This is a genomic window from Amphritea atlantica (genome assembly GCF_018860855.1).
GTDB classification, from domain to species: Bacteria; Pseudomonadota; Gammaproteobacteria; order Pseudomonadales; family Balneatricaceae; genus Amphritea; species Amphritea atlantica_A.
Map to the genome: position 1 here is coordinate 115,344 of NZ_JAHKQE010000022.1, position 115,343 is coordinate 230,686.

The 115,343-nt window shown below is 47.9% G+C and carries 103 protein-coding genes (2 of these 103 cut by a window edge); 61 read left to right on the forward strand and 42 right to left on the reverse strand.

Annotated elements, in window-relative coordinates; translation table 11 throughout:
* A protein-coding gene (locus tag KO512_RS09720) for a PilZ domain-containing protein (protein WP_215952150.1) crosses the window boundary here: on the reverse strand, positions 1 to 344 show its 5' portion. Its footprint begins 19 nt before the window's first position; only the first 344 of its 363 coding nucleotides appear in the window; the start codon lies at positions 342 to 344; the stop codon falls past the left edge of the window.
* A gap of 129 nt (positions 345 to 473) precedes the next feature.
* Positions 474 to 2,135 carry an energy-dependent translational throttle protein EttA gene (ettA, locus tag KO512_RS09725; RefSeq protein ID WP_215952151.1) on the reverse strand — a complete coding sequence of 554 codons (1,662 nt, stop codon included), beginning with the start codon at positions 2,133 to 2,135 and terminating at the stop codon, positions 474 to 476.
* 270 nt (positions 2,136 to 2,405) lie between these two features.
* On the opposite strand from ettA, the gene KO512_RS09730 reads away from it, so the two are divergent.
* The 14 genes from KO512_RS09730 (at position 2,406) to ribA (ending at position 13,706) form a co-directional block, all read left to right on the forward strand.
* Complete coding sequence (locus tag KO512_RS09730; protein ID WP_215952152.1) at positions 2,406 to 2,825, forward strand: Hsp20/alpha crystallin family protein; 420 nt, start codon at positions 2,406 to 2,408, stop codon at positions 2,823 to 2,825.
* Between the two features lie 221 nt (positions 2,826 to 3,046).
* On the forward strand, positions 3,047 to 4,303 hold the full coding sequence (gene glyA, locus KO512_RS09735; RefSeq protein ID WP_215952153.1) for a serine hydroxymethyltransferase: 1,257 nt from the start codon (positions 3,047 to 3,049) through the stop codon (positions 4,301 to 4,303).
* Between the two features lie 165 nt (positions 4,304 to 4,468).
* Positions 4,469 to 4,948, forward strand: coding sequence for a transcriptional regulator NrdR (nrdR, locus tag KO512_RS09740; protein WP_215952154.1), 480 nt, complete (start codon positions 4,469 to 4,471; stop codon positions 4,946 to 4,948).
* A 5-nt stretch (positions 4,949 to 4,953) separates the two neighbouring features.
* Positions 4,954 to 6,075 carry a bifunctional diaminohydroxyphosphoribosylaminopyrimidine deaminase/5-amino-6-(5-phosphoribosylamino)uracil reductase RibD gene (gene ribD, locus KO512_RS09745; protein WP_215952155.1) on the forward strand — a complete coding sequence of 374 codons (1,122 nt, stop codon included), beginning with the start codon at positions 4,954 to 4,956 and terminating at the stop codon, positions 6,073 to 6,075.
* A 2-nt stretch (positions 6,076 to 6,077) separates the two neighbouring features.
* Positions 6,078 to 6,746 carry a riboflavin synthase gene (locus tag KO512_RS09750; protein WP_215952156.1) on the forward strand — a complete coding sequence of 223 codons (669 nt, stop codon included), beginning with the start codon at positions 6,078 to 6,080 and terminating at the stop codon, positions 6,744 to 6,746.
* Between the two features lie 24 nt (positions 6,747 to 6,770).
* Positions 6,771 to 7,889 (forward strand): bifunctional 3,4-dihydroxy-2-butanone-4-phosphate synthase/GTP cyclohydrolase II, encoded by a 1,119-nt coding sequence (gene ribBA, locus KO512_RS09755; RefSeq protein ID WP_215952157.1) that lies wholly within the window; start codon positions 6,771 to 6,773, stop codon positions 7,887 to 7,889.
* A gap of 5 nt (positions 7,890 to 7,894) precedes the next feature.
* On the forward strand, positions 7,895 to 8,368 hold the full coding sequence (gene ribH / locus KO512_RS09760) for a 6,7-dimethyl-8-ribityllumazine synthase (RefSeq protein ID WP_215952158.1): 474 nt from the start codon (positions 7,895 to 7,897) through the stop codon (positions 8,366 to 8,368).
* Position 8,369: 1 nt separating this feature from the next.
* Positions 8,370 to 8,849, forward strand: a complete 480-nt coding sequence (gene nusB / locus KO512_RS09765) for a transcription antitermination factor NusB (protein WP_215952159.1) — start codon at positions 8,370 to 8,372, stop codon at positions 8,847 to 8,849.
* Positions 8,850 to 8,856: 7 nt separating this feature from the next.
* Positions 8,857 to 9,834, forward strand: coding sequence for a thiamine-phosphate kinase (gene thiL, locus KO512_RS09770; RefSeq protein ID WP_252734949.1), 978 nt, complete (start codon positions 8,857 to 8,859; stop codon positions 9,832 to 9,834).
* A gap of 3 nt (positions 9,835 to 9,837) precedes the next feature.
* Positions 9,838 to 10,311 carry a phosphatidylglycerophosphatase A family protein gene (locus KO512_RS09775; RefSeq protein WP_215952160.1) on the forward strand — a complete coding sequence of 158 codons (474 nt, stop codon included), beginning with the start codon at positions 9,838 to 9,840 and terminating at the stop codon, positions 10,309 to 10,311.
* Between the two features lie 310 nt (positions 10,312 to 10,621).
* A complete protein-coding gene (locus KO512_RS09780; RefSeq protein WP_215952161.1) occupies positions 10,622 to 10,954 on the forward strand; it encodes a PepSY domain-containing protein in 333 nt (110 codons plus the stop codon).
* Between the two features lie 3 nt (positions 10,955 to 10,957).
* Positions 10,958 to 11,620: a response regulator transcription factor gene (locus KO512_RS09785; RefSeq protein WP_215952162.1), complete on the forward strand. Its 663-nt coding sequence runs from the start codon at positions 10,958 to 10,960 to the stop codon at positions 11,618 to 11,620.
* Complete coding sequence (locus tag KO512_RS09790; protein ID WP_252734950.1) at positions 11,617 to 12,963, forward strand: ATP-binding protein; 1,347 nt, start codon at positions 11,617 to 11,619, stop codon at positions 12,961 to 12,963. Before KO512_RS09785 ends, KO512_RS09790 begins: the two co-directional genes overlap by 4 nt.
* Positions 12,964 to 13,073: 110 nt before the next feature.
* On the forward strand, positions 13,074 to 13,706 hold the full coding sequence (gene ribA, locus KO512_RS09795) for a GTP cyclohydrolase II (protein WP_215952163.1): 633 nt from the start codon (positions 13,074 to 13,076) through the stop codon (positions 13,704 to 13,706).
* A gap of 79 nt (positions 13,707 to 13,785) precedes the next feature.
* On the opposite strand, the gene dxs is transcribed toward ribA, so the two are convergent.
* The 3 genes from dxs to KO512_RS09810 are packed head-to-tail and all read right to left on the reverse strand — an operon-like array spanning position 13,786 to position 16,716.
* Positions 13,786 to 15,585: a 1-deoxy-D-xylulose-5-phosphate synthase gene (gene dxs, locus KO512_RS09800; RefSeq protein ID WP_215952257.1), complete on the reverse strand. Its 1,800-nt coding sequence runs from the start codon at positions 15,583 to 15,585 to the stop codon at positions 13,786 to 13,788.
* Between the two features lie 5 nt (positions 15,586 to 15,590).
* Positions 15,591 to 16,472, reverse strand: coding sequence for a polyprenyl synthetase family protein (locus tag KO512_RS09805; RefSeq protein ID WP_215952164.1), 882 nt, complete (start codon positions 16,470 to 16,472; stop codon positions 15,591 to 15,593).
* Positions 16,473 to 16,476: 4 nt separating this feature from the next.
* Positions 16,477 to 16,716, reverse strand: coding sequence for an exodeoxyribonuclease VII small subunit (locus KO512_RS09810; protein ID WP_215952165.1), 240 nt, complete (start codon positions 16,714 to 16,716; stop codon positions 16,477 to 16,479).
* Between the two features lie 225 nt (positions 16,717 to 16,941).
* Between KO512_RS09810 and pomA the strand changes: the two genes are divergently transcribed.
* Together pomA and KO512_RS09820 are read left to right on the forward strand one after the other, a co-directional pair.
* Positions 16,942 to 17,706, forward strand: coding sequence for a flagellar motor protein PomA (gene pomA / locus KO512_RS09815; protein ID WP_215952166.1), 765 nt, complete (start codon positions 16,942 to 16,944; stop codon positions 17,704 to 17,706).
* Between the two features lie 14 nt (positions 17,707 to 17,720).
* Positions 17,721 to 18,674 carry a flagellar motor protein MotB gene (locus KO512_RS09820; RefSeq protein ID WP_215952167.1) on the forward strand — a complete coding sequence of 318 codons (954 nt, stop codon included), beginning with the start codon at positions 17,721 to 17,723 and terminating at the stop codon, positions 18,672 to 18,674.
* A 117-nt stretch (positions 18,675 to 18,791) separates the two neighbouring features.
* Here KO512_RS09820 and KO512_RS09825 read toward each other — a convergent pair whose 3' ends face one another.
* Together KO512_RS09825 and KO512_RS09830 are read right to left on the reverse strand one after the other, a co-directional pair.
* Positions 18,792 to 19,097, reverse strand: a complete 306-nt coding sequence (locus KO512_RS09825; protein WP_215952168.1) for a c-type cytochrome — start codon at positions 19,095 to 19,097, stop codon at positions 18,792 to 18,794.
* Positions 19,098 to 19,267: 170 nt separating this feature from the next.
* Positions 19,268 to 19,471 (reverse strand): hypothetical protein, encoded by a 204-nt coding sequence (locus KO512_RS09830; protein WP_215952169.1) that lies wholly within the window; start codon positions 19,469 to 19,471, stop codon positions 19,268 to 19,270.
* Between the two features lie 295 nt (positions 19,472 to 19,766).
* Between KO512_RS09830 and KO512_RS09835 the strand changes: the two genes are divergently transcribed.
* The 7 genes from KO512_RS09835 to KO512_RS09865 all read left to right on the forward strand — a co-directional run bounded on the left by KO512_RS09835 (position 19,767) and on the right by KO512_RS09865 (position 28,460).
* Positions 19,767 to 20,234, forward strand: coding sequence for a hypothetical protein (locus KO512_RS09835; protein WP_215952170.1), 468 nt, complete (start codon positions 19,767 to 19,769; stop codon positions 20,232 to 20,234).
* 161 nt (positions 20,235 to 20,395) lie between these two features.
* Complete coding sequence (locus KO512_RS09840) at positions 20,396 to 21,025, forward strand: 2OG-Fe(II) oxygenase (protein ID WP_215952171.1); 630 nt, start codon at positions 20,396 to 20,398, stop codon at positions 21,023 to 21,025.
* Between the two features lie 98 nt (positions 21,026 to 21,123).
* Positions 21,124 to 21,702 (forward strand): hypothetical protein, encoded by a 579-nt coding sequence (locus KO512_RS09845; protein ID WP_215952172.1) that lies wholly within the window; start codon positions 21,124 to 21,126, stop codon positions 21,700 to 21,702.
* A gap of 138 nt (positions 21,703 to 21,840) precedes the next feature.
* Positions 21,841 to 24,099 (forward strand): phosphoenolpyruvate--protein phosphotransferase, encoded by a 2,259-nt coding sequence (gene ptsP, locus KO512_RS09850; RefSeq protein ID WP_215952173.1) that lies wholly within the window; start codon positions 21,841 to 21,843, stop codon positions 24,097 to 24,099.
* A 178-nt stretch (positions 24,100 to 24,277) separates the two neighbouring features.
* Complete coding sequence (locus tag KO512_RS09855) at positions 24,278 to 25,420, forward strand: flavohemoglobin expression-modulating QEGLA motif protein (RefSeq protein WP_215952174.1); 1,143 nt, start codon at positions 24,278 to 24,280, stop codon at positions 25,418 to 25,420.
* Positions 25,421 to 25,500: 80 nt separating this feature from the next.
* Complete coding sequence (locus tag KO512_RS09860; RefSeq protein WP_215952175.1) at positions 25,501 to 26,931, forward strand: class II fumarate hydratase; 1,431 nt, start codon at positions 25,501 to 25,503, stop codon at positions 26,929 to 26,931.
* Positions 26,932 to 27,248: 317 nt separating this feature from the next.
* A complete protein-coding gene (locus KO512_RS09865; protein ID WP_215952176.1) occupies positions 27,249 to 28,460 on the forward strand; it encodes an acetylornithine transaminase in 1,212 nt (403 codons plus the stop codon).
* Between the two features lie 126 nt (positions 28,461 to 28,586).
* Here KO512_RS09865 and KO512_RS09870 read toward each other — a convergent pair whose 3' ends face one another.
* Both KO512_RS09870 and KO512_RS09875 read right to left on the reverse strand, forming a co-directional pair.
* On the reverse strand, positions 28,587 to 30,734 hold the full coding sequence (locus KO512_RS09870; protein WP_215952177.1) for a methyl-accepting chemotaxis protein: 2,148 nt from the start codon (positions 30,732 to 30,734) through the stop codon (positions 28,587 to 28,589).
* 319 nt (positions 30,735 to 31,053) lie between these two features.
* Positions 31,054 to 31,893 (reverse strand): LysR family transcriptional regulator, encoded by an 840-nt coding sequence (locus tag KO512_RS09875; RefSeq protein ID WP_215952178.1) that lies wholly within the window; start codon positions 31,891 to 31,893, stop codon positions 31,054 to 31,056.
* A 188-nt stretch (positions 31,894 to 32,081) separates the two neighbouring features.
* On the opposite strand from KO512_RS09875, the gene KO512_RS09880 reads away from it, so the two are divergent.
* Positions 32,082 to 33,812, forward strand: coding sequence for a SulP family inorganic anion transporter (locus KO512_RS09880; RefSeq protein WP_215952179.1), 1,731 nt, complete (start codon positions 32,082 to 32,084; stop codon positions 33,810 to 33,812).
* Between the two features lie 70 nt (positions 33,813 to 33,882).
* Here the strand turns inward: KO512_RS09880 and arsJ are convergent, their stop codons facing one another.
* Genes arsJ through arsB form a run of 6 tightly spaced genes read right to left on the reverse strand, consistent with a single transcriptional unit; the run spans position 33,883 to position 38,626 of the window.
* Positions 33,883 to 35,115: an organoarsenical effux MFS transporter ArsJ gene (arsJ, locus tag KO512_RS09885; RefSeq protein ID WP_215952180.1), complete on the reverse strand. Its 1,233-nt coding sequence runs from the start codon at positions 35,113 to 35,115 to the stop codon at positions 33,883 to 33,885.
* Positions 35,116 to 35,121: 6 nt separating this feature from the next.
* A complete protein-coding gene (locus KO512_RS09890) occupies positions 35,122 to 36,132 on the reverse strand; it encodes an ArsJ-associated glyceraldehyde-3-phosphate dehydrogenase (protein ID WP_215952181.1) in 1,011 nt (336 codons plus the stop codon).
* A gap of 7 nt (positions 36,133 to 36,139) precedes the next feature.
* Positions 36,140 to 36,316 (reverse strand): hypothetical protein, encoded by a 177-nt coding sequence (locus KO512_RS09895; protein ID WP_215952182.1) that lies wholly within the window; start codon positions 36,314 to 36,316, stop codon positions 36,140 to 36,142.
* A 38-nt stretch (positions 36,317 to 36,354) separates the two neighbouring features.
* Complete coding sequence (locus KO512_RS09900) at positions 36,355 to 36,600, reverse strand: thioredoxin family protein (protein ID WP_215952183.1); 246 nt, start codon at positions 36,598 to 36,600, stop codon at positions 36,355 to 36,357.
* Between the two features lie 8 nt (positions 36,601 to 36,608).
* The gene (locus tag KO512_RS09905) at positions 36,609 to 37,604 is read right to left on the reverse strand and encodes a permease (protein ID WP_215952184.1); all 996 of its coding nucleotides are present in this window, start codon (positions 37,602 to 37,604) and stop codon (positions 36,609 to 36,611) included.
* Entirely contained in the window at positions 37,604 to 38,626 is a 1,023-nt protein-coding gene (gene arsB / locus KO512_RS09910; protein WP_215952185.1) for an ACR3 family arsenite efflux transporter, read from the reverse strand. The genes KO512_RS09905 and arsB overlap by 1 nt, the downstream gene beginning before the upstream one ends.
* Before the next feature lie 692 nt (positions 38,627 to 39,318).
* Here arsB and KO512_RS09915 point away from each other — a divergent pair.
* The 4 genes from KO512_RS09915 (at position 39,319) to KO512_RS09930 (ending at position 44,420) form a co-directional block, all read left to right on the forward strand.
* The gene (locus KO512_RS09915) at positions 39,319 to 40,110 is read left to right on the forward strand and encodes a CLCA_X family protein (RefSeq protein ID WP_215952186.1); all 792 of its coding nucleotides are present in this window, start codon (positions 39,319 to 39,321) and stop codon (positions 40,108 to 40,110) included.
* Positions 40,111 to 40,665: 555 nt separating this feature from the next.
* Positions 40,666 to 41,328 (forward strand): gluconate 2-dehydrogenase subunit 3 family protein, encoded by a 663-nt coding sequence (locus tag KO512_RS09920; RefSeq protein WP_215952187.1) that lies wholly within the window; start codon positions 40,666 to 40,668, stop codon positions 41,326 to 41,328.
* A 3-nt stretch (positions 41,329 to 41,331) separates the two neighbouring features.
* Entirely contained in the window at positions 41,332 to 43,101 is a 1,770-nt protein-coding gene (locus tag KO512_RS09925; protein ID WP_215952188.1) for a GMC family oxidoreductase, read from the forward strand.
* Between the two features lie 5 nt (positions 43,102 to 43,106).
* The gene (locus KO512_RS09930) at positions 43,107 to 44,420 is read left to right on the forward strand and encodes a cytochrome c (protein WP_215952189.1); all 1,314 of its coding nucleotides are present in this window, start codon (positions 43,107 to 43,109) and stop codon (positions 44,418 to 44,420) included.
* 180 nt (positions 44,421 to 44,600) lie between these two features.
* Here KO512_RS09930 and KO512_RS09935 read toward each other — a convergent pair whose 3' ends face one another.
* The 4 genes from KO512_RS09935 to KO512_RS09950 form a co-directional block, all read right to left on the reverse strand.
* Positions 44,601 to 46,823 carry a PepSY domain-containing protein gene (locus tag KO512_RS09935; RefSeq protein WP_215952190.1) on the reverse strand — a complete coding sequence of 741 codons (2,223 nt, stop codon included), beginning with the start codon at positions 46,821 to 46,823 and terminating at the stop codon, positions 44,601 to 44,603.
* A complete protein-coding gene (locus KO512_RS09940; RefSeq protein ID WP_215952191.1) occupies positions 46,790 to 47,317 on the reverse strand; it encodes a DUF2271 domain-containing protein in 528 nt (175 codons plus the stop codon). The genes KO512_RS09935 and KO512_RS09940 overlap by 34 nt, the downstream gene beginning before the upstream one ends.
* Positions 47,318 to 47,330: 13 nt before the next feature.
* Positions 47,331 to 47,720 (reverse strand): PepSY domain-containing protein, encoded by a 390-nt coding sequence (locus KO512_RS09945; RefSeq protein ID WP_215952192.1) that lies wholly within the window; start codon positions 47,718 to 47,720, stop codon positions 47,331 to 47,333.
* 79 nt (positions 47,721 to 47,799) lie between these two features.
* Positions 47,800 to 49,134 carry a ferredoxin reductase family protein gene (locus tag KO512_RS09950; protein ID WP_215952193.1) on the reverse strand — a complete coding sequence of 445 codons (1,335 nt, stop codon included), beginning with the start codon at positions 49,132 to 49,134 and terminating at the stop codon, positions 47,800 to 47,802.
* A 213-nt stretch (positions 49,135 to 49,347) separates the two neighbouring features.
* On the opposite strand from KO512_RS09950, the gene KO512_RS09955 reads away from it, so the two are divergent.
* Both KO512_RS09955 and KO512_RS09960 read left to right on the forward strand, forming a co-directional pair.
* Complete coding sequence (locus KO512_RS09955; RefSeq protein ID WP_215952194.1) at positions 49,348 to 50,007, forward strand: response regulator transcription factor; 660 nt, start codon at positions 49,348 to 49,350, stop codon at positions 50,005 to 50,007.
* A complete protein-coding gene (locus KO512_RS09960) occupies positions 50,004 to 51,353 on the forward strand; it encodes a sensor histidine kinase (protein WP_215952195.1) in 1,350 nt (449 codons plus the stop codon). The genes KO512_RS09955 and KO512_RS09960 overlap by 4 nt, the downstream gene beginning before the upstream one ends.
* Positions 51,354 to 51,475: 122 nt before the next feature.
* Here the strand turns inward: KO512_RS09960 and KO512_RS09965 are convergent, their stop codons facing one another.
* Both KO512_RS09965 and KO512_RS09970 read right to left on the reverse strand, forming a co-directional pair.
* The gene (locus KO512_RS09965; protein ID WP_215952196.1) at positions 51,476 to 52,453 is read right to left on the reverse strand and encodes an HDOD domain-containing protein; all 978 of its coding nucleotides are present in this window, start codon (positions 52,451 to 52,453) and stop codon (positions 51,476 to 51,478) included.
* 404 nt (positions 52,454 to 52,857) lie between these two features.
* A complete protein-coding gene (locus KO512_RS09970; protein WP_215952197.1) occupies positions 52,858 to 54,489 on the reverse strand; it encodes a sensor domain-containing diguanylate cyclase in 1,632 nt (543 codons plus the stop codon).
* Positions 54,490 to 55,750: 1,261 nt separating this feature from the next.
* Here KO512_RS09970 and KO512_RS09975 point away from each other — a divergent pair.
* Entirely contained in the window at positions 55,751 to 55,915 is a 165-nt protein-coding gene (locus tag KO512_RS09975; protein ID WP_215952198.1) for a hypothetical protein, read from the forward strand.
* A 36-nt stretch (positions 55,916 to 55,951) separates the two neighbouring features.
* Here KO512_RS09975 and KO512_RS09980 read toward each other — a convergent pair whose 3' ends face one another.
* The 12 genes from KO512_RS09980 to glyA (KO512_RS10035) all read right to left on the reverse strand — a co-directional run bounded on the left by KO512_RS09980 (position 55,952) and on the right by glyA (KO512_RS10035) (position 70,986).
* A complete protein-coding gene (locus KO512_RS09980; RefSeq protein WP_215952199.1) occupies positions 55,952 to 57,025 on the reverse strand; it encodes a GlxA family transcriptional regulator in 1,074 nt (357 codons plus the stop codon).
* A 125-nt stretch (positions 57,026 to 57,150) separates the two neighbouring features.
* The gene (locus KO512_RS09985) at positions 57,151 to 58,170 is read right to left on the reverse strand and encodes a proline racemase family protein (RefSeq protein WP_215952200.1); all 1,020 of its coding nucleotides are present in this window, start codon (positions 58,168 to 58,170) and stop codon (positions 57,151 to 57,153) included.
* 64 nt (positions 58,171 to 58,234) lie between these two features.
* Positions 58,235 to 58,822 carry a sarcosine oxidase subunit gamma gene (locus KO512_RS09990; protein WP_215952201.1) on the reverse strand — a complete coding sequence of 196 codons (588 nt, stop codon included), beginning with the start codon at positions 58,820 to 58,822 and terminating at the stop codon, positions 58,235 to 58,237.
* On the reverse strand, positions 58,815 to 61,817 hold the full coding sequence (locus tag KO512_RS09995) for a sarcosine oxidase subunit alpha family protein (RefSeq protein WP_215952202.1): 3,003 nt from the start codon (positions 61,815 to 61,817) through the stop codon (positions 58,815 to 58,817). Before KO512_RS09995 ends, KO512_RS09990 begins: the two co-directional genes overlap by 8 nt.
* Entirely contained in the window at positions 61,814 to 62,095 is a 282-nt protein-coding gene (locus KO512_RS10000; RefSeq protein ID WP_215952203.1) for a sarcosine oxidase subunit delta, read from the reverse strand. The genes KO512_RS09995 and KO512_RS10000 overlap by 4 nt, the downstream gene beginning before the upstream one ends.
* 14 nt (positions 62,096 to 62,109) lie before the next feature.
* Positions 62,110 to 63,357, reverse strand: coding sequence for a sarcosine oxidase subunit beta family protein (locus tag KO512_RS10005; RefSeq protein WP_215952204.1), 1,248 nt, complete (start codon positions 63,355 to 63,357; stop codon positions 62,110 to 62,112).
* Positions 63,358 to 63,594: 237 nt separating this feature from the next.
* Entirely contained in the window at positions 63,595 to 64,620 is a 1,026-nt protein-coding gene (gene tdh / locus KO512_RS10010) for an L-threonine 3-dehydrogenase (protein ID WP_215952205.1), read from the reverse strand.
* Positions 64,617 to 65,813, reverse strand: a complete 1,197-nt coding sequence (locus KO512_RS10015; protein ID WP_215952206.1) for a glycine C-acetyltransferase — start codon at positions 65,811 to 65,813, stop codon at positions 64,617 to 64,619. The genes tdh and KO512_RS10015 overlap by 4 nt, the downstream gene beginning before the upstream one ends.
* A gap of 22 nt (positions 65,814 to 65,835) precedes the next feature.
* Positions 65,836 to 67,158, reverse strand: a complete 1,323-nt coding sequence (locus KO512_RS10020; RefSeq protein WP_215952207.1) for an aspartate kinase — start codon at positions 67,156 to 67,158, stop codon at positions 65,836 to 65,838.
* A gap of 232 nt (positions 67,159 to 67,390) precedes the next feature.
* Positions 67,391 to 68,260, reverse strand: a complete 870-nt coding sequence (gene purU / locus KO512_RS10025; protein WP_215952208.1) for a formyltetrahydrofolate deformylase — start codon at positions 68,258 to 68,260, stop codon at positions 67,391 to 67,393.
* Positions 68,261 to 68,321: 61 nt separating this feature from the next.
* Positions 68,322 to 69,707 (reverse strand): L-serine ammonia-lyase, encoded by a 1,386-nt coding sequence (locus tag KO512_RS10030; protein ID WP_215952209.1) that lies wholly within the window; start codon positions 69,705 to 69,707, stop codon positions 68,322 to 68,324.
* A 25-nt stretch (positions 69,708 to 69,732) separates the two neighbouring features.
* Positions 69,733 to 70,986 carry a serine hydroxymethyltransferase gene (gene glyA, locus KO512_RS10035; protein WP_215952210.1) on the reverse strand — a complete coding sequence of 418 codons (1,254 nt, stop codon included), beginning with the start codon at positions 70,984 to 70,986 and terminating at the stop codon, positions 69,733 to 69,735.
* A gap of 371 nt (positions 70,987 to 71,357) precedes the next feature.
* Between glyA (KO512_RS10035) and dctP the strand changes: the two genes are divergently transcribed.
* The 10 genes from dctP to KO512_RS10085 all read left to right on the forward strand — a co-directional run bounded on the left by dctP (position 71,358) and on the right by KO512_RS10085 (position 81,192).
* Positions 71,358 to 72,374 carry a TRAP transporter substrate-binding protein DctP gene (gene dctP, locus KO512_RS10040; protein ID WP_215952211.1) on the forward strand — a complete coding sequence of 339 codons (1,017 nt, stop codon included), beginning with the start codon at positions 71,358 to 71,360 and terminating at the stop codon, positions 72,372 to 72,374.
* A gap of 67 nt (positions 72,375 to 72,441) precedes the next feature.
* Positions 72,442 to 72,930 carry a TRAP transporter small permease gene (locus KO512_RS10045; RefSeq protein WP_215952212.1) on the forward strand — a complete coding sequence of 163 codons (489 nt, stop codon included), beginning with the start codon at positions 72,442 to 72,444 and terminating at the stop codon, positions 72,928 to 72,930.
* 33 nt (positions 72,931 to 72,963) lie between these two features.
* Positions 72,964 to 74,262 carry a TRAP transporter large permease gene (locus KO512_RS10050; RefSeq protein WP_215952213.1) on the forward strand — a complete coding sequence of 433 codons (1,299 nt, stop codon included), beginning with the start codon at positions 72,964 to 72,966 and terminating at the stop codon, positions 74,260 to 74,262.
* 206 nt (positions 74,263 to 74,468) lie between these two features.
* Complete coding sequence (locus tag KO512_RS10055; protein ID WP_215952214.1) at positions 74,469 to 75,356, forward strand: LysR family transcriptional regulator; 888 nt, start codon at positions 74,469 to 74,471, stop codon at positions 75,354 to 75,356.
* 117 nt (positions 75,357 to 75,473) lie between these two features.
* Positions 75,474 to 77,024, forward strand: a complete 1,551-nt coding sequence (locus tag KO512_RS10060) for a sulfatase family protein (RefSeq protein WP_215952215.1) — start codon at positions 75,474 to 75,476, stop codon at positions 77,022 to 77,024.
* Between the two features lie 132 nt (positions 77,025 to 77,156).
* The gene (locus tag KO512_RS10065; RefSeq protein ID WP_215952216.1) at positions 77,157 to 77,993 is read left to right on the forward strand and encodes a transporter substrate-binding domain-containing protein; all 837 of its coding nucleotides are present in this window, start codon (positions 77,157 to 77,159) and stop codon (positions 77,991 to 77,993) included.
* Between the two features lie 17 nt (positions 77,994 to 78,010).
* Positions 78,011 to 78,766 carry an amino acid ABC transporter permease gene (locus tag KO512_RS10070; protein ID WP_215952217.1) on the forward strand — a complete coding sequence of 252 codons (756 nt, stop codon included), beginning with the start codon at positions 78,011 to 78,013 and terminating at the stop codon, positions 78,764 to 78,766.
* Entirely contained in the window at positions 78,756 to 79,640 is an 885-nt protein-coding gene (locus tag KO512_RS10075) for an amino acid ABC transporter permease (protein ID WP_215952218.1), read from the forward strand. Before KO512_RS10070 ends, KO512_RS10075 begins: the two co-directional genes overlap by 11 nt.
* A gap of 16 nt (positions 79,641 to 79,656) precedes the next feature.
* On the forward strand, positions 79,657 to 80,406 hold the full coding sequence (locus KO512_RS10080) for an amino acid ABC transporter ATP-binding protein (RefSeq protein ID WP_252734951.1): 750 nt from the start codon (positions 79,657 to 79,659) through the stop codon (positions 80,404 to 80,406).
* A gap of 366 nt (positions 80,407 to 80,772) precedes the next feature.
* The gene (locus KO512_RS10085; protein WP_215952219.1) at positions 80,773 to 81,192 is read left to right on the forward strand and encodes a hypothetical protein; all 420 of its coding nucleotides are present in this window, start codon (positions 80,773 to 80,775) and stop codon (positions 81,190 to 81,192) included.
* 452 nt (positions 81,193 to 81,644) lie between these two features.
* On the opposite strand, the gene KO512_RS10090 is transcribed toward KO512_RS10085, so the two are convergent.
* Positions 81,645 to 82,454 carry a phytanoyl-CoA dioxygenase family protein gene (locus tag KO512_RS10090; protein WP_215952220.1) on the reverse strand — a complete coding sequence of 270 codons (810 nt, stop codon included), beginning with the start codon at positions 82,452 to 82,454 and terminating at the stop codon, positions 81,645 to 81,647.
* Positions 82,455 to 82,996: 542 nt separating this feature from the next.
* Between KO512_RS10090 and KO512_RS10095 the strand changes: the two genes are divergently transcribed.
* From KO512_RS10095 to KO512_RS10110, 4 genes are read left to right on the forward strand one after another with little or no spacing between them, the layout of a single operon-like run.
* Positions 82,997 to 83,836 carry a transporter substrate-binding domain-containing protein gene (locus KO512_RS10095; protein WP_215952221.1) on the forward strand — a complete coding sequence of 280 codons (840 nt, stop codon included), beginning with the start codon at positions 82,997 to 82,999 and terminating at the stop codon, positions 83,834 to 83,836.
* 9 nt (positions 83,837 to 83,845) lie between these two features.
* Positions 83,846 to 84,493: an amino acid ABC transporter permease gene (locus tag KO512_RS10100; RefSeq protein WP_215952222.1), complete on the forward strand. Its 648-nt coding sequence runs from the start codon at positions 83,846 to 83,848 to the stop codon at positions 84,491 to 84,493.
* Positions 84,490 to 85,149, forward strand: coding sequence for an amino acid ABC transporter permease (locus tag KO512_RS10105; RefSeq protein ID WP_215952223.1), 660 nt, complete (start codon positions 84,490 to 84,492; stop codon positions 85,147 to 85,149). The genes KO512_RS10100 and KO512_RS10105 overlap by 4 nt, the downstream gene beginning before the upstream one ends.
* The gene (locus KO512_RS10110; protein WP_289847228.1) at positions 85,146 to 85,976 is read left to right on the forward strand and encodes an amino acid ABC transporter ATP-binding protein; all 831 of its coding nucleotides are present in this window, start codon (positions 85,146 to 85,148) and stop codon (positions 85,974 to 85,976) included. Before KO512_RS10105 ends, KO512_RS10110 begins: the two co-directional genes overlap by 4 nt.
* Here KO512_RS10110 and KO512_RS10115 read toward each other — a convergent pair.
* Complete coding sequence (locus KO512_RS10115) at positions 85,973 to 86,491, reverse strand: MarR family winged helix-turn-helix transcriptional regulator (RefSeq protein ID WP_215952224.1); 519 nt, start codon at positions 86,489 to 86,491, stop codon at positions 85,973 to 85,975. The genes KO512_RS10110 and KO512_RS10115 overlap by 4 nt on opposite strands.
* 378 nt (positions 86,492 to 86,869) lie before the next feature.
* Between KO512_RS10115 and KO512_RS10120 the strand changes: the two genes are divergently transcribed.
* The 7 genes from KO512_RS10120 (at position 86,870) to KO512_RS10150 (ending at position 96,036) form a co-directional block, all read left to right on the forward strand.
* Entirely contained in the window at positions 86,870 to 88,156 is a 1,287-nt protein-coding gene (locus KO512_RS10120) for an amidohydrolase/deacetylase family metallohydrolase (protein ID WP_215952225.1), read from the forward strand.
* Positions 88,153 to 89,727 (forward strand): oxalurate catabolism protein HpxZ, encoded by a 1,575-nt coding sequence (gene hpxZ / locus KO512_RS10125; protein WP_215952226.1) that lies wholly within the window; start codon positions 88,153 to 88,155, stop codon positions 89,725 to 89,727. The genes KO512_RS10120 and hpxZ overlap by 4 nt, the downstream gene beginning before the upstream one ends.
* Positions 89,724 to 90,947, forward strand: a complete 1,224-nt coding sequence (locus KO512_RS10130) for an amidase (RefSeq protein ID WP_215952227.1) — start codon at positions 89,724 to 89,726, stop codon at positions 90,945 to 90,947. Before hpxZ ends, KO512_RS10130 begins: the two co-directional genes overlap by 4 nt.
* Entirely contained in the window at positions 90,947 to 92,554 is a 1,608-nt protein-coding gene (locus KO512_RS10135; RefSeq protein WP_252734952.1) for a gamma-glutamyltransferase family protein, read from the forward strand. The genes KO512_RS10130 and KO512_RS10135 overlap by 1 nt, the downstream gene beginning before the upstream one ends.
* Before the next feature lie 189 nt (positions 92,555 to 92,743).
* Positions 92,744 to 93,784 (forward strand): aromatic ring-hydroxylating oxygenase subunit alpha, encoded by a 1,041-nt coding sequence (locus KO512_RS10140; protein ID WP_215952228.1) that lies wholly within the window; start codon positions 92,744 to 92,746, stop codon positions 93,782 to 93,784.
* Positions 93,771 to 94,727 carry a PDR/VanB family oxidoreductase gene (locus KO512_RS10145; protein ID WP_215952229.1) on the forward strand — a complete coding sequence of 319 codons (957 nt, stop codon included), beginning with the start codon at positions 93,771 to 93,773 and terminating at the stop codon, positions 94,725 to 94,727. Before KO512_RS10140 ends, KO512_RS10145 begins: the two co-directional genes overlap by 14 nt.
* Before the next feature lie 418 nt (positions 94,728 to 95,145).
* Positions 95,146 to 96,036, forward strand: a complete 891-nt coding sequence (locus tag KO512_RS10150) for a sulfite exporter TauE/SafE family protein (protein WP_252734953.1) — start codon at positions 95,146 to 95,148, stop codon at positions 96,034 to 96,036.
* A gap of 544 nt (positions 96,037 to 96,580) precedes the next feature.
* Here KO512_RS10150 and zigA read toward each other — a convergent pair.
* Complete coding sequence (zigA, locus tag KO512_RS10155; RefSeq protein ID WP_215952230.1) at positions 96,581 to 97,786, reverse strand: zinc metallochaperone GTPase ZigA; 1,206 nt, start codon at positions 97,784 to 97,786, stop codon at positions 96,581 to 96,583.
* A gap of 265 nt (positions 97,787 to 98,051) precedes the next feature.
* Between zigA and KO512_RS10160 the strand changes: the two genes are divergently transcribed.
* Together KO512_RS10160 and KO512_RS10165 are read left to right on the forward strand one after the other, a co-directional pair.
* Complete coding sequence (locus KO512_RS10160) at positions 98,052 to 98,273, forward strand: hypothetical protein (RefSeq protein ID WP_215952231.1); 222 nt, start codon at positions 98,052 to 98,054, stop codon at positions 98,271 to 98,273.
* Positions 98,274 to 98,671: 398 nt separating this feature from the next.
* Positions 98,672 to 100,393, forward strand: a complete 1,722-nt coding sequence (locus KO512_RS10165; RefSeq protein WP_215952232.1) for a protein adenylyltransferase SelO — start codon at positions 98,672 to 98,674, stop codon at positions 100,391 to 100,393.
* Positions 100,394 to 100,703: 310 nt separating this feature from the next.
* Here the strand turns inward: KO512_RS10165 and KO512_RS10170 are convergent, their stop codons facing one another.
* The 6 genes from KO512_RS10170 to KO512_RS10195 form a co-directional block, all read right to left on the reverse strand.
* Positions 100,704 to 101,684 (reverse strand): C-terminal binding protein, encoded by a 981-nt coding sequence (locus KO512_RS10170; RefSeq protein ID WP_215952233.1) that lies wholly within the window; start codon positions 101,682 to 101,684, stop codon positions 100,704 to 100,706.
* A gap of 78 nt (positions 101,685 to 101,762) precedes the next feature.
* Complete coding sequence (argE, locus tag KO512_RS10175) at positions 101,763 to 102,932, reverse strand: acetylornithine deacetylase (protein ID WP_215952234.1); 1,170 nt, start codon at positions 102,930 to 102,932, stop codon at positions 101,763 to 101,765.
* A complete protein-coding gene (locus KO512_RS10180; RefSeq protein WP_215952235.1) occupies positions 102,925 to 103,599 on the reverse strand; it encodes a DUF1028 domain-containing protein in 675 nt (224 codons plus the stop codon). The genes argE and KO512_RS10180 overlap by 8 nt, the downstream gene beginning before the upstream one ends.
* Before the next feature lie 12 nt (positions 103,600 to 103,611).
* Positions 103,612 to 104,028, reverse strand: a complete 417-nt coding sequence (locus KO512_RS10185; RefSeq protein ID WP_215952236.1) for a RidA family protein — start codon at positions 104,026 to 104,028, stop codon at positions 103,612 to 103,614.
* Positions 104,029 to 104,041: 13 nt separating this feature from the next.
* Positions 104,042 to 105,301 (reverse strand): flavin-containing monooxygenase, encoded by a 1,260-nt coding sequence (locus tag KO512_RS10190; protein ID WP_215952237.1) that lies wholly within the window; start codon positions 105,299 to 105,301, stop codon positions 104,042 to 104,044.
* 176 nt (positions 105,302 to 105,477) lie between these two features.
* Entirely contained in the window at positions 105,478 to 106,386 is a 909-nt protein-coding gene (locus tag KO512_RS10195) for a LysR family transcriptional regulator (protein ID WP_215952238.1), read from the reverse strand.
* 410 nt (positions 106,387 to 106,796) lie between these two features.
* Here KO512_RS10195 and KO512_RS10200 point away from each other — a divergent pair, with 410 nt between their 5' ends.
* The 7 genes from KO512_RS10200 to KO512_RS10230 form a co-directional block, all read left to right on the forward strand.
* Positions 106,797 to 108,317: an amino acid ABC transporter permease/ATP-binding protein gene (locus KO512_RS10200; RefSeq protein ID WP_215952239.1), complete on the forward strand. Its 1,521-nt coding sequence runs from the start codon at positions 106,797 to 106,799 to the stop codon at positions 108,315 to 108,317.
* A 22-nt stretch (positions 108,318 to 108,339) separates the two neighbouring features.
* Entirely contained in the window at positions 108,340 to 109,212 is an 873-nt protein-coding gene (locus tag KO512_RS10205; RefSeq protein ID WP_215952240.1) for a phytanoyl-CoA dioxygenase family protein, read from the forward strand.
* A gap of 24 nt (positions 109,213 to 109,236) precedes the next feature.
* Positions 109,237 to 110,085 carry a transporter substrate-binding domain-containing protein gene (locus KO512_RS10210; protein WP_252734954.1) on the forward strand — a complete coding sequence of 283 codons (849 nt, stop codon included), beginning with the start codon at positions 109,237 to 109,239 and terminating at the stop codon, positions 110,083 to 110,085.
* A gap of 51 nt (positions 110,086 to 110,136) precedes the next feature.
* Entirely contained in the window at positions 110,137 to 110,868 is a 732-nt protein-coding gene (locus KO512_RS10215; protein ID WP_215952241.1) for a class II aldolase and adducin N-terminal domain-containing protein, read from the forward strand.
* Positions 110,869 to 111,291: 423 nt separating this feature from the next.
* Positions 111,292 to 112,779, forward strand: coding sequence for an aldehyde dehydrogenase (locus KO512_RS10220; RefSeq protein ID WP_215952242.1), 1,488 nt, complete (start codon positions 111,292 to 111,294; stop codon positions 112,777 to 112,779).
* A 39-nt stretch (positions 112,780 to 112,818) separates the two neighbouring features.
* Positions 112,819 to 114,228, forward strand: coding sequence for a purine-cytosine permease family protein (locus KO512_RS10225; protein ID WP_215952243.1), 1,410 nt, complete (start codon positions 112,819 to 112,821; stop codon positions 114,226 to 114,228).
* A 27-nt stretch (positions 114,229 to 114,255) separates the two neighbouring features.
* A protein-coding gene (locus KO512_RS10230; RefSeq protein ID WP_215952244.1) for a choline dehydrogenase crosses the window boundary here: on the forward strand, positions 114,256 to 115,343 show its 5' portion. Its footprint extends 505 nt past the window's final position; 1,088 of the gene's 1,593 nt are visible here — the first part of the coding sequence; its start codon is at positions 114,256 to 114,258; its stop codon lies off the right edge, out of view.

Consider the following 115,343-nt stretch of genomic DNA (forward strand, 5'->3'; position numbering starts at 1 on the left):
TGTTCCAACTCTCTTTCCAGCAGTGTTTCGGTGCCAAGGTTGAGTTCGACGAGTCGGCGTAGATGGGTGAGGCTATCGATATCCATGTTCTGGGCTTCAAAACCCAGATGCGAACCTAAGTGATGACGTAAAATAACCGGCATTTGGATGACAATATCGTTCGATAGCTGAATGATCAGCTTGGCGCTATCGCCTATTTGTAATAGCTCATGGTCAACGACGGATGTTAACGCGCCTTGAAATGAGATATCCATTAGTTGGACAGGCCAGCGATGGTTATCTGCGGTTTGGATCTCACAATGTGCGTCAAAGGTGATGCGTTGGAAACGTCGCCGATCGGTCATAGTTTTCTCCTGCCAGTAGGCTAAGAATATCTGTTCTACAGAGAACATCAATTGGTTTACACCGCTTGAGATATTAAAAAACCGGCACGAGGCCGGTTTTTGACTTTTCTGATAAGACGATTGACGCGTTTACTTAGCGATGCGCTTATACTTGATACGCTCTGGCTGATGATCCTTACCATAACGTTTTTTGTAGTCTTCAGCGTACTCGGTGTAGTTACCTTCAAAGAACTGAACGCTAGAATCGCCCTCGTAGGCCAACATATGGGTACAGACACGGTCGAGGAACCACCGGTCATGGGAGATAACCACGGCACAGCCTGGAAAGGCTAGTAGGGCTTCTTCAAGCGCCCGCAGCGTTTCGACGTCGAGATCGTTGGTCGGCTCATCGAGTAACAGTACGTTACCACCCTCTTTGAGCAGTTTTGCCATATGCAAACGGTTACGTTCACCACCGGATAGGTCTTTAACAAACTTCTGCTGATCGGCACCCTTAAAGTTAAAGCGGCCACAGTAAGCACGGGACGAGGTGGTGTAGTTACCTACAACAATATTGTCCTGACCTTCAGAGATTTCTTCCCAGACGGTTTTATTGCCTGCCAGATCACGGCTTTGATCGACATAAGCCAGTTTTACGGTATCGCCGACTTCAATGGTGCCGGCATCTGGCTGTTCTAATCCGGTAATCATTTTAAATAGGGTTGATTTACCCGCACCGTTACCGCCGATGATACCGACAATGGCACCCTGCGGAATCGTCAGTGATAGGTCTTCAAAGAGCATCTTATCGCCAAATGATTTGGTGACATTATGCAGCTCGATGACTTTTTCGCCCAGACGAGGTCCTGGTGGAATGTAGATCTCGGAGGTTTCATTGCGGGTTTGGAACTCGCGGGAGTTCATCTCTTCAAACTGGCGCAGACGAGCCTTCGATTTAGCCTGACGGCCTTTCTGCCCCTGACGCACCCATTCTAACTCGGCATTAACCGCTTTATGGTGAGCCGCTTCCTGTTTGGATTCCATCTCAAGGCGCTTATCTTTCTGCTCTAGCCAGCTAGAATAGTTGCCTTCGTAAGGAATGCCGCGACCGCGATCGAGTTCCAAAATCCAGCCTGCGGCGTTATCCAAGAAATAACGGTCGTGGGTAATCGCCACCACGGTGCCGGGATATTCCTGAAGAAAACGTTCGATCCAAGCGATCGATTCCGCATCCAAGTGGTTGGTAGGCTCATCCAGTAGCAGCATATCGGGCTTATCTAGCAACAAGCGACAGAGCGCTACGCGGCGACGTTCGCCACCGGAGAGGTTTTTGATTTCTGCATCCCAAGGTGGCAGGCGCATCGCATCAGCGGCGCGCTCGAGCATGATGTCCAGATTATGGCCATCTTTTGCCGCAATGAGATCTTCATAGCGAGCTTGCTGCTTGGCCAGTTCGTCAAAGTCAGCATCGGGTTCGGCATAGGCCGCATAGACGCCTTCGAGCCCATCCAGTGCTTCCTTGACATCGGCAACCGCTTCTTCAACGACTTCGCGGACGGTTTTGCTTTCGTCTAGCTGTGGTTCCTGAGGCAAATAACCGACATTGATGCCCGGCATCGGCCGTGCTTCACCAAGGTATTCTTTATCTAAGCCCGCCATGATTTTTAGCAGGGAGGATTTACCCGACCCGTTCAGGCCCAACACGCCGATCTTGGCGCCAGGAAAGAAGGAGAGGGAGATATCTTTTAGTATTTCGCGTTTGGGGGGCACTACTTTGCCGACCCGGTTCATGCTGTAAACGTACTGAGCCATTACACAACCTGTTAACTGTTATCTCAAAACTGCGCATATCTTAGCCTTACAAAGAGTTTATTGCTATTTGATATAGGTCAAAAGCGGCACTGGCAAACCAATAAAGGTGTTTATAAAATTAGGTTGCATTGGGAAGCAGAGGCTATTTCGATGTTGATAACACGCTGATAACGATTTACTAAGAGGTAACGAATACATCGAGTTTTTGGTCTCTAGCCACTGCATTAACAACGTGTAAATAACTTAAACCATCATTGGGAGGATAGGAAAATGAACAATCTGACACGTTTTAATGGCTTGTTTGATGATACTTTTTTTAATGATTTCTTTCGTCCGGTACTTCATAAAGAAGCAGGAGATAAAGTGCCAGCAATTGATGTGCATGATGGTGACGGACAATATTTAGTGCGGGTTGACCTGCCCGGAATCAAAAAAGAGGATATAAACGTAGCCTTAGAGAATGGTGTGTTATCAGTCAGTGCCGAAACCACAAAAGAAGATAAAGAAGAGAAAGACGGTAAGCTGATTCGACAAGAGCGCCACTATGGTAAGTTTGTGCGGTCGCTGAGTGTGGGGGCCGATGTTGATCCCGCTGGTATCAAAGCTAGTTTTGAAAATGGCGTGTTGAATTTGACACTGCCTAAAGTTGAGCAGCAACAACCTTCCAACACCACCATCGCTATCGAATAGCACTGTTATAACTCTACTCAGTAGGCTCTATATTCCCAGCAGTTGTTTTGCTGCTGGGAATATTGTCTTTATGAGCGAAATTCTCTCCTAACTGACTCACTTTCAAGTGCGTTTTGTATATAAATTCGACTATAATACGCGGCTTTTCCAAGGCCTTGAAAATCGATGTTATAACCGCACGATCATCGGGCCGATGTATATCTCAACTTTGGGGACCGCTAATGTTTAGCAAAGAGATGACTATCGCTGGTTTTGATCCAGATCTGTATGCTGCGATGCAGGCTGAGGCCAAACGTCAGGAAGAGCATATCGAACTGATTGCTTCTGAAAACTATACCAGCCCTCGGGTAATGGAAGCTCAGGGTTCTGAGCTAACTAATAAGTACGCGGAAGGTTATCCAGGCAAACGTTATTACGGCGGTTGCGAACACGTTGATGTCGTTGAACAGCTGGCGATTGATCGCGCCAAAGAGTTGTTTGATGCGACCTATGCTAACGTTCAGCCGCACTCAGGTTCACAGGCAAATGCCGCTGTTTATATGGCGCTGTGTCAGCCAGGTGATACCGTATTGGGTATGAGCTTGGCTCACGGTGGTCACTTGACCCACGGTGCTGCTGTTAGCTTCTCTGGTCGTATCTACAATGCGGTTCAGTATGGTTTGAATGCTGAAACCGGTGAGATCGATTACGCTGAAGTAGAGCGTTTGGCGCTGGAACACAAACCAAAAATGATCGTGGCAGGTTTCTCTGCTTACTCTCGTATCGTTGATTGGCAGCGTTTCCGTGATATCGCCGATAAAGTGGGCGCGTACCTGTTCGTTGATATGGCTCATGTTGCTGGCTTGGTTGCGGCGGGTGTTTATCCAAGTCCGCTACCCTTTGCTGATGTTGTTACAACGACGACGCATAAAACGCTAGGTGGCCCTCGTGGTGGTTTGATTCTGTCGGCTAATTCTGATGAAGAGCTGCAGAAGAAACTGAACTTTGCGGTTTTTCCTGAATCTCAGGGTGGCCCATTGATGCATGTTATCGCTGCTAAAGCGGTGTGCTTCAAAGAAGCGATGCAGGACGACTGGAAAGCGTATCAGGTTCAAGTGGTTAAAAACGCTCAGGCGATGGCGAAAGCGTTTAAAGAACGTGGCATCAAGATTGTTTCTGACGGTACTGATGATCATCTGTTCTTGGTCGATCTGATTGGTAAAGAATATACCGGTAAAGATGCGGATGCCGCGCTTGGTCGGGCAAACATCACCGTGAACAAAAACTCTGTACCAAACGATCCTCGCTCTCCGTTTGTGACTTCGGGTCTGCGTATCGGTACACCAGCCATTACCCGTCGTGGCTTTAAAGAAACTGAAGCTGAGCAGTTGACTCAGTGGATCTGCGATGTGTTGGATAATATTGATAACGAAGATGTTATTAATACCGTTAAGCAGAATGTTCTGGATATCTGTGCCCGCTTTCCGGTTTATAAGTAAACCGTTACAATAGAAGCTGTTGACGATCAGTTTCCCAACTGGGGCGCCTTGTGCGCCCCAGTTGTTTATATAAGCGCTTTTGAATGGAAGTATATAAGTGCTTATATAAGCCTGATAATGCTCTTTTACGGCTGATAGTTCAGCCACGCTCTTTGAGGATGATATATGTACTGTCCGTTCTGCAATGCACATGAAACCAAGGTGGTTGATTCCCGCTTGGTGGCAGAAGGACAGCAGATTCGCCGTCGGCGTGAATGTATCACCTGTCATGAACGTTTCACCACCTATGAAGCCGCCGAGCTTCTGATGCCCCGTCTAATTAAGGCCGATGGCACTCGCCAACCTTACGATGAAGATAAGCTACGTGCCGGTATCCAGCGGGCCGTTGAAAAACGACCTGTCAGTGTTGAAGATATCGAAGCCTGTATTAGCCGTATTAAACAGCGTATGCGGGCGACCGGTGAGCGTGAACTGCCTTCCCGTACCGTGGGTGAAGAGGTGATGCATGAGCTGCGTAAACTGGATCAGGTCGCCTATGTGCGCTTTGCTTCGGTGTATCGTAGTTTTCAGGATATCAATGAGTTTAAAGAAGAGATCGATCGCTTGTCAGAACAGAAAAAAGAGGACGCCGTGAAGGCTAAGTAATCAGGATGACAGACTGGAGCGTTGCAGATCACCAATTTATGTCCCTCGCCATCAAGCTTGCTTGGCAGGGGCTGTATACCACCGAGCCAAATCCGCGGGTCGGCTGCGTGCTGGCTAAAGATGGCAGCCTAATTGCACAAGGGTATCATCGTAAAGCCGGTGAGGGTCATGCCGAAGTTAATGCGCTACGTCAGGCCGCAGAACAGGCCAAAGGTTGCACTGCCTACGTTACTCTGGAACCTTGTAGCCACTTCGGTAAAACCCCTCCCTGTGCCGATGCCTTGATTAAGGCGGGAGTCGCTGAAGTCGTTGTCGGGATGGTTGATCCAAACCCGCAGGTTTCCGGTAATGGATTAGAAAAACTACGGCAGGCGGGCATCGCCGTGCGTTGTGGTTTAATGGAAGATCAGTGTCGCCAGCTTAATCCCGGCTTTATTAACCGTATGGCAAAAGGCAGGCCTTTTGTACGCCTTAAAATGGCGGCGAGCCTCGATGGCCGTACGGCGATGGCCTCCGGTGAAAGTCAGTGGATAACTGGGCCGTTAGCGCGACAGGATGTGCAGCGGTTACGGGCTCGCAGCTCTGCTGTGATCAGTGGCGTGGCCTCTATTATTAGCGATGATGCCTCATTGACGGTGCGCGAAGCCGAATTGGGGCTGGATAATGCGGATGAAATCGCTCAGCGCCAACCATTGCGGGTGATCTTGGATAGTTCGGCACGGATACCGGCGCAAGCGAAGTTACTCAGTTTGCCCGGCCGTACCTTGATTGTTAGCTGTGTCGATGCGCCCGCTTTTATGGCGGCGCATAAGAATGTTGAATGGTTAACGTTGGCGGCCCACAATGGGGCGATTGATCTGCCTCGGTTGTTGCAGGAGCTGGCCCGTCGAGAATGTAATGAAGTCTTAGTCGAAACCGGTGCGACCTTGGCCGGTGCTTTTATGGCGGCTGAGCTGGTGGATGAGTTGGTGTTGTATCAGGCCATGAAACTACTGGGTAGTAATGCCCGACCGATGTTTCTGTTGCCGCTGGATAAAATGAGCCAGCAGAAACAACTTAAGCTGATCGATAGTCGGGTGTTAGGCGATGATGTTCGCTTGACGTTGATTCCTCGGCAGGAGAAATAACGATGTTTACCGGAATTATCGAAGCGGTCGGCGTTGTTGCCGCCGCCGAAAAGGTGCAGGGCGATCTGCGACTGTATATCCGTACCGGTGATCTGGATCTGTCCGATGTTAAACTCGGTGACAGTATTGCGGTGAATGGCGTATGTTTAACTGCGGTAGCGCTGCCTGGTGATGGTTTCTGGGCCGATGTCTCACGGGAAACACTGGTACATACCCGATTTCCAAACTTGGTGCCGGGCGAACGGGTTAATTTAGAAAAAGCGATGCAACCGACTACCCGTTTTGGCGGGCATATCGTCACTGGTCATGTGGATGGGCTTGGCGAGGTGATCTCGGTGGAAACCGATGCGCGTTCGATTCGCTATAAAATCAGTGCGCCGACTGGGATTGCGCGTTATATCGCGGCGAAAGGTTCGATTACCGTGGATGGTGTTAGTCTTACGGCGAATGCGGTGGATGGGCATGTTTTTGATCTAAATATTGTGCCTCATACTGCGCAAGAAACAATAATAGCCAGCTATCAGACTGGCCGAAAAGTACATCTGGAAGTTGATATTATTGCCCGTTACATGGAGCGTCTGATCAATTACACAGATGATAATATAACGGAATCAGCGGGTGGGGTGAGTATGGCTACCCTCGCGAGTGCTGGTTTCCTGAACCGCCGCTAATACGGCAACAGAGGCTTTAGTTTAATGGAATTAAATACCCCCCAGGAACTGATTGATGATATCCGTCAGGGAAAAATGGTTATCCTCATGGATGACGAAGACCGGGAAAATGAAGGCGATATCCTGATTGCGGCCGAGATGGTGCGCACTGAAGATATCAACTTTATGGCCACCCATGCGCGTGGTTTGATCTGTCTGACGCTGACCCGCGAACGTTGCAAGCAATTGAAATTACCGCTGATGGTACAGTCGAATGGCGCGGCTTTTTCGACTAACTTTACCCTGTCTATTGAAGCGGCTGAAGGTGTTACCACCGGTATCTCTGCGGCGGATCGTGCGCACACGGTTCGTACGGCGGTACGTGAGAGTGCTAAGCCGGAAGATATTGTTCAGCCTGGGCATATTTTCCCATTGATGGCTGATCCCGGCGGTGTTTTGAGTCGTGCCGGTCACACCGAAGCGGGTTGCGATCTGGCTCGGTTGGCGGGTTTGACGCCAGCAGCGGCGATTGTTGAGGTCATGAACGATGACGGCTCTATGGCACGTCGTCCTGATCTGGAAAAATTTGCCCAGAAGCATAACCTGAAAATCGGTACCATTGCCGATCTGATCCACTACCGTACCATCAATGAACATACAGTGGTGCGTGACGGTGAAGGCGTCTTGGCGACCGAGTTTGGCGATTTTAATTATGTGACTTTCCGCGATGAAATTCAGGGTTGTACACATATGGCACTAACGTTGGGAACGATCACTCCGGAAGAGCCAACCCCAGTGCGGGTACATCTGCGGACTGAAGTGTTGCGCGACGTTGTCGGTGCAGCGCCTGAAGAAGAGTTGAAATGGACAATGCGTCGGGCACTGAAAAAAGTGGCGAAGGAAGGCAAAGGTGTAGTGCTGTTGTTGGATACCGGCGTTAGGGTTGATCTGGGCGATGCTCTGAATCAGATGCTTAATACCGGTCAGAAAATCCGTCAGCACAATATCAGTGCGTCAGGGTCTTATCTCACGGTTGGAACCGGCTCTCAGATTCTCCGGGATCTGGGTGTAGGAAAAATGCGGGTGCTCAGTTCACCTATGAAATTTAATGCGATCTCAGGTTTCGATCTGGAGATTGTCGATTACATTGCTTGCGAAGAGTAAAGAATATGTCAGTTCAGTATATTGAAGGTGATTTTCTGACCGGGAATGGTCAATACGCGATTGTTGTCGGTCGTTTTAACAGCTTTGTCGTTGAGAGCTTGTTGGAAGGCGCAATCGATACCTTGAAGCGTCACGGTGTTGCGGCTGAGAATATTCGCGTCGTGCGAGTGCCGGGTGCGTTTGAGATCCCTCTGGCGGTACAGAAAGTGGCTGCACAGAAAAAAGAGGATGCCATTATCGCCCTAGGTGCGGTCATTCGTGGCGGTACGCCGCACTTTGAATATGTCTCTGGTGAGAGTTCTAAAGGTGTGGCTCAGGTCGGTTTGGAATATGGTATTCCCGTGGCAAATGGCATTTTGACCGTTAACTCTATAGAGCAAGCGATTGAGCGTTCCGGCACGAAGGCAGGTAACAAGGGTGTAGAAGCTGCACTGTCTGCGCTGGAAATGGTTAGTTTGCTGCGTCAGCTTGAGGTTTAAGATGAGCGACACTGGTACGCCTAAAAAGCAGAAAAAACCATCTCACACTGAAATGCGTCGTGCGGCCCGTAGCTTTGCTTTACAGGCATTGTATCAATGGGAAATGTCCGGCAACTCGGTGACCGATATTGAACTGCAGTTCCGTATGGATAACGATATGTCCGGTACGGATCTGGATCTGTTCAGTGAGTTGTTGCATGGTGTTCCGGCCAATACTGCCGAGCTGGATCGTGCCTACGAGCCGTTCTTGGATCGAGCGCTGGATGATCTTGATCCTATCGAGCGGGCGGTATTGCGGATCGGTAGTTTTGAACTGATTCACCGTATCGTGGTGCCTTATAAGGTCGTGATCAACGAAAGTGTTGATCTGGCGAAAATCTTTGGCGCCGCTGAAAGTCATAAATACGTTAACGGTATTCTTGATAAGTTGGCTGGCCGGGTACGTATGACTGAGATCAACGCTAAGAAACGCAGTCGTTAATTCGTCTATGATCAACGATGAATTCGAACTGATTCGACGCTATTTCTCTGATCTTGGCGTTGATCAGTCGGGCTCGGTGCAGCTGTCCGTCGGCGATGATTGCGCGGTGGTTGTGCCACCCGCTAATCGGAATCTGGTACTTTCAATCGATACGATGGTTGAGGGTGTCCATTTTTTGGCGGGTACGAGTGGTGATAAAGTTGCTTCTCGGTTGTTCGGTGCGGCACTCAGTGATCTGGCGGCGATGGGAGCCACACCGGCTTTCTTCACCCTTGCGCTGACGTTGCCTAAAACCGATGCGATCTGGCTGCAGGCGTTTAGTGTTCGGTTGGCTGAATTGGCGCGTCAGTATGGCGTGCAATTGGTCGGTGGTGATACGACTCGAGGCCCATTGACGCTGAGTATTCAGGTGCACGGTTGGACCTATCCGGATAAAGCGCTGTTACGCAGCGGTGCACGGCCCGGTGATCGAATCTTTGTGACGGGCACCTTGGGGGATTCAAAAGGCGGACTGGAAAGTCTGTTGAAGAATGTCCACGGCCCGCAAGTGCCCTATCTGCAACACCGTTTCTATAATCCTGAACCCCGTATTGATACCGGACTGTTAATCAGTGAGTTCGCGACCGCGGCGATCGATATTTCTGATGGTCTACTCGCGGATTTGAACCACATGCTTGAGGCGAGCAACGTCGGAGCGATGATCAACCCTGGTGAGTTGCCGGTGTCGGCAGAACTGCACCAGTGGGTGGGTGAAGCTCAGTCGCGGGAGTGGGCGCTGAGCGGCGGCGAAGATTTTGAGCTCTGCTTTACGGCACCCGCACGGCTTGAACCTAAGTTGAATTGGGCGCTCCGCGAACATCGAGTCGGAGTGACCTGCATCGGGCAGATTTCAACCAAGCTCGGCATGCTGTTCTCTGAGGGAGGCCGGGTTTGGCCGGTCGAGCCTCAGGGCTATAATCATTTTACCAACAAGCATAGGGTGTAAATCATGAATCAGGCGCCACCTTCCGTTTGGCGAAATCCGATCCACTTCTTGGCCTTTGGTCTGGGGAGTGGTGCATCACCATGGGCGCCGGGAACGGCCGGTACACTGGCGGCAATTCCGCTCTATCTATTGATCCAGCCACTGGCGCTGCCGTGGTATGCCGCGGTTTTGCTGGTGACCTTTGTGGTGGGGATCTATCTATGCGGCAAAACCTCTGCGGACATGGGTGTGCATGACCATGGCGGTATCGTTTGGGATGAGTTTGTCGGCTACTGGATCACTATGTTTGCAGCGCCTCCAGGGTGGCTATGGATTGTGATCGGTTTTGTTCTATTCCGTCTCTTTGATATCCTCAAGCCTTGGCCGATTAGTTGGGCAGATAAGCAAGTCGCGGGTGGTATGGGTATTATGCTCGATGATGTGTTGGCTGGTGTGATGGCATTGGCGGTACTCCAGTTGTTGGCTATGTTTCTCTAAGTTATCTTTCTGCTGATTTCGTCCTGCCTCTGGTGGGCGAAATCCCTTTTCAGCTTGAATTCAGACACCCCTGATAATCTTTATTGCTCAGTATGAATACCTGCCTGTCGTCCGGCTGTGTTGGCATCGGCGGATAATTCACTGCTGATTACTTCGCTAGAAACAGGCTTGGTAACATAGCGTTGGAGTATTAGCGGCGGCCGTGGTTGCCCTGAGTTAAGGCTGTCTTAAACATAAGACAGGTATTGCAGAACAACCTTATTCGCGTATAGATTGACGCTAGGGAGCCGACGTTAGCAGTGGAGCTATTATGAAAGCTATGATCCAAAAAATTGTATTGTTATTCTTGTTGGCATCAACGCCACTGTACAGCGCCGAGTTAGGCATTAAGATGCTTGATGTGGAGGCCTGTCGGGAGCTGGTGGAAGCGGGTGAAATTCTGTCAATGAGTGAGTTGATGCGGTTGGTGAGCACCCTGTCCGAGGGGAAGATTATCGATACCCAATTGTTACAGCAAGGATCTGTCTATATTTATGAGATGGAGATTGCGGCAAAGGATGGCATGGTCTCAATGCTCTATGTTGATGCGCGCAATGGTATGGTGGTCGATCCGGCTATCCTCGAGACTAAGCAGGAAGGGTGAGTTATGCGTATTTTGTTAGTTGAAGATGATGCTGCGTTAGGGCCTGAATTGAAAACGTCACTGGGCAAACATGGTTATGCAGTGGATCTGGCCGTTAACGGTGTTGATGGTGAGGTCATGGGCAAAGAGGATATCTATGATCTGGTTATTCTCGATCTAGGGTTGCCGGATCGCTCTGGGCTTGAGGTATTACGTAATTGGCGCGCCGGTAAGAACAATATTCCAGTGTTGGTGTTAACGGCCCGCAGTGCATGGCAGGAGCGGGTCGATGGTTTTGATGCTGGCGCAGATGACTATCTGCCTAAGCCGTTTCATACCGAAGAATTACTGGCGCGGATGACAGCCTTGTTACGCCGGGCCAATCAGCAGATCACCTCGCAGCTGGAAGCCTCAGGGCTGACCTTAGATGAGAATACCCAGTCAGTCATACGGGATGGCGCTGAAGTGGCGCTGACCGGCACTGAGTACCGCCTACTGCGTTATATGATGCATAACCCCGGCCGAGTGTTATCGAAGCTGCAGTTGGTCGAGCATATGTATGATGATTGTGCCGAGAACGACAGTAATGTGGTTGAGGCCTATATTAAAATGCTGCGTAAGAAGATTGGCCACGAAATGATTTCGACCAAACGGGGTCAGGGGTACGTGTTCGGAGCTGCCGGTTGAAGTCGATTCAGTCTCGTCTCAATATCAACTTTATTGCGGTAACGCTGATTCTGTTTACCCTGTTTTGGGTCGGGCAAAGTTGGTTTTTGCGGCAGATGGCCTACGATTTTGTTGCTAACCGTCTGTCCAGCGACGCCTATACGGTGCTGCGTGCAGTCGAGATGGATGTCGGTGATGGTTGGCGTATTAATGCCGATAACACCTCATCGGTGTATCAACAACCGATGTCAGGGCATTACTTTCAAGTGTCGGTAGGCGGTGAGTGGTTTTTCTCCCGCTCATTGTGGGATGGCCAGATCCCCACCAAAGCAGGGCTCGATATTGGTCAGGAAAATATTAGCCTGATTCAGCAGAATGATAAACCCACTCTGGTATACGCCAAAACCTTTATGAAACAGGGCCGTGAGATACAGGTGGTACTCGCGGAAGATATCAGTCGTATTGAGGAATCACTGTCTCAACTGGGCTGGTTGCTGGCGGGACTCGGTATCGTTGGATTAATTATACTGCTGGCGCTGCAGATCTTTATTATTCGCCGCGGGTTAGCATCGCTGACCGAGGTTAAAGAGGATGTTCTGCGCCTGAAAACCGGTGATATTCGGCAATTGTCATCCTGCAATACTACTGAAATTGAACCGCTGGTCACCGAGATTAATTATCTGGTACAGAATATGGAGCTGCGCCTGCAGCGTTCTCGCAATGCCGTGGGTAATCTGGCCCATGCGGCGAAAACGCCTCTGACCGTCATCGATCGTCATATTGATACGCTATTGGAGCAAGGCGTGGATGAAGGGTTGAGCATTAAAGAACAGTCTCAGCGTCTGCGGGAGATGATTGAGCGTGAACTGACTCGGGCGCGTATTGCTGGGGCCGCTTTACCGGGGCAGCGAATCTATATCGGTGAGGAGCTGGAAAAATTGACCCGTACGCTCAAAGCGATCTATCGAGAAAAGGCGTTGGTGTTTGAGCTCGATATCAGTGCCAAAAGCTACTTTCCCGGCGAGCGGGATGATTTGGTCGAATTGATGGGTAATCTATTGGATAACGCCAGTAAATGGGCGACCAGTCAGATTCGTATCAAAGCCCATATGGATGATCATTGTCTTGAGCTGATTGTTGAAGATGATGGCCCAGGTATCGCTGCAGATAAGCGAGAACAGCTAATGAATCGAGGGGAACGTCTTGATGAGTCGACCAGTGGTCATGGACTGGGTATGAGCATTATCAGCGAGATTGTACGTCAGTATCAGGGCCGGTTTACGCTCGGCTCTTCCGCACAATTGGGTGGGCTTGAGGTGCAGGTAATGTTACCGCGACAGGTGAATCTTCAGCTGCAAGCGTAAAATTAACCCGCTACACCTTTAATAATCTGTGATTGCCCCCATTACAGGGGTATGTCCCACGCCGTATCACTGCTAAAATAGCCGCCTTATTTTTTCGAAGGAATACCTTAGTGTCAGTCAAGTATGTCGCATCGTCTAAGCTGCCGACCCCTTGGGGGGTTTTTACAATGGTTGGGTTTGAAGACCTAGCTTCGGGGAAAGAGCATGTGGCACTGACCTTTGGTGACCTAAGTACCGGTGAGCCGGTATTGGCGCGTATCCACTCCGAGTGTTTGACCGGGGATGCACTGTTTTCATTGCGTTGTGATTGTGGTTTTCAGCTGCAAGAAGCGATGAAGCGGATCACTGAAGAAGGCTGTGGCGTATTGCTCTATCTGCGTCAAGAAGGCCGCGGTATTGGGCTGCTCAACAAGATTAAAGCGTATCACCTACAAGATGGCGGGGCCGATACAGTTGAAGCTAATGAGCGGCTCGGCTTTGCGGCCGATATGCGCGATTACAGTATGTGTGAAAAGATGTTGGCCCACCTAGGTGTAGACAGCGTTAAGCTGATGACCAACAACCCGCGCAAGGTGAAGGCATTAGAAGAGTATGGTCTAAAAGTTGCCAAGCGAGTGCCGTTGCAGGTAGGTAAAAATCGCCATAATGAGCATTACTTAGCGACCAAGATGGGTAAGCTCGGTCATCTGATGAGTGAATATCACTTTCAGGATGACGGTTCTGTCAAAGAATCAAAAGAATAAAAGAAACCGGCTATTGAAGCCGGTTTTTTTATGCGCCAACGGTTTGATTGACGAGTTGAGTCACGAGTCTTATCAGCGACTAAGACCGCGGCAGCGCTAGATATGGCTTGATGGCCGTCACGATACCTTGGCTGTCGAGGCCGCATTCGGCCAGTTGTTCAGCGCGAGTAGCATGTTCGATCCAACGATCGGGGATGCCAAGACTGAGTAACTTGTTGTTGTATTGCTGCGCATGTAGATACTCACCGACCGCCGCTCCGGCACCTCCTGCTACAATATGATCTTCAAGCGTAATCAGCAGTGGATGGGTTAATACCAGTGCATCGATCAGAGCTTGATCAAGGGGCTTAACAAAGCGCATATCCACCAATGAGAGGTTTAATTGCTCAGCGGCTACTTGGGCTTCCTTCAGCAACGGGCCGAAGTTTAAGATCGCGCCCTGTTCGCCTTGACGTAACAGTTGGGCTTTACCTAACGGCACGCTGATCGGCGTCGTCACGGCGAGGCCAGGGCCTTTGCCGCGAGGATAGCGAACCGCTGCAGGGCCAGCATGCTCATAGCCGGTTTGTAATAGATTACACAGCTCTTGTTCATTCGCCGGGGTCATGATGACCATGCCGGGAATGCAGCGCAGGTAGCTAATATCAAAGCAGCCCGCATGGGTTGCGCCATCTTCACCGACTAATCCGGCGCGGTCGATAGCAAATAAAACATCCAGATGTTGGATTGCAACATCGTGAATCAGTTGGTCGTAACCGCGTTGTAAAAAGGTGGAATAGATCGCCACAATGGGCTTCATCTTGCGATAAGCCATGCCAGCGGCCAGTGTTACTGCATGTTGCTCAGCGATGGCGACATCAAAGAAGCGGTCGCTGAAACGCTGCGAAAATTCAATGAGATCCGAGCCTTCACTCATCGCCGGCGTAATCGCTACGGCACGGCTATCCTGTTCAGCTAGATCACAGATCCAGCGGCCAAAGATATTAGCGTAATTGGTTTTCTTCGCTTTTGGGCTAGGTGTGACTGCCCCCGTTTGGGGGAGCGGCTCTATTTTGGTGATGGCATGATAGCCAACCGGATCTTTTTCGGCGGGCGCAAAGCCTTTGCCTTTAATGGTGGTGATGTGCAGAAACTGTGGCCCAGGGGTGTTTAGCGAGCGTTGCAGGGCGGGTAGCAGTTGGTTGAAATCATGGCCATCTACTGGGCCGTTATAATGGAAATTTAACGCTTCAAAAAGGGATGCTGAGGTAGCGGCCATATTATCTTTTAGATTTTTCGCCAGATAAGTTGCCAGTCCGCCTTCATTGCGCGAGATCGACATGTCGTTGTCATTCAGAATCACCAGCAGGTCGGCATGGGTATGGGCAGCATGATTGAGCGCCTCAAAGGCCATCCCCGCGGTCATGGCGCCATCACCGATAACGGCAACGGTTTTATGGGGCAAACCCTGCAGGCGATCCGCTAATGCCATCCCCAGTGCGGCGCTGATGGAGGTGCTTGAGTGTCCAGTGCCAAAGCTATCGTAGGGGCTTTCATTGATGCGAGGAAAAGGTGCTAAGCCACCTTTCTGACGGATAGTTAACAGTGCTTCTCGGCGACCGGTAAGGATTTTATGGGGATAGCTTTGGTGACCGACATCCCAGATGAGGTGGTCGTTGGGTGTATTGAGCAGGTAGTGTAGGGCAATCGTCAGTTCGATGACGCCTAGTCCGGCACCAAAATGCCCTCCCGTCTGGCCAACCGCAAAGAGCAAAAAGGCGCGCAGCTGTTCGGCGACCTCGGGCAGTTGATCCGCCGTGAGGCACCGTAAATCTGCAGGTGAATTAAGGCTGTCGAGCAGCGGGGTGTCCGGTCGGCTCTCCGGTAGGGCATAAAACATAGTGATCAATACTGGCGCTCAACAATGTAGTCGGCGAGCCAGTGAAGCGGCGCAGCGGCATCTTTAAAGCAGTCGATACTGGCGTGGGCCTGTTCGTTGAGGTGAGTTAGTTTCTGCTTGGCACCGGCCATACCCAAGAGAGCGGGGTAGGTGGACTTCTCATGCAGCAGATCCGAGCCCTGGGGTTTACCCAGTGTTTCGGTATTGCTTTCTATATCGAGAATGTCATCTTTCACCTGAAACGCCAGTCCGATCGCGCGGGAATAGCTATTCAGCGCTTGCAGGTCAGTGGGGGTGGCATGGGTGCTGGATAACGCGCCCATTTCGATGCTGGCATTGATTAGCGCGCCGGTTTTGTGGCGATGCATCAGTTCGAGCTGGGCAAGACTGATCTGCTTGCCTTCATTATCGAGATCGATCGACTGACCGCCCACCATGCCTTGATAGCCACTGTCGCGGGCGAGTATTTGCAGCATGCGCAGGCTGATTTCTGCTGGGAGTGTGTTGTTAGTGGCTAATAACTCGAATGCCAGTGCCTGCAAACCGTCTCCGGCAAGAATCGCGGTGGCTTCATCGAAGGCGATATGGCAGGTAGGTTTGCCGCGGCGTAGCTCATCGTCATCCATCGCCGGTAGATCATCGTGCACCAGTGAATAGCTGTGGATACATTCGATGGCGCAGGCGGCTGCGTCGGCCTGTGCTAACGAGCCATCAAGTAGTTGATTGGCCATATAGACCAGCACGGGACGTACCCGCTTACCACCATTAAACAGTGAGTATTGCATCGCCTGACGCACTTTTTCAGCATCACTTGAGTGGTTTAAAACCGTTTTCAGGTGTTGCTCTACCCGATGCTGGTACTGCTGCAACAAAGGCTTAGCATCCATTGGCTTATTCCTCGGGCAGGATAAAGGGCGCTTCTTTTAACTCCCCATTCTGCTGAATCAGCATCTGCACTTTCTGTTCGGCATCGGCGAGAATCGTTTGACAGTCGCGAGTAAGGCGCACGCCCTGTTCAAAGGTTTGCAGCGATTGCTCTAGCGATAGTTCGCCCTGCTCTAGCTGGTTAACCATGGATTCTAATTCTGCCAGCGATGTTTCAAAATCAGGTGTTTTTTTCTTTGCGCACATAGAGCATACCGTCGGGGATTGGAGCCGTTTTAAAGGCGACAAGTTACCGGACAGGCCGGTCAGGGTCAATGAAGCGAATAAATTGTACTCTAAACAGAGTGATATAGGGGAACCCGGTTAAAATTTTGCTATTATCCGGTTAAAGTTTTACCGCTATGCGGGCGATAACGTGAGACTGGTCAGGCCCTCTCGGCTCTGATGTGTATGTACACGAAGGGGATTTGTGTGGATTTAGCAACGCTGATTGGGTTAATTGGGTCATTAGGTATTGTTATTGCCGCGATGGTACTGGGCGGTGATCCGGGTGTGTTTTTCAACATACCGTCACTGCTGATCGTTATTGGTGGCATGCTGCTAGTGGTCTTGATGAAGTTTACTGTAGGGCAATTTCTTGGCGTTGGCAAAATTGCTGCAAAAGCCTTCCTATATAAGTCAATTAGCCCAGAAGATATTATCACTGAAACCGTTGAGCTGGCAGATGCCGCCCGTAAAGGTGGATTGCTCTCCCTTGAAGATAAAGAGGTGAGCAGCGATTTTATGCAGCGCGGCATTCAGTTGTTGGTGGATGGGCATGATCCGGATATTGTTAAAACATTATTGAATAAAGAGATGAAGCTCACTAATGACCGTCACCAGACGGGTATTAGCGTGTTTAGCTCAATGGGTGATGTCGCCCCGTCCATGGGCATGATCGGGACTCTCGTGGGTCTAGTGCAGATGCTGTCAAACATGTCAGATCCTAAATCAATTGGTCCAGCGATGGCGGTAGCGCTGCTGACGACGCTATATGGTGCGATGGTGGCGACGATGGTGGCGCTACCTATTGCTGATAAGTTGGCGATTCGAAAAGATGAAGAGGCGCTTAATCAGGCGCTGATTATCGATGGCTTGTTGGCGATTCAGGCAGGCCAGAACCCACGGGTTATCGAACAGATGTTGCGTAACTATCTGCCAGAATCGAAACGGGCCGCCGCGGCAGAGCAAGGTTAAAGGGGCAGACACGGATGAGTGACGAAGAACTCGAATGCCCCCCCTGTCCGGCCGGTTTACCTGGCTGGATGGCAACCTTTGCCGATCTCATGTCACTACTGATGTGCTTTTTTGTACTTCTATTGTCTTTCTCTGAGATGGATGTTCTTAAATTCAAGCAGCTGGCTGGGTCTATGCGTGAAGCCTTTGGGGTGCAGAACCAAATTAAAGTCGAGGATATTCCTAAGGGAACCAGTATTATCGCGCAGGAGTTCAGTCCCGGGCGACCAGAGCCAACGCCATTGAATGAAGTGCGGCAGATGACCCTTAATAATAATCTGCAAACCCTTGATGTAAGAACTCAAGAGGGAGAGTCGGAGGTTCGAGAGAAACTCGCAGGTGAGACTGCTGATCAGCTAGAGCAGATGTTAGAGCAGATGGAAGCGCAAGCTGAAGCGCAGGCACAAAAAGAAGCCGTTGAGTTTGCCGCTGCATTACGTCAGGAAATAGGTCAAGGCAGCATTGAGATCGCTACAGAAGGTAAAAAGATTGTAATCCGGGTTAAAGAGAAAGGCTCTTTCGAGTCGGGCTCAGCGGAGTTGAAGTTTGCCTATATTCCGGTGATTGCAAAGATCCGAGATGTTCTGCTGAATGTCGGGGGCAAAGTGGCCATTGAAGGACATACCGATAATATTCCCGTCTCGGGTGGTCGGTATGAATCGAACTGGGGCTTATCCACGGCTCGAGCGTTGGCGGTTGGTCATGAGTTGTTTGCCGATCCGCGGATTGACCAATCTCGCTTCACCATTATTGGTTACGCTGACACTAAACCATTGGCGCCCAATAATACTGCGGAAAATCGAAGTATGAATCGTCGGGTAGAGATCATTATTCAGAAAAGTACTGATCCTGAAGAGCTTGAGAAGCTAGAAACGCAGGAACCTGGAGATCAGGGTTTTGGGCCATTAGCGCCGCAAGATGTGTTTTGATGTTTCAACGGGGTAAGGTTTAGCGCAATCTTCTCTAAGCGTACTGCTTGACGTTGAAAAATAAAAAAACCGATGCCATCACTGACATCGGTTTTTTTGATTCGATACTGACGCTGATTATTTGGCGTTATCAAGCATGTATTGGATCGCGCCTTTGAGTTCGCTTTCTGTACAATCCATACAGGTGCCTTTAGGTGGCATAGCATTAAGGCCATTGGTGGCGCTAACGAGCAGAGCGTCGATGCCTTTAGCTGCACGAGGGGCCCACTGCTCAGCATTGCCAAACAATGGTGCGCCAGCTGCACCGGTCATGTGGCAGGCCATACATTTTGTGTTATATAGCGTTGCGCCATCACGATCAGCCATTGCTGCAATCGGAGTCATTAGCATGGCAGTTACTGCCAGAATCATTGTCTTTTTCATTTCACCATCACCTTATTAGTATCCGTTAATCGCTGCCATTTAATCGGCCCGGAATTTAGTCATCGCAGTGTATGCGTATGACTATAATAATGTAAATACCTTAAATGGTCTTAATCGAAGCTGAATCAATAAAACAGAATGCATCGGGAAAGGGTGGTGAAACGCGGTTGTTAGGGACGAAGGCTCATTGCGTAGGAGGCTTGATTATGTTGATTAGAGGCTTTTAATTGCTGGGTTTTACGTTGCCTGATGTAGCTGTCATAGTGAAACATAACTTGTTCGGCAGGCAGGTCAATGATCGCTTTAATTTGATCGGGGCTATGGCCATCCCGTAGTAGTTGGCCAATTTGGTGTTCAGTTGAGTTCATTGTCATTGTTTCGGTCCTTTTGTCTTTATTAGAGAGTTTCGCTGAAAATTGTGACAAAAATGTTTCTGAAATAGATTAATCCTATTAATAAAGGGGTTTTTGTTGTCGTTTGGGGACAGAATAGTATATGTTCTCTTTAATACTCAAAATGAGACGTCTGTTTGCTTTTGCCTCTACAATAGGTAAATAACGAGTACAAAAAATGCTTACGCGCAGGTGTAATGAGGAGGCAGAAATGGGTAAGGCAACGTTGAGCCCAAGCGGTTCAGATCAAATAAAAAATACACTTTTGGGAGGGGCTATGCCGACTAGTCTGCGTGCCAGTTATGATGCTGATGAATTGGCTCAGAAATTGGGGTTTGTTTCTTTTTCAACTGATTTTCTGATTCGTTGTTACCGGGTCTTTGATGGTGACATTAAATCGGCCATTATTTTTAATGTGATCTCTCTTTGGGCGCTACGCCAGCGTGAAGAGGCTGAAGATAGTCAGCAAGTGGCAGGCTTCTCTTGTAATAATCATTCGATCAGTATTGCTACCGGTATTCCCTATGAAACCGTGCGTCGTAAAGTAAAAGCGATGGTTGAAAATGGTTGGCTTGAATTCAGTGATTCTTCCCATGTGGTGTTGAATTCTGATAAATGGCAAGAAGTGTTAAGTGATGTTGTCGATCCGGAACGCTGTGTTGTCGGTTATGTACGTAGTACCGATGTGACGCCGTCATTTTCCCGTAATGAACGTCGAGGTAGTCCTGCTGATCGTCGTAGCTAAGGGTTACGTCTTTTGATACAGGGGTCGCTATGGCGGCCTTTTTTATTGTGTGTGATTAGCTGATCGAGATCTATCATCCGATGGATATTGATTGCCGAAGATGTGACTTTTAGGTCCAATGGTTCGATGATTGAATGGCGAGATAAAGATAGGAGTTTGTGGTGTCAGACCAGGTATTTGAACAGATTGCCGAAGAACTTTATCAGCAAGGGTATTCTGTGCTTAGCCACGCGCTGCCAGACACGCTTTGCAGGGCGTTAGCGCAAGAGGTTAGGGATTTACCGGCTGAGCGCTTTAGTCGGGCGGGTGTCGGTCGTCAGGAGGCTTACGTCAAAGCCGAAACCATTCGTCGTGATGAGATCTGTTGGATCGACAATACTACCGAAGCGGGGCATGCGTGGCTTGAATGGGCCGATAAACTTCAACAAGCGATTAATCGTCGTCTGTTTTTAGGGCTGTTTTCATTTGAAAGTCATTACGCTCACTATCAGGCGGGTGATTTTTATAAAGTGCATCGGGATGCTTTTCGTGGGCAACAAAACCGTGTGCTGACGCTGGTCGCCTATCTTAATCCTGATTGGCAGGCGGAAGATGGCGGTGAGCTGTTGATCTATCCTGACGAAGGGCACGAGCCTCTCTTGAGCGTATTGCCGGAGTTCGGCACTTTAGTGGTGTTTCTCAGTGAGGAGTTTCCTCATGAAGTGCTGCCGGCACAAACAGACCGATATAGTATTGCCGGTTGGTATCGAATCAATAGTGGCAATAGTCGGCGGGTTGACCCTGCTCGTTGATTGTCTGGTGGCCGAATGCTTTCGCCAAAACGAGATTCGCCAGTATGAGTTTTATGGCGAGGGGCGGTTATTGCCTCTGGCGTGATTAGTGCTCGATTTTGTCTGACGTAGTGATGCTGTTGTTTATCTTTCCGCTTTATTTGATAAGCCGAGCGGATGCGGCAGGGGTATCGAAGCGGCGAGAAATGGTATTACGGTCGGTGGTTGTTTTTTTTGCGGTGATCGTGATTGTGTTGCGTTTTAGTCAGTTTTGGCTGGCGCCTTACATGGAGCGGAATCCTAACCGGATGCAATATCCCTCGGCTGAGTTGGCTGAACAACTGAGACAGCAAGGCTTTAATGGCGGAACCATTATTGGCGATAGTAATCTGAGGGCATCAAATATCGGGCTCTATTTTGATGGTGCGCGGATTTTAAGTCCCAAAACCGAGTTCTTTACCGTAGATAACAATCCACCGTCGGTTGATGGGCAGTGTTTGATTGCTTGGAATGCCAATCGTCGGGATCTGTTACCTAACGTGTTGTCTGAATATTTACGTCGCCAAGGGATTGTCGTTACGGCGGCAAAGCAGCATTATATTAGTGCGCCCTATCAATATACGGATAGAGGTGAACATCGAATTGGTTATATTTTGCTTGGCTCCGAAACTATTTGTAATAACGCGGCGACGGATTAGGGTATTTTTAGCCGTTATTTGGGGTATTTAAGCTTACAACACAGCGGTGGTTGTGTTCATGATATTGGGTCTGATGATATCCGTGTGATTTAACTCGGGTTCAGTGTTGGATTCGGTTATAACATCAAGGCGGGGGTTATGAATCAGGATTCCAGTGAGAGCGCATTTGCTAAACTCACTCAAATTATTCAATCAGCAGCGAAAGCGAATACGGTTGAGGCGCAGATTCAACATATCGTTGATGCGATTAGCGAAACGCTGCTGGTTGAGGTGTGCAGTCTCTATCTCAAACAGCGGGATGAGAGCATGCGGCTGGTGGCTAGTCACGGCTTGGTGCGTAAAAATAGGGTTGTGATACCGGCAAAAAAGGGATTAGCGGGTCATGTGGTGCAGATGCAAAGCGCGATCAATATCATCGAGCCTGATCAGCACCCTGAATATTACTTTGTCGCGAAGTCAAAAGAGGAGCGTTATCACAGTTACTGCGGCGTCCCTTTGGTTTATCGAGCGCAGGTCTATGGTGTTTTGGTGGTGCAAAGCCGCCGTGCAGAGGTTTTACCCTCAGATTATGTTGCATTACTTTCCACGCTAGCAACGCATCTGGCGATGCTGTTGGCCACCTATCCGAAGGAAGTGTTTCCCGGCCGCTCAAAAACAAAACTGTATCAGGGTATTACGGGTGCTCAAGGTGTGGCGATTGGCCGTGCCTTTATGCGTAAGTTGCCTCAGCTTGCCGAGATTCAAAAACTTAAATCCACCGATATGGACGCGGAATATAGCCGCTGGAAGAGCGTTAAAGCTGAAGCAGTGAGTCAGTTGAGGGATGAGCGAAATACGGTTAGCGAGACCCTAGGTGAAGGTCTTGCTTCAGTGCTTGATGCGTATCAGATGTTATTGCAAGACATCACATTCGAACAACGGATCAGTGATGAGATTGCGGCCGGTTTTCAGTTGCCTTGGGCGATAAAACAGTCGGTTGGGTTCTTTGCTGATAAGTTTAAAGCGATGGAAGACCCTTATCTGCGCGAGCGACATGAGGATATTCAACAGTTAGGGGTCAAGCTTTATCAGATCTGGCAGAAAAGTGCCGAACCGGAGATGCCCATCGGTAATGAGCCGTTGATTCTGGTAGGTGATCATATCAGTGTGTCGGATATTGTTAATCTGACCACGGAAAAGCTAGCGGGTATTGTTTGTTTTGCTGGTGGCTCGTTGTCTCACATCGCGGTATTTGCGAATGCGTTGGGTATCCCCGCGGTGATGGGCATCGGCGAAGTACCGATGTTAAATGGCGATCAATTGGTGGTCGACGGTGATGCGGGTCAGGTGATCTGCTCGCCTAGTTTGAGCACACTCAGGGAATATCAACGGACACTATCAGAAAGGCGGGTACTCGAAACCCGCTTGCAGGCTGACAGCCAACTGCCAGCAGTAACCAAAGATGGTGTTCGAATTACTCTGCTAGCCAACTCAGGGCTACAGGCAGACGTCTTGCCTGGCCTAAGATACGGCGCGGAAGGTATCGGTCTGTTTCGTACCGAAGTGCCGTTTATGATTCGTTCTAGTTTGCCCTCGGAAGATGATCAAGAGATTATCTATCGTAATCTGATCAGTCACTATAAAGATAAGCCCGTTTATTTTCGCACTCTGGATATTGGTGCGGATAAACCTCTGTCCTATATGCCGGTGGTCAAAGAGGATAACCCTGCACTGGGTTGGCGTGGTATTCGCTATACGTTGGATAACTTGCCGCTGTTGATAACTCAACTTCGGGCTATTTTAACCGCAGCTGCTGGTAACCCCCAAGTTCACCTGATGTTGCCGATGATCGCCTCAACCGAGCAGTTGGATCAGTGTTTGGCGGTACTGCATGAAGTTCATCAGCAGTTGGTGGATGAGGGTGTGCCGGTGTGTCTGCCGAAGATCGGCATTATGGTCGAGGTGCCCAGTTGTATCGCTTTACTGCCTTTCTGGCGTAAGAAGTTAGATTTCATCTCGATCGGCACCAACGATTTGAGCCAGTATCTATTGGCACTGGACCGAAACAGTCCGCTGGTGGGTAAATGGTACGATCCTTTGCATCCTTCGGTACTGCATGAACTGATGCGTATTGCCACCACGTCTAAGCAATTGAGCTTACCCGTCAGTGTGTGCGGAGAGATGGCTTCGGATCCGGTAGCGGTACTCTTGTTGTTAGGCATGGGTATTCAGCAGTTGAGTATGAGTGCGGCAAAAATTCCTTTGATCAAATGGATTATTAGGGAGGTCACTCAAGCGGAGACAGAAGCGTTACTCGAGCTGGTGTTGCAGCAGGATAATGCGACGGCTATTCGGCAGCTTGGGGAGCAGTTTCTAGCATCGAAACAGTTATTGTTTAATGAAGCCGCGCAACGTTAACCGAGCCTAATGGCTAGCGTTGAAGATGCTAGGGTTCGGCTACTCAGTTGAGAATCTTGATTCGCAAAAGTATTTCGTGCAAAGCATGAGAATAAACGTTATCAAGGGGGATTAGCCCGCTGGAAAAGCGGGCTCGCCCCTCAGTTTATTCGGCCGCAGAGCGGCTAGGAAGCTTAGTATGATGAAGCGTGATGAAGTGCTTACGGCCTCGATTCAGACGTTAGATAATGCTCTGTTCGAGCAGGTCAAAGGGATCAATATTCTTGATGCGGTATCTCCGCAGAATTTTCGCCAAGAGAAACAGGCTTTTTTTGCCTCTAATTTTTCCCAAAGTCCAAACTTTAGTTACGCAACGAGGCCGATCGATTCATTTCGCCTGAAGCGAAATCTGTTTAATTTACCGGTTGACGAGTTGGGCGACGACGATCTGTTCACGCTCTATAGCAGTGTTATTGAATCCTATGTGGATAAAATCGATCAATATAAATCGATCGGCACGCCGGACTTTCTTTATGATTCGTTGCGTTATTACGGGGAGCCGAGTGAGAAAGATAGCCGTAATGCCAACTTTATTTTGCATCTGCCTGATACAGAAGAGAGCAGCGATACGCTGCTCGGTGCGGCGGATATTGTGGCTAACCTTGAAGCGTTTGCACAGCGGGAAAACTATCAATATCAGATTAAACTGGACGATAGCTTGATTGCTAATGCATTGGTGTCGGGCACCACGGTTAAGGTGAATAGCTCGGCATTGATCTCGCCCACCGAGGTCAATGCCTTAGCGCATCACGAGCTAGGCGTACATCTGGTGACGACGCTCAATGCGCGCAGTCAGCCCCTGCGGGTGTTGGCGATGGGCTGTCCGGTTAATACCATGACTCAAGAGGGTCTGGCGATACTGAGTGAATATCTGGCCGGTTTCATGACGCTGCCCCGTTTGAAAGTGTTGGCGCTACGGGTATTGGCGGTTGAGTCGATGATTGAAGAGAACGACTTTAAAAAAACCTTCCTGCTGTTGAAGGAGCAACACCATGTTGGCGATGAGCAAGCTTTCACCATCACCGCACGGGTCTATCGAGGCGGGGGCCTAACTAAAGACTACCTCTATCTACAAGGATTGCATCAGATGCTCAACGCCTACGAAACCCGTGAGGATTTTAGTAATCTGCTGAGTGGTAAGGTGTCGATTGCCCAGTTACCACTAATTACTCGGCTTATCGATAAGGGCTATCTGATTAAGCCTAAGTTGATCAGTCCTGCGATCGCCAATCCGGTTGAAAATGATGTTATTCAGCAGTTCATTACCCACGCGATTAAATAGAGAATATCGCTCTTCTAGCCTATAGTTAAAGCGTTAGCTGGCCGTGATAAAGAGCGCGGCCGATCAACTGAGGCGAGATCATGAAAAGCAAGAGTAAAAACAGCAAGGATAGCGATCAACAGGGACAAAGTAGTGATTATTTTGCCCCCGTCGTGGTCGAAGACGGAGCGCTTTGGGGTACGCAAACGCAACGTTCACTGATCAATTTTAATATCGGTAAGCAGTGTTTTGAGGCCGACTTTATAACCGCATTGGTGGCCATAAAGCGTGCTTGCGCGGTGGTGAATCATCGTGACGGACGCCTATCGGTCGGACATTATGACGCCATTATTCAAGCCTGTGATACATTACTGCAAGGCGAATATCGAGATCAATTTCCGCTAAGGGTTTGGCAAACCGGCTCTGGCACTCAGACCAATATGAACGTCAATGAGGTGATCTGCACGCTGGCAAATCGCTTTCAAGAGAGTATCGAAAAACAGATAGGCGAAACAGGCGAGGCGGTTCACCCTAATGATCACGTCAATATGTCACAGTCATCCAATGATGTGTTCCCTAGCGCGATGCATCTGGTGGCGGCGCAGCAGAGCCATACACTGTTATTACCGGCTATCGATCATCTAATTGGCCGTTTGAAAGAGAAGCAGATCGAATTTGCCGCGGTGCATACGGTTGGTCGTACCCATATGATGGATGCGTTGCCATTGACCATCGGCGCGATGTTATCTGCTTATATCACCCAGCTGACAGAGGCACGAGACGCGGTGAATGACAGTCTAACCGCTATTTATAAATTGGCGATAGGCGGCACCGCGGTGGGATCAGGCAGTAATGCCCCCACAGGATTTGGCACGCAGGTGGCTGAGGTTCTAGCGCAACAGTATGGCTGGCCCTTTAGTGCCCATGATAATCTCTATGCCGCGGTATCGGGAGAGGATGCTTCTCTTCGCTTTAGCGGCGCGTTGAAGCAGTTAGCAGCGGCACTGCTTAAACTAGCCAATGATTTTCGTCTGTTAGGCAGTGGCCCGCGCTGTGGCTTTAATGAGTGGCAGCTACCCGCTAATGAGCCGGGCAGTTCGATTATGCCGGGTAAAGTGAATCCAACTCAATGTGAAGCGTTAAGCATGGTGTGCTTACAGGTGTTTGGTAATGACTTGACCGTCTCAATGGCCGCCTCACAGGGGCAGTTACAGCTGAATACCTATCGACCGGTGATTATTCATAACCTGATGGAAAGCCTTCAGCTGCTCACCGATGCCATGCAATCATTTGCTAACAACTGTGTTGCTGGATTAACGTTGAACACCCCGCAGATTGAACAGCATATGGCGGATAACCTTTCAGTTATCACGCTGCTGGCTCCACAGTTAGGTTACGATGTCGCCTCGGCGATTGTGCATCAGGCGCATCAGGATAACAGCTCACTGGCCGTGGCGGCCGAAGTTTTGGGTTATTACACCCAAGTAGAGTTTGACCGGCTGATGCGGGATGTATTGGATAAACAGTTATAGCCCCTGTTTGCGAATGATAGATGACAGTGTGATGGTCATCTAAAGCTTTGCAGAGGTCTAAAAAATTTATTTAGGTGTATTGACCGACAGTGAAATTAGGCTGATACTCAAACCAATATGAAACAGCAAACGAATACTCTTATTTTAACAGCTAACAGCCCGAATGCATTGCGACGCCGTGCATCGATTACCTGTGTCTGTTGGGGTGCTGAAAGCTGATGACGATCACCGTCTAAGCTCACAAAATTCTAAACAAGCCGCAGGTAGCCCCTGCGGTTTTTTTTGTCTTAAATAAATGATTAATAAGGAATGTTAGGATGGATGACTCATCTGCAAACGATTTATTGGCGAAACAGCGTTACCTGATTCCGATTACCCCACGGCCTGAACTTTGTTTTATGCGAGGAGAGGGGCACTATCTATTTGACCAGCATGACAAACGCTATCTGGATTGGATTCAGGGTTGGGCAGTTAACACCCTAGGGCATAGCCCTGACGTGATGCAGCAAGCATTGATCAAGCAGTCAGCACAACTGATCAACCCGAGTCCTGCTTTTTATAATCAGCCGATGCTCACGTTAGCTGAACTATTGTGTGAAAACTCAGCATTAGATGAGGTTTTTTTTACCAATAGTGGTGCAGAAGCCAATGAAGGTGCGATTAAACTCGCCCGTAAGTGGGGTCAGAAGCACAAAAATGGTGCTTATAAGATCATTACTTTCGACCACAGTTTTCATGGTCGGACCTTGGCCACGATGTCGGCTACGGGAAAAGATGCATTCGCCCCTTTGTTTGAACCTAAGGTCAGTGGTTTTACTAAGGTGGCATACAATGATCTAAGTGCCACCGAGGCCGCCGTTGATGATCAGACAGTGGCTATTATGCTGGAGTTAATTCAGGGGGAAGCCGGCGTAATTCCTGCTGATGCAGAATTCGTTGCTGGGCTGGATGCGCTGTGTAAACAGCATAACCTGTTGTTAATTGTGGATGAAGTACAAACCGGTATTGGTCGTACCGGTAGCTTGTTTGCCTATCAACAGTATCAGGCGCATCCACATATCATGACCTTAGGTAAGGGGTTGGGTGGCGGTGTTCCTATTGCGGCGATGGTGATCGATAAAGCGGTGAGCTGCTTTGAGTACGGCGATCAAGGGGGGACTTTTAATGGTAACCCTTTGATGTGTGCCGTCTCTGGTGCGGTATTGCATGAAGTATTGGCGGACGGTTTTTTGGCCCAAGTTAACCGAGTGAGTGAGTATTTCTGTCAACAACTCGGAGTGCTGGCTAAACGGTTTGGGCTAGGTGCGACCCGAGGAAAAGGTTTGTTGTTGGCAATGAATACCGGCGAGATCTCGGCCCCGCAGATTGTGACATTAGCCAGGGATGCAGGATTACTGCTTAATGCACCTCGAGAGGATTCTCTAAGGTTTATGCCCGCGCTGACTTTGACAGAAAAAGAGGTCGATGACGGGATTGTGATTTTGAACGATGTGTTAACCGCACTGACTTCATCCCAGAAAGAGAGTTAAACGATAAGGTGGAATCTGGCTAGGTCGTCCTAGCTCAGTGGTTTTGCCGGTTATTTCTGGCCGCACTTTGGCGGCCAGAAATTTAAAGCATATCGGCGTCGATCACCTTAATCGCAGACGTCGAGGCTAATGCGCGCTTACCTGAAATACGCTGACTAATTGATTGAGCTTATGGGCAGTGTTTTTAACCGAGATAGACCTATCTTGTAGTGTGCCGATAGAGTCGTTCATCTGTTCTGCCGAAACACCTACCCGTCGAGCTGTATCACCATGACGTTGACTGTTCTCATCTAGCTGTTTGATGGCTAAGAACATATGCTCAACTAGCTTATGCAGGCTGGTATTTTCACTGGATGCTTGTTCGGTCTTTTTCAAACTGCGATCTACATCCTGCACCCCTGATTCCATAAAATCGACCGCACTTTGGGTTTCCTGCTGGATGCCCTCAATCATCTGTTGAATCTCGTTGGCTGAGGCGGCGGTTCTATGTGCTAATCCACGTACTTCCTCGGCGACCACTGAGAAGCCGCGGCCATGTTCGCCGGCTCTTGCTGCCTCAATCGCTGCATTTAGGGCCAGTAAGTTGGTTTGATTGGTAATATCAGTGATGACGCCAATGATTTTTCCGACTTCCACCGTTAGGCTATTAAGCGATTGTACTTTCTTCGCGGATGTCTCAACGATGTTGCGAATATCCTCTGTGCCTGAACGAACCGATTCAAATTGTTGCCGTGCATCGGAAACGACGGTGTCCATGGCATCTTTCAGCGATTCAGCGGTGTTAGATGCTTGGCCTATTTCAACCAGTTGCTCTTCGAGCAGTGTCAGTATTTCTTGAATAGAGTCGCTCACCTCTGAGGACACCTGACAGGCTTCTTTATTGGTATCAAGCATCGCTTCATTGGTGAGTTTTACATTACTGCTAGAGGTAATAACCTGGCCTACAATGCCATCTAGGCTATCAATAAAACTATTGATCCAGCGCGCCATATCACCCGTTTCATCGGCGACTAGCTGACGGGATGAAATACGTTGACGAAGATTACCTTCACCTTCAGCGATCGTGCGGATGACCTCTGTCATATCATCCAGTCTTGAGGCTAATCGATTGGTACTTAGCTTAGGGAACATAAAGGTTGTTATGAGCAGTAGTAATACTGAGATAGCATCAATGGTGTACTGTGGCAGCGGCGTGAAATAGTGCAATCCACTGTTAACGCCGAGAATGGCCGCTGCAGTGAGACCATAGCCTTTCATTAAACTGAGATTGATTGAGCGTCGACGATAGACCTCCTCTAAGTCGCCTTCACACATCATCCCCCAACGATCAGGAGACCCTTTGAGTTGAAACGTGACGCCCTTGCCGATCACAGGGATATGGCGATAATCCGAGTAGCCAGGATAGGTGATAAATAGATTTTCGCCTTTGTTTATGGTTTCACGGACACCGGGATGGAGTTGCCCTGTGGCGGGGTCGGTGAAGCGTAGCTCTAACTCGGTATGCCGCCTAACTCTGACGGTGCCCCACTGGGTATGGATGCCGCTTTTTAAATTCTCACCATGGGAAAAGGTATTATCTTCAAAGCGGGAACGTGAAAGGGCGGTACCTTGCTGAATACTGCTATCGACATGGGAGTCGACCATGAAAATATAGTTATCACCGGACTCAGGATAAATATGCCCCGCCTCTCGTTGAATAAGGTCGCCGAGTACATCGTTGGGTACACGACCACAAATAGCGCCCAGAAATACGCCATCTTTTTTGATCGGCTGATAGAACATGAGCGTGACTTCATCATGGAATTTAGAGCTGGAGGGGCCAATATCTAACGTCAGCGGATCTACATATGGGCCGTGTAGGAAGGGTTGCTTGACTCCGGCTGTCCATGCGGCAGTCGGCAGATCGGTATGACCTATATGATCTGTATAAGTAGAAGTGATCACCGAACCATGCATATCAATTACAAAAAATTCGGAAAAATCGGGGGCTGAGACTAGGCGTTCATTGAGCCAAGTTAAGTTAATATCCGCAAAGGTGGGTGCAAGATAATCAGCGATAAATTCCAGCTGATCCCATTGATGTTCTACCCATTGATTGAGAATTTTCACCCGTGTTGAGGCGATGCCTTCAAATGTCTGCTCTACCGAATGGTATTGATGACGATTGAGGAAACACGACTTGTACATCGATAATTTACTGGTTTTACCAAACCAATTAAGCCACTTTTTTTCCTGTTGGCTGAGGTTCATTGAACTACTTTTAAGCTTAGTCATGGATGATAACTTTCCTCAGAACAGAGTATTAACAGGCGATATAGTGTTGAATGCAATTTTTATTCCATTAGGTTGAAAATTAGCAAAAGCCAACCTCACCCTTATCCATTTTAAAAGTATGGCTTTATTGTGGGGCGCTTCGTTTTGCATAAAGCTATAAATGCACAATAAGGGTGCGTATTGGTGTTTTTGTGCTACGTAGGGGTATTTGGCAGCAGACCCTCTGGGTTTTTCTTTTTGGTGATCTGCTCAGCGGTAAATAGCTTGTTCTATCAGTGCCAGCCATCCGATATGAGTAGCGGATGAAGTTGAAGGTGGTTTAAAGCGCCAAGCGGGCTAACAATGACCGGATTAACGTGCGATGTTCACCATGTAAACTGTAGGCGGCATAGGCGGTCATTTCGATGGTGGGGGCGTCATTAACAAGGTGTAACCGTTCCTGTTCGAGTAATGGGTTAGCGATGACTTGGGGAAGATAAGCCGCGCCGCCACAGCTGAGTATTAAGTTAAGAGCCACACGGCCACTATTGGCCCGCACTCTAGCCAGTGGTCTTTGAGGAAATGTGGATTCGTGCAGTCCCGCAAAGGTTGCACCCCATTCAACTCGGATATAACCCTCTGCTATGGCTTTATCTACCGCTGTATCCGCTTTATCTGATACGAGTATCATGGGGACCGTCGCCACTTCCTGAACGACATACCCTTTCAGACTTGGTTGCTCATACATAAAGCCGACATCGATCAATCCCTGCTCTAATTTTTCGACCACGCGTAAGGGGGTGCTTTCTTCTGCCCTCAAGCTAATATTTGGGATAGTGTTGTAGATATCACTCAACCAATCTTGTAAGAAGATATCCCAAAGACTCGATACACCGGCAATTACGAGTCGTTTGTGGTGCCGGTCACTTAACGCGGTGTCCTCATAAGCTCTTTCCCAAGCATTAAGAATAAAGCGAGCATGTCGTTCAAAGCCTTCACCAGCAGGGGTTAGGCTGACTTCATGATGTTTGCGGGTAAACAGTGATAAACCTAATAGTGTTTCTAACTGCTTGATGCGGGCACTGACGGTTGAAGAAGAAACGTATAGGTTTTCAGCTGCGCGGCCAAAGTTGCGGGTTTGAGCGACTTCGATAAAGGTTTGCAGAAGAACTAAATCCACATCAATATCCTGTTTTTTTGGCCGTAATAGCCATTTAATATCGTTTCTCATGATAGCAAGACTCTCGTAGGATGTCTGCCTCAAGCCTTGTGGGCCTCGATGAGAGGCTCTGCAAGCCAAACCAATGACAACAGATACTGAGTATGAGCAAGAGAATCGTAGCGTCAGATCATGCTAGACGAAACCTAATGAAAACATTGCGCTGCTGGATGCCTTTTCTGGTTTGGGGGCGGGAAGTTAATCGTCACTCTTTGGTGGCGGACTTACTGGCGGGTCTTACCGGTGCAATTGTTGTATTACCCCAAGGTGTTGCTTACGCCATGATTGCGGGTTTACCTCCTGAATTTGGCTTATACACAGCGATTATTGTCCCCATTATTACCGGTCTATTTGGCTCATCCCGTCATATGGTGTCTGGCCCTGCGGCGGCGATTTCGATCGTGGTGCTGAGTGTAGTCAGCAATATTGTGCCTCAGGGAATCGAGGCTTATATTCCGGCGGTGCTGACACTCACATTATTAGCAGGGCTGTTTCAATTCGGTTTTGGTTTGGCTCGCATGGGGATGTTGGTTAACTTTATCTCCCATACGGTGGTGATCGGCTTTACCGCCGGTGCCGCGATCCTTATTGCTTCAAGTCAGTTTAAACATGTTCTCGGATTATCAATCCCTGCCGGAAAACCTTTCTATGCAGATTGGGAGTTTATGCTGGGTCACTTACAAGATTTTAATGGCTATTCACTGAGTATTGCGCTGGTGACGATAGGTAGCACTCTACTGATCAAAAAAATGAGCCGGAAAGTTCCGGCGATGTTATTCGGTATGATCATGGGAAGTCTGTTCTGCTGGTTATTAAACGGTGTCAGCCAAGGCGTGCCGATGGTGGGGGAACTATCAGGGCAACTGCCGGCTTTCATTCTGCCTGACTTATCTGTCGGTACACTCAGTGCGATGCTGCCTGGGGCACTGGCAATCGCGATACTCGGGTTGGTCGAAGCGGTGGCGATTGCGCGGGCCATTGCGATTCATTCGGGCCAGCGTATCGATGGGAATCAGGAGTTTATTGGTCAGGGGCTCTCTAATGTGGTTGGGAGTTTTTTCTCTTGTTATATGAGTTCGGGTTCGTTTACCCGTAGTGGGGTGAATTATGATGCCGGTGCAAAAACACCACTAGCGGTGATGTTTGCCGCGTTGATCGTGGTACTGATTTTACTCTTTGCGCCACAGGTGACCGCTTTCTTACCGCTGCCAGCGATGGCTGGTGCGATCATGTTAATCGCTTGGAACCTCATCGATGTCCGTCATATTCGAGAGATTCTCCACAGTAGTAAGCAGGAAGCCTCAATCCTTCTCGTAACCTTTATGTCGACTTTGATTGTCGCCCTAGAATTTTCTATCTATCTGGGGGTGTTGATGTCGCTAATTTTTTATCTAAAACGAACCTCGACGCCGAAGATGATGGAGGTTGCGCCTAAGTCGATCGATCAGGGGACGGATCTGCGCAGCGTCCAGCGTTTCCAGTTACCCGAGTGTCCACAACTTAAAATCATCCGTATTGACGGTTCTCTCTTCTTTGGTGCGGTGGATCATATTCAGAAAAACTTGATCCGTTTTAGTGAGGAGAATCATGGTCGAAACCATATTTTGATTAATTGTACCGGTATCAATTTTATTGATTATGCGGGGGCTGAAATGCTGTTGAAAGAGGCTCGGTATCTACAGGAAAAAGGTTTCACACTAAGTTTCTGCGCGTTAAAAAACACTGTTAAAGACGAGTTGGCCGCGTTAAATTTTTTGGCAAAATTAGGAGAAGAGAATTTTTATGCCACAGTGGATGATGCCTTGAGTACCTTAGTGCCACGTTTAAATCCCGATATCTGTAAGCAATGCCAGCAAAGGGTATTCAAGCAGTGTCCTTGATTGAGCTATAGGGAGCACTGCTGAGGTATTTTGTGTCAGTGCTTGTTAAACATCTAAACGGCTCTGGATATTAATTTTTTGCCGTTAACGGTGTTTGATGTTTAGGTAAGCCCAGCGAGATGAGCGCAGTAATGGCGATAAACAGTGTCGCAACCCATAAGCAGGCGGCGAGACCAAAGTCCTGATAGATCCAGCCGGATAGCACGGTACCTATCAGTCTACCCATGGCGTTTGCCATATAGTAAAAACCGACATCAAGGGATACGCCATCTTCACCGGCATAACTCACAATTAAATAGCTGTGCAATGATGAGTTAACCGCAAACAGCGCGCCAAAGACTAGCAGGCCACCAATGAGTATCAAATGCACATGCCAGTGATAGGTGAGTGATAGCGCGATGAGGGCTGGCGTTATCCCCAGCGCAATAGCCCAAACGACCGCTTGGCGGCCATCAGAAAGTCTACCGGTGCGTTTACCTGTTACATGGGGGGCTAAACTTTGCACAATGCCATAGCCGATGACCCATGTGGCTAAAAAGCCCCCTACTGACCAGTGATCCCAGCCGAAGCTATTAGCCAGAAACACCGGTAAAGCAACTACGAACCAGACATCCCGAGCGCCAAACAGGAACATGCGTGCCGCAGAAAGGTAGTTAACGGCTCTGCTTTTAGAGAATATATCCGTGAATTTAGGCTTGTTTTTCGCCTGACCTAAGCCCTTTTTTAAATTGAGTAGGCTGAGTATCCACACCACGGTTAATCCGATCACCATGGTGAGTACCGCATCGGCAAATCCGAATAGGCTTAGTAACGCGCCGCCTAAGAAAAATCCGACCCCTTTCAATGCATTTTTGGAGCCGGTTAAAATAGCGATCCATTTGTATAGCTGACCGGAGGCATCATCGGGAACCAACAATTTGATCGAACTCTTGGCACTCATCTTATTGAGATCTTTGGCAATACCCGAGAGGGCTTGCGCGGCCATGACCCAAGGAATTGTCAGTAGGGTGGTCGGCACTAGCAACATACACAGGGCAACAATCTGCATGAATAAGCCAATATTCATGGTTTTATTCAGACCGATGCGAGCCCCAAGCCAGCCTCCGATTAAGTTGGTTATTACGCCAAAAATCTCGTAAAAAATGAATAGCATGGCGATTTCCAGTGGGCTATAGCCGAGCCCATGGAAATACAGCACAACCAGCATCCTTAGTGCGCCATCCGTTAAGGTAAATGCCCAGTAATTACCCGTGACAACCATATATTGACGGATTTGAGGGGATAGTTGTGCTAGCCATTGCATTGTTTACTATTCCTTGTCTAACAGACCCACTAGGCGGACGAGCTCGGCTGTACGATTTGCGTATCCCCATTCGTTGTCGTACCAAGCGTAAAGTTTCACCTGCGTACCGTTGACCACCATCGTCGATAGCGCATCAATGACGCTAGAGCGAGGGTCCGTTTTGTAATCAATGGATACAAGGGGGCGCTCTTCATAACCGAGAATATCTTTTAATTCATTCTCCGCAGCCTCTTTTAAAAACTGATTTACTTCAGTTTCGTTGGTGGCTCGGCTCACTTCAAATACACAATCGGTAATGGACGCGTTGGCTAACGGAATACGAATGGCATGGCCATTTAGTTTGCCTTTCAACTCGGGAAAGATTTGCGTGATAGCGGTAGCAGAGCCCGTGGTGGTTGGGATTAGGCTCATTCCGCAGGCACGGGCGCGCCGCAGATCTTTATGGGGCGCGTCAAGAATTGTCTGGGTATTGGTAATGTCATGAATGGTGGTCATGGAGCCATGCACGATCCCTAGTTTTTCATGAATCACTTTTACAACCGGTGCTAGGCAGTTGGTGGTGCAAGATGCAGCGGTGACAATAGGGTACTTCGATTTATCATATAAATGCTGGTTAACGCCCATGACAATATTGAGTACATCATCATCTTTGACAGGAGCAGTAACGACGACACGCTTAACACCTTGGTCAAGGTAAGCCTGTAATAGATCTTTTGATTTCATTTTGCCACTGGCTTCAATGACGACGTCACAACCAGACCAGTCAGTATCGGTTATCGCTTTATTCTGCGTACATGAAATGCGTTTATCCTGAATAAGGATCTCAGAGCCCTCAGCAGAGGCTTCATGGTGCCAGCGGCCATGTACCGAGTCGAAGGTAATCAAATGGGCCAAGGTCGCTGCATCACCAGCGGGATCGTTAATTTGGATAAACTCTATTTCAGGCCAGTCGAATGCTGCCCGAAGTGATAAGCGACCCATACGGCCGAAACCATTGATACCCACTTTAATTGTCATAAAAACCTCAAACCGAATAATGTGTATTAATAAAACCGATATGACTTGGCAGCGTTAAAGTATTAGAACCTAATGCCTGAATATAAGAGGCAACTGATTGCCATTGTTTACCTGCTTTTAGTCGTAATACCGTTGCCATTAAGCCTGTACGGCCAGCGCCTTCACCATAATAAATAACGAGCATTTCCTGTGCCCTTTTTAAGCGTGAGTGCGCCTAGAGCGTCATGACGACTCTTTAGTCAGCCATTCTTTTATCTGTGCTGCGTTAGGCACCGACCCTGAGTGAACTAACTGTTCATCAATCGCCACAGCAGGGGTGCTCATCACGCCAAAACCCATAATAACTTCAGGACTTGTCTCTTTTGTGACACTTACCGGTATAGCCAGCTCATGTGCTAATTGTTCGATCAACTCAGCAGTTTTTTTACACTTACTACAACCGCTACCTAACACTTTTATCTGTTTCATATATCACCTCATAAGAAAGACGAAAAGGCATTGAACAGCCATCCAACCACCGAAAAGGATACTAATAGCATCACAAAAACGATGGCCAGCAACCGCCATTGCATCACTTGTTTAAGCAGAATAAATTCAGGAAAACTGGCCGCAACGGTACTCATACAGAACGCCAGCGTTGTACCGATGGGCAGGCCATTGATGATTAGGCTTTCCATCACCGGAATAACGCCTGTCGCATTAGAATAAAGCGGAATGCCCAATAACACGGCGGCAGGGACAGACCACCACTGCCCATCACCTAGGTATGTTTCAATCCAACCGTCAGGCACAAAGCCATGTAAGGCGGCACCTAAGCCAACACCGATAATGACCCATTTCCAGACGCGACCAAAAATCTCCAGTGTTTCACCTTTGGCGAACTGGTGACGTTGTGAAAAGGGTAAGACTGTAGGCTCTTGTTTAGGCTGGTTGGGCGCTGTTTTATTCTGCCCTGCGGCTAGTGCTTTTGCGGCAAAGGATTGCAGCCAGCGCTCGGCCCTGATGCTATCCAGAAAGAAACCACCAATAATGCCTACGGACATACCGATAACGACATATAGCACGGTGAACTTCCAGCCAAGTAAGCTCATGAGCAATAAAATGGCAACTTCATTGATTAAGGGGGAGGTCAAAAGAAAAGACATGGTGATGCCAACAGGAATGCCGGCGGAGGTGAAGCCTAAAAATACCGGAATGCTGGAACAGGAACAAAAGGGGGTGATCGCACCAAACCCTGAACCCAGCAGGTAACCAATGCCGCGATGCCTTCCGGCCAGATAATCCCTCACTTTTTCAACATTGAGTGACGCTCTTAATAGCGCGATGAAATAGATCATAACCAGTAGCAGTACAAAGATCTTGCTTACATCTTCGATAAAAAAGTGAGCCGCGTCACCGAGTTTTGAATCTGGCGAAAGGCCAAGCACTGCATAGGTTAGCCAGTCGGCTAATTGGGTAAATATTTCAAACATTATGCTTCTCCAAACCAGTGTCGGGTTCGGTTAGCAAACCAAACGAGACTCAACATAACAGGAACTTCAACGAGAACACCAACGACCGTCGCTAAAGCGGCCCCCGAGTGAAGTCCAAATAAAGAAATGGCGACTGCGACGGCGAGCTCAAAAAAGTTCGATGTGCCAATCATGCAGGCAGGGGCTGCAATATTGTGAGGTAGTCGCATTTTTAAAGCGATGAAATAGGTTATAGCAAAAATTCCGTAGGTTTGTATCAGGAGCGGAATCGCAATCAAAAGAATCGCCTCGGGCTGTGCTAAAATGGTTTGCGCTTGAAAACCGAACAATAAAACCACCGTTGCTAAAAGCCCGATCACCGACCAAGGTTTGAGTACGGCCAGTAAGTGGTTTAGCGCGGCGTGATCCTGTTGACGATCGACCTTTTTTCTTGTGATAGCACCGGCGACCAATGGGATAACCACATAGAGTATGACGGAGAGGAGTAATGTATCCCAAGGGACCGAAATGTCGGTCACACCTAATAAAAAAGCCGCTAACGGGGCAAAGGCAAATATCATAATGATATCGTTTACTGAAACTTGCACGAGGGTATAGTTTGGATCGCCCTTGGTCAGCTGGCTCCAGACGAAGACCATCGCGGTACAGGGGGCCACGCCTAATAAAATCATCCCAGCGATGTATTCATTGGCTGTTTGAGGGTCGACCCAGTCGGCAAAGATACCTTTAAAAAATAGCCAGCCAAGCAGTGCCATAGTGAACGGTTTGACCATCCAGTTAATCACTAAGGTAAGAATCAATCCCTTGGGTTTTTTACCGATGTCTTTCAGTGAAGAAAAGTCGATTTGCACCATCATAGGGTAGATCATCAGCCAAATAAGAAGGGCAACGATCAAGTTGACATGGGCAAACTCTAAGGCCGCAATGAGTTGAAATAGCGCAGGGAATAGATTGCCAAAGGCAACACCGCCGATAATGGCGATGGCTACCCAAACACTTAAATAGCGTTCAAACATACCCATAATGACTTTCTTCCTTTTTATCTGTGTATGGCGAAAAATAGCTTATTTTTCATCGTATTCTTAGCAACCCGCTAAGACGTTGTTTTGATGCTTATATTCTCAATACGCGTGACAACATCTCTTGCTGCGCTGTGCGAGGTGACGGGAGATCTTAGGTTGGCTCTCGCTAAGGCTTGCATCAGCTCATAAACACATAGCTCCTGCTCTGACAGAATCGGTAGCAGGCAGCGAAGGTGTGTTTCATCAGTGAGACATTTATAAAACTGTGTAGGCTGCATAGCGGAGCTGCTGTTCATTTTACTCTTGTCTCATGGATCAAAGAGCCGATGGCCAGTCTCAGGTCGAGAGTTTGGTCAATCGTTAGCCTTAATCTCATTAATATGTGTTTTTTCATATATGTGATTGTAACTATATATGGTAATTCGTATATATCAAGCTTGTGAGGCTGCTTTTGTGGAGAGATTACGGTGACGGATGGCCAAGTGTTAAAAATTAACCCAGTAATTCGCTATTCAACGCATAGCGCATAAATTTTAAATATCTCTGTTTTGTCTTTGTATTTTAGCGGGTGCGAATCTTGTCGCTTCACGGTTTAGTCTAGGCTCTGATATGAAACACTGCTTACTCTCTCGTTACGGGAGTACAATCATCTCTCTGATTTAAAAATAGGGTAGAGCGGGTATTGTAGTTGTATGACGTTATCGCGTGAATTTTATCGCCATGGGCCGGATGTACGGCAAGGCAATCCCGTTGGCTTTGTTGAAGTCAGGAAGCGGTTTGATTTCAGATTTATCGGCATTGGTCGTTGGGTGACGCAGGCGGAGCAAAACCGAGCGGCGGGGTTATTTTACGATGCCTTGGTTGATCTGATGACCATCTTGAAATGCCCTGAGCCGCTGATCTCATTGCGCGGAACCTTGTCGTTACAATATGGTATCGGTGGACGCCCCGGTGTTGCAGCTCATTATCAACCGTCGATGCGGTGCTTTTCTTTGGCCAAAAATGCAGGCCCAGGCAGTATTGCACATGAGTGGTTTCACGCACTCGATCATTACCTCGGTGGTACCGCCTTTGATGATGCTCCGGCAGGCATGTTCGCGTCAAAAGCTTGGTTAGCCGATGCGACGCCCGTGGTTCATCCCTTGAATGATGATCTGTACGCCTGTTTCAGGCAGATCATGTTAGCTGAGGATGGTGATTCCCCGAGTCCGTTATTTGAGGCATCAGTGCGGGTCGATAAGGTGATGAACCAAGTCTATTACAGTCAGGCTGAGGAGTTATGCGCGAGGGCGTTTGAAGCCTTTGTTCAAGATGCGGCTATCACCAATAATTTTTTGGTTTCGGGGACTAAAATGACCGCCGAAGCTGAGCAGGGCTTGTATCCGCGAGGTGAGCAACGTGAACGTATCAATCTAGCCTTTCAGCGTTACTTTAATCGCTTAGGGGCCGCTTTAAATAGCGAGATTCGTAGAAGTATGCGTTAAGAAACACGCTTTCCGATGCAGTCTAAGTTGAGGCCGTTCAACGCTTTGTGTTGGTAAGCATGCTTCGGTCTATCTAATCGTTCAAACCGTTAGATAATGAATGGCTAACTTTGTGTGACGTGTTCTTTATTTTAAGATCAATACCGCCTGTACATCTTGATAAGTTCAGTAGGGTGTCAGCATTATTGACTAGCTGTTTATTAGCGTTGGCATCTAATTCTACGAGAGATATTTAAAATCTCACTTTATAAGGAGTAGACTATTGTTACTGACGTAGCATTTTGAGTATGACTTTCAGTATTGGATACTGAAAGTCGTATTGTATCAGTCGCGTCCTGTGACTTGATTTACACACTGTTGTTACCGTCAAATAGTTAGCTTGCTCCTATATAGTTCGTAGCGTTTGTTGTCTTGGATGAAAAAGGAGTTAAGTGGCTACTTCCTACCAATACAACTAACAAACATTTTCCTCGCTCATGGATATGAGTGAGGTTGATGCTGGAGCGAACTTTATATATGTCGATACCAACTTTTAAGTTATCGCGACGTGGGTTCATGGCAGCAGGAATGGCAGGGACGGCGCTCGTAACGCTTGCCCAGCACCCTTTTGGCCACGCAGCGGTTCCCGATCTCGCAGATTATGTTCCTGTGTTCTTCTCTGCAAATGAGTGGACTTTTATCAATGCCGCAACATCTCGGCTTATACCATCTGATGGCGAAGGGCCTGGTGCACTGGAGGCGCGTGTGCCGGTCTTTATTGATCTTCAGCTAGCCGGTGATTTTGGTGCTGCTGCCGATTGGTATATGAATGCGCCACATAATCCTAGTGCTAATCCTCTTATGGGCTTTCAGAGTCCATTACCCCCAGCGGATATTTACCGTCAGGGTATTCTTTACTTTGATGACTGGTGTAAAGAGACTCATGGCTCTGCATTTGAAAGTCTTGATGCGGCGACCCAAGATCTTGCGTTGGTCGCTCTTGAAAAAGGTGATGTGGGTCTGCCTGATAACTTGCGAGATTTCTTCGCTCTGTTACTGCAAAACACCAAAGAAGGTTATTTTAGCGATCCACGTTATGGTGGTAATCATGGCATGGCTGCTTGGGTCTATATCGGCTTTCCTGGTGCCCGAGCGAGCTTTCTCGAATGGAACGACCCGGCAATGGACAATGTTATATATCCATTGGGTCCTGTATCAATTTCCGGCGAGAGGGCTTAAGTAATGGCACGTAGAGATCCTAAAAAAGATGTTGTTATTATTGGGCTTGGATGGACGGGGTCTATCGCCGGCATCGAACTAGCTAAAGAGGGGTTGGATATTCTAGCGCTTGAGCGTGGTGCCGATCGGGATACGGTACCCGATTTCCAGTATCCCAATGTAGCGGATGAGTTGCGTTACGGGGTGCGGTACGGTTTCATGCAAAAACCGGCTAAATCAACAGTCACACTTCGACATGGGCAAAACGATACCGCCTTGCCGATGCGTCATCTTGGGTCCTTTTTGCCCGGAGATGGTGTCGGTGGCGCAGGTATGCATTGGAACGGCAATACGTGGCGCCCTCAGGCCGAAGAGTTAAGGCTGAAGTCCTACGTCACTGAAGAGTTCGGGGCCGATATTATTCCCGAAGATATGACGATTCAGGACTGGGGTGTGAGCTATGAAGAGCTAGAACCCTATTTTGACCGCTTTGAGTATATGCTGGGGATTTCCGGTCAAGCTGGGAACCTCGGTGGCAAGACTGTCCCTGGCGGTAACCCCTTTGAAGCACCCCGATCGCGCGAGTTTCCGATGAAACCGCTGCAGATGCAACTTGGGCCACGGATGTTCCGCGATAAGGCCGAGGAGCTGGGGCTGCATCCTTTCCCTATGCCTGCTGCGATAGCGAGTGAATCCTACGTTAACGAATATGGCATGCAGCTTGGGCCGTGTAATTATTGTGGCTTTTGTGAGCGTTATGGTTGCTTGAACTACTCTAAATCATCACCGCAAACCTGCATACTCGATGCACTGAAACGCTATGATAACTTCAGCTATCGCACGCATTGCGAGGTGCTTAAGGTGGAGTTATCGGCCGATGGTAAAACCGCGACGGGTGTGACCTATTTTGATGAGGCCGCGCAGGAAGAGGTCTTTCAGCCGGCAGATCTTGTCATTATGGCAGCCTATTCACTGCACAATACCCACCTGTGTCTGCTATCTGGAATTGGTAAACCTTACGATCCTGTGAAGGGCGAGGGTGTGGTTGGGCGTAATTATGCTTACCAAATGACTGGCGGCACGAAGGCCTTTTTTGAAGATGTAGAGTTCAACCCCTTTGTCGGCTCAGGATCTTCTGCCTATGTCATCGATGATTACGGCACCAATCAGATAGACTTTGCCGCCGAAGGGTTTATCGGTGGGGGCTACATTCATGCCTCACAGTTAAACGGTCAACCCATTCGAAATCTTCCTCTGCCCGCCGGTGTACCTAGTTGGGGAGCCGGATGGAAAAAAGGAGTGAAGGATTGGTACGGGCACTCATTGGGGGTGAGCCTACATGGTTCTAACATGTCTTATCGAGATTGTTATCTTGATCTTGATCCGACGTATACCGATCGTCACGGTAGGCCGCTATTACGGATGACCTTTGATTGGAAAGACAACGATATCCGTATGTCACAGTTCATGAAAGAAAAGATCGAACGGGTTGTGGAAGAGTTAAACCCAACGTCTTTCAAATCGTCCTACAAAGATATAGGTGCACGCTACGATATCCGTCCTTATCAATCGACGCATAACGTTGGTGGAACGGCGATGGGTACAGACCCTGCGACGTCGGTCATTAATCGCTATCAACAGAGCTGGGATGTTCATAATGTTTTTCTCCTGGGGGCTGGGTCGTTTCCGCAAAACTTGCAGTACAATCCAACCGGTGCGCTAGGTGGACTCACTTACTGGACTCTTGATGCTATTCGCCGTGATTATCTGTCTGCACCGGGGCCATTGGTATGAGTATTATGAGTAAAGTTTTGAGATTAGCTGGGGCTCTCATTGTTTTGGGCGTCATCGTTATTCTAGCCATTATGTTTGTGCCGACTCAGCGGACTCCCGTGCAGGCTCAGATTGCATCAGATGATGTCGTCGTTGCCAGTTCTGGCGAGTATGTGAGCCGGTTAGGTGACTGTATGGCTTGCCATACCGTGGAAGGCGGCAAGCCCTTCGCGGGAGGGTATTCTATCGATAGCCCATTGGGCGCGATCTATTCTTCCAATATCACGCCTGATCCTGAGTATGGTATCGGTAATTGGACATTGGATGATTTCCGGGCGGCACTTTACGATGGAATCGGTAAGGGTGGACATCGCCTCTATCCAGCGATGCCTTCGGCTAACTATCGTAAGTTGAGTGAAGCTGATATCGCTAGCCTTTATGATTACTTGATGAACGAGGTTGAACCTGTTGCTGAAAAAGCACCGGAAACAGAGCTGCCGTTTCCCTTTAATCAGCGTTGGGGTCTTCGGTTGTGGGATTGGGTTGCTTATAAGGATGCGGGTTTCGAGCCACGTTACAACGATCCAGTGCTTGATCGGGGCGCTTACTTGGTCGAAGGACCCGGTCACTGCGGTGCATGCCACAGTCCTCGCACGGCTCTTTTCGTTCAATCTGGATATAACGCCGAGGATAGCAAATTCTTAACGGGTGGCGTTATCGGCGGTTGGTATGCGCAACCACTACGTGGTTCTAACAGTGTTTCGGCATACTGGGACGAAGCGCAGATGGTGTCCTTCCTCAAGACGGGGCGTAATGCACACAGCGGTGTTGCCGGTGAAATGACAGCCGTTGTTTCGCATTCGTTGCAATACTTTACGGATGAAGATTTAACTGCGATTGCTAAATATCTACGGCACATTTCAGTCGATACCGAGTCATCTCCTCGGGTTCTTAATGTGGAAGCAGAAAAGAGCACGGCGGCGATGTTATTGGCGGCATCACCGGATATGGAACTTGGGGCAAGGCTTTATCTCGATAACTGCAACGCCTGTCACTTTAGCGCGGGTCGGGGGGCTGATGGCGTATTCCCAGAGCTCGTCGGGAATTCAATGGTGTTGGCCGATGAACAGGGAGGCTTCCTTGATGTGATCTTGAACGGTGCTGAAATGCCATCGACAGCAACCCGACCTTCGCGTCTTCGGATGCCTGGATTCCGCGAGCGGTTGTCGGATGATGAAGTCGCAGCGTTGGCAAGTTTCGTTCGACAGGCGTGGGGTAATAATGCAGGCCCAGTCACTGCAAAGACTGTTGCCGAGGTGCGTGCGACAACATCTAAGTGATATCAAAGGGTAACGTCGTTTTGTGTCACTTTCTGTAGGGTTAAGCTATAGGGTTAAGCTATAGGAGTGACACAGGATTAAATGATACCGAACACGGCAGAAACACTTTCTATTCGCGAGAATAGAAAGTGCTAGTCAAGCTAGCAAACGGTTTAGTCACGTTAATCGCAGCTGACTCAGTTAATAAACATCTTCACGGTAGCGTCCCTGCGCTTTCAGTGTCGCCACATCGATCTCCAGGGGGGCAATTACCTTGTCCAGTGCCGCCGCTACGCTACTCGCCATGTTACGACCGCCACATATTAAAAACTGCGCCCCCTCCTCGATCAATTGACGTATCACCACCTCATCTTCAGTAATCTTATTCTGCACATATGCGCCTTGGTTGATGCGGGAGAAAACCGGATTTAATTTAGTTAACCGCTGATCTTTTATGTAGCGCTTAAGCTCTGTCTCATAGAGAAAATCAGACTGTGGACTACGACCGCCCCAATAAAGGTGTATTGGGTGATGTGCTTTATTGTTACGGATAAAACCGACTAACGGCCCAATGCCAGTGCCCGCGCCGATCAGTATTATCGGTGCTTTGCCCGATGCTGGGCGAAAGCTCGGATTAAGCTTGATGAAGGCCTCAATGGTGTCACCGACGGATAGGCCATGAAGAAAACCGGAGCATAAACCGTCAGGATGATGACGAACGCAGATCTCGAGCACGCCATTCTTCGACGCGGATGCTAACGAATAAAATCGCGGCACACTGCTACCTGGGGCTAAGATACCCACAAGATCACCCGCATCAAAATGCGGTAAACCGGTGCGTCTCAGTAAACGATTTAACAGACCGTTATTACGCTCTACCGATGACTTGAAGCGTAAGACCGCCGTTGGTGCTTGCACTGCTGCACCGTAATCGACACGTTCGACAAGCGTTAACGTCGTGCTAGCGGGATGAACCGGGACATGCTCGAGTGTTAATTCCCTCTTGATGACGTTACCCACAGCATGGCCCCAGCGGGCAAACTCCTGTGGCGATTGTCGATGGATGGTTTCGAGTGGCAGTAGTTGCGGCCAGCCCTTGGTGATGAGCGCGGCCTCAACCTCTTTGGCAAACTGGCAGAACTCAGGGAACTGTCGATCACCAAAACCTAATACGGCAACAGGAACATCGGGTGTCTTCGACATTTTCGCCAGTCGTGTCAGAAAATGATTCGCCGATGCCGGTGCGTCACCATCCCCATAGGTGGCGGTCAGCATAAACATCCGTTTTGCCTGTGGATAATGGTTGCCAATCTGATTCATGGATGCGGTGTGAACCTGAAATCCTAAGCGATGAAGGGCGTCATGCAGGGTTTTGGCAAAGCCCCAAGTACTGTTACTTTCACTGCCAACCAGAATGATGGTATCGGCAACGCGAGCAGCACTATTATGATTAATGGTTGTGGCGGATTGCTTACGCTTCCACCAGATCTGGATGCCGGTCCATGCCATCAATGGCACAGTGAGCGCACTCAAGCCAAGCAATAGGCCAAGCCACCATAGCCCTTTGCCGGTGTGTAACATGTAGATAAACTCATAGAGCTTTTGTGGATTACCGTAAGCTTGATAAGAGAGCAGCTGACCGGTTGCTTGATCAACAAAGCCGCTCCCTTGATCGGTGGTAATGGAGTAAACGTCCATTGGGTCATTTGGATAGGGATAAACCAGCTCTTTGAACTCGGTAATCGGGATCGCTTTTAATGCCGACAGGGTATCAATGGGTGCAGGCACACCGCCATCGACATGGGTTGGAAAATCGGGCTCAGCCGATGAGTAGTCCGGTATCAACTCAAAAGTCATGGCTGACATATACAGGCCGGTGGAAGCCGATAATATCAGGCCCAGTACCGCCACTCGACCTACCTCTGTATGTAGTCGTTGCTTAACGGGCCCTTGGATCGGTCGAAAAATATGGCGCCAACCGCCGAGTCGATTGATCAACATGAAGGCACCGGAAAAGGTTAACAGCAGCATAAAGAAAGCGGCAACCCCAGCCACCACTCGTCCAGGTGTTCCCAACAGATAAGAACGGTGCAGGTTTTTTATCCACACCATAATGGGTGAGCTGGAATAGGCGCCAATCGTTGCCCCCGTTAGCGGGTTGATTAGATCCGCACCTGTTTGGTCGCCGTCAGTAAAGTAAACAATGATACTGCCTGACGGATGTCGTTGTATTTGCTCGGTGCCAGGGTAGCGAGTGATAAGCTTACCCGCTAGCTCCGCCACGCTGATTGATGATGTGCCCGCTATTTTAGCCTGTGAGCGCTCTAAAATCGGATCAAGCGAAAGCACAGCACCGGAGATGGTGAGCAGCACAACGAACAGTGTTGCTATTAAGCCGGACAGGGAGTGAAACTGACGTAACATGACGGGGTTCCTAGGCAGTCATTTAAAAACGAGTAGGTGAACGTTTTGATATAACCGCGGCCATTATTGGGTTTATCGACCCCTTCACTGGTTAATGGCACGACAACATCATTACGGTTATCTCGCATATCTTCGACAGCGGTATCAACGTGGAGCTGAAATCCTGCATCAATATAGGTGTCGGCTAGATCAAGGGTGACCGTTAATGTCTTACCCTCTGTAACGCTGGCACCAGACAGTCCATCGTATTCACTTTTACGTTGACCACTTCCTCGCGCCCAGCCGCTCAAGTGTTTGTAATATTTTGATTTTTTCCCTGCCACCCATAGGGTCTTTTGATACTGACCTTCGGCATTGGTTAAATAGATGGCTAGATAAGCACCATCACCGCCATAGTTTTTTAGCTGAGTGGTCAAGGTGACATCACGCGCATAAGATTGCGAGGATAGTAAAGTTGCCGCAACCAAACACAGGGTTGTTGCTAAACGTTTCATGGTTTTATCTCCCTTATTCGATTGTGACTTTTGGTTTGTTTGTTGGCGTGTTACTACCGGAGTTTAAGTCGCTAGTTGATGATGGTTGGGCCTGGTTACCTAAGTTCAGGTAGTCGGATGCGTCATCTGAATCATCAAATTTTATTTCAAGTTCGATAACCCTTAGTGAAGCGGGTGAGAATTTAGCTTCAACTCGATGACCTTTACGATCTCGTCCTTTGAGCTCATAACAGCCATCGTCCACTTTGATGCGCTTTACCTCCCAGCCATTGTCTAGCATCATCTGACGAAGACGCTCTTTAGGTTGCCAATCAACGGTTGGATCGGTGCAATCATCGCTGGCTAGCGCGGCACCACTGATCAAGCAGGTGCTTAAAAAGGCAGTAATTAGTGTATTTTTCATGTTGTACCTCCTAATGACTTCATTGTTTATCCTAAACCTCTTTCCTGACATTCAGCTGAAGGCGGTCAGTGTTATAGATTTAGCGCAGTTCAAATGCTTCCTGTCGGAACGACAGAGACCCTTGTAAATTTTCACGTAGCTCTTTTTCTAAGGTATTGGCCCAGCTTGAGGGACCACAAAACCAAACCTCCATCGCTTTTGCCTTAGGGTGTTGTGTGAGGAGTTGTTCAGCCGTGAGTTTGTGGCCCTGACTGCTGTTATGTATCTGCAGCTGGATGCCGCTTAAACCGTTACAGGCTGTCTGTAATCGCTTAACAAAAGGATCTGTAATGCCATCATGGGTGGAATAATGCAGTTCAGCTTCGAGAGAGTCTTCCCGCTGATTTTGCAGTGCTTCAAGCCATGCTAAGAAAGGGGTGACACCAATCCCGCCGGCGATCCAAATTTGTGCCGCATTGTGCTTCCGCTGTTTGAAGTTAAACTCTCCATAAGGTCCTTCAACGGTAATGGGGTGGCCGATTGCTAACCGATAACCCAACTGCCGCGTATAGTCGCCCAGCCCTTTAATGTGAAAGGTGATCTGACCATTACCATGATCCGCACTGGCAATGGTAAAAGGGTGGGCACCCTCGTTAGGCTCAAAGGTCACAAACGCAAACTGGCCTGCACGGTGACCTTTCCATGGGCGCTCCAACTGACACTTCACTTCGGTGATACCCATGGCTGATGTTGCGATCGAGGTGATGGAGCCCTGCACCTGCCGTGATTTCCCTATTAGCCCTTTGATCGATAAGAGGCTAGCGAAACTACCGCCTGCGAGTAATAATCCCATCAGCCAGCCAATGGGCTGTTGCCACCAAACCAAAGGCGCTAGCCAGACCGCGTGGAAAGCGAGTGCTAGATAAATAAACGGCATAGCACGGTGCACAGAGTGCCAGAGGTTGTAAGGAAAGCGTTTCCAGAGTGTCAGTATCAGCATGGCAAATACCAGATAGACACCCCATTCGCCAATCCCTTCTGCCGCCTCCCTCATCATATGGGTAAAACCTGAAAAGTCTTGCTCAGGCAAACGTCCCGCTCGGCCAAAGAGCGCTTTAACTAGATCATCACCCATCTCAATTAACCAGTGAGATAGGGCAAAAACAACCGCTAGAATACCGGCCCATTTATGCAGGCGATAAATTTGATCGAGACCATTAAAGGATGTTTCTAACCAAACTGGACGAGTAGCCAGCATCATAGTCACAGACATAAATGCGATGGATAACAAGCCGCTCAGATAGAGGCCGTTGTCATAAATCTCCCAAGGTAGTGAAGCCTTTACCGTCGTGCTCATCTGGTAGCTCCAGCCCCAGATAATAAGAATGCCGGCGGTGATCAGTGCCAGGGTAATGTTGAGTTTTTTCGGTTTCATCTTAGTCATCCCGTACTGCATTTAGTACGTATGTTATCGCCTATTCCTGACAATCAGCTGAAGGCATTAGCTGGATTAGTCGAGCCTAATCAATCAGTGAGGCGTAAACTGTAAGAGAGCTTATGTGTTGATATTATTAATCACGGCGCTTTCAGTTTATTGTCAGGAATTGTGGTTATGATCAGCCTGACTGCGAAGATCTAAGGATAAGAGATGCGATTATTACTGGTAGAGGATGCCGAGGGTTTAGGGGAAGTCATACGAGATCAGATCAGCGATGAAGGGCACGCGGTCGATTGGGTTAAAAATCTGTCCCATGCGGACGCCAGCCTACAGATCACCCATTATGATCTGATTCTGCTTGATCTCATGCTGCCGGACGGCAACGGAATTGATCTGTTGAAAAAGATACGCAGGTCCGGTGAAGCAACGCCCGTGATTATTTTAACCGCCAGAGATCAACTGTCTGATCGTATCGAAGGATTAAATGCCGGCGCGGATGATTATCTGGTAAAACCCTTTGATCTATCAGAGCTTTCCGCGCGCATCGCTGCTGTTTCTAGACGTTACAGTGGCAACCCAAACCCTATCATTAAGGTTGGCACATTAGACGTCGATCTCAACAAACACTTTATTTCTCGTGAGGGTGTGGCCATCAATTTAACGGCCCGAGAGTGGGCGCTGTTTGAAGCCTTTGTTCAACATCCAGGCAACGTCCTCTCGAAGTCACAGTTGGAAGATCACCTTTATGCTTTTGGCGCCGAGATCGAAAGTAATACCATTGAAGTTTATGTCAGTCGGCTACGGAAAAAACTGGATAAAGGCCAGTTAGAAACAGTGCGCGGACTAGGCTATCGCATGAGGTCCTCATGAGATCAACGCAGATAAAGGCACCAAAAAGTCTCCAAAAAACCTTAGGTATTGGCTTAACCTTGGGTGTGACTTTACTCTGGTTATTGGCGCTATTGAGCACCGTCTATGTTTCACAGAATAAGCTGAATACCCTCTTCGATAGCGCATTGGCCGAAACCGCTCAACGTATCATGCCCCTTGCGGTAGTTGAGATAACCAACCGAGAGGAGCCAGGGCAATTACAACAAATCATGTCATTCGAAGCCCACGATGAACCGCTGGTATACCTTGTACGTGATGCGTCAGGCACGATTTTATTGCAATCCCATAATGCGGATCCGCTGATGTTCAATACAACATTATTAAAAGGTTTTAGTTCATCGGAAAATTACCGATTCTATGGGGCGTGGGCAGTACAAAATACATTACACATCGAGGTTGCCGAGCCTCTAACTCAAAGGCGAAAAGCCATCTTTGCAATGGCCGTTAGCTTACTCTGGCCACTCCTCTTGTTGATCCCGCTCTGCTTTATCGGGACGTGGGCCTTTGTGCGTTACAGTTTGCGTCACGTGCTGGTGTATAGAAAAGCGATTGAATCCCGTGGTAGTGGCGATCTCTCACCGATTGAAACCAAAGACCTGCCAACCGAGCTTCACACGATCGCTACCTCGGTAAATGACTTATTGGAACGCTTACGCCGAGCCTTAGAATCGGAACGATCCTTTACCGCCAATAGTGCCCATGAGTTGCGCACGCCTATTGCAACGGCACTGGCTCAGATTCAGCGCCTGCAACACGGGGTTTCAGATAGTCCACTTAAAGAGAAGATGCAGAAAGTTGAAACGACCATCCGAGGCTTATCCGCTTTGTCAGAAAAACTGATGCAGTTAGCCAAGGCGGAAGGGGGCGGTCTGTTATCAACGCAGCAGAGTGATCTCATAAATCTATTGCAGCTGATTGTTGATGACAGCCAGCGGTCGGCTCCCGCGGCAACTATTAGGTTAACGCTACCGCCCAGCGAATTTAAATCGACTATAGATCCCGATGCCTTTGCTATTTTGGTGCGCAATTTAATCGACAATGCCATCAAACATGGCGACTCAGACCAGCCGATCGAGGTTAGCTTTTCTGCCAACGGGATATTAAATATTGTTAATGGTGCTCGGGTTATTCCTGCCGAAACGCTTGCGCGACTGCAGCACCGGTTCGTTAGATCCGCGACTAAGGCACAAGGTTTAGGGCTTGGCTTAGCCATTGTCGATGCCATCGTTACGGGCGTGGGCGCAACGATGACATTTAACTCCCCAGCGAGGGGACGAGAAGATGGCTTTGAAGTCAGCGTTGATTTTTCGCTGATAGATGATTGAGCTTTTCTTGTGAGCGTTAGAACTTATTTTTAGGGGCATTTAACACGGTTGTCAGCTCATCACGCATGGCTGATTAACTTCTTTTTAGTCCCAGTTAAAAAGGCAGTTACCGTAAGCCCTATTCAAGCCGCTAATGTGGATAAAAGGTGATTGAATTTTTTACGGAACCCCGTATCTGCAAGCAAATTAATAACCATTTGTTGCCCAGAAGCCTCTAAGTGGCTCTTGATAAAAAAGGTACTCGGCTCTCCTTCAGCGTCGATATTGAAGTTGGCCAAGTCTCGAAGGCCTCGATAGGCGACACGGTCACCGATACGAGCAGCTAAATAAAGTAATATGGTATCTTTCAATTCATCTTCTTTTAAATCCAACTGCTCGGGTGCGTTAGCTAGTGGAAGGGTAGAGTTGGCAATGGCTCGTTCAATTTCCTCTGGTAAACCCCAATTTCTAGCTAACATTGAACCAACGATAGACGAGTTTAAACGACAGTTTTGTTGCTGCGCTTTAACTCTGTCTAGCAACGTCATATCTTCTGCATACCATGAGTGTGCGTCCTCATTCCCTAGGATAAACGCTAAGTCGCCGAGATTAAAAAATAGAGCTTTGGTGGCTAGCACTGAAGGGCGAGGATGACCCAAGTGTTGACCCAATAAGGTTGCAAACGCACTTGCCACCGCAGTGGATAACCATACACGTTGCAAAGCCGTTTTTTGTGCCGCAGAGCAGTCTTTGGTTTGATGAGTGTTAGCCGCTTGGGAGATTAAACTCTTAACAAAACTGACACCTAGATAATTAACAGCGTGTTGTGCGCTGGAAATCGGTGAGGTTAAGGCAAAGGCGGCAGAATTGACTGTGCGTAATACATCCGCGGTGAGGCCAGGGTCGGCCGCGAGTGTTTCAATCAATTCTTTAGGTGTGTCGAGGCCGCCGGCTAACTTCGCTTGTACTGGGTGCGGGGCGGGCAATTTTTCGCATAACTGCTGTGCTTGTGCCAGCTGTTGCTCATCAATCTGTGACGAGACCAATAGGTCGAATTCGGCAAGCGAGGCAGGCCGCTCTTTTGGCGGTTCGGGTACAACTTCAACCTGTGATTCGCTCAAAAGCTTTCCGAGAGACTTCGAGGGTTTACCCGACAATTCGCTGGTCTGCCTTCTAGGCTTCGGTCTTTTATCAGCGGTTTTCTTTTTTTTTCTACTAAATAGTCCAAATAATCCGAATAGCACGATGTCGACTCCAATAGTTGGCGTATATCGTTTAACCAAACACAGCTTAAGCGTTTATGTATAGTATTTTGATCATAGCAGAGCTTTATAGCTAGCTCTTGAGTCAATATTTTAATCGATTTTATATCGTTCCGGTTTACTTATCCCCATTTGTCCGCTTTTTAACCGGGTAAGTCGCAGCATCTGTCTGACTCAGTAGGTCTCTTCGGTTGGGTAACCCCAAAAAATGTTACGCAACAATAGAATTATCTCGCGCAGTAGATAAATACGTATATCGCGGTTTAGCTGTCGTAACTCGCCAGCACACATTGATTGCGACCATTGCGTTTAGCCTTATACATTGCTTGGTCGACTGTTTTGAGCCACTCTTCAGTGCGTTGGCCTTTGATATAAAGTGCAACACCGATACTAATCGTTACCGTCACACCATCGCTGCCCGGAATGGTGATTTGAAGTTCAACCCGCTTGCGTAGTTTTTCTGCTATTTGTAAACCGGTTGCGCCATCAACACCTGGTAATAAAAGGCAAAACTCTTCACCACCATAGCGACCCGCTACATCATAGCTGCGACAGCTTTCCATCATCACTTTACCTAGATCCGATAGAACTTGGTCACCGGCCAAGTGCCCCCAAGTATCATTGACCTTTTTGAAGTGATCCACATCTAGCATTAAAAGGGTGATGGATTGTTCCAAGCGGTGGGTACGATTAATTTCCTGCTGAAGCCGCGTCATAAAATAGCGACGACTATAAACACCGGTGAGCATGTCTTGATGCGCAATCTCTTCTAGTTGTTTATTCAATACCTTAATTTCATGTGTCCGCTCATCGACTCGTTGTTCAAGTTGACGTAGTGCTAAGCGAAGACCCAAAAATAGGGCAAACTCAATCAAGAGAAAACCAACAATTGCGTAAATAATATTAACCCAAGTCTTATGATTCAGGTCGTCGACAATCCCTTCAGCCGACTTCCAGATCATAATGCGACCCACAGAGGTCTCAAGTTTGTCGCGTTCTCCGATATAGTCTGTCAGCGCAAATTCAGTCAGAGCAATAGGGCCATTAGGCGTGCTGACCAAAAGGGTGTGTCCATTTTTAGGTTCATACCAGATCTGTCGCGCTTGCGATGCCAATAAAGCTTCCAGCGTCGGTGATGAAGTCGCTTCAATAAAGCAGCTGCAAGGCGTTCTACTGCCAGGTTCACTCGGGCGAGACCAAGTCGCATTCTCTACCCGGGCATTTTTAAGCAAAACCGCAATATCCCCGTCAATCGAGCTGCTCAAAGAATCAATCAACGTTTTGAACGACGTACCCACCTCCAAAGCGCCAATCGGGTGTTGAGAGTGGCTATTCGCAAAAATGGGGACGATGCCACGGAGCCCTGAATATACGCGTCCTAGCTCAAAGCCTTGTCGAGGGCGGCCATCATGATTCACATCTACTACCATGTAGCGGAGGTTATCCATATTGTCGCCAAACTTACTAGGCTTGTGAACACGGAGAAAACTGGTCGAACCCGGGCCAAGGTGAAAATGCAGTTGACGCACCTGATAATCTTGCATCATCTTGTTCCAGCCCGGCGACACACTATCGTATAACATGCTTCGTATGCGCGCGGATTTTGGGCCACCCGGTCCACCGCCCTCTTCTTTAACCGCGGATACACCTTGTGCAAATAAGCGTTGCACCTCTGCTGAACTGGCAACAAAGGTCGCCAGTTGAGACATATTGTTGAGTGTCATGGACAATGCGACGTTGAATGAGGTCTTAAGCTGTTGACCTTCATCATTTAGGCTCTGATGCATGATACGTTTGTCACTGATGTAATTAATAGTGACGAACAGCGCATCCGCTATAAAAAGCAGTAAAGAGAGCAGTAAGAATAGTCGTTTATGGGTTTTATTTACCTGCATACACCTATGCCAGCCTCTGCTGCATACTGCAGTGCTGACGTGACATCTGCTGAAGAATGAAAAATATAATACGCCCTGATGATTTCGGGCCTTTGCGCAGCGGGCACCTAGACGTGAGTTGCCGCGCTGTTCTTACGATTTCAATGATTAATAAATTATCTTTGTTCTGCTTTTGTGTCATTCAGCTCAATCCAAAACTTCAAGGCTATTGTTTTTCTTATCAACAACAAATAACGACTATAGGTTGCTCGTTATAAAATCTTAGCCACGGTTTTAATCAACCTAAACGCGATGACACTCATTTTACTTGGGCTGATAAAGTACTGTATCGATCCATGAATTACCACACCTGTTGCTTTTATTGTCTGAGCAATGATGGGGTTGTGGATGACTGTAAGCGTTTAATTAGCGGCGTCTTACAAAGCCATATTCCAGAGTAGCAGAACCTCTGTTTGCTCAACGCTATTGTTTACGCCGTTGCAATCAGGCGGTAGAAGTTGCCGCTGGACGTTGCCCTCGGTGATCCGCACCACTTTTGACATCGAGCTAAGCGAGTAAAATAACTTAACGAGGTGAGCAATGAAATCCAAGTTCAAACATAAGCAGTACGCCCCAGAGTTCAAGTCAGAAGTTTTAAAGCTGCAGCCAAAACCAGCGTCGCTTTAGTAGCCAAAGATAGCAGCCAAAGAGCTCAGTGTTTATGAGTCGCAGATCTATCATTAGCGGGCAATATCCAAAAAAACTATGAGTCTGCGCACGGGGATGTAAATTGGCAGCGGAAGTCGCCAAGCTTAAATAGCCACTCGCTGAACAGCGGCACTCGAAATTATAAAAAAGGTAGCCACCGACTTCGCGAACAACCAAAAATAGAGCGGTTCTCCTTTATGCTCGCGCACGCTTGCTGGTTCTCGGTTACTCGAATGATCCATGCGTTAGTCATCCGCCGAAAAAACGTTCGAGGAGGTCTTCGTTTATCAATTTGGTGGAAGTGGCGGGTGACGAACCCGTGTAGCTAACTGCTTGTTTTCATTGGGTTGGCCTGAGGCCATAAATCAATAATGGCACACCAAAGTGGCACAAATCAACACAAAGTGCCACTTTTTGGTCTAGGTTTGGTGTCTCGCCTATAACGGCGGAAAGCTGGTGAGCTTGGTTATAGAAATAAGTCATAGGAAATTGATTTGAAGTGCGATGTCGCTGCGTATGAAGGCTTCGAATTAATTCAAGTACTGGCATATCTGGTGTTATGCCGAGTGGACAAATGAGCATCTATGGTGCGATGGAAAAGAAGTTAAAACTGAAAGATGTGGTAATACTTAATCAGCGGTTGATTGTTTATGGTAATTGGTTAGAAACCAATACTTATAATGTCTTCAGCCGCTTTAGTTTAGCTTTAAGGAAAATAGAAATGTCCGGTTGGCGTTGATCATAGATCTGTGGCTAAGCTTTCCTTGATTTACTATCACTTTACTATCGAGCCGGAATCCTTTTGCAGGTGAATCGCCTCTTCTCGGCGATGTCGGTAATGCTTCGGTGATTCATTATATTTACGCTTAAACCAGCGGGTCAGGTGGGCACTGTCAGCGAAGCCACATTCTTGGGAAATTAGGGTGATGGAACGGGCGCTATTGGTGAGTAGCCATTCAGCATGTCGGATACGCATATCCCGATAGAAATCAGAGGGGGTGACATTGAGTGAGTCCATGAAGGCCTTATTCAACTGCCTCATGGTGACATTCAGCTGTTGAGAAATTTCTCTAATTTCTAGCGGTTCAGCGATGGTTTTTTCCATCATAGCGACCGCGCGGCGAACGCGAACATCATTCACTTGCAACACAATATCAGCAAACTGATTACCTATATGAGTTTTACTTTGCTCGTCGTTGCCATAATCCAAAATAACCAGCTTGAGCGCTTTGCGGGCCAGCAAGGGGCCGCAATGTTTTTTCACTAACTCGGCGGCTAAATAAGCGGGTGCAGCGCCGCCAATAGAGGTAAAACGATCGCGATCGACGGTATAAGTTTGGTCTGATAGGGGCAGTGGGGCTGAATATTTTTCGGTAAATTCATTAAAGTGCTGAAAGTGGATGCTGCAGCGATAACCCTCAAGCAAGCCGAGTTCTGCCATGATAAAACTACCGGTGCAGATGCCCACAATTGGTAAGCCATGTTCTGCACCTCGCTGGATAAATTCGCCTAAGGCATCAGGTAATATATAGCTTCCGCGCAGAATACCGCCGACAACAACTATATAGTCGAAGTCGTCATAACTAACCTCTGTGATTAGTTTTTTTGGGGCTATTTCAATTCCTGAGCTGGCGCAAATATTATCATTGTTGTTGGATACGACGGTCCAATGACACAGGTTCATCTGGCTGCGGTCAGCGGTATCACCGGCCAAGCGCAATACATCAACGAAGGCCGAAAAAGAGAGCATGCTGAAAAAAGGGCTTAGTACAAAGGCGACACGCAAGTTAGGCTCCTGAGTGTTAATTAACATATCGATGGGAGGGAGAGTTTCATCTGCGTCAGTCATAACAGCAAGCCTGATTAATATCGTTAATTGACTATAACGTATCGACTAGCGTGCTCAAACTCGTTATGTAACTCTCAGTTAAATAAGGCAGCAATACTGCTTATAACTTTTTTGGTTTTGGAGGGTTAGGCTTCTGGCCCCCAAGTGTCCGGCAGAGTGTACCCCAACGGAAAGGGGTCGGATGGGTCAACGCCATACTCTTCCATCGAGTAGATCCAAGCCCGGCCCTCTATACGCGGGATAATAGCCTGCTTATCACCCACGGTGGTCTCAGCGACGACTTCACAGATAAAGCGCCCATCAATCGTGGATTTTATCTTCACCGGCTCATTCATTGCGATCTGATGACGGGCATACATCACTGCTAAGCGAGCAGAACTACCAGCTCCGCATGGTGAGCGATCAACTCTGCCGGGGTAAATAATATTGGTACTGCGTAGTTCGCCTGCATAGTTGCCGGTAAAAATGGCATATTCAATTTTATTTAGGGATGGGTAAAGAGGGTGCTGAACGCTAATTTGCTCGGCGGCGGCCTGCTTAATGCGAGTGCCTAGTTCTACTAAGGTACGGGCTTCGGATGGGCGTAGTTTTAAGCCTAGGGCATTGGCATCGACGACGGCAAAGTAGCAACCACCATAAGCGATATCAACGGTCAGTTTCCCGAGACCCTCAACCTCGATCTGCTGATCGAGGGCTTCGACAAAACTGGGCACCATGGTCAATGAAACGCTTTTACACTTGCCGTTTTCGCAATGTGCCGTGGCGGTGACTAAGCCTGCTGGGGTATCCAGTACCACTTCGGTGTGTGGCTCCTGCATCGGTATCATGCCGGTTTCGAGCAGGGCGGTGGTGACGCACATACTGTTGGAGCCCGATAAGGCATGGGCACAATCGGGTTGCATCGGAATAAAGCCAACATCGGCTTCCGGTTGGGTGGCGGGCAATAACAGATTCACGGTCATCTGAGAAAAACCGCGAGGTTCAAAGAGTGCAAAGCGACGGATGGAGTCATCGACCGTATTGATATAGTTCATTTTGTCCATCATGCTGCGTCCCGGAATATCCAGGACACCAGCCGTAATCACCCGGCCAATCTCTCCCTCGGCATGTACACCCAGAACCGATATTTTTTTATTCCATTGCATGGTATTACCTCTGCTGAGAGTGTCGGCCAGTAGCCTGACCGACCCTCGTTGCTGCTGTACGATGCTAGTGGTTATATTCCTTTGCGGCGTCGAGCAGCCAGCTCCAGATATACTCGCTATAGCTGCGTTCGACATAGATGTCGAAACTATCGACACTGTGCCGATGCAGGAACACTTTAGTGATGGCTAGGCGGGTTTGTAAGCACTGTCCCGCAGGGAAGGTCGTTTCACTAAAATTAAGACTGCAGCCTTTTTTTAGCAGATCGACACTGGCTTGACCCTGAAGGTGAAAGCAGCATTGCCCATCGGTTACCGACATATAAACCTGACCACTTTGTGCCAGTTTATTCGCCAGTGTAGCTTCATCTTGCTCTTCACAGATCAGATACCAGCGTTGCGGGTTGGCCCAGATAGCGCGAAAGGCTCCTGCTTGTGTGACCTCTCCGCTTTGTCGTGGCAGTGTTAATCCCGTTGCGGCAAAGACGGCGTCGGTGAAGTGGCTATCCTCTGGATTGCCCCACAGAATAAATTTACCCCGGAAGCTTTGATCCGATAGTTTCAACGTCTTCAGATTGCTACTTTGCTGTAGCAAGCGGGTTGGAATAGGCCCAATGCGCTGGGCTTGCATGCTCTTAGAGGCGATATTAAGCATTGAGTAGTCCTCCATCTTCGTCATAAAACAGTGGTTTGGTGACCTGAGCGGTCACGGTTTTACCATCAATATGCAGGGTGACTTTTTCGCCCAACCGTTCGAGGCCATTTTCCAGCAGCGCCATGGCCATTGAGCGACCGAGGGTTGCGCTCATATAGCTTGACGACACATGACCTTGCGAGCGTGTTTGCCCAGCAGATTCAAGACGAATTTGAGCCCCTTCAGGGATAACATAAGCGGGTTCATCGGTCAGCAAACCAACCAGTTGACGTCGGCCAGAACGGGTTAATTCCGGTAGGCTAAGTGCCCGCTTGCCGAGGAAGTCCGCTTTTTTCTTACCGACTGCCCAGCTCATGCCAAGGTCGAAGGGTGTGACCGTGCCGTCAGTTTCTAGACCAACCGCGATATAGCCTTTTTCTGCCCGTAGTCGATGGATCGCTTCCAACCCGAAGGGCTGAATACCTAAATTGGCACCGGCTTTTATCAACGCATTCCACAGGGCCGGCGCATAACTTGAAGGCACATTAATTTCATAACTATGCTCGCCGGTGAAACTGATGCGGAACACTCTCGCCGGTATCTCGGCAACGGTGCCTTCTCTAAATTGCATATGCGCAAAGGCTTCGGTGGAGAGATCAATATCCGTGCCGACCTGTTGCAGTAATTCACGCGCATTTGGTCCGGCAATCGATACGGCGGCCCATTGCGTGGTTACTGGCGTGACATAAACATCCCAATCGCTCCATTCACACTGCAGCCACTCTTCAACCCAGCTATAAACCGTTTCGGCATTACCGGTAGTGGTCGTCATGTGATAGTGGTTTTCACCCAGACAGGCGGTGACCCCATCATCAAAGATAAAACCGTCCTCTTTTAACATCACACCGTAGCGGCAAGCCCCCGGCTTGAGGGTGTTCCAGCCGTTGGCATAGAGCATATTAAGAAGTTTCAGTGAATCAGGTCCCTGAATATCCAGTTTGCCTAGGGATGAGCCATCGAAGATACCGACCCCTTGACGCACGGCACGGCATTCGCGCAGTACGGCTTGTTCGCGGTTTTCGCCCGCGAGTGGGTAATAATCGGGACGCAACCAGAGTCCTGCCGGTTCAAATACCGCCCCCGCTTGTTGGTGCGTTTCATACAGGGATGTCTTGCGTCGAACTTGGAAAAACTCCCCAACCTGACGGCCAGCAACAGCGCCAAACGAAAGCGGAGTGTAAGGCGGACGGAAGCGGGTTGTGCCAACGGCCGGAATGGTGCTGTTCTGTTCTTCGGCCAGAATGGCGAGTGCATTGATGTTGGATGTTCGTCCTTGATCAGGGCCCATACCGGTTGCAGTATAACGTTTCAAGTGCTCAACGGAGCGGTAACCCTCACGGTTAGCCAGTTCCACATCGCTGCTGGAAACATCATTATGTAGATCGACAAAACGTTTGGTCCCTTGTTTGCGCACAGGCACACGCCATAGCGCCTGTGGTATGCAAGAGGACGACTCATCGGCCTCTGGCCAGTTAGCTTGAGTGCTTTGGAAACCTGCCTCGAGCAGTGCCTGATGAGCGGCCTCAGCGCCTTCACGTAAGGCATCTGTCAGGCTGAAGTGGCCATTGCAGGCACCCACTGACTGAAGCTCCTGAGGAATGGAGGCAGGGTCGGGTCGCAGACAAAGCTGTGCTTCATCATATAGCAGCTTACCACCGGCCTGTGAAAACAGGTGTACCGTTGGTGTCCAGCCACCGGATTGGATAACCAGGTCGCACTGAATCTGCTGCTGTTCAGAGGTGAGTGTGTTTTGCGCGCTAAGGCCGGCTACTTCAACCGCGGTGACACGCTTCTTACCTAACACATTGTGCACAACCGAGCCGCTTATTAGCGGGATATTGTGGTTGCTTGCTTGCTGGCGCAGGGCTTTCGGTGGCGCTTGGCGAACATCCACAATAGCGGCAACGGTAACGCCTTTTTGCTGTAATTCAATCGCGCTCTGATAGGCCGTATCATTATTGGTAAACAGAACCGCTTTTTGCCCCGGTTTAACGCCAAAGCGATTGATATAGCTACGGGCGCCAGAGGCTAACATCACACCTGGGCGATCGTTATTACCAAAGACTAACGGTCTTTCGATTGAGCCCGTGGCCAAGATGACCTGTTTGGCTCTGATTTTCCACAGCCGTTCACGGGCAATGCCTCGACGGCGGACGTTTTCCGCTAGGTGATCGGTGACTCGTTCAAGGGCGGTTAAAAAGTTACCATCGTAATAGCCTGTCAGCGTGGTGCGCGGCAATAGGGTGACGTTGGCAAATTGTTGCAGTTCGGTGAGGCTTTGCTCGACCCACTGTAGCGGTGTTTGCCCATCGATTTTAGCGGTGTCTGCTAATAGGCTGCCGCCAAATTTAAAATCTTGCTCGACCAGCAAAATACGGGCGCCACTCGGTGCCGCTTGGCGCGCTGCCATGAGACCGGCAGGGCCGGAACCAACGATGACGAGGTCGAAGTGATCATAGCGATATTCATAGGTATCGGCATCTTCGACTTCAGGAGCCTTACCTAACCCCGCAGAGCCGCGAATAGCATGTTCATAGATGTTCCAGAACTTAGCCGGCCACATAAAGGTTTTATAATAAAAGCCGCTGGGTAATAGGCGTGAAAATGCCCCGACCATTGCGCCAACGTCATGTTCGACACTCGGCCAGCAATGAATGCTGCGGCTGTTGAGGCCTTCATAGATCTCAATTTGGGTCGCACTGACGTTGGTGGTGTGCCGAGCACCATTACCTACTTGAACATAGGCGCTACACTCTTCAACACCGGCGGACATGATGCCTCTTGGGCGATGCAGCTTGAAACTCCGGCCTATCAAGTCGACACCATTAGCCATCAACGCCGAAGCGAGGGTATCACCAGCGACACCGGTATAGGGCTTATCATTAAAACTGAAGTTGATCGTTTGCTGACGGTCGATCAGTCCGCCTTGAGTGAGACGGTTGTTGGCATGGCTCATGACAGACCCTCCGGAGCGTCATCGCCCATTTTATACACGGCCTTAAATTGATGGGTTTGGCTGCAGCGTAACGCGTTAAACCACTGGCCACAGCCAAAGCTGTGCTGCCAACGCTCGGCCTGCAAGCCCAGAGTGTTTTTGCGGTAATACAGATAATCCGCCCAGGCTTTATCATCCACCTGTTCTGGATCTGCTGGGCGGGTAATATGTGCCTGCCCACCGTAATGAAATTCATGTTCTTCGCGAGCCCCGCAGAAGGGGCAATTAATCAATAGCATGGTCTTTCCCTCTGTTAGTGCACGCCGGACGCCGCGCCTTCATCAACCAGTCGGCCGGATGTAAAACGATCCAGCCCAAACGGTTTCACTAGCGGATGGGCTTTATCATTGGCGACGGTATCAGCCATCAAATCGCCGGCACCGGGTGTTGCTTTAAAACCGCCTGTGCCCCAACCACCATCGAGATAGAGGCCTTTAACATCGGTTAGTCCCATCAGAGGACTACGGTCTGGGGTAATATCGACGATACCGGCCCAGTGACGCATCATCTTGACACGACTGAACACGGGATAGAGTTCTAGTATCGCCTGTAGCGTTTCTTCGTTGACTTGCCAGCTACCCCGTTGCGAGTAAGACAGGTATGGGTCGTTAGAGGCACCGATAACCAGTTCACCTTTATCGGATTGACTGATATAGGCATGCACGGTGGAGTCATTAATAATGGTGTTCATGCAGGGCTTCATCGGCTCAGACACCATCGCCTGTAACGGTACGCTGACCATTGGTAACTCCAGTCCCGCCATCTTAGTGAGGTGGCCTGAGTGGCCTGCGGCGCAGAGCAGCACTTTATCGGCTTTGATCGTGCCTTTGGTGGTTTCCACCCCTTTGATCGCATTATTGGTGACAATCAAATCCTGCACTTCGCATTGTTGAATGATATCGACGCCTAGTGCATCGGCACCACGGGCATAACCCCAAGCAACAGCATCATGGCGGGCGGTTCCGCCACGGCGCTGCACGATGGCGCCAGTAATGGGATAGCGGGCAGAGCTTGTTAGGTTGGCGTTAGGCAACCATTTCTTTAATTGCTGCATGTTGAGAATTTCGGATTCGATACCGTTCTCGATCATGGCGTAGTGTCGTTGTAACAGGGTCGACATCTCGTGATGGGAGTGTGCGAGGTTGAGCAAACCGCGCTGGCTGAACATCACGTTATAGTTAAGCTCTTGCGAGAGACCTTCCCATAACTGTAGGGAATGCTCGTACAAGCGGGCACTATCATCGCGTAGATAGTTCGAGCGAATAACCGTGGTGTTACGGCCGGTGTTACCACCACCCAACCAACCTTTTTCAATGACCGCGATACGTTTAACGCCATGCTTCTTAGCCAGATAATAAGCAGCGGCTAATCCATGACCGCCACCCCCGACAATAACGATATCGTATTCACGGGCAGGGGCCGGATTACGCCAAGCGGCCTGCCAGTTTTTATGATGGCTAAGGCTGTGTTGCAGGAGTTTGAAAAACGAGTACTTCTGCATAATGGACTCCTATAGAGCGTTTATATTTGTTGATGCCTTCGAGTGGATGGCCATTACAATTTAAGAATATATGGCTTGTTTAAATTGAACGCTAAGTGCGTTTTATTGAACAGAGAGGTAATTGAAGATAAAAAAATGCAGAAGCGGGGCTTCTGCATCAATTGTGCTGCGAATTTGCCTTAACTTGCCGGTTATTAAGCGAGTTAAGACGAATCGGTTAAAGTTAAGTGAGGGCGCTTAGGTCCATTCAAGAATGACTTTGCCTGAGGCTCCAGACAGCATGGCATCGAAGCCCTGCTGATAGTCATCAATTTTAAAACGGTGGGTGATAATGGGTGAAAGATCGAGACCGCTTTGTAACATAGCGCTCATTTTGTACCAGGTTTCATACATTTCACGGCCGTATATCCCTTTAATGATCAACCCTTTAAAGATCACCTGACTCCAATCGATGGCCATATTGTCACCGGGAATGCCGAGCATGGCGATCTTGCCGCCGTGATTGATGCAGTCGAGCATGCTATGAAACGCCGAGGCAACCCCAGACATCTCCAAGCCTACATCGAAACCTTCGCTCATGTTGAGTTCCTGCATGACGCTTTTGAGGTCTTCGGTGGCGACATTGACCGCCCGGGTAACGCCCACTTTCTTGGCCAGTTCCAGTCGGTAGTCATTAACATCGGTGATTACCACATGTCGGGCACCGACATGACGACAGATCGCCGCTGCCATAATGCCGATAGGGCCAGCACCGGTAATCAACACGTCTTCACCGACCAAATCGAAAGACAGTGCCGTGTGGGCTGCATTGCCTAATGGGTCGAGAATCGAAGCCATTTCATCACTGATCGAATCCGGCAAATTGAACGCGTTACTCGCCGGAATCACCAAGTATTCGGCGAAGGCGCCGGACCGGTTGACGCCGACGCCGAAGGTTTCTCGGCAGAGGTGTTGTTTACCTGCACGACAGTTACGACAATGACCGCAGACTATATGACCTTCACCGGAGACCCGGTCACCCAGTTTAAAGCCGGAAACGCCTTCGCCGATCTCAACCACGGTACCGACATATTCATGACCAACAGTCATGGGCACGGGAATGGTTGACTGAGCCCAACTGTCCCAGTTATAGATATGCATATCGGTACCACAGATGGCGGTCTTATTGATCTTGATAAGAATATCGTTATAGCCCGGCACCGGTTTTGGTTCATCACATAACCAGAGTCCGGTCTCGGGTTTTGATTTCGCCAGTGACTTCATTCGATGACTCCTAGCTCTCGTCCGACCTTGGCAAAGGCTGCGATTGCTTTATCGATATGCTCTTTATCGAGCGCAGCGGATATCTGGGTTCTGATACGGGCTTTACCTTGCGGCACGACAGGGTAGAAAAAGCCGACGGCATAGACCCCCTCTTCTAATAAGCGAGCCGACATGGTTTGCGCCAGTTTGGCATCCCCTAGCATCACTGGAATGATAGGGTGTTCACCGGGTACTAAATCAAACCCAAGCTCACCCATTGCTGCACGGAAATACGCAGCGTTGTGGTGCAGTTTCAGGCGAGATTCGGCCGATTCTTCCAGCATATCCAGCACTTTTACCGAAGTCGCGGCAATCACCGGCGCAAGCGTATTTGAGAACAGGTAGGGACGGGAGCGTTGACGCAAGATCTCAACGACCGATGCCTTGGCGGCCACATAGCCACCCGAGGCGCCTCCGAGGGCTTTGCCCAATGTACCGGTGATGATATCGACACGGCCCATCACATTGCAGTGCTCATGGGTACCACGGCCATTTTCCCCCATAAAGCCGACCGAGTGAGAGTCATCCACCATCACCTGAGCATTATATTGTTCAGCTAAATCGCACACGCCCTGCAAGTTGGCAATGGTACCATCCATGGAGAAGACCCCATCGGTGGCGATCAACTTAAAGCGCACACCCGCCGCATCGGCAGCTTTTAACTGAGCTTCTAGATCGGCCATATCATTGTTGGCATAACGGTAACGTTTGGCTTTACACAAACGCACCCCGTCAATAATGGAGGCGTGGTTGAGGGCATCAGAAATGATCGCATCCTCAGGCCCTAACAGGGTTTCGAATAAGCCGGTATTGGCATCGAAACAGGAGGAGTAAAGGATGGTATCTTCCATCTGTAAAAACTGGCTAATACGGTTTTCCAACTGTTTATGGATGGTTTGAGTACCGCAAATAAAGCGCACGGACGCCATGCCATAGCCATATTGGTCAATCGATTCTTTGGCTGTTTCTCGTAGTTGTGGGTTATCAGCGAGGCCTAAATAGTTATTGGCACACATGTTGACCACCTGTTCACCGGTGGTGATGTTAACCTCCGCTTTTTGATGCGAACTGAGCACCCGTTCGCGTTTAAACAGACCTTGCTGCTCAATGTTTTCAAGTTCGTTTTCAAGGTGATCAAAGAATGATTGTTTCACAGAGGTTGCTCCTCATTAATTATTAGTGGGTAAAAAAAGCGTTGTGCAGGGATTGAACCGCCTGACTAATATGAACATCGTCGATAAGTAACATTAGGTTTATGCTTCGATAGCCAAGACTGAGCATCTCGGTGTCTATCTGTTGTGCTTGTAGGATGGCCAATACATCGACGTTATAGCGGATGAAGTCGTTTGGCTGTGGCGCAACAATCGCGATAATGGTTTTGTTGTTAACCACTTCACAGTCGCTGAACGCTTTTAGCTCTTGCAGTGCTAAACTGAGTTGAGCAGAACTTTCCGTCGAAAATGATAAAGATACTTCTGATGTTGAAATCATATCGACAACAATCTGATATCGACCCAGTATAGTGAAAATTTCCGCGAGAAAGCCTGAATGTTGCAACATCGCTGAAGAGTTGATGGTGACAATAGTTTGATGTTCTTTATAGGCGATGCTGGTGATCTGATCCCGATGATTCGATGTCGTTTGGCGAATCAGTGTGCCGGGATGCTCCGGGGCATTGGTGTTCATCACCAGCAGAGGGATAGCGGCCCGTGTGACCGGCTCCAGTGAGGCAGGGTGCAAAATACGGCTGCCAAAACGAGCTAATTCGGAGGCCTCTCTAAAGCTCATCTGGGGAATATTACGGGCATTGGCAACCAGTCCAGGGTCTGCACTCATGACGCCGTCGGTATCGCTCCATATCTCGCAACTGTCGGCGACTAACGCCTCGGCAAACAGAGTGGCGCTAAGGTCGCTACCATTACGACCCAAGGTCGTTATATTGCCCTGCTGATCTTTGGCGATAAAGCCGGTTACGACTGGAATAACGTTTTCAAAGGTGGGTCGGTGTTTGGCAATCGCCTGTTGATAACCCTCGATAGGACGGGCGGCACCAAAGTTCGAATCGCTGATTAAGCCTAACTCCCAAGCATCGAAAGGCAGTGCGTTGAGTCCCTGCTGTCGTAGATACCAAGCAATCACCCTGACCGACATGCGCTCGCCGAAGCTGGCGACATAATCGAGTGTGCGAGCACTCAGTTCCCGAACCAGCGAGATACCACGCAGTAGGGCGGTTAACTCTTCATAGAGTGCTTTTAAGCAGGCATCAGGGCAGCCTAATGATTGGCAAATTTGCTGTTGTCGAGCCAATGCTTGGGGGATATCGAGATGGCCTTGTGCAGCTTGATGTGCTGATTCGATCAGCTGCGATGTCACTCCTTTATGGGCTGAACTAATGACCACCTGAGGCTGGTCAGCACGGCTTTTGATAATGTTGGCTACTTTCTCTATCTGCTGTCGGTCGGCAACTGAGCTACCACCAAATTTAATGACTATCATCATGTACACCCAGGTTGTTATTTTTCTTCTCAGTACCCCGCGAGAAGACAGGAAGTATGGGAATAACATTAAGCGGTGATGGATTTTTAGAATTGAATAAAAACCGCGTTTTTCAGAATGAAAAAACAGCCGCGAGAGATGTGTTCGCGGCTGAAAGGGGGTTCTCAAGTGTTTTATATCACCTGAGTACCGAGGCAAGGTCAGTGAAACGGATATTATCGAGTTCACTTAATGGTTAAGCATTAGCAAAAATAATCGTTTTTCCTTGGTCAACGAAAATCCTTTTTTCAATATGGTATTGCAGCGCTCGGGCCAGTGTTTGGCATTCGATGTGTCGGCCCTTTTCGGTCAGGCCAGCGGTGCTGTAAGTATGATCAACCGTCTCAACGCGCTGAGTAATAATGGGACCTTCATCTAAGTCGGGGGTGACGTAATGGGCGGTTGCTCCCACTAGTTTTACGCCTTTATCAAAGGCTTGCTCATAGGGTTTAGCCCCTTTAAAGCCGGGTAGCAGCGAATGGTGGATATTGATCGCCCAACCATTTAACTGCTGGCATATCTCCTGAGACAGCACCTGCATATACCGAGCGAGAACGACGAGGTCGGCGTTTTTCTCTTGGATAATCGCCATCATCTGACGTTCTTGATCAGGTTTGGTGTCAGCGGTTATCGGCAGGTGATAATAGGGGATACCATGCCACTCGGCGAGTGATGCCAAGTCGGGATGATTGGAAATAATGGCAGGAATTTCTATTTTAAGCTGCTGGGTTCGGTAGCGATAAAGTAGATCATTGAGGCAGTGATCGTGTTTGGAGACCAATATGATAACCCGAGGTTTCCTATCTATTTCTGATAGTTCCCAAGTGATATCGTGTTGCACGCTTTTAGCTTTGAAAAAACGGTTAAATTCAGCCATATCAAAGTCTTTACCGTCATCAAAACCAAAGGCAGAACGGAAAAAGAATTTATCAGTTTTAACATCGTCGAAGGAGTGAACCTCGTTCATATACGCGCCAAAATGAGATAGGCTGGAGGTGAGTAGGTCAAGCGCGCCGATCTTTCGAGGAGCCGATGCGGTGAGTATATGGGTGGTATCTGTATTCATATTGGCATACCTGTTTCATTTTAGTTGTTATAGGGTGATCTAGGGTATTCAATGCGGCGCGCTAGCATTCGATAACATTGACCGCGAGACCGCCGAGTGAGGTTTCTTTATATTTACTTTGCATATCGATGCCGGTTTGTTTCATGGTTTTGATTACTTTATCGAGACTGACAAAATGCTCGCCATCACCGTTTAAGGCGATCCGGCAGGCATTGATCGCTTTCACCGCCGCCATCGCATTGCGCTCAATACAGGGCACCTGAACTAAGCCGGCAATCGGATCGCAGGTCAGGCCGAGATTGTGTTCCATGGCAATTTCAGCGGCATTTTCGATCTGCTGGGGCGTGCCTCCAGAAACGGCGGCTAAACCTGCCGCCGCCATCGAGCAGGCTGCGCCCACTTCACCCTGACAGCCGACCTCGGCACCGGAGATTGAGGCATTCTTTTTACACAGAATGCCGATCGCAGCCGCGGTTAAGAGAAAGCGAATCACGCCGCTTTCATTACCGGAATAATAGAAACGCATGTAGTAATGCAAGACAGCCGGAACAATGCCTGCCGCGCCATTGGTGGGAGCCGTGACGACTCGGCCACCGGCGGCATTCTCTTCATTAACCGCCAAGGCATATAACGACACCCAATCCAGCGCGGAAAGAGGATCACGCAGTGATTGTTCTGGACGGGATGTCAGCTTGCGGTGCAGTTCTGCGGCTCGTCGTTTGACGTTGAGGCCACCGGGAAGAATACCTTCCTGCTGACAGCCTCGATTGACGCAGTCTTGCATCGCTTGCCAGATGATCATTAATTGTTCGTTGATCTCGGCACGGCTGCGCCATTGTTGTTCGTTAGCCAGCATGATGTCACTGATCGACAGTCCCTCGCGCTGACAATGTCCTAACAGCTGTTCCATACTGTCGAACGGGTAGGGTGTTTGAGCGTCGATTAAGTCACTGTCTTTTGCGGCGGCGTTTTTGAGGGCCGCATCATCGACGACAAAACCTCCGCCAATAGAAAAATACTCGCGGTTTAGGAGGGTTATTCCCGCCGCATCTCGCGCGCTAAACCGCATTCCATTAGGATGCTGCGGTAAAGGCGTGAGAATCAGTTTGAGATCGTCCGCTTCATTAAACGGAATGCGATGGCCATCAGGTAGGCGCAATTGGCCCTGCTTGCGAATCTCTTTTAAGCGTTGCTGCATCACCTCCGGCTCGGCGGTATCGGGTTGCTGTCCTTCTAGCCCGAGAATCACCGCCATATCAGAGGCATGGCCTATCCCTGTGGCGCCGAGCGAACCCAGTAGTTCGATTTGAATACGCACAACCTGCGGCAGTAGGCCACTAAGCTGCAGTTCGTGGGAAAAACTGGCTGCCGCCCGCATCGGTCCAACCGTGTGCGAACTAGACGGACCGATACCTATTTTAAAAAGATCGAAAACGCTGATGGCCATATATACCTCTTAGGTTCGTAACCGCTTATGCGTAGACAGGAAAACGGGCGCAGAGCGCTTTGACGTTCTCTTTTACTTGGTCGATTACGTGAGGGTCTTCGAGGGCGTCCATGACGTCACATATCCAGCCGGTCATTTGACGGACTTCTGGCTCTTTAAAGCCTCGGCTGGTGATCGCCGGTGTGCCGACGCGAATACCGCTAGTGACAAACGGCGATTGTGGATCGTTAGGCACGGCGTTTTTATTAACGGTAATGTTGGCTTGGCCTAAGGCGGCGTCGACGGCTTTACCTGTCAGTCCTTTATCGATCAGATCAACCAGCATCAGGTGGTTGTCGGTGCCGGCGGAGACGATGTTATAACCCCGCTCAATAAAGACTTCTGCCATGGTGTAGGCATTCGCGACAACCTGACCTTGGTAGTGCTTGAATTCGTCGCTCATCGCTTCGTTAAAAGCGACCGCTTTTGCCGCAATGGCGTGCATCAACGGGCCGCCCTGTTGTCCTGGGAAAACCGCAGAATTAAGTTTATTTTCAAGTTCTGGATTGGCTTTCGCCAAAATTAGACCACCACGAGGGCCGCGCAGGGTTTTATGGGTTGTGGTGGTGACGACATCGGCATAAGGAATCGGAGTGGGGTAATGGCCGGTTGCTACTAGTCCGGCAACATGTGCCATATCGACCATCAAGTAGGCGCCGACACTGTCTGCAATCGCGCGGAATTTAGCCCAGTCAACGGTTCGAGAATAGGCAGAGAAACCGGCTAAAATCATTTTTGGCTGGTGCTCATGGGCGAGACGTTCTACTTCGGCGTAATCAATTTCGCCGCTCGCTTCATTTAGACCATATTGTATGGCGTGATACATTTTTCCTGAAAAATTAACGTGAGAACCATGCGTTAAGTGACCGCCGTGGGCAAGGCTCATACCGAGTACGGTATCGCCGGGCTCTAGCAGGGCCATATAGGCGGCGGCATTGGCTTGCGAGCCTGAGTGAGGCTGTACATTGGCATAGTCGGCATTGAAGAGTTTTTTCGCCCGTTCAATCGCCAGAGATTCGACAACATCGACATGTTCGCAACCGCCGTAATAACGTTTAGCGGGGTAGCCTTCGGCATATTTATTGGTCAGTGAAGTGCCCTGAGCTTCCATCACGAGTGGGCTGGTGTAGTTCTCTGAGGCAATAAGCTCAATATGCTCTTCTTGGCGAATACCTTCAGCGGTAATGGCGTCCCACAGTGCCGGATCACTTACTTGAATCGAATTTTTTTTATTAAACATAGAACTAATACTCATTAGCAAATCAATTGGAGCGCTAACGTTAATTCACAGCTCGGTCTTTGAAATAGAACGGTTGGTACTTAAATTTGAATATAAGTGGTTTGCTGGTGGCTTAATTGGAATGACATTTTTCGTCTTTTAAGGAGGTCGTTTTATAGCGTGAAGGTCGTTTTGACATCGCGCGTGGCTGGCTTGGCGTCGATTATTGTTGAGGCTGAGTACTGTGGCTGGTGGATTGCCCGTTCTAGAATAAGTTGTCTGCGTTCAATTTTGCTTTGGCGATAACTTGCAGGATGAATAGACATCAAAGCGACGTTCCCCGTCTGGTGTGAGCAACAAGTATAACAACGAACTCTTTCAGGGCTACTTTTATGAACAAGATAAAATCGATATCGAAAAGTATTATTTCTAGTATTACCATCGCAGCCGCTTGTTTAGGCGCTATTGAGGTTAGCGCGGCCACACGACTGACGATGGCAGGGCAATTTAACGAAGACCACATCGCTACCAAAGCACAGCGGGTGTTTGCTGAACGGGTTGAAGCTGAAACCGACGGTCGGGTACAGATTCGGGTGTTCGCCGCCAACCAGTTGGGTGATTATACCCAAGTGTATGATGAGCTTCGTATCGGTACCATTGATATGGCGTTGATCAGTGTGCCGAGCCAGTATGATAAGCGGTTAGAGCTGGGTTATTTGCACTACATTGCCAAAGATTATGAAGGGATTCGTAAAAATTATTCACCGGGTTCTTTTGTCTATAACAAAATGAACCAGCTTCATAATGAGCAAGGCGTGAAGTTCATGGGATTCCATGTTGATGGTTTTGGTGGCATCGGACTGACCAAATTACCTGCAAATATCAAAGATGTTAGCTCTCCTAAGAATGATGTCCTCGTGCGTGTACCACCGATGGATATCTTTAAACTCACGGCGGATGACCAAGGCTTTAGAACGGTTTCCATTCCTTGGGCCGATCTTTATACCGCGATGCAAACCGGCGTAGCGGATGGTTGGGTGGGCGGTACTTCTAGTCTGAACTATCAGCAATTCCGAGATGTGATCAAATACTATGTGGTCAATAATAACTTTATTGAACATACCGCTTGGCTGATGAGTCAGAAATCTTTGAGCAAGGTATCGCCAGAGGATGCCGTTACGATTGAGCGGCTTGCCAATGAGTTGGCTGCGCAAAGCATCAATGAAAGTGAAGAGAATGATGAAAAAGGGCTGCAACAGCTCGAAGAAGCAGGCATTCAGGTTATCCGTCTGAATGATGCTGAACTGCAAGACTGGGCTAACAATGCCCGGATTAAAACTTGGTCAAAACTCAGAACTGTTTTAAGTGCTGACCTGATTGAAGAACTAACACAGGAATTTGTTAAGTAAACCCTGTGTAGTTGCGGAGGGTAACCCCCTCCGTTGTTTTCGTTCAGCTTTTGATCGGGTATATCACATGTCATTATTATGTAGGTTAAACAGACTGCAACTTAAAGGTCAGGCCGTGCTGATGGTGTTGGCTTCAGTCTTTATTGTTCTCGGCGTTAGTGCGATGGCGATCATGCGCTATGTTTTTGAAAGCAACCTTTACGGTGCTGAAGAGATCATTCTAATAAGTGCATTTTGGATCTATTTTCTAGGTGCTGGCCATGCCAGTTATCAGCGTAAACATATCTGCGCGGAAGTTTTTTCAGTCTATTGCCGCTCGGAAACAATTAAATCTGCCGTCAAAGTGCTGGCCGAGACGATCACTCTAGGACTTGCAGCACTCTATACCTACTGGGCAGTTGAGTTTGTCTCACGCAGCTTTTTGGAGGGCGGGGTAACACCGGTTTGGCGAATTCCCTTAGTCGTTGTACACGTATCAATTTTAATTGGCTTTATCCTGATTGCGCTTTATTCCGTACGGGATCTAAAGCACACACTAAAAAAAATACGTTCATAAAGTTAATCTTTATATTCTAAGGATGGCGGTTCTATGGTTATTGCACTTGCGCTTACTATTCTTATCTTTACCTTGATTATCGGGGTGTCTGTGCCATTCGCTTTTTTGGCTTCGGCAACCTCAATTATATTTTTATATGATTATGATCCAGCATTTATATTGCCCTATGGCTTTAGCCGTATGAATAATATTGTATTATTAGCCATCCCCCTATTTATTATTGCGGGTAGTGCTATTAATAAATCTCACCTAGGCAATAAACTGGTTGATCTGATCGAACTGTTTGTTGGTCATATAAAGGGTGGCCTTGGGGCGGTAACAGTTGTCTCCAGTGCGGTTTTTGGGGCGCTAACGGGGAGCGCATCAGCAACGCTTTCAGCGATCGGCACCATTATGTTTCCGCGCTTGGCAAAATCAGGATACCCGGTCGGGCACTCAGCCGCGTTGATTGCCAATGCCTCGGTGTTAGGGTTGTTAATCCCCCCCAGCGCCTTGATGATTCTCTACGCTTGGGTCGGTAACCAATCGGTCTTAGCCTCCTTCTTAGCCTGCTTTATACCGGGTATTATTGTCACGATATTGCTCTGTGTCGTTAACTACTTTCTGCTCCGTAATCACGATGGTCTTACGGTCTCGCCAGCGCTAAAAGGGCGTGAGTTTGTCACCGAGTTTCGTCGCCGCGGCCTGAATTCAATGCCCGCTCTGGCGATGCCTATTTTGATCTTAGGCGGAATCTATGGCGGCTTTGTAACCCCGACAGAGGCGGCTGCGTTATCGGTGTTGTATGTCATCCCTGTGGGTATCTTTGTGTATAAAGAGCTGAATCATAAAACCCTATGGGAGGTTTTTTTAGAGTCCGCCGTTACCACCGGTGTGATTATGATCATGCTGTATTGCGTCATGATTCTGAGCCGCTTGTATGTGATGGAAGACTTACCCGGCACCATTTTAAGCTTTTTTGATGACCTATCGATTAGCCCAATTATGGTGTTATTACTGATTAACATCGTCATGGTTGTTATCGGTATGCTCATGGATGATGTCAGTGCCGTGTTGCTGGCAACCCCACTAATGTTGCCGCTGGCGCTTGAGTTAGGGGTGTCGGGCACGCAGTTTGCCGCCATCGTTGGCGTGAATTTAGGGATGGGTAACATTACTCCGCCCACCGCGCCATTACTGTATCTTTCAGGGCAACTGAGTGGGGCGTCAATTAAAGACACTATGAGGCCTACTTTGTATATGATCGGCTTTGCCTGGATACCTACCTTAATGTTGGTAACTTTTATACCGGAAGTATCACTTTGGTTACCTAGGTTTGCTGGCTTAGGTTAACCGTCTGAAGGAATTGTGTAGCGTCACGCTGATGTCGAGACGCTATTTTATTATTGTTCAGTCGTGCGTATTGCAGTGAATATATTTAGCTAATAATCAATGGAGGTTATTTGTAATAATAGTAAAAAAGTGCGTTTGCTAATAATGTTATCGTCGTCTACATAAGATCTATTTAAATATTAAGTTATTAATAAATGGAGTCGTATATGCAATGGCACCAATTAACTGGTTTTTACAATTTAATTAGGCTTGGTAGTTTTACTAAAGCAGCAGAAGCGTGTTATCGGACTCAGTCAGCGGTGACTCAACAACTCCAAGCACTGGAAAGTGAACTTGATTGTAAATTGGCGATAAGGATCGGTCGAGGAAAAATAGTCGCTACGGATGAAGGGCAGGAACTGTTCCAATTTGCTGAGAAAATGTTACGTGAACAAAAATCGGTTGTGGAGCGGATTCATTCTATTCGAGATAAATCAGAGCGAACATTAATAATAGCTGCACCTACCGATACAATGTCAAAAATTTTATCGCCTTATGTGAAAAAGTTTTGGCAAGCAAGGCCTGATGTTAAATTAAAAATGATCGAATGTTCGTTGGACGAGGTCGTCGCTGGTATTCGTACCCAGAAGTTTGATTTAGGATTTGGCTTGTTAGCCCAGGTGCCTACAGACCTGACACAGGTTCGCTGGCTACCGATGCATCATTATATTATTGCTCATAAAGATCATGATATTTGGCGAGCCCCCATTGATTTATTGGCCATATCTAAATGTGACCTGATACTTCCTCCTTGCTCGGAGTTTGCGCAGACTGGATACGTATTATCATCTGCGTTGAGTAAGAAAGGCCTGCCCTGCAATATTGTAATGGAAGCCTCAAGTAACGACCGATGTATTGACTATGCATGTAGCGGTATGGGGGTCTTTTTCGGGCTTTGCAGTGAGGAAATGTTAGAGCACTTGCCCGAAGACGTTTTGGTTAAAGATCTTCAGTCTTTATTTAGGTCGGATAATGTCGGTGTGTTTTATGAGTCTATCCGAAAGTTACGTGTTCATGATAAATATTTCATTGATATTTTAAATATTGAAATATAGTTTGTATCTATGTATTAGAAACGCTAATAAAAAGTTAAAGAATTATTAAATAGACAGTGGGTTTGTTAAAAGTAATTATGGTTTAACAGTATAGTAAATAGACCTTCTGGATTTAATATGAAAAATAAACCTAATATTGTTTTTATTTGTACAGACCAACTTCGTTTTGACCAGTTAGGGTGTACAGGAAATAAAATTGCACGAACACCTAATATTGACCGAATCGCTAAGATGGGGACATCTTTCACTAATCATTTAACACCTTGTCAGATTTGCGCACCTAGTCGTGGGAGCATGTTTACTGGCCTATATCCTCGTCATCATGGAATGACAAGAAATGGTCTCGTTTTAGATCCATCGAAAGAACATTTTACACATGTACTTAAGCGAAATGGTTATAAAACGTATGGGTTGGGAAAGTTCCACTTTGAGCCTACGCATGCGCCTGTTGAATATGGTATGCCTGAATCTAATGCTTTTTGGACGTTACCTCAAAGTGAAGGATGGAATGGACCATTCTACGGTTTTGATAAAGTGGATTTTGTTATTGGTGATTCCTTTACCAGTGCGCGTGGAGGACACTACGCAAAATGGCTTAATACAAATCATCCTGGAGCCGCTGATTTATATCTACCAGAAAACAGTTTAGACGATACACCTGATGATATGGAAGAACTGTGGCGCGCCTCGATACCATCTGAGCTGCATTACAATCATTGGATGGCAGATAATGCAGCAGCGTTTATAAAAGAACAAAAAGAAGATGAGCCGTTCTTTCTATTTATATCAACGCCTGATCCTCACCATCCGTGGGCACCACCTGCACCCTATTGTGATCTCTTCGATCCTGAAGATATGCCGATGCCGAAAGCCGTTGCTGGCGAATTAGAAAAAATGCCAGATTATGTTCGTAAGCAAATTTGGACAGACGGTAATAATGGCGATATCAGTTATAAAGATTTTCTTGATTCAGGTACATTCCCAATTGAACAGGGTAGTTGGCAGAACACAACTGCTTTCAGTGAAAAAAGCTTGAAGAAAATTATTGCTTATAACCATGCCTTAGTGACTTTAATTGATGACTGTGTCGGTAAGGTCCTTAATGCTTTGGATGAGCGAGGTATTATGGATGAGACCGTCATCGTATTTACGTCTGATCATGGTGAGTTCATGGGGGATCATGGTCTTATCCGTAAAGGCCCTATGCCATATCGACAATTGCTACAGATCCCTTTCTTGATGTCGGGGCCGAGCATTCCTCAGGGAATGGAAATTGATGCGTTGACAAGCCATCTAGATATTAAAGATACATTATTAAGCCTCGTTGGAGTTGAAGGGCAACCAACTGATGGACATAGTTTAAAGCCGCTACTTGACGGTACTCAAAATTCCGTTCGTGAGGTTGCTTATGCCGAATATTATACGCGAGCAGTATCCAATCAATATAATAAAACGATTGTTACTAACGATGATAGGTTGACTGTTTATCCGTTCGCCCAAGAAGAAGGTTGGGGGGAGTATTTCGATTATGCACAAGATCCTGGCGAACATAATAACTGTTTTTCTAATAGTTTGAATGATGGCCGTATTGAAGAACTAAAATCTAAAATTGAGGAAGAACTACCGCTCACACCAAAAGCACCAGGTAACATACTTGGGTTTTTTTAATTATTAAGTCGATTGTTTTTTAATAGTTAAAACTTTTATGTAGATATTTACCTTAAAGGATGCGGGTTGTAGCCCGTATCTAATGAAATATTGTCAGTAATCCAGATAAATAAAAATACAGGATGAATCATAATGAAAAACTTTATGAGTATTTCGTTGCTTGCAGCGGCACTAATATCACCTTCACTCGCAACTGCAGAAACGTGCGAGAACGAAACGTGGAATAAAATTATGACGCGTGGAAAGCTGGTCGTCGGGGTCAAGGCTGATTACAAGCCCTGGGGGTATCGTAATTCTGGTGGCGAAATTATTGGCATGGAGCCTGATTTAGCCGCCGATGTTGCTGAGACGATGGGTGTTGAACTTGAGTTGATGCCTGTCGTTGGTTCAAATCGACTGCAATTTCTTGAACAGGGTCAGATCGATATTTTGATCGCCTCGATGACGGACCTACCTGATCGTCGTAAGATTGTGGGTATTCCCAGCCCTAACTATTATTCGTCGGGTACCAATATATTATCACCTAAGAAACTCGGGTTTACCCAGTGGGAAGAATTGAGAGGTAAGCCTGTTTGTGCTGTTCAGGGAGCATATTTTAATAAGCTTGTTGAAAACCGTTATGGCGCCAAGATTTCAGCTTTCCAAGGAACTGCTGAAGCACGACAAGCGCTGCGAGATAAGAAGTGCGTTGCTTTTGTTTTCGACGATAGTGGCATTATGTCTTCGCTAGCATCTGGTCAATGGGATGATTTTGAAATGCCATTACCAACAGAGGATGCTGCGTCATGGGGGTTGGCCGTTCCTAAAGCAGAGGAAAACTGTGTTCTTGGCCGTTTTATGTCGGGCATGCAATTCTATTGGCATCGCGAAGAAACTCTAGTCGAGCTTGAGAAAAAATGGGGTATACAATCAACATCATACCTTGCTGAACAAGCCGATAAATACGCGGATCATCTTTTAGATAAATGATTTAGGGAGCCTTCGTTATGAGTAGTTTTGAAGAGTTCTTTATTCAATTGGCGGTGGACTTTCCCCGATGGAACTTCATTTGGTTATATGATGACTTGCAGGCCGACCGTATTCTTTCCGGGCTGTGGGTGACGGTTAAGCTGAGTCTTGCTTGTGTTTCCTTATCTGTTGTTATCGGTGTAGTTGGAGCGATGCTACAGGGATCAAACAGCTCTAGAGTCCGAGCGTTAGTTCAGGGGTATATTCAGTTTTTCCGAAATACTCCCCCTCTTGTCCAGTTATTGTTTTTCTACTTTGCGTTGGGGCAGTTTACGCCCACGGAGGTAGGTCCCGATGGTTGGACGGAGCAGCCGCTTATCACTAACGTTGGCTGGGCAATTATTGCGTTATCGCTTTTTGCAGGTGCTTTTAATGTAGAGATATTTCGTGCGGGAATTGAAGCCATTCCTTATTCTACTCGGGAAGCGGCAGAGTCTTTAGGGATGAGTCAGCGACAGACGTTTTTTTATGTCACGCTGCCTTTGTCTCTGAGAGTTTCAATCCCTGCATTGAACAACAATCTCGTTAACCTTGTTAAAACAACGACACAAGCTTACGCAATTGCAGTACCGGAATTGCTCTATGAGTCGGTATCGGTTTGGAATGATTATCCCTCCGCTCAGAACCCTACCATGCTGCTGTTGTTTCTTGCCTACCTGACGTTAGTCGGAATCCTTGTTTTTTGCATGAATTCCTGGGAAAAATCAATGAGGATCCCCGGTTATGGCCATTAAATATATACCTGTTACCACACAGTACAAGCAGGATCGTCTTGCTGTATTAAAACCGTTTAGCCCTAAGGGAGCCGCCTATGATGAAATGTATTTTGTTCGTTGGTTAGGTGGTCTTAAGTTAAAGTATGTCGCACTTGCGGCTCTACTATGGCCTGCTATCGCCTTTGCTCAAAGTGGTGGCTATGGAATGGGTGATGCATTCGAGGCACTACTTCGGTGGATTCCATTCTTAACTTTTCAGGGTTTTTTATATAACGTTTTAATCTCTATCTTTGCCATGACCATTGGAACGGTTGCTGGTATGGCATTAGGGTTAGGGCAACTATCCAATATCTCTGCAGTGCGACGGTTTGCATACTTTACAACACAGATATTTCGTAACTCGCCTTGGCTGGTTATTCTGTTTGTAATACTGCTGGCATTCCCGTTCGAGGTAACGGTATTTGATATCACTATTCCAATTCCTGCATGGATGAAGGCTGTCGTGGGACTTTCACTTCCTGTAATGGCTAATATCTCTGAAATTGTCCGTGGAGCAGTAAGGTCTGTACCTAGTACTCAATGGGAAGCTGCTGAGTCACTTTCCTTTAATCGAACACAAACGATGTGGCAGATTATATTACCGCAATGCTTTAAACGAATGATTCCACCTTGGATGAACTGGTACGCCATTTTGACGATGGCTACTCCTTTATGCTCTTTGCTAGGCGTGGGTGAAATCATTACGCATTCTCGTCAAGCTATGGCGGCGGAGAATAACTATCCTGAGTTATTGGTGCCTTTTTATGGCTATGCTCTGGTTGTGTTTTTTGTTTATTGCTACCCAATTGCTCGTTTAACCATTGCGCTTGAAAAGCGTTTTGCTTTCAAATAATAAGAGGACCTACAAAATGATTAATTGGTCACCTGAACAACCTATCGTTTCTATACATAACGTGCATAAAAGCTTCGGCCCTCTTGAGGTTTTAAAAGGCGTCAGTATGGATATCATGAAAGGTGAAGTGATTTGTATAATTGGCCCATCAGGCTCGGGAAAATCTACCTTGATTCGATGTATTAATGCGTTGAATGATATTCAGGGGGGCTCGATTACTCTTGAAGGCCAGGAAGTACATGATGAAAAACTAGATAAGCTTGAATTGCGTAAAAAAGTTGGCATGGTGTTTCAACAATATAATCTTTTCCCACACAAAACAGTGTTGGAAAACGTCATGATGGCTCCTATTAAAGTGTTAAAAGAGTCTAAGGTTGAAGCTCAAAAAAGAGCGTTGGAGCTGATCAAAAAAGTACGATTAGATGGTAAAGAAAACAGTTACCCAGGGGAATTGTCTGGTGGACAGCAGCAACGTGTGGCAATCGCGAGGTCTTTGGCGATGCGTCCAGATGTGATGTTGTTTGACGAAGTGACTGCAGCGCTTGACCCGGAAACAGTGAAAGAGGTTTTGATTACAATTCAGGATCTTGCTGCTGAAGGTATGACCTGTATCCTCGTGACCCATGAGATGGCTTTTGCTCGGGAAGTCGCTGACCACATCTACTTTACCGATAGAGGTGTGATAGTCGAGCACGGTTCCCCGAAGGAATTTTTTGATAATGCCAGTGATCCGCGTACCAAGGAATTTCTATCGCAGGTTTTATAACCCAGAGAATCTGATGAGTAATGATTGTGAAACCGTTTTGCTACTATGCTGAAGGGGGGTTATAGTTATTTTCAACGTTAAATATTCACCCTAATATTATATTTTAGGGTGAATAATATTTCATAGAATTGAGAGGTGATATAGTCATTCGATTGGAGTTAGTAATTTAATTGGTGGTTTTCAGATTGAAACAAAAAAATTTTCTGTTTAATTTTGGTGATATTGAGAGGAGAGTTGTCTTTACATTTATTCTGGATTTTTTGGTGTCTTATTTTCTTGTTGCTTATTAATCATAAGTATTATTAAAAAATAAGGTTTTTATATGATTCATCTTGCCTATACTACGATGAAACTCGAGAGTGGGCTATGTCAGTTTCTTACGAATATTTTAGCGATGATGTTCCCCGTCGAGTAGAAGGCTTTATATTGGATGCTATTGGTTGTGCGGTTATTAGTTTGAATGTTCCTAATGTCCGGTTTTCAAGAGCGGCTGCAAGTAAACAGTATCGAGATGGGGAGTGCCGGTTATCTTTTCGCTCATATCGGGAATTAACCCCCGACGTTATGCACGATACATCTCAGTATGCGAACAAGAAGATCGATCTTCTTCGTCGGGCTATTCGGGTAAGAGAACGTGGTATGTGGCTGTTTAAATCAATAGATCAGGCACAAAGATTTTTAACTGTTCATGCAGTGGTGTATAACCTTTTCAACTTTGGTATGGCTTTAGCCACGAACTATCGAAATTTCAGGGAAGTGCGTTTAACGAATGGAGAGAAACGGTAACGCAAGGCTTGCCGCTTCATTTAGATCTTGGTGACGAAGTTAGTTTGTCTGAACCCTCTAAAATACTTGGTAATTGCGATCGAACTTGATGTCTTCTCTGAGGTAATACGATGCCATATCTTGTCAGAAAACCACGAACCTAATTGACCAAAGCGACTCACTCACCAACCAGAAGTGAACGAGAGCAATGAAGCGCTAAGCTACCTTGTTGCTCTTCAATTTATTGGGTACAAACTGAATTTTGGGTCGTACCACGGCTTCGCAGATCGCCTCGGCATCCCTATACGCATAATTTTCATGGTGCACTCCTTCGGTTCGATTGATGGTTCCCTTACCATGTGGCACAAGATGCCAGGGGTGGAGGAGTCCATCCCATTTCCCTAGCTTCAGATCTTTGAGTGTGTTTACAAAACCCGAAGCGATTCAGTGTTCGCTCGGGCAAGTATTCAAATTCAACCGCCTTTGACTTCTCCGTCTCGGTATTGGCCCCAGGCCTGATGTAACTGCTCCATTGCGGGTTCATCATAATCGCGCGTTGGTAGCGCTTCCTCATCCCAATGGCCAAAACGGTCTTCTCCGCGTACCAGTGTCGCGCGGCGACGGCCAATGGTGGAAGTGACGTGGGTGGGAATGTAGAAGAAGGCAAAGCCGATTCGTCGATCATCGGTGGTATTGCAACGTGAGCTATGTGCGGTCCGTTCGTGGTGAATAGAAAATTCACCAGCCTGCAGTGGCATTTCTAGGCCGAAGTTATCATTCACACCAATCAGCGACTGGCCTTTGGCAAGCATATTGTCCTCGTCGAACGTTTCCTTATGTTTGAAGTCCGGTTCACAATTCGATCCTGGTAGGATGCGCAGGCAACCGTTTTCCGATGTTGCGTCAGTAAGGCCGACCCAGACTGTTACCTCTTCATGTGGTGCCAGGCCGAAATAGGTGGAATCTTGATGCCAGGACACGTAGCGCGGATCGTTTGCATTTTTGGCAAAGACAGATGACCCGAATAACAGAATATCCGGGCCAATAAGGTCTTGCACTGCATCGAGGATGCGTGGGTTTTGTGCCAGTTCAACGAACGCAGGCGATGCGAGGTGAGCCTTGATCTTCAGTGAGCGATTGGCATCTTCACCCACATGTGCTTCATAGGCTTCAATACGTGCTCGGTACTGCGCTGCTTCACTCGTATCGATGGCACGAAATGGGAACGCGTAGCCATGCTGCTTGAAGTGTTCGACTTGAGGGGCCGTCAGATGTTTGGTCATAGAAGTCTCCTATTGAGAGAAGGTAGGGTTAAGCCTGTAGGCGGTATCTATCTGAAGCAAAAGCCGTGCCGTGAAAGTGTATAGAGGTAAATAGCTTAAAAAATAACTTCATTGAAATTCATGGTGGCTTTAAGAAAGGGCTATACCACCCAATATTTCAAGTTTTGACTCGCATAAACGGTCTCTGACTCAGCTATAGCGCAAATTATTACGTATTAAATCGATGAGCTTTCTAGGCTATCGAGAGCTTGTGTCCCTCTTTGGTTGTTCGCTAGCACTGTTTAATATGAGCGTTTTCTTGATGATTTTTGCTCAATTAAGAGGCATAGCACCTATTTTTCGAAGTAATTTGGTGCGAAATATTTTTGGCGCGGCTAATACAGATTTCTAACAGTTGCGCTGCCTGGCGCACAGTTTGGGGTTTTCACGTTTAAAAAAATACATGGCATACCTCTTGCTTTGTTCTAACAAGCGCCAGAAGCGCTGCTAGCCTGGATCATCACAATGGTCCGTTCTCAAAACGAACTCAGTAAGGTATTTTCATGACGACTATATTGCATAAATTTAAGCTTCGAATGCGCATCGGTACTTTGGCGGTTGCGATGACTGCTGCATTGGCAGGCACAGCTGTGAGTCATGCTGCAACCATTGACGAGGTCAAGGATCGTGGTTATCTGCTCGTCGCGACTGAGGATAACTACCGCCCCTTCGAGTTTATGGAAGAAGGCAAGGCCACTGGTTACGACAACGAGTTATTGCTTTTAGTGGAAAAAGTTTCCGGTATTAAGATTCGCCAGCAAGTGCTGCCTTGGGCGGGAATTCTACCAGGCGTGACCACCGGTAAATACGATATGGCATTGTCTGCTGTACTGGTCACAGAGGCTCGCAAGTCAACCTTTGACTTTACATCGCCGACTGCGGAAAGCACTACCTACTTTGCGACTAAAAAAGGTAGCGAAATCCTACAATCCGATGATTTGATCGGCAAGACCGTTGGCGGAGAAACTGGCAGTGCGATGCTAGCCGAGTTAAAGGCGTTCGATGCCAAGCTCAAGGCCAAGGGTAAAGGCCTGAAAAAAATAGTGGAATATCATGGCTACTCTGAGGCTTATCAGGATTTGGCTAATGGCCGTCTAGATGCGGTCGCCAATACCAACCTGTCGCTTAATGCACTGATCAAAGAGCGCGAAGATATGTTCGTTCTAGGACAGCCCATCGGCGAGCCAGGTTATATTTCTTGGGCGGTGGCCAAGGGCAATGCTGGTGTTTTGGAGGTGATTGACGCGGCACTCCTAGAGTTACGCAACAACGGCGAGATGTATCGGTTGCAGAAAAAGTGGCTGGGAGCGAGCCAGGAAAATATGCCTGTCAACGTTAACTGAGTTAGAGCTATGACAGCATACGACTACTGGAGCATCCTCATGGGTGGTCTGTCGACAATTGGGGTTTCGCTGGTCAGTATCATTATTGGCGTTCCCCTCGGCCTTGGCCTAGCGTTAATACGCTGGGGCAAGGTCCCAGTGGCCAGTCAGGTGGTGTTCACCTATGTGAGCATTTTGCGCTCTTGCCCGGCGGTGACCTTGATTCTGTTGATTTTCTTCGCGTTGCCGCAGTTCGGCATTTCCCTGAGCCCTGCAAGTGCGGGCATCCTTGCATTGACGCTGTCCACGGCGGCGTTCAATTGCGAGGTCTGGCGCGGAGGACTGATTGCCTTTCCTCGGCAGGAATATGATGCTGCGCTGGCGTTCGGCATGCCTCGTGGTTTGCGCTTGCGCAATATTGTGCTGCCGCAGGTCTGGCGTTCCTGCCTCCCTGGGTTGGTCAACGAGATGACCATGCTGGTGAAATCCAGTCCTGCGGTGGCAGTCATCGGTATGGTGGATATCACTCGTGCCGCCCAGCGTGTCGGCGCCCGCACCTATGACCCATTGCCTCCATTCATTTTCGCTTTGCTTCTTTACAGCGTGATTGTCTATCTGATGATTCGCCTGCAGCGCCGTCTGGAACAACCTATTTCTAAGCCAGAGGGGGTCTCATGATCAGTGATTTTCTGACAATATGGGGGCAGTTACCAGACATTTGGAACGGTTTTCTCAACACGCTGATACTGGTCATCATTGCGGCAACGATATCGTTGCTGATGGGAATCCTGCTAACTCCGATGTTGATGTCATCGCGGCCTGGTATTGCACGTATCGTCGAACTATTTTGTGACGCCATGCGTTGCGTACCATTTCTGCTATTCGTCTATCTGATCTATTTCGCCCTGCCAACAATGGGGATTCGTTTGTCAAACTGGACCAGCGGTGTACTGGCGTTGGTGTTATATAACTCAGCTTATATGGCGTTGTTGCTGCGCGGTGCTTGGCAGGATCTACCCGCAGACACGATTGAATCTGGTAAGGCGTTCGGTTTTCAAGGTTTTAGCCTAATGCGACGCATCATCATGCCGCCAGTCATCATGCGCGCCATTCCAAGCCTTGGCAATCAACTGATACAGATCGTCAAAGACAGCGCTTTTCTTTCGATCATCGCGGTCACTGAGCTGACTAGTGTCATGAATTCAATTCAGTCTACTTACTTCATCCCTTTCGCGGCTTTTCTCACCGCAGTGCTGCTGTATTGGCTGCTTTGCCTGTGCATTGAGATCATAGCCAGTATTCTTACCCGTTATTCAGAGGAGCGTCGAACTTGAACGCATTGCAGAATTCTCCCAGAGACAGCGCTACGACTGCGCAAACTAAGGTGTTACAACTTCAGGGCATCTCCAAGTGGTTTGGTGATAACACTGTACTTAAGGATGTATCCCTAGATGTCATGAGCGGCGATGTCGTCTGTCTTTTAGGTCCATCCGGTTGCGGTAAGTCTACCTTGTTGCGCTGTATCAACTGGCTAGAGGAGCCTAGCGCCGGCAGTGTCTTTCTCAACGGACAGTGCATGGGGATCCACAAAGGGGGCATGAAGATGAACGATACCAATCTGGCGCTGATGCGTTCGCGAATTGGTATGGTATTTCAGCACTTTGCTTTGTGGCCGCACCTGACTGTCCTGCAAAACATCATGCAAGCACCGTTGTACGTACAAAAGCGTGCTTTTGATCAAGTACACCAAGAAGCTCTGGAATTGCTAGAGCGCGTTGGACTAGCGGCTAAAGCTGATGTCTTTCCGTCGCGCTTGTCTGGAGGCCAGAAACAGCGGGTGGGTATCGCTCGGGCACTGGCGATGAAGCCAGATATCCTGTTGTTCGATGAGCCTACCAGCGCCCTTGACCCGATGTTGGTGGGTGAAGTTCTTGAGGTTATTCGTGATTTGGCCGGCGAAGGAGCGACCATGGTGATCGTTACTCATGAAATGGAATTTGCGCGGCAAGTCGCCAGCCGTGTGGTGTTTATGGATGCTGGCGACATTGTTGAAAGTAGCGCCCCTGAAGCCTTTTTTAGTGCTCCTAAGACCTTGCGCGCGCAACAGTTTCTGTCACGTTTTCACGGTAGTGGTAGCTCAGATCCGAGAGCGGTTGATTAATCGTCGGTGCACTCTAAACTGAAAGGTGCGCAGCCTACGTCATTATTAGCCTCTACCAATCGAATGAGCTGCAGCATGAATAAAGCTCGCTGATCCTGCGGGATTTTATCAATCGTACGGTCATGGGCGCGTTGCACGCGCTCTTCCATCTTCTTGATCAAATACAAACCTTTGCGACTGAGCTTGACCAGCTTCACCCGACGGTCTTCTGTACTCTGTCGCCGCTGTAGCAGGCCGCGCGACTCCAGCCGGGGAATAACTTCCGCAACGCTGGTGCGCTCAAGACCGATTTTCAACGAGACTGACTTCTGGTCCATTTCCCCATGTCTGTTCAATGCAGTCATCAAACTGTACTGCACTGGCGTGATATTGAACTCACGGGTTTCTTCCAGAAATAGCCCGCAGTGAATCTGATGCAATCGACGAATCAAAAAGCCTGGTCGACTTAGTAAAGTGGAACGATCGAAGGCGAGGCTTAACTCGGTCTTTATTTCATCGTCTTGAGTTGTATTCATGGGTAACGAAACCTGTCATTTGTGAGAGACACCAATGGTGAAAAGTCGATTAGATTATCAGTTTATAAAACTTGGATTATAGAAGTAAATAGAGGTGTACCTCTTAATACAATTGAATCCTCCATAACGCAGACAATACTATAACATATGTGGCATACCATGTAATGCACCGGTCTAGTGCGCCTCGGCTTAAAACGGTGCAAAATCGATTCGAAAAGCTACCTTTAATTCAATGCTAAAGAAGGCATACCACTCTTTGTTAATTAGAAATAAATCTATAAAAAACAATAAGATAAATTAGTATAATTGTTTTTAGTATTTTAGTTGGCATGTACATTGCCTAGCATAATATACCTTAGCTACTTCTAGAAGATTTCCATGAAAAAAATTCTTCTCCACAGCGGTCGTGTTATCGATCCTGAAAACTCTATTGATTGCGTTTGCGATGTTATGATCCAAGGAAATCAGATAACGGCCGTTGGCTCTTTGCTTGAATCCCACGCTGGTCCAGAAGTCGAATTGATCAATTGCACCGGTAAGTTGGTATTGCCAGGACTGATCGATACTCACAGCCATATCTATCAATATGTCAGCGGCCGCTTTGGCCTTAGCGCCGATATGTGTGGCGTGTATTCCGGTGTGACTACGCTTGTTGATCAAGGCGGCGCCAGTTGTATTACCTTACCAGGATTTCGTAAATTCATCGCCGAGCCAGCCGAAAGCCGAGTGCTGTCTTTCCTGTCAGCGTATTTGGTCGGCGGGCTAGAAGGGCATTTCTATCCCGAGCTCTATCGTCCAGCGTGTTCAGATGTTGACGCCACGGTAAAATCGGCCTTGGCCAACAGCGATATCGTTAAAGGCATCAAGGCTCATGCTGAACTCGGTGGATTTGCTCGCTGGGGGCTGGACGTGATGGCCAAAGCTGCGCAGATCGGCGAACAGACGTCGTTACCGGTCTACATTCATTTTGGCCAATTATGGCCAATGCCCGACAAGCCCGAATATCAAGTCGATCCTGACAACATTTTTCCGCAAGTGCTAGAGTTGTTGAAACCGGGCGACGTGCTGGCGCACCCTTTCAGTCGTCATCCGGGTGGGTTCGTTGAGCAAAATGGGGAGATGCACCCCTTGGTGGGGGAGGCGATTGAGCGCGGCCTTAAGGTCGATGTGGGTTATGGCTCACACTTCAGCTACAAGATGGCGGCCAAGGTCCTTGCAGCGGGTGTGGTGCCGGACACGCTAGGTTCCGATATGCATGGCTACAACACGAATGTCCCAGCACCTGCTGGCACACCTGACGAGCACCCAGACGAAGAGCATCTGTTCACCGGCACTTCACGCTTCAGCCTAGTCTCAACCATGGTCAGCATGATGGCGTTGGGCTTGAGTCTTGAGCAACTGGTGCCGATGGTCACTAGTAATGCCGCGAAACTGGTAGGGATGAGCGGTGAGATCGGTACACTGGGCGTAGGCCGGGAAGCCGATATCAGCGTTCTCAGCGACGAAGAGGGCGCCTGGCTGCTGCGTGATAATGAAGGCACTGAAGTTATTGCTCATCGAATGCTGCAACCAATCTTTTGCCTACGTGCCGGCAAACGCTTTGATGCTACCTCGCAGATTTTACCCGTCCCCTGCGTTGCTTATCCTGAAGGCTTACCCGCATGAATTTAGAATCGATCTCTATGGATGCTAAGACAAGTTTGCTTGAGGCGCTGGACAGGCTCTATGCCGTTCGCCCAGAGTGGACGTGCGTACGCAGTGCAAGTGATGCAATAAGCCTGGCACCGAAGAGACTACTGCATGCTGGGCCACCCTTCGCTGATCCTCGCTGTCCTAGCCCTCCGGTGTTGTCGTCTGCTGTGTTGTGTTGCCTGTATGAAGGGTGGGCAGACACCGAGGAACAGGCTCTGGCGTTGATTGCCAGTGGTCAGGTACGTCTGCTGCCAGCCCAGGACTACCGAGTGGTACTGCCCCTAGCTGCGTTAGTTTCGCCTTCGACCAGCCTTGTTGAGGTGGCTGATGCTGCGCGGCCGCAAGGGCTCTCCAGCTGGTCTATATTAAGTAGCGGCTTTGGTCCGCAGATCCGTTTCGGTAGCCGGGATCTCGCTATCATTCCGCGTATGGTCTGGCGTGACCAATATTTGGCGCCTTTGCTGCATAACGTGCTGCAAAAGTCTCCTGTTGATCTGTTGACCTTGGCAGTTGCCGGACTGCAAGGCGGGGACGACTTGCACAGCTGCACCACCGTAGCGACAGCAACCCTTGCGCGTGAGTTACACCTGCCAGACGGCGAAGCCAAGATTATGCTCGATACCACGCCGCTGTTTTTCCTTACCTTGTGGATGGCGGCTTGCCATCAGATGCTTGATGCAACGCGCAGCGATGACCCGATGAAGGCCATTCAATTGGTGCTGGCATTGGCTGGCAATGGCATCGATGTTGGCGTGCGACTGGCTGATGAGCCTGAACGCTGGATTACTACAGCAGCACAAGTACCGCAAGGTCCAAAATTGAATGGCATTCACTGCGCAACAAGCCCTATGCTGGGCGACAGCGGGGTAATCGATGCAGCAGGTTTTGGTGCCCAGGCCTGGTCTTGTAGCAGTGAGGCAGCAGCTACTATTCGGGGCTGGATGCCAGCACTTAATAACACGAAACCGCAGTGGCTTGTGGGTCAACACCCTGTATTCAATGGTCTAAACCTCGGTAGCGCTATTGATGCCGCCTGTGTGTCGAATCACCAGCCGACACCGTTGATTGCAATCGCGATGCTAGAGGCTGACGGTCATCACGGACTGTTGGGCCGAGGAGTGTGCCAGACCGACCCGACTTTGTTTGGTGCGGTCGCGTCCTGTGACCCAGTAGTTAACGAGCCCAAGACCTTTGCGAGCCTGAACATGGCTTTCGAACGTTACGAGCAAGCGTTGATCGGTAATGATATTGCGGTCCTAGATGAGCTGTTTTGGGATAGCCCACACACTCTACGTTACGGCTCGGGTGAACACTTATACGGGTATGCAGCGATTCAGGCATTCCGTCGTGAGCGACCAGGGAAGGGGCTAGCTCGCACGATTCTTGAGCGTTCTATCAGCACTTTTGATAGCAAATTCGCGATTACTAACATGGTTTTCACCCGAGACCAGGAGCAGCGCCAGGGCCGCCAAACCCAAAGTTGGGTGCGTATTGATGGGGCTTGGCGGATCGTCGCTGCCCACGTCAGTTGGGCGGATCTATGAGTAGCTTTGTGCAACCAGGACTACACGGCGCATTTATGGCAAGCGGCTATGCCGACCTGCCGTCACCACCGGTGAGGATGAGTTCATCACGTCTGATCGGCATACGCCTAGCTGTCAAAGATGTTTTTGAAATTGCGGGTCTAAACTGCAGTGCTGGTAATCCTCAATGGCTTAAGCAATCGTTGCCAGCCCCGCGTACAGCAACGGCGGTACAGTTTTTGTTGACTCAGGGTTGTCAATGGATCGGCAAAACGGTTACCGACGAGTTGACTTACAGCCTGGCCGGAATTAACGCTCACTTCGGTACACCAGTTAACCCCGCAGCCCCGGAATGTCTCCCTGGCGGGTCCTCGTCCGGCTCTGCAGTGGCCGTGGCAGGGCAGTATGCAGACCTTGCGCTGGGCACAGATTGCGGGGGCTCAATTCGTCTTCCTGCCAGTTATTGCGGAGTCTGGGGTATGCGTCCGAGCCATGGTAGGGTGGCATCAGACGCCTGTTTCACTTTGGCACATAGCTTTGACACTGTGGGATGGTTTGCCCGTGATGGCGAAACTCTGGGCCGCGCACTAGAAAGCCTGCTACATACTCAACTACCTCTTCCTCCTGCAGCGCCCTATCGCTTGTTGGTCAGTGATGACGTCCTGAGCCAGTTGGATATTTCGGTCCGAGTTTCGTTCGAGCAATGGTTGATTAAGCACGAGATTGTGTATGAGCGTTTGTGTATGGGCTCGTTGCCCTTGGATATCTGGGCACAGGCATTCCGTACGCTGCAAGCAGCCGAAATCTGGCAACAACATGGAGAATGGGTAAAAACTACTGCGTGTGGCTTCGGTGCCGATGTGGCACAACGTTTCGCTGTCGCCAGCAAGGTGACGCGGGAGCAAGTGTTCTCTGCCTCGCAAGTACGTTCGCAAGCTCAGTCTGTCCTTACTCAGTTGTTGAGTAATAATAGTATGCTGCTCATGCCACCCGTTCCTGGGGGGGCACCTCGACTGGATGCCTCTGCACAGCAAGTCAATGATATTCGAACCCGTTCGCAAAAACTGTTATGCATGGCAGGGCTGGCTGGCCTGCCACAAGTAGTAATGCCGTGGCAGTGCGTCGATGGTGCGCCTGTGGGCCTATCTCTGATGGGAGCACGCTTCGCAGATGAACATATCGTGCAGGCGGCACATCTGCTGCATTCCACTCATTTTTCTCAACCTTCAGGAAGACTCTAATGCCGCATATTCCCAACCCAGTTCGAGCCACCCGCGCCATGGCCGTCGCTCCGCATGCCTTGGCCGCACAAAGTGCACTGGCGGTCATGCGTGAGGGTGGTAATGCAGTAGAGGCCATGATTGCTGCAGCTGCATCTATCGCCGTGGTTTATCCGCACATGAATAGCCTTGGGGGGGACGGTTTCTGGTTGATCTCTCGTCCTGGCGAAAAGCCGCTGGCTCTGGATGCCTGCGGCCGTGCGGCGGCAGGAGCCAGTTTAGAAAGCTATCGCGAACAAGGTTTGCAGAGTATTCCGTTTCGGGGAGGACTGGCTGCCAATACGGTGGCCGGTACCGTATCTGGCTGGGATGCGGCTTTCGAGTGGCAGCGCGAGGCGTTAAAAGGGCGCTTACCGTTAGGTAGGTTGCTCAACGATGCTATCGACTATGCTAAGGATGGCATTCCTGTGACATCCAGTCAAAATCGCTGCACACTTGCGAAGCAGTCTGAGCTGGCGGCAATCGATGGGTTCAGCCACACCTTTTTACTCAACGGACAGGCGCCTAAGACAGGCCAGCGTTTCAAGCACGCACGCCTAGCCGATACGTTAGAACAGCTGGCCAGTGCTGGATTGAGTGATTTCTACCGAGGCGACTTAGCGCATAATATTGCTGCTGAACTTGAAGCTGCGGGTAGCCCGCTACGGCTAACGGATTTACAAAATCAGCGTGCGGATTGGCGTGAGGCACTGGTTCTGACTCACTCGCGGGGTGATGTGTACAACTTCCCGCCACCAACCCAAGGGTTAGTTTCATTGTTGATACTGGGCCAGCTTGACCGCCTTATTACTCCGGAAATGGATGCCTTGGGTGCGCCATTCGTACATGCATGCGTTGAAGCCACTAAGCGCGCGTTTACCATCCGCGACCAGCATATTACTGATCCAGCCCACATGACCCAACAGGCGCAAGATTTCCTGACACCGGACCGCCTTAATGCTATGGCCGATGCCTTTGATCCTGATTGTGCTGCACCTTGGGGGGCTGGTGTGGGTCCAGCAGATACTGTGTGGATGGGCGTCGTGGACAACGAGGGTGTCGCAGTCAGCTTTATCCAGAGCCTTTACCATGAATTCGGTAGCGGTATCGTGCTGCCAACCTCTGGGCTGAACTGGCAAAATCGAGGCTGCAGTTTTTCGCTTGATCCAAAGTCACGTAATCCGCTGACGCCTGGCCGTAAACCTTTTCACACACTCAACCCCGCCATGGCCAAACTGCACGACGGACGAACGCTGGTATACGGAAATATGGGTGGCGATGGCCAGCCGCAATCCCAAAGCGCAGTTTTCAGTCGCATTGTCCATTTCGACATGAATCCCCAGGCCGCCATTGATGCGCCTCGTTGGTTGCTGGGTCGAACCTGGGGCAATGATAGCGAAAACCTCAAGCTGGAGGCTCGGTTTTCCAATTCCTGTATCGATCAATTGATCGCGAAAGGGCATGAGGTCGAAGTCCTCGACGACTACGACGAAACCATGGGCCACGCCGGCGCTATTATCCGACACGCGGATGGCTTGCTTGAAGGTGGCAGTGATTCACGCAGTGATGGGGCCGTGGCGGGTTGGTAAAGGGGATAACTTAGATGTCAGGCATAAAATTTCAGGCCGCTTGTGTTGATGAATAAAGGTAAAAAGTGGATGGCGAACAAGTTGATCCGCCACACGCTTTCAAATTGTACCTTGGCGATCGTCTGATAGACGCTAGGTTGATGCCGGGGCTGTACCCGAATTATTCGAAAACTAAATTAAGGTAACGTTATGAACAGTAAGAAACATTTGGACCAACTTGATCCACCGCTTGAGCCAGCATTGCTTAACGACTGGCATGTCGTGGGCAGCAGCGAGGAAGTGGTTGCTGGGAACTTGTATCCGGCCACCCTTTTTGGTCGCGACCTAGTGATCTGGCGTGACTCCAAGGGAGAGGCATACGTCTGGGAAGATCTGTGCATCCACCGAGGTGCGCGGCTATCGAAAGGTGTCATCGTCAGCGACAAGGTTGTGTGCCCGTACCATGGATGGAACTACGATGGGACTGCTCAGTGCACGCTAATTCCCGCATCGCCGAATGAAACACCAATGAAAAAAGCGAAGGCAATCGCGCACCACGTTAAGGAAGCTTATGGCTTTTTGTGGGCCTGCATTGGCGAGCCGGAGCATGAGATTCCTAGTTTTCCTGAATGGGATGACGCCAGTTATAAAAAAGTTGTCTGCGGACCGTATACTTTTAAGTCAGGTTATCGCGCTCTCGAGAACTTTATCGACCCGACACACTTTCCTTTCGTGCATGCGGGGGTCAACGGCCTGATGGACAATCCGGATATGATCGGGTCGTACGATGTATGGGAAGAAGACGGCGGTTTGGCGTCCTCCGAGGTAAGGGTAACGCAACCTTATGGTGATCCTCGGGAAGTGCCGGTGATTGCTTATTACGCTTACAAATTGCTACGCCCTGGCGTCGCTTACTTCAAAAAACGACTTGTAATTTCGGATCCCGAGCGAGCTCACGAGGGTGATGAAGCAGACCGTTTCTGCACTTTTTTCACCATGCAGCAGGTCAGTGAAACAGAAAGCATTGTGCGCATTTGCTGTGCCATGAATTTCGACCCGGTACCCAGTGATGCCGATGTTCGCCGACGTCAGGATTTGGTATATGCCCAAGATGCCGCCATTGTCGACACTCAACGTCCTGAGCGAATTCCTACCGATTTACGCGAAGAACTGCACCACAGTACCGATTTGCTGGGCATGAAGTATCGGGCTTGGTTGCGTGGCATGGGTATCAACTATGGAACAGTCTGAATCATCGCTGCAGCGTGTACGATTAGTTAGCATGCGCTATGGTGCGCGAGACATCGTGCTATACGAACTGGAAGCGCTGGATGACACTGAACTGATGAGTGTCGAGCCAGGTGCTCATTTGGATGTTCACTTGCTAAACGGGATGGTACGTCAGTACTCCCTGCTCACTTCGCAGTGTGACGCGCGTCGTTACGTTATTGGGGTCAAGCGTGAAGAGTCCGGTCGTGGCGGCTCGATATGGTTACATGATAACGCTAGGGTCGGACAGGTGTTCGAGGTCAGTGTGCCACGCAACCACTTTGCACTGACCGAGGGGGATGCCCCTGTGCTGTTATTGGCTGGAGGTATTGGCATTACGCCGATTTTTTCTATGTTTCAGGTGTTGTGCGAACAAGGGCGTCGAGTCCATTTGCACTATTGGTGTCGATCTACTGAGCATGCGCTGTTTCGCGAGTTACTAGAAGGGCGCCAGAATGTAACGTTGCATTACTCCAACACGTCGGATACTGGGCGCAGACCACTGCTTGACGTGTTCCAAGGTGTCGACAGCAACACCGAGGTTTACTGTTGCGGGCCGCAACGCATGCTGGCCGAGATTGACATCATCGCCCCCCAATTGGGTTCTCGATTGCATGTAGAGCGTTTTCAAGGCGCCGAGTCAGTGGCAACCGCAGATCAGGCGTTTACGGTAGTGTTGGCTAGATCCGGTTCCGAAATCGGAGTCGGGGTTGGAGAGAGTATTCTTGAGGTACTGCAAGCCGCAGGGGCAGACGTGATGTACTCCTGTGAACAGGGCATTTGCGGCGCGTGTGAGGTCAAGGTCATCGAGGGTGAACCCGTGCATTGCGACAGCGTACGCAGCGCGCAAGAACATCAACGACGTGGCACCATGATGATTTGCTGCTCAAGCAGCGTTTCGAATCGTCTGGTTTTGGATATCTAGGTTCATCAGTGAAATGGAAAAAACGTTGATAAAAAGCAGCAAATTCATTCGAATTTCAAACCAAGAAACGAGAGGTAATGAAAGAAAAAGAGCGTGTTCGGTGAGCAGGCTGCGCGGCGGTATGTTCATACCGATGCGGCTGAACTGCATTAGTGGATTCGGGTATGGGGATATGTCTTGCTGGAGGTGACAACATTAGCTGGAAGACTTCAGCACAGAATATCCTGTCAATAATTGCGCAGTGAGTTTTGCCCTACGCTGATCGTCAGTGTTGTTATCGCACGCTTCAGTATGCGAGCCGATGTCGGCGCAGATCGACTTCGGCTTTGATCTGAATCGATTGAGAGGCGAGTACGCTCAAAGGTGATTCCGATCCTCCTAAAGGTGGCTGTGCCATAAGTTATTAAGGAATTGAACGATGGATTTATTTACGCAGGGTGGCTTCCAAGAGCTTCTTGCTCAGACCGGCCTAATAGATTTTATGTCACAATACAGTCTTTCTTGGTTGCTCTGGTTGGTTGTAGCGCTTTTGGTTACTGGAATTATTGCAGGCCTTTTAGCCGGATTGTTAGGGGTTGGAGGTGGTATAGTCATCGTTCCGGTGCTTTACCACTTATTCACCTTACTGGGTGTCGATCCAGAGGTGCGTATGCATGTCGCTGTAGGTACCTCTTTGGCTACTATTATCCCGACATCAATCATTTCCGCGCGAGCACACTACAAGCGGGGCAGTCTCGACAAACAACTGCTACAACATCTCATTCCATCTGTAATTGCAGGCGTTATTATAGGCGCCGTGGTTAGCCACTGGCTAAGTGGCGATGCTCTCACGACCGTGTTTGCCGTGATTGCCTTTTTGGTTGCAGTAAATATGGGGCTTCGCAAAGAGTCACCTCAATTGAGTAATGGCCTACCTGGAACATTTGGATGCTCGGTGATCGGCGGCAGTATTGGCGGCCTATCTACTCTAATGGGGATTGGCGGTGGAACGCTTAGCGTGCCGATACTAAGCGCCTTTAAAATCCCAATGCATGTAGCCGTTGGCACTGGTGCAGCTCTTGGTGTCGTCATAAGCCTGCCTGGGGCGTTTGGCTTTCTGATCAATGGTCTTGGTGTCGATAATCGGCCGCCATTCACTTTTGGCTACATTAATCTCGCAGGTTTAGCACTTATAGTACCCATGACGATGCTGTGTGTGCCATATGGTGCCAAACTGGCTCACTCTGTTGATGCTCGCCGTTTACGTCAGCTGTTTGCGTTGTTTTTGTTTTTGACGGCATTACGCATGATCTATAGTTTGATGTTCTGAGAGGGTAGCTTCAGGTTTTCTAGCTAAAGAGCCTGCGATTAAGTGCCTAGGTTTTGCTTAATTCGCTGATTTCAGCGGATATGATCAATATGATGCAAAACCGTTCTCTAATCTCACCGTCTGCATAATGGTTTATCTGAATGCAGACGGACTTATACAGTGCTCTCAGCATCTGATCGACTCGTGCGATGTCGGCAAGTGTGAATAACATCGCTAATTTTCGATCGTTTTAATCAAGCCACGATAACGTACTTCTCAAAATAAAATCAAACGGGCATTTAATGATCAAAAATGGATGCTTAACTTTGACGCGCGTATACACTTTAAAATATTCAGTCCGTATTTTCAGCTTATTGATTCTAGAATGTTTCTTTATCTCTCGCAGCTTTATAAGCTGATCTGCGATGTACCCGTCGGCTTTTATGCTTTGAAGGGTAACCCTCCCCCTTTTTTAGAACTTTTTAAAAAAAGAGGGGGCGAAATTCATCAATACTTGGCTATCACTTAACAGCTTTAACTGAACGAAAGGTTAAAATGTTGTGGTCTATTGAGGCATTTCCCAGAGAGGAAATGGGTCTGGGAGCTGTTCCCAGAAATCTCGGCCCGCAAGCAGTTGTTCGTCGGTCAATAAGCAATCATCTAGCGCCTTAATGGTCGTGCCTTGATCAAGGTTTTGTCCGATAAAAACGAGTTCTTGGCGCATATCGCCAAAGGGTTCTTCCCAATCGGAGAGAATGGATTCTTTATCCTCTTCAGGCCATTTGCTTTCGGGAATAGCTTTCCAAAACATGCCCGCAAAACCATAGCGGGCCATACCACCTGCTTGACTCCACTGACCTGCGAACTGTGGTCGACTTGCTAGCCAAAAGTACCCTTTGGAACGAATCAGTTTGCCCTGTAATGTTGGGCTGTGGATAAAGTCATAAAAGCGTTGCGGATGAAAAGGTCTACGTGCGGTATAAGTGAAACTTGCAATACCGTACTCTTCCGTTTCACGAATGTGCTCACCACGCAGCTCTTTCAGCCAGCCGGGGGCTTGTTGAGCATTTTCAAAACTAAACAGGCCTGTATTGAGGATTTTATCAATCGGTACATTGCCAGCTTCAATGGGGATAAGTTCTGCTGTGGTGTTCAATGTTTTTAATATACTCATTAAGCGGCCTAAAGCATCATCGTCGATCAAGTCGCACTTACTGATAAGAATGATATCGGCAAATTCCACTTGTTCTATGAGTAAGTCCGCAACGCTGCGTTCGTCTTCGTCGCCCAATGATTCGCCTACCGACTGGAGTGATTGTGCGGCGTCATAGTCGATAAGAAAGTTGAGCCCATCAACTACAGTCACCATGGTGTCTAAGGTGGCGATATCAGAGAGGCAGATGCCGTCATCATCGGTGAAGGTAAATGTTTCTGCGACGGGTAATGGTTCAGAAATACCGGTGGATTCAATCACCAGATAATCGAAGCGGCCTTCGTTAGCTAGCTTGTTAACTTCTAAAAGTAGATCTTCGCGCAGCGTACAGCAGATACACCCGTTGCTCATTTCAACTAGCTTTTCTTCACTTCGGTTCAGCGATACTTCATTTTTTAAGGTAGCGGCATCGATATTAATTTCGCTCATATCATTAACAATGACGGCGACTTTTCGCCCGTCTCGGTTGTTTAAAATATGGCTTAGTACGGTTGTTTTCCCCGCACCTAGAAAGCCGGATAATACTGTTACGGGAAGTTTTTTCTGCGTATCGGCCATTCGTATTTCCTTTAATATTTACGCTATAGCGGCTTATCGTTGTCTGCTAAGCAGTTTAAATGCCTGTGCCTAGGGCTTTTGCTGTCATTAAAATATGTTATATCATAACATTATTATTATACAAGATGCTTCCTGTCCCTGTGTTCACAACGGCTGGCATTGCGCCTATCACTTATATAACTACCTACCGTATAGCAAATCCGTATTCGGCTGTTTTGCCGCGTGTAGTCGAGTGCCTTCAAACGTATAGAGGTTTAGTAAAAACATGTTGAGATCTGAAAAGTGTTACTCGTTGTATTTGAGTACATGCTTAGCTTTGTTGGCGACTCAGGTTGTTGCAGAGGAGTCTGTTGTATTAGAGGCCATGGTTGTGACGGCTAGTCGTCATGAAACCGCTATACAGGAAGCTTTCGCCAGTATTTCAGTGGTGGATAAAGAGGGTTTATATTTGAGGGATGAGTCAAATATCTTTAGATGGGTTGGGTGAGGTTTTGCCTTGGCAGTTACACAGAATTATTTACAGGATCTTACTCTCAGACGGTCAGTCGTTTTCATTCTCATGCTTTTTTATTGTAATGCCTATTAAGCCTGTCGTGCCTGATAAGGCTCATTCTTACTGAAAAGAGCATACGCTATTCAGAATAGCGTGTTTGCTAATGTAGCGTAACCGTATTAAATAGCTTGCAAGTTTATAGCTTTCTCAGTCAATCATACATCGGCTCTTGATAGCTATTTAATCGTGCTAGAATTGCTCTAGCTCCATACGCCAATAAGCACCTGAGGCGTTTATTACCTCGTTTAGTAAATCAGAAATAGTCATTAGTAACGGGTAACTCCTCTGACCAAGAGGGTACCGTTGCTTTGCCCGTGTCATGAGGAGTTCCAATGAATAATCGACAACCCCAGCAAACTTTGCCATCCATTACGACTCTTGACGATCTGGCGCCGTTGGCAAATTACTCGCTGATGGATCGCCTCAATGCTGATCCGGATGCAACACCGCACGGGGATGACCACCAGCAGCGCCAAGTATTTTCGGGTCACTATGTGCCGGTAAAACCCACGCCGATTGCCGATCCAGAGTACGTCGCTCATAGCTCTGGACTGTTTAACGAACTGGGTTTCGCTGACAGCATGGCTCAGTCTGACGATTTTGTGCGGATGTTCTCGGGTGATATCTCTCAGGTGCCGGAGCCGATGCGAAAAGTTGGATGGGCCTGTGGTTACGCGCTGTCTATCTACGGCACCGAATACGATCAGCAGTGTCCGTTCAAAACCGGAAATGGCTACGGTGACGGCCGTGCAGTCTCCGTGCTTGAGGCGGTTATCAACGGTCAACGCTGGGAGATGCAACTCAAAGGCGGCGGCCGGACACCATACTGCCGCGGCGGTGATGGTCGTGCTGTGCTGCGTTCCAGTGTACGAGAGTTTCTGGCGCAGGAGCATATGCATGCCCTTGGCGTGCCAACCTCACGCTCGCTGAGTCTGTATGTGTCAAAGACTGAGCAGGTTAGACGTCCCTGGTATTCCGAAGGTTCGCATTCGATGGATCCTGACACGATGGTATCTGAGGCTGTTGCTATCTCGACCCGTGTCGCACCATCGTTCCTACGCGTCGGTCAGTTGGAACTCTTTAGTCGCCGAGCCCGCAAGCAGGTGCATCCGCACGCGCTGCAGGAACTGGAGATGATTGTGCGACACCTCATCGAACGTGAGTACGCCGATGTTATTGATAACACTCTGCCCTTTACTGAAAAAGTGGTGTTGCTCGCAGATGCGTTCCGCGACCGTTTGACCTCGTTGGTGGCGAACTGGGTTCGTGTGGGTTTCTGTCAGGGCAATTTCAATAGTGATAACTGCGCGGCTGGTGGCTTTACCCTCGACTACGGTCCCTTTGGGTTCTGTGAACGTTTCGACCCGCAATATCAGCCCTGGACTGGTGGCGGACAGCATTTCTCCTTTCTTAATCAACCGGTAGCCGCAGAACGGAACTTCCATATGTTCTGGACCGCCCTACGACCTCTGCTTGCTGCGGATGAAACGGCCCTGCAGCAGCTCGATGAGATTCGCGGCGGCTTTGAAACCGTGATGCAAACAAAAATGAGAAAGATGTGGGCTGAAAAGTTGGGACTCGACACATTTGATATGCCATTGTTCAGAGAGTTAGCGGCGCTGATGATGGAAACATCGGTGGATTACACCATCCTCTTTCGTGAACTGTCGCATCTGCCTGACGATATTAGTCCACTCCAGAAAAGCTTTTATAAAGGGCCAAGCTATCAGACAGACTCCGCAGCGTTGGATCAGCGCTGGGCTGAGTGGCTGACAGCGTGGAATGCACTGATCGACAGTCAGTCTTTCTCCCGTGATGAGATATCAGTGCAGATGAAGCGCGTTAATCCAAAATACAGCTTGCGTGAGTGGTTAGTGGTGCCCGCTTATCAGCAGGCCGCTGTGGGTAACTATGCGCTGCTAAGAGAACTGCAGGAGGTGATGACTCAGCCTTATGCTGAACAATCGCAAGCGGTGGAAGATAAATACTATAGGCTGAAACCGGCTGAATTTTTTGAACTTGGTGGCATGTCTCATTATAGCTGTTCGTCGTGAGTGCTTGGTAAAGGACGGAAAGCAGGTTGATACGACCATCATTGAAGCGCCGACTTCGAGGAAGAACAAAATAGGAGAGCGTGATCCTTTGAATTACGAGTTTGAGATATGTTTGGATTGGCCGCGTTACTTAGCAGACAACCCAATGAATGAAGAGCATCAGCGTCGGTTGAACTTACGCTGAGTGCTCCTTCAAGTCATAGACTGCATAGATGTGTCACACTTCGGCGTTGAATTCGAAAATTGCTATTATATTGACAATATTTAGATCATTAATATGGGCATAATTCATACGCATCTAGGCCCTGACCTATTCTCGAGTGACGATGTTTTTATTCACAGCGTAGGTTGGTTTTAGCCCTTTAGAGAGACTCATGACTATCTGCTCAAGCGCAATTCTTCGGCTCTCCATTAGAGATTCTTGCGATAGAAAACCGACATGAGGCGTTACAATGACATTCTCTAGCGAGATCAGTTGACTGTTGTGGTTGGCTTCATCCGCGAGCACATCTAATCCCGCTGCCGATATTTTTTTAGATCGAAGGTTCTTGATTAATGCCTCTTCATCAATGAGTCCACCGCGTGCTGTGTTGATTAAAATGGTGCCATCTTTCATCTGTGAGAATGTTTCTTCATTTATCATGTTCTCTGTTTCAGGTAATAGTGGCGTATGAAGAGAAACAATATCAGATATCGCGAGCAGTTTTTCCAAGGAGCTACACTTAGTAATCCCCAGTTTCTCTGCTTCTTTATCTGTTTTAGATGAATGGCAGAAAACCACGTTGATACCAAAGCCCTTTAGCATCGGAATCAATGCCAGAGGAATGGAGCCTAATGAGACAAGACCGCAGGTTTTTCCTTTTAACCGGTGAAGTTCGTTGCCGATAAAGGGAGTCCAGTTCCCAGCTTTGACACTAGTGTTGTATGTACTGATACCTCTACTGAGGTCGAGTAACAGTGCCATAACATGGCTAGCGACTTCATAGGCACAAAAACCGGGTGTATTGGTCACATAGATACCGGCTTTATCCGCAGCCTTGATATCGATCTCATTGGTGCCAATGCTTTGCAGCGCGATGATTTTCAAGTTGGGTAAATGCTTTAAGGTATCGGCACCCACCTCGGTGTATTCCAGTGTTAAAGACTCGGCATCCTTAACATCCTCAATCAGGTTGTTTCCAGTGACTTGGGTTAGCGCTAAATCGCTGATGCCCCACTCATTTAAGAGTCGGTTTTCATAGTTCAGATCACCCGGCATATTGTAATAAACGACGTTCTTTTTCTGACTCACTAGAGGCCCTCCTGAGCGTTTTAACACTCTATTCACTTTCTGCTATAAAGCTTATCCAGGCGAGTTAAACGCTTAAGGTTAAGCGCTCATCCAGCGACGCAGGTTATCGAGCATGAAACGGCAGCGTTCAAGTTGTTCATTGCTCACATACTCATCGGGTTTATGTCCTTGCTCCATACTGCCAGGACCGCAGACTAAAGTGGCTACTCCAGCTTCATCAAACAATCCACCCTCTGTACCAAAAGCTACTGTGCCAAATGTTTGGCTGTGACTCCAACCTGCGAGCCATTGGGCAAATTCAGACTGGGGATCGGTTAGCAGTGGGGGATAGGCCGCTAACGATTCGAACTGGATATCTGCGCCCGAGTGGACTGATTGCATAACAGGTTGAAGAGTTTGTTGTGCATAATCCTGCAACTGATTAAAGGTGCTGCTGGCATTAGCTTTAGGGAGATAACGCATTTCTATGTCGAATTGGCAGTATTCAGGGACAATATTTAAAGCAGCACCGCCTTTGATCGTTCCCGTTTGTAAGGTGCTATAGGGCGGGTCAAACCGATCATCTAAATGCTGTTTCAGTGGTTCTGCAAGCTCGGTTATTTTTGTAATTAACTTTGCCGCATACTCAATCGCATTGACCCCCTCAGGAGCGTAGGCTGAGTGGCAAGCATGACCTAACACCTTGCAGCGCATGGCTACTTTGCCTTTGTGGCCATAGACCGGTTGCATACTAGTTGGCTCACCAATAATACACATTGCTGGTTTTTCAGGTGATGCCTGTAGATGCTCAATAAGGCTTCGAACACCAAGGCAACCTATCTCTTCATCATATGAAAAAGCTAGATGTAAAGGCATGCGAAGGTTGGTTTGCTGAAAATGCGGAATGGCCTCTAACACACAGGCGATAAACCCTTTCATATCCGCACTGCCTCGGCCGAAACACTTGCCCTCTTGCTCAGTGAGTTGAAAGGGCGGATGTGACCAGTTTTGACCGTCTACGGGAACCACATCTGTATGCCCCGACAGCATGACACCGCCATCACCACTAGGTCCAAGGCGTGCATAGAGATTGGCCTTGGTTTTTTCAGCGTTGAAAATGAGTGTCGACTTGATACCCAATTGGTCAAGATAGTCACTAATCGTGTTAATTAGCTCTAGGTTGGACTCTCGACTCGTGGTATCAAACTCCAACAGCGTACTGAGCAGCTGTCGGAGTTGTGCAGAAAGCTTTGGTTGAGCGTTACTCATTACCCGGTACACCATAGCTAGGTGCTTGGCGTGGGTCCAACGCACGGGTTACGTAAGCCTGCATCTGTGGCTCGTAATCTTGCCAGAGTTTCGACAATTCACCGAGAGGATCTTCATCGGCCCAATCGACACGCAGGTCGACTAATGGCCAGGTATAATCGTCGACGACTTTAACGGCTGCCGAGTGTACGGGCCCTGCTTCTCCACCTTTTTCTATACCGGCTGCTAACGCGGTGATTAAACGGCTGGTTAGTTCGCCGCGAGATGTTTCAAAACTATGGGTCATCGCCTCAATCACGTTTGTATTGTCCAGCATGTTGCCCGCGGCAACACAATGCTGAGCTTTGACCATGTTGTGTGTCCCTAAGGTTTCCGTACCGCTGAAACACGCGGTTTCGCCACTCGTATTGATAACGGTAACCTGACGGTAGGCGCTGAATTTGTCTTCTGATAGAGCAGACTTTAATGCTTGGTCGGGTGTTAATCCGTCTTGTAGGTGCTCAAGAATCTTTTGGCCCAATGCGGGCAGTGTGATATTTTGGCTTGAGACGGCGCCCACACCTGCCAGTAGCCATGGGCAACGAGCACCGACAGCAATGCTGGATGAGCTGATGGCGATGCCTAACTGGCCACTTTCGGGGCAATATGCCGCAATAGAAATAGTCATGCTTGCTCCTAATTATTGTTGTTCAGGGATCACTGCAATAATATCGATCTCCATCAACCACTCAGGTTGTGCTAATCCAGCAACGACCAGCCCAGTAGAGATAGGGAAAACACCTTTCATCCAGCGGCCTACTTCACGGTAGACCGGTTCACGATAGCGGGGGTCGGTAATATAGGTTGTTGTTTTGACAACGTGCGATAAGTCGCTACCCGCCTCTTCTAGCAGCTGTTTTACGTTTTTCATGGCTTGCTCTGCCTGAGCTTGCGGGTCTCCTAAACCGACGAGTTTACCTTCGAAGTCAGTGCCAACCTGCCCTCGGACGTAGACGGTATTGCCGGCAACAACTGCTTGGCATAGATCATTATCTAGAGACTGGTTTGGGTATGTCTCTTTAGTATTGAACATTCTGATACGCGTATGTGTAGGCATGATAATTCCTGGGTTATACCTCGTTGCGGTATTGTTGATACTGGCGCTGGATAACAATTTGGTCGGCAATATATTTTGCATCGTGCCATACACCCCAAATAAAGGTGGAGCCGCGCCGTGAAAGCCATGGGAGGCCGAGAAAATACACCCCAGGTTCGCTGGATACGCCACGGTGATGCTTGGGTTGATTGTTCTCATCAAAGGCATCGACTTTGAGCCAGTTATAGTCTGTCGCGTAGCCTGTTGCCCAGATAATCGATGTAATGCCTTTTTCTGCTAGATTCATTTCCAGTATGGGGTTAGTCATACATTCAGGGTCAGGTAATAGCGTGTGAGCTTCGGGCTCTTCGGGCAAATCTAAGCCGTTATTGGCAATATAGGCATCGGCTCGCGCGAGCAATGATAGGTAGTTATCATCACCTGCTTTAATGTTGGCGGCTAGGTCATTATTAAAACGAACAACGCCGTTGCTGAAGGATTCCGTGCGGCCAACTAAGTTTAAGCCTTGATTAGCGAGTTCTCGGAAATCGATAGTTTTTCCACCATGAGCACCACTCACCGCGATGGTGACATGTTCTTTACCGGGCTCGTTGGCAGCGGCATCCCATAAGCCAAGCACACCGAGCCACCACACAAAATCACGGCCACGATAACTACGAGGTGGGCGGTCGTGTGGACCAACTGAGAGGTAGACTTCTTTGCCGGCACGTTGCAGCTCATCAGCGATTTGTACGCCGGAAGAGCCTGCACCAATCACCATCACGCCACCCTCTGGTAGCTGCTCTGGGTTGCGGTATTTAGCCGAGTGAATTTGGTAAAGTTCTGGTGTTTTTGGTGCAATAGCGGGAATGACCGGAATTTGAAAGGGCCCGGTAGCGGAAACCACACGTTGTGCATTAAAGATGCCGTCTGATGTTTCAACGGTAAAACCACTCAAACCTTCATTTCTTACGACACTATGAACTTCCACACCGGTTCGTACCGGTACGTGAAACTTGTCGACGTAGGCTTCAAAGTACTCGGCAACTTTGTCTTTAGGCACAAAGCTATCTGCGTCGGCGTTAGGGAAATTCATACCTGGAAAACGGTCATGCCAAGCGGGGCCGTTAGCGACTAGAGAATCCCAACGCACACTGCGCCAAGCTTCAGCAATACGATTTTTCTCCAATACGAGGTGTGGAACGTCCTGGCGAGTTAAATGCTCGCTCATAGCAATACCCGCCTGACCAGCCCCGATGATAAGTGTATCTATATCTGTAATATCTACTGTCATTTGTAAATGCCTTTATATATCGGGTTCAATTACCCGCGAAGGGATGAGTCCAGCTTATGGCAGTAAATAAAGGCAGTAAATTATTATAAATATACGATCTAAATAGGAAAAATATCATGCCTTAACTATTTTTATGTAAATAGTTAAGGGAGGGGTTATCAATCAACAACGTTTTTTTAAATATTATCTAAATCGAAGTTATGACAGTAGTCTATAAATAAGCGTGCGGGTTTAGTTGGCTCATTCGTTTTTAAATATGCCATTATTAATGTGGAGCTTTCCATATCATCAACGATGTCAACATAGGCTAATTCTTGACCATCATAAGTCATATTAGTGCTGGGGCGAGTGACCAGTATGGAAAATCCCTGTCCCTGTCCAACCATACATCGAACCATTTCGATGGATGGTGATGTATAAGCCACTTCAGGGTGTAAGCCCTTTTCAGCAAAAAGGCTGAGAAAGTAATTTCGACTAGGAATAACATCGAGCAAAATCATGGGTTCATGACTTAACTCGGCCAGTGATACAGAGTCTTTTAGAGCGAGAGGGTGACCTGCAGGTAGAAGGGCATAGGGTTTGTGAGGCGCGTTCAGCGTCTCTTTACGAATTGAGTTATCCAGTTCGAGATCATACAAGAATGCTAAGTCAAACTGCCCTCTATGTAATCCCGCCATAATCTCGTGCTGTTCGCCATCATGCAGCTGAATTTCAATGTCAGGATAAGTTGCTTTAAAGCCTGCAATCAACTTAGGTAGATACATTGGCGCAACTGAGGCAAAACTGCCAATAGATATCTTGCCCCTGGTTTTTTCGCTGCCCGCTAAAGTGTTTTGCTCAAACTCATAAGATAGGCGCAGTAGTTCAGATGCTTTGTCGTAGAAGCTTCGCCCGCTGGGAGTCAGTGATACACCTTGGGCATGATGTCGGATCAGTAGTTTTTGGCCGAAGGTTTCTTCGAGATTTTTGATGGCAATAGAGATCGAGGGTTGGGCGATATGAAGTTTTCTTGATGCTTCAGCAATACTTTCTGTCTCGACCACTGTGGCAAAATAGTGCAATTGTTTTAAGGTAAAATGTCTCATAATGGTCCATTGTTAAAATGTTGCTTATCGTTGCTCACCTATACATTATCATTAGGCAACAAGTATGCCACGACCTGCGATTTCGTATTCATTGCGGGGAAACTCCCATATTTCAGCACTTTAAATCTATTTGACATTATAAAAAGCGAACATAAAAAAAGACTAATTTTTGCGGTGCACCGTTTTGGACGACCATGTTCTTTTTTGGGGCGATAATGTGATATTTATTTAAAAAATCTATTTTTTGTTATCTGAAGCCGCTAGATAGTTTTTTTAAAACTAGAAGAGAACAAAATAATAATTGCTACTGATGCCACTATAACCACATAGTAAATGCATGCATTTGAGATCCCAATGTTCTGATTCAGAACAATCTCTCGTTAATTATTATAAATGAAGGTGGCAATTCTATGATGTTTGATTGGGACTATATGTTCAGTTTGTTTAGCGTGTCCGATTTTTGGTGGGCAAGCTGGACGGTTATTAAGCTGAGTCTAGCGAGCTGGGGTTTGAGTATTATTATCGGCTTTATATTAGCACTAGGTAAACAGTCTCGGTTTGCTGTACTCAGTATCCCGTCCAATATTTATATCTGGTTCTTTCGAAGCTTGCCGTTATTGGTACTTCTTATTTTTGTATATAACATGCCGCAGATGTTGCCAAGTACGAGTGCGTTTCTGTCAGAGCCATTTTGGGCCGGTTTGATTGCGATGGTTCTGTGCGAAAGTGCTTATGTTGCAGAGATACATCGAGGTGGATTGTTATCGATTCCTAAAGGTCAGGGTGAAGCTGCTAGAGCACTCGGTATCCGTTTTGTCGGTACTCAATGGTTGGTGGTGATTCCTCAAGCATTACGTGTTGCATTGCCTGCATTGGCCAATGAATACATATCTATTGTTAAACTTACTTCGCTGGTATCGGTCATCTCGCTGACTGAGATTCTGATGGTAGGCCAACGCTTATATTCCCAAAATTTTTTAGTGTTAGAGACGATGGCTGCTGTAGCCGTATTCTATGTGTTTATCGTCACTGTGTTCGACTTCCTGCTTAAACGCTTAGAGAATTATCTCGATGTGACTAAACGTAATGTGAGTCGCCAGCCTTCGGAGGAGTTTATTGAGGCTGTCCGAAGCGCCCCAGCACCGCAATTAAAACCGACTAGCGAATTTGATGGGCCTGCATTACATGCTTCCAAACTGCACAAAGCTTATAACAATGTTGAGGTATTAGGCTCGGTCGATCTCAGTATTCAGACCGGAGAGGTTGTGTCAGTGATTGGGCCATCAGGTTCGGGTAAGACAACCTTGATTCGATTATTGAACGGTCTTGAGCAGCTTGATAATGGTGAAGTTGACTTAAACGGACAGCCGTTTCTGAAGCTGCAACGCAATGGCTCCAGTACCCCTCGCTTTATTGAACATTCAGAACATCGTAACAAAATTGGCATGGTGTTTCAGAGTTTCAATCTATTTCCGCATCTGACTGTGCTTGATAACCTGCTATTGGCACCACGCTATCACCATATGGGTAGTAAGAAAGATCTGGAAATGCAGGCATACCAGCTACTGAATAAGGTCGGAATGTTGGAACATGCGTGGAAGTATCCACACCAACTATCCGGTGGTCAGCAGCAGCGTGTCGCTATTTCACGTGCATTGATGATGCGTCCTCAAATTATGTTATTTGACGAACCAACATCGGCATTAGACCCAGAAAAAGTCAACGAAGTATTGCAGGTGATTGAAGACTTGGCCCGTGAAGGCATCACCATGGTAATTGTTACCCATGAGATGAATTTTGCCTTCAAAGTGTCCGATCGGGTTGTGTTTATGGAACAAGGGCGGGTGGTTTGTGATGACGCGCCGCAGGTACTACGCGAAGGCCATAATCCCCGTGTAGAAGCCTTTCTTAAAGATGTGTCCTTAGCTTGATTAAATGATTTAGGAGTGACCCATGATTGAACAATGGCAGATAGATCAATACAACGAACAGGGATTCCTAGTCGTTGATAATGTACTAACAGAACAAGAAGTTGCGGCGTTACAAAATGATTTTGACCGTTGGGTGGAGGAGAGTCGACAGCATGAGCAGCCTTGGGGGGAGACCTTAGATGGTCGAGCTCGCTTTGATATTGAAGGAGACCATAGCGCGGACCATCCATCTTTGCGCCGTGTGACATCACCGACTGAAATCTCTGATGCTTATAAACGCACGGCACTGGAATCAAAAGTTGCCCAGATCGCCGGTCAGTTAATCGGCGGTAGTGGTACGCGATTACATCACAGTAAAGTGAATTCCAAGTTACCCCGCACAGCGACCGAGGTTAAGTGGCATCAAGACTTTCCGTTTACACCACATAGTAACGATGATCTGGTGACTTGCTTGCTAATGGTGAGTGAAGTGACGTTGGCCAATGGGCCGCTACAAGTTATTCCCGGCAGCCACAAAGGGCCACTGTTTTCGCATTGGGATGGCGATCAGTTTACCGGCACTATCAGTACCGAGGTTGAAGAGCAATATTGTCAGCAACCCGTCTCTTGTTACGGTTCACCTGGAGCTGTGTGTTTTATGCATACACGTTTGTTGCATTCATCTCGCCCGAATGAGACTGAGGCCCCTCGAACCATCTTTATCAATGTCTATGCCGCTGAAGACGCCTTGCCATTAGGCGACAATCCATTGCCGAGTATTCATACCGGTAGTTTGGTGTGGGGCAAGGAGAGCGGTGAAATTCGTTGCACTACCAATCAACTGCGTTTGCCACAAAAACCAAAAGGGGCCTCTTTTTTTGTTCAACAAGCGAGGAAAGACTCGGTTAATGCTTAATCCTATAGAGTAATGAGAGGAATAATGATGATGTTTTCTGTTTTGACTAAACGATTAACTACACGTTCTGTTGCCATTGGTGTTGCTGGCGCAGTTTTGTCCCTGAGCTCATTGAGTGCGTTGGCATTTAAAGAGCCAGATAGGATTATTTCCGGTTCTGATATGACCTTCTTTCCATATGAATATATGGATAACAATCAGCCAGCGGGCTTTGATGTTGAGTTTTTAGCCGGTTTAGCGAAGGTTATGGGGCGAGAGGCTGTTAATGTTGATACACGCTGGGCCAACTTGATTCCAGGCTTGCGTGGAGGTCGTTTTGATATCATTAACTCCTCTATGTACATTACCGCTGATCGTATGAAAGTGATCGATATGATTCCCTATTTGAAAAGTGGCGAATCTATCCTATCAGTGAAGGGGAGTGAGTATCAGCCTAAGGTGCCTGAGGACTTTTGTGGTCATACTGTTGGCTCTATGGCGAGCACGTCTTGGTTAAAACAGTTACAGAAACTGTCAGTGAATTACTGTGAGGCAAATGGGCTTGACCCGATTGCTATCAGAGAATATCCAACCGATCCTCAAACCACTCAGGCAATGTTGTCTAATGCTGTTGAGGCTCAGATTACTGACGCAGCGGTAGCACGTGGAGTGATTGATAAAGTGGGTCAACGTGTCGTGATCTCTTCTACTACTCTGATTTATCCTGTGCTGAATGGTTTTGGTGTTAAAAAAGGGAATGATGAAGTAAAAGATGCGCTAATCAAGGGGCTAGAAATGTATAGCAAAACCCCTGAGTATGATGCTTTGTTGAAGAAATATAACTTCCAAGCCCCAACGGCTGAAGACCTTGAAACTCTGATGCCTAAATCCTGATGACTTAGCGTGTACAGAGTCGCTCTGTATACGCATTTATAGGAGTAAGTTATGTCTCTTTCTATCGAAGAACAAACGCGAATAGACCTAGCTGTCGCTTTTCGTATTGTTGCCCACCTTGGAATGCATGAGGCGGTAGCAAACCACTTTAGTGCAGCAGTCTCAGCTGATGGTAAACAATTTCTTATCAATCCTAAGTGGATGCATTTTTCTCGTATTCGCGCCAGCGATCTATTACTGCTTGATGCGGATGATGCGTCCAATAATGACAACCCTAAAGTTGATGCAACAGCATGGTCGATACATGGACAGCTACACCAACGCTTGCCACATGTTCGTGTAGCGATGCATTTGCATCCGGTGTATACCACGGCTGTTTCCACGATGGAAAATCCGCATATACCGCCTATCGACCAGAATACTGCTCGCTATTTCAATCGGGTCTCTGTCGATACGATGTTTGGTGGCATGGCTGATACGGTCGATGAAGGTGAGCGGTTAGTCGGTTTATTAAAAAATAATAGTCGTCTGTTAATGGGGAACCATGGGGTGATGGTTACAGGTACGGATATTGGTATGGCCTTTGATGATATCTGGACATTAGAGCGAGCTTGCCAAATTCTGGTAACGGCTTGGTCAACCGGTCGTCCCCTGAATACTCTTTCTGATGAGGTTGCTGAAAAAACCGCTCGAGATTGGGAAAAATTTGTAGACTTCTCGCGGCAGCACTTTGAAGAGATGAAGGCTTTGATTATTCAACAAGATCCATCTGTGCTTGATTAATTAAACGTGATGCTCGTTTATCACGTTTAATAGTAGTTGAATCGGATATACCTTTATAAGAGAACTAGCTTGGTGAAGCTAACAGACGCCAATGTTTTTTAAGCTGATTTTTAGTGGTTTACAATAATTAACCGTGAGTTAAATTCATATGCTTATGAGTATAGATTCATTCTAAACGATTAGATATCGTGACAATATATGATAGTAGCTTTGCATGTATTTTAAGTGCTTATAGTTGGTTTATTGGAATAAAATTATTCTGTTATATTGGTTTTTTTTATATCCAGCCGTAAATAATTTTATAATGCATGGTGGCTTTTTATGTTTTGTTTTTTAGGGTGTTTTCTTGAGTTTGATGTTGATTTATTACGTTTATGATTGATTGATCTATAAGTAGTTTATAAGAAATATAATGGAGAAATTATGGAATATTTTGATGCTATTAATTGGCAAGATCGTTTAGATAATATTGATTTTCCTAAAGGACTTTTTATCGAAGGTCAGTTTTGTGCTGCATCTGAAGGTAAAACCTATGAGTCCATAAATCCTGCAACTCAAGAGTGTTTGAGCTTAGTCGCATCGGCTGATGTTACTGATGTTGATCTGGCTGTTAATTCGGCACGCAAAGCGTTTGAAGATGCTGAATGGTCTTCAGCTTCACCGGCATATCGAAAAGAAGTTCTTTTAAAGTTAGCACAGCTTATGCGTGAGAATGCTGCTGAGTTGGCATTACTTGAAACACTCAATATGGGTAAGCGAATAAAAGATTCATATGAAGTGGATGTCGCTAGCAGTGCGGACACTATACAGTGGTATGCCGAAGCCGTAGATAAAGTTTATGGTGAACTCGCGCCGTCAGGTAGCGACAGTACGGGCATGGTTGAAAGAGTTCCCCTTGGAGTCGTTGCCGCAATAGTTTCTTGGAATTATCCACTTACCTTAGCTGTCTGGAAGCTTGCTCCTGCATTAGCTGCTGGTAATAGTGTTATCCTAAAACCATCAGAGCAATCACCGCATTCAGTTTTACGATTAGCCGAATTAGCAATTGAAGCAGGGTTGCCGGCAGGTGTATTGAATGTTGTTACAGGGGCTGGGTCAATAGTAGGCAAAGCTCTAGGGCTTCATAATGATGTTGATTGCATTACTTTCACGGGCTCAACTAATGTAGGTAAATTATTAATGACTTACTCTGCTGAGTCAAATATGAAGCCAGTCTGGGTGGAGTGCGGTGGGAAAAGTCCGAACCTTATTTTTTCAGATGTAGAGGATTTAGATCAAGCTACCGATATGGCTTGTTATGGTGTTTTCGGGAGTCAGGGGCAAGTATGCTCTGCAAATTCTCGCCTATTTATAGAACGTAGTATCTATCAAAAATTTGTTGATTTAATAATAGAAAAGTCTAAATCATATATACCTACGGATCCTCTTAATCCATTATCTGGTTGCGGTGTAATGGTGGATCAACATCAGGCAGATACCGTTCTTAAGTATATATCACTTGGTATCGAAGAAGGTGGTACGGTTATTTTAGGCGGAGAGGCTGGAAGCTTACCCGCATCTGTTATGCCTACAATTATAGGCGATGTCAGTAACTCAAGCAGGATAGCTCAGGAAGAAATTTTCGGGCCTGTTCTTGTGGTTATACCATTCGATAGTGAAGACGAAGCTGTGAAAATGGCAAACGATTCATGCTTTGGTTTGGCGGCATCGATATGGACTAATAATCTTTCTCGAGCACATAGAGTTTCTCGTAAGTTGAAGGTCGGTACGGTGTCTGTAAACGCTATGGATGCTATTGATTTAAGTACTCCTTTTGGAGGATTTAAACAAACAGGCTTTGGGCGGGACTTATCACTACATGCGTTTGATAAATATACTGGATTAAAGACTATTTGGATTAGTCATTCTTAAATAAATGATATAACAATAACGATATTAATGAGGTGAGCTATGAATAATAGTAGTCAGTCGACGAAGACGTCGATAGGTATAGAAAAAAGAAGCGTTGAATTCATTCCTTTAGATGAAAGAAAAGGAAGCTCACGTGAGCTATTTGGAATTTGGTTCGGTTTTAATATGATACCTCTTGCTTTGATAACCGGTGCTATTGGTGTTGCTAGTGGGCTGTCTTTTTGGTGGTCTGTACTAGCAATTACTATCGGGGCTCTTTTAGGCGGTATTACTATGGGGCTTCATGCATCCCAAGGGCCAAAGCTTGGTGTCCCTCAGATGTTACAAGCTCGAGGTCAATTTGGCTCACAAGGAGCAGGGTTACTTACTATAATTGTTCTTCTGGTAATAATTGGTTTCTTTGTGTCAAATTTGGTCGTTGCTGCCCAGTCTCTCATACTTGCAGTACCAGAAATTTCTACAGTACATGCAATTTTATTTGCGACATTGACTAGTTTAGTTATAACCACTGTTGGTTACTCGCTTGTTCGGTATCTCTCGTCAGTTACAGCTTGGGTTGTAGGTGCAGTGCTGTTGTTAATTGCAGCCGAAGCTATTTTCAACATAGGGAATTACCCAACTATCACTGAAGCAGGGGACTTTACTGTCGCTGCTTTTTTTATGATGATGATGATTTCCGCTTCATGGTTAATTGGATTTGCACCATATGTATCTGATTATTCAAGATATATGGCTCCAGATAGTGATGAAGTGGCAGCATTTTGGGGAACTTATTTAGGGTGTACATTAGGTGCTGTAGCAACAATGATCGTTGGTGCATTTTTAGCGTCTCAGATAGCTGCTGGTGATCCACTCGCTGCATTAAAAGAAAATTACGGGTTTACAGGTGTATCTGTTCTTGTCATTTTCTTTGTAGCGTCATCGTTGGTTAACTGTATCAATTCTTATACCGCTACGTTAAGTATTTTGACACTATTAAAAGGTATGTTTCCTAAGTTGCACGTAAGCTCATCGATACGTATTTCAGCTATTGTTGTTTTTCATATCATTGCTTTCTTTATGGCTACGGCGGCTAGTGAAGATTTCTTAACTATTTTCATTGATTTTATATTGTTCCTGATTTATTTCTTGGTTCCTTGGTCTGCAATTAATCTTGTGGATTACTTCCTAATTAAAAAAGGTGAGTATGATATAGACTCGTTTTTTAAAGCTGGTGGCGGTATATATGGCCGGTGGAATGGAAATGCAATGATGATTTATGGTTTTGCAATGCTTTTTGAATTCCCATTTATGAATACTAGTTTATACGCAGGTAGCATGGTTGATTTACTTGGCGGCGTAGATATTGCGTGGATAGTAGGATTTATATCTGCTGGATTTTTATATTACTTAACAAATAAAAATAAAAAACAGGTGATGAACTATAGCTCATCCATGTCTTCTAAGTAATATTTGATTTGAGAGTAGGGTTTTAAAATGAATTATGATTATATAATCGTTGGTGCTGGCTCTGCAGGATGTGTGCTAGCAAATAGATTAAGTAAGGATGAAAATATTAATGTGCTTTTGCTGGAAGCAGGTTCTTGGGATAAAAACCCATTAATTCATATCCCTGCAGCGCTTCCTGCTGTAGCACCTAATGAAAAAATTAACTGGGGCTACTATACAGAAAAAGAAAGCAACTTAAATGATCGTGCACTATTTTGGCCTAGAGGTAAAGTCGTCGGTGGGTCAAGCTCTATAAATGGAATGGTATATACCCGTGGTAATGCTGGTGATTATGATAAATGGGAAGAGTTAGGTGCAACTGGTTGGTCTTATAAGGATGTATTGCCTTATTTTAAAAATGTAGAAGCGAATGACCGTGATGACAGTGTTTATCATGGAAAGACGGGGCCTTTACGCGTAACTCGTGCTGTTCCAACATCGGAGTTATCTGGTTTATTCGTAGAAGCAGGAAAGCAAGCTGGATTTAGATGTAGTGATGATTTTAATGGAGATAATCAAGAAGGCTTTGGTGAATTCGATGCAACCGTATATCAAGGACGGCGTTGGAGCACTGCTACTGGTTTCTTGAAACCTATTAAAACAAGAAATAATTTATCGGTTATTACTGGTGCACTAGCATCTAAGATTTTGTGGGATGGTAATCGCGCTATAGGGGTTGAGTACCTGTGTAAAGGTAAGCTAGAGAAAGTTTATAGTGAAAGAGAGGTTATTTTATCGGGCGGCGCAATTAATTCACCTCAATTATTACAACTTTCAGGTGTTGGCCCAGCAAAACTGTTAAATGAGCTTGGTATAGATGTCGTGGCTGATCGTTCTCAGGTTGGAGAAAATCTTCAGGACCATCTTTGCGTTTGTATTATGTCTCGAATAACTAAGCCTATTAGTCATTATCGTTGGTTGAATCCATTCCGTGGGATGTTGGCTGCGACACAATATATGGCAGGGAGGAAGGGTATTGCTGCGCAAGCTCCACTCTCGACGGGGGCATTCCTTAAAAGTGATCCAAATTTGGCTTATCCAGATTTACAACTTCATCTCACGCCGGCTTTGGTGAC

Bases quoted from the DNA above. Each gene is read 5' to 3' on its own strand.
- ettA (WP_215952151.1), bottom strand. From the start codon at position 2,135: ATGGCTCAGTACGTTTACAGCATGAACCGGGTCGGCAAAGTAGTGCCC.
- KO512_RS09730 (WP_215952152.1), top strand. From the start codon at position 2,406: ATGAACAATCTGACACGTTTTAATGGCTTGTTTGATGATACTTTTTTT.
- glyA (WP_215952153.1), top strand. From the start codon at position 3,047: ATGTTTAGCAAAGAGATGACTATCGCTGGTTTTGATCCAGATCTGTAT.
- nrdR (WP_215952154.1), top strand. From the start codon at position 4,469: ATGTACTGTCCGTTCTGCAATGCACATGAAACCAAGGTGGTTGATTCC.
- ribD (WP_215952155.1), top strand. From the start codon at position 4,954: ATGACAGACTGGAGCGTTGCAGATCACCAATTTATGTCCCTCGCCATC.
- KO512_RS09750 (WP_215952156.1), top strand. From the start codon at position 6,078: ATGTTTACCGGAATTATCGAAGCGGTCGGCGTTGTTGCCGCCGCCGAA.
- ribBA (WP_215952157.1), top strand. From the start codon at position 6,771: ATGGAATTAAATACCCCCCAGGAACTGATTGATGATATCCGTCAGGGA.
- ribH (WP_215952158.1), top strand. From the start codon at position 7,895: ATGTCAGTTCAGTATATTGAAGGTGATTTTCTGACCGGGAATGGTCAA.
- nusB (WP_215952159.1), top strand. From the start codon at position 8,370: ATGAGCGACACTGGTACGCCTAAAAAGCAGAAAAAACCATCTCACACT.
- thiL (WP_252734949.1), top strand. From the start codon at position 8,857: ATGATCAACGATGAATTCGAACTGATTCGACGCTATTTCTCTGATCTT.
- KO512_RS09775 (WP_215952160.1), top strand. From the start codon at position 9,838: ATGAATCAGGCGCCACCTTCCGTTTGGCGAAATCCGATCCACTTCTTG.
- KO512_RS09780 (WP_215952161.1), top strand. From the start codon at position 10,622: ATGAAAGCTATGATCCAAAAAATTGTATTGTTATTCTTGTTGGCATCA.
- KO512_RS09785 (WP_215952162.1), top strand. From the start codon at position 10,958: ATGCGTATTTTGTTAGTTGAAGATGATGCTGCGTTAGGGCCTGAATTG.
- dxs (WP_215952257.1), bottom strand. From the start codon at position 15,585: ATGTTTTATGCCCTACCGGAGAGCCGACCGGACACCCCGCTGCTCGAC.
- KO512_RS09805 (WP_215952164.1), bottom strand. From the start codon at position 16,472: ATGGATGCTAAGCCTTTGTTGCAGCAGTACCAGCATCGGGTAGAGCAA.
- KO512_RS09810 (WP_215952165.1), bottom strand. From the start codon at position 16,716: ATGTGCGCAAAGAAAAAAACACCTGATTTTGAAACATCGCTGGCAGAA.
- KO512_RS09820 (WP_215952167.1), top strand. From the start codon at position 17,721: ATGAGTGACGAAGAACTCGAATGCCCCCCCTGTCCGGCCGGTTTACCT.
- KO512_RS09825 (WP_215952168.1), bottom strand. From the start codon at position 19,097: ATGAAAAAGACAATGATTCTGGCAGTAACTGCCATGCTAATGACTCCG.
- KO512_RS09830 (WP_215952169.1), bottom strand. From the start codon at position 19,471: ATGACAATGAACTCAACTGAACACCAAATTGGCCAACTACTACGGGAT.
- KO512_RS09835 (WP_215952170.1), top strand. From the start codon at position 19,767: ATGCCGACTAGTCTGCGTGCCAGTTATGATGCTGATGAATTGGCTCAG.
- ptsP (WP_215952173.1), top strand. From the start codon at position 21,841: ATGAATCAGGATTCCAGTGAGAGCGCATTTGCTAAACTCACTCAAATT.
- KO512_RS09855 (WP_215952174.1), top strand. From the start codon at position 24,278: ATGATGAAGCGTGATGAAGTGCTTACGGCCTCGATTCAGACGTTAGAT.
- KO512_RS09860 (WP_215952175.1), top strand. From the start codon at position 25,501: ATGAAAAGCAAGAGTAAAAACAGCAAGGATAGCGATCAACAGGGACAA.
- KO512_RS09865 (WP_215952176.1), top strand. From the start codon at position 27,249: ATGGATGACTCATCTGCAAACGATTTATTGGCGAAACAGCGTTACCTG.
- KO512_RS09870 (WP_215952177.1), bottom strand. From the start codon at position 30,734: ATGACTAAGCTTAAAAGTAGTTCAATGAACCTCAGCCAACAGGAAAAA.
- KO512_RS09880 (WP_215952179.1), top strand. From the start codon at position 32,082: ATGAAAACATTGCGCTGCTGGATGCCTTTTCTGGTTTGGGGGCGGGAA.
- arsJ (WP_215952180.1), bottom strand. From the start codon at position 35,115: ATGCAATGGCTAGCACAACTATCCCCTCAAATCCGTCAATATATGGTT.
- KO512_RS09890 (WP_215952181.1), bottom strand. From the start codon at position 36,132: ATGACAATTAAAGTGGGTATCAATGGTTTCGGCCGTATGGGTCGCTTA.
- KO512_RS09895 (WP_215952182.1), bottom strand. From the start codon at position 36,316: ATGCTCGTTATTTATTATGGTGAAGGCGCTGGCCGTACAGGCTTAATG.
- KO512_RS09900 (WP_215952183.1), bottom strand. From the start codon at position 36,600: ATGAAACAGATAAAAGTGTTAGGTAGCGGTTGTAGTAAGTGTAAAAAA.
- KO512_RS09905 (WP_215952184.1), bottom strand. From the start codon at position 37,604: ATGTTTGAAATATTTACCCAATTAGCCGACTGGCTAACCTATGCAGTG.
- arsB (WP_215952185.1), bottom strand. From the start codon at position 38,626: ATGGGTATGTTTGAACGCTATTTAAGTGTTTGGGTAGCCATCGCCATT.
- KO512_RS09915 (WP_215952186.1), top strand. From the start codon at position 39,319: ATGACGTTATCGCGTGAATTTTATCGCCATGGGCCGGATGTACGGCAA.
- KO512_RS09920 (WP_215952187.1), top strand. From the start codon at position 40,666: ATGGCAGCAGGAATGGCAGGGACGGCGCTCGTAACGCTTGCCCAGCAC.
- KO512_RS09925 (WP_215952188.1), top strand. From the start codon at position 41,332: ATGGCACGTAGAGATCCTAAAAAAGATGTTGTTATTATTGGGCTTGGA.
- KO512_RS09930 (WP_215952189.1), top strand. From the start codon at position 43,107: ATGAGTAAAGTTTTGAGATTAGCTGGGGCTCTCATTGTTTTGGGCGTC.
- KO512_RS09935 (WP_215952190.1), bottom strand. From the start codon at position 46,823: ATGTTACGTCAGTTTCACTCCCTGTCCGGCTTAATAGCAACACTGTTC.
- KO512_RS09940 (WP_215952191.1), bottom strand. From the start codon at position 47,317: ATGAAACGTTTAGCAACAACCCTGTGTTTGGTTGCGGCAACTTTACTA.
- KO512_RS09945 (WP_215952192.1), bottom strand. From the start codon at position 47,720: ATGAAAAATACACTAATTACTGCCTTTTTAAGCACCTGCTTGATCAGT.
- KO512_RS09950 (WP_215952193.1), bottom strand. From the start codon at position 49,134: ATGAAACCGAAAAAACTCAACATTACCCTGGCACTGATCACCGCCGGC.
- KO512_RS09955 (WP_215952194.1), top strand. From the start codon at position 49,348: ATGCGATTATTACTGGTAGAGGATGCCGAGGGTTTAGGGGAAGTCATA.
- KO512_RS09960 (WP_215952195.1), top strand. From the start codon at position 50,004: ATGAGATCAACGCAGATAAAGGCACCAAAAAGTCTCCAAAAAACCTTA.
- KO512_RS09970 (WP_215952197.1), bottom strand. From the start codon at position 54,489: ATGCAGGTAAATAAAACCCATAAACGACTATTCTTACTGCTCTCTTTA.
- KO512_RS09975 (WP_215952198.1), top strand. From the start codon at position 55,751: ATGAGCATCTATGGTGCGATGGAAAAGAAGTTAAAACTGAAAGATGTG.
- KO512_RS09980 (WP_215952199.1), bottom strand. From the start codon at position 57,025: ATGACTGACGCAGATGAAACTCTCCCTCCCATCGATATGTTAATTAAC.
- KO512_RS09985 (WP_215952200.1), bottom strand. From the start codon at position 58,170: ATGCAATGGAATAAAAAAATATCGGTTCTGGGTGTACATGCCGAGGGA.
- KO512_RS09990 (WP_215952201.1), bottom strand. From the start codon at position 58,822: ATGCTTAATATCGCCTCTAAGAGCATGCAAGCCCAGCGCATTGGGCCT.
- KO512_RS09995 (WP_215952202.1), bottom strand. From the start codon at position 61,817: ATGAGCCATGCCAACAACCGTCTCACTCAAGGCGGACTGATCGACCGT.
- KO512_RS10000 (WP_215952203.1), bottom strand. From the start codon at position 62,095: ATGCTATTGATTAATTGCCCCTTCTGCGGGGCTCGCGAAGAACATGAA.
- KO512_RS10005 (WP_215952204.1), bottom strand. From the start codon at position 63,357: ATGCAGAAGTACTCGTTTTTCAAACTCCTGCAACACAGCCTTAGCCAT.
- tdh (WP_215952205.1), bottom strand. From the start codon at position 64,620: ATGAAGTCACTGGCGAAATCAAAACCCGAGACCGGACTCTGGTTATGT.
- KO512_RS10020 (WP_215952207.1), bottom strand. From the start codon at position 67,158: ATGATGATAGTCATTAAATTTGGTGGTAGCTCAGTTGCCGACCGACAG.
- purU (WP_215952208.1), bottom strand. From the start codon at position 68,260: ATGAATACAGATACCACCCATATACTCACCGCATCGGCTCCTCGAAAG.
- KO512_RS10030 (WP_215952209.1), bottom strand. From the start codon at position 69,707: ATGGCCATCAGCGTTTTCGATCTTTTTAAAATAGGTATCGGTCCGTCT.
- glyA (WP_215952210.1), bottom strand. From the start codon at position 70,986: ATGTTTAATAAAAAAAATTCGATTCAAGTAAGTGATCCGGCACTGTGG.
- dctP (WP_215952211.1), top strand. From the start codon at position 71,358: ATGAACAAGATAAAATCGATATCGAAAAGTATTATTTCTAGTATTACC.
- KO512_RS10045 (WP_215952212.1), top strand. From the start codon at position 72,442: ATGTCATTATTATGTAGGTTAAACAGACTGCAACTTAAAGGTCAGGCC.
- KO512_RS10050 (WP_215952213.1), top strand. From the start codon at position 72,964: ATGGTTATTGCACTTGCGCTTACTATTCTTATCTTTACCTTGATTATC.
- KO512_RS10055 (WP_215952214.1), top strand. From the start codon at position 74,469: ATGCAATGGCACCAATTAACTGGTTTTTACAATTTAATTAGGCTTGGT.
- KO512_RS10060 (WP_215952215.1), top strand. From the start codon at position 75,474: ATGAAAAATAAACCTAATATTGTTTTTATTTGTACAGACCAACTTCGT.
- KO512_RS10065 (WP_215952216.1), top strand. From the start codon at position 77,157: ATGAAAAACTTTATGAGTATTTCGTTGCTTGCAGCGGCACTAATATCA.
- KO512_RS10070 (WP_215952217.1), top strand. From the start codon at position 78,011: ATGAGTAGTTTTGAAGAGTTCTTTATTCAATTGGCGGTGGACTTTCCC.
- KO512_RS10075 (WP_215952218.1), top strand. From the start codon at position 78,756: ATGGCCATTAAATATATACCTGTTACCACACAGTACAAGCAGGATCGT.
- KO512_RS10080 (WP_252734951.1), top strand. From the start codon at position 79,657: ATGATTAATTGGTCACCTGAACAACCTATCGTTTCTATACATAACGTG.
- KO512_RS10085 (WP_215952219.1), top strand. From the start codon at position 80,773: ATGTCAGTTTCTTACGAATATTTTAGCGATGATGTTCCCCGTCGAGTA.
- KO512_RS10090 (WP_215952220.1), bottom strand. From the start codon at position 82,454: ATGACCAAACATCTGACGGCCCCTCAAGTCGAACACTTCAAGCAGCAT.
- KO512_RS10095 (WP_215952221.1), top strand. From the start codon at position 82,997: ATGACGACTATATTGCATAAATTTAAGCTTCGAATGCGCATCGGTACT.
- KO512_RS10100 (WP_215952222.1), top strand. From the start codon at position 83,846: ATGACAGCATACGACTACTGGAGCATCCTCATGGGTGGTCTGTCGACA.
- KO512_RS10105 (WP_215952223.1), top strand. From the start codon at position 84,490: ATGATCAGTGATTTTCTGACAATATGGGGGCAGTTACCAGACATTTGG.
- KO512_RS10115 (WP_215952224.1), bottom strand. From the start codon at position 86,491: ATGAATACAACTCAAGACGATGAAATAAAGACCGAGTTAAGCCTCGCC.
- KO512_RS10120 (WP_215952225.1), top strand. From the start codon at position 86,870: ATGAAAAAAATTCTTCTCCACAGCGGTCGTGTTATCGATCCTGAAAAC.
- hpxZ (WP_215952226.1), top strand. From the start codon at position 88,153: ATGAATTTAGAATCGATCTCTATGGATGCTAAGACAAGTTTGCTTGAG.
- KO512_RS10130 (WP_215952227.1), top strand. From the start codon at position 89,724: ATGAGTAGCTTTGTGCAACCAGGACTACACGGCGCATTTATGGCAAGC.
- KO512_RS10135 (WP_252734952.1), top strand. From the start codon at position 90,947: ATGCCGCATATTCCCAACCCAGTTCGAGCCACCCGCGCCATGGCCGTC.
- KO512_RS10140 (WP_215952228.1), top strand. From the start codon at position 92,744: ATGAACAGTAAGAAACATTTGGACCAACTTGATCCACCGCTTGAGCCA.
- KO512_RS10145 (WP_215952229.1), top strand. From the start codon at position 93,771: ATGGAACAGTCTGAATCATCGCTGCAGCGTGTACGATTAGTTAGCATG.
- KO512_RS10150 (WP_252734953.1), top strand. From the start codon at position 95,146: ATGGATTTATTTACGCAGGGTGGCTTCCAAGAGCTTCTTGCTCAGACC.
- zigA (WP_215952230.1), bottom strand. From the start codon at position 97,786: ATGGCCGATACGCAGAAAAAACTTCCCGTAACAGTATTATCCGGCTTT.
- KO512_RS10160 (WP_215952231.1), top strand. From the start codon at position 98,052: ATGTTGAGATCTGAAAAGTGTTACTCGTTGTATTTGAGTACATGCTTA.
- KO512_RS10165 (WP_215952232.1), top strand. From the start codon at position 98,672: ATGAATAATCGACAACCCCAGCAAACTTTGCCATCCATTACGACTCTT.
- argE (WP_215952234.1), bottom strand. From the start codon at position 102,932: ATGAGTAACGCTCAACCAAAGCTTTCTGCACAACTCCGACAGCTGCTC.
- KO512_RS10180 (WP_215952235.1), bottom strand. From the start codon at position 103,599: ATGACTATTTCTATTGCGGCATATTGCCCCGAAAGTGGCCAGTTAGGC.
- KO512_RS10185 (WP_215952236.1), bottom strand. From the start codon at position 104,028: ATGCCTACACATACGCGTATCAGAATGTTCAATACTAAAGAGACATAC.
- KO512_RS10190 (WP_215952237.1), bottom strand. From the start codon at position 105,301: ATGACAGTAGATATTACAGATATAGATACACTTATCATCGGGGCTGGT.
- KO512_RS10195 (WP_215952238.1), bottom strand. From the start codon at position 106,386: ATGAGACATTTTACCTTAAAACAATTGCACTATTTTGCCACAGTGGTC.
- KO512_RS10200 (WP_215952239.1), top strand. From the start codon at position 106,797: ATGATGTTTGATTGGGACTATATGTTCAGTTTGTTTAGCGTGTCCGAT.
- KO512_RS10205 (WP_215952240.1), top strand. From the start codon at position 108,340: ATGATTGAACAATGGCAGATAGATCAATACAACGAACAGGGATTCCTA.
- KO512_RS10210 (WP_252734954.1), top strand. From the start codon at position 109,237: ATGATGATGTTTTCTGTTTTGACTAAACGATTAACTACACGTTCTGTT.
- KO512_RS10215 (WP_215952241.1), top strand. From the start codon at position 110,137: ATGTCTCTTTCTATCGAAGAACAAACGCGAATAGACCTAGCTGTCGCT.
- KO512_RS10220 (WP_215952242.1), top strand. From the start codon at position 111,292: ATGGAATATTTTGATGCTATTAATTGGCAAGATCGTTTAGATAATATT.
- KO512_RS10225 (WP_215952243.1), top strand. From the start codon at position 112,819: ATGAATAATAGTAGTCAGTCGACGAAGACGTCGATAGGTATAGAAAAA.